The 84368-nt window shown below is 62.9% G+C and carries 77 protein-coding genes, 2 tRNA genes and 2 pseudogenes; 49 read left to right on the top strand and 32 right to left on the bottom strand.

From position 1 onward, the window contains the following. Positions 1 to 433: 433 nt before the first annotated feature. The 3 genes and pseudogenes from JQ575_RS46620 to JQ575_RS31065 form a co-directional block, all read left to right on the top strand. Positions 434 to 935: pseudogene (locus JQ575_RS46620) on the top strand (adenylate/guanylate cyclase domain-containing protein); the annotation flags it as partial. Between the two features lie 713 nt (positions 936 to 1648). Continuing rightward, complete coding sequence (locus JQ575_RS31070; protein ID WP_212036993.1) at positions 1649 to 2593, top strand: hypothetical protein; 945 nt, start codon at positions 1649 to 1651, stop codon at positions 2591 to 2593. Between the two features lie 238 nt (positions 2594 to 2831). Next, positions 2832 to 3482 carry a glutathione S-transferase family protein gene (locus tag JQ575_RS31065; RefSeq protein ID WP_212036992.1) on the top strand — a complete coding sequence of 217 codons (651 nt, stop codon included), beginning with the start codon at positions 2832 to 2834 and terminating at the stop codon, positions 3480 to 3482. 92 nt (positions 3483 to 3574) lie between these two features. Here JQ575_RS31065 and murI read toward each other — a convergent pair whose 3' ends face one another. Beyond that, a complete protein-coding gene (murI, locus tag JQ575_RS31060) occupies positions 3575 to 4363 on the bottom strand; it encodes a glutamate racemase (RefSeq protein ID WP_212036991.1) in 789 nt (262 codons plus the stop codon). Positions 4364 to 4547: 184 nt separating this feature from the next. Between murI and JQ575_RS31055 the strand changes: the two genes are divergently transcribed. Continuing rightward, positions 4548 to 5099: a cytochrome b gene (locus tag JQ575_RS31055; protein ID WP_212036990.1), complete on the top strand. Its 552-nt coding sequence runs from the start codon at positions 4548 to 4550 to the stop codon at positions 5097 to 5099. Positions 5100 to 5296: 197 nt separating this feature from the next. On the opposite strand, the gene JQ575_RS31050 is transcribed toward JQ575_RS31055, so the two are convergent. Together JQ575_RS31050 and purB are read right to left on the bottom strand one after the other, a co-directional pair. Further along, a complete protein-coding gene (locus tag JQ575_RS31050) occupies positions 5297 to 6469 on the bottom strand; it encodes a M20 aminoacylase family protein (protein ID WP_212036989.1) in 1173 nt (390 codons plus the stop codon). A 60-nt stretch (positions 6470 to 6529) separates the two neighbouring features. Then, on the bottom strand, positions 6530 to 7837 hold the full coding sequence (gene purB, locus JQ575_RS31045; protein WP_211996325.1) for an adenylosuccinate lyase: 1308 nt from the start codon (positions 7835 to 7837) through the stop codon (positions 6530 to 6532). A 514-nt stretch (positions 7838 to 8351) separates the two neighbouring features. Between purB and JQ575_RS31040 the strand changes: the two genes are divergently transcribed. The 3 genes and pseudogenes from JQ575_RS31040 to JQ575_RS31030 all read left to right on the top strand — a co-directional run bounded on the left by JQ575_RS31040 (position 8352) and on the right by JQ575_RS31030 (position 11256). Next, positions 8352 to 8948, top strand: a complete 597-nt coding sequence (locus JQ575_RS31040; RefSeq protein ID WP_212036988.1) for a TetR family transcriptional regulator — start codon at positions 8352 to 8354, stop codon at positions 8946 to 8948. 121 nt (positions 8949 to 9069) lie between these two features. After that, positions 9070 to 9810: a metallophosphoesterase gene (locus JQ575_RS31035; protein WP_212036987.1), complete on the top strand. Its 741-nt coding sequence runs from the start codon at positions 9070 to 9072 to the stop codon at positions 9808 to 9810. A gap of 1 nt (position 9811) precedes the next feature. Then, positions 9812 to 11256, top strand: a pseudogene (locus tag JQ575_RS31030) (protein kinase domain-containing protein). Positions 11257 to 11260: 4 nt separating this feature from the next. Here the strand turns inward: JQ575_RS31030 and JQ575_RS31025 are convergent. Next, positions 11261 to 12151, bottom strand: a complete 891-nt coding sequence (locus JQ575_RS31025) for a LysR family transcriptional regulator (protein ID WP_212036986.1) — start codon at positions 12149 to 12151, stop codon at positions 11261 to 11263. Between the two features lie 122 nt (positions 12152 to 12273). Between JQ575_RS31025 and JQ575_RS31020 the strand changes: the two genes are divergently transcribed. Further along, positions 12274 to 12999: an SDR family oxidoreductase gene (locus tag JQ575_RS31020; RefSeq protein WP_212036985.1), complete on the top strand. Its 726-nt coding sequence runs from the start codon at positions 12274 to 12276 to the stop codon at positions 12997 to 12999. A gap of 10 nt (positions 13000 to 13009) precedes the next feature. Further along, positions 13010 to 13390 (top strand): Atu4866 domain-containing protein, encoded by a 381-nt coding sequence (locus JQ575_RS31015; RefSeq protein WP_249167004.1) that lies wholly within the window; start codon positions 13010 to 13012, stop codon positions 13388 to 13390. Between the two features lie 48 nt (positions 13391 to 13438). Here JQ575_RS31015 and JQ575_RS31010 read toward each other — a convergent pair whose 3' ends face one another. The 5 genes from JQ575_RS31010 to JQ575_RS30990 all read right to left on the bottom strand — a co-directional run bounded on the left by JQ575_RS31010 (position 13439) and on the right by JQ575_RS30990 (position 16162). Further along, positions 13439 to 13615 (bottom strand): hypothetical protein, encoded by a 177-nt coding sequence (locus JQ575_RS31010; RefSeq protein WP_212036984.1) that lies wholly within the window; start codon positions 13613 to 13615, stop codon positions 13439 to 13441. Positions 13616 to 13720: 105 nt separating this feature from the next. Continuing rightward, entirely contained in the window at positions 13721 to 13906 is a 186-nt protein-coding gene (locus JQ575_RS31005) for a hypothetical protein (protein ID WP_212036983.1), read from the bottom strand. Positions 13907 to 14238: 332 nt separating this feature from the next. After that, positions 14239 to 14691, bottom strand: a complete 453-nt coding sequence (locus tag JQ575_RS31000; RefSeq protein WP_212036982.1) for a hypothetical protein — start codon at positions 14689 to 14691, stop codon at positions 14239 to 14241. Between the two features lie 116 nt (positions 14692 to 14807). Further along, the gene (locus JQ575_RS30995; protein WP_249167003.1) at positions 14808 to 15392 is read right to left on the bottom strand and encodes a hypothetical protein; all 585 of its coding nucleotides are present in this window, start codon (positions 15390 to 15392) and stop codon (positions 14808 to 14810) included. A 218-nt stretch (positions 15393 to 15610) separates the two neighbouring features. After that, positions 15611 to 16162: a hypothetical protein gene (locus JQ575_RS30990; RefSeq protein WP_212036981.1), complete on the bottom strand. Its 552-nt coding sequence runs from the start codon at positions 16160 to 16162 to the stop codon at positions 15611 to 15613. Between the two features lie 124 nt (positions 16163 to 16286). Here JQ575_RS30990 and JQ575_RS30985 point away from each other — a divergent pair, with 124 nt between their 5' ends. Beyond that, positions 16287 to 16580: an antibiotic biosynthesis monooxygenase gene (locus JQ575_RS30985; protein WP_192734137.1), complete on the top strand. Its 294-nt coding sequence runs from the start codon at positions 16287 to 16289 to the stop codon at positions 16578 to 16580. Positions 16581 to 16876: 296 nt separating this feature from the next. Here the strand turns inward: JQ575_RS30985 and JQ575_RS30980 are convergent, their stop codons facing one another. The 5 genes from JQ575_RS30980 to rpe form a co-directional block, all read right to left on the bottom strand. Continuing rightward, positions 16877 to 17047, bottom strand: a complete 171-nt coding sequence (locus tag JQ575_RS30980) for a hypothetical protein (protein ID WP_212036980.1) — start codon at positions 17045 to 17047, stop codon at positions 16877 to 16879. After that, positions 17044 to 18048: an ABC transporter substrate-binding protein gene (locus JQ575_RS30975; protein ID WP_212036979.1), complete on the bottom strand. Its 1005-nt coding sequence runs from the start codon at positions 18046 to 18048 to the stop codon at positions 17044 to 17046. Before JQ575_RS30975 ends, JQ575_RS30980 begins: the two co-directional genes overlap by 4 nt. 245 nt (positions 18049 to 18293) lie before the next feature. Continuing rightward, on the bottom strand, positions 18294 to 19274 hold the full coding sequence (locus tag JQ575_RS30970) for an ABC transporter substrate-binding protein (protein WP_212036978.1): 981 nt from the start codon (positions 19272 to 19274) through the stop codon (positions 18294 to 18296). A 569-nt stretch (positions 19275 to 19843) separates the two neighbouring features. Then, positions 19844 to 20818: a hypothetical protein gene (locus JQ575_RS30965; RefSeq protein WP_212036977.1), complete on the bottom strand. Its 975-nt coding sequence runs from the start codon at positions 20816 to 20818 to the stop codon at positions 19844 to 19846. 907 nt (positions 20819 to 21725) lie between these two features. After that, positions 21726 to 22427 (bottom strand): ribulose-phosphate 3-epimerase, encoded by a 702-nt coding sequence (gene rpe / locus JQ575_RS30960; RefSeq protein WP_212036976.1) that lies wholly within the window; start codon positions 22425 to 22427, stop codon positions 21726 to 21728. A gap of 257 nt (positions 22428 to 22684) precedes the next feature. On the opposite strand from rpe, the gene JQ575_RS30955 reads away from it, so the two are divergent. After that, the gene (locus JQ575_RS30955) at positions 22685 to 23434 is read left to right on the top strand and encodes an EF-hand domain-containing protein (protein ID WP_212036975.1); all 750 of its coding nucleotides are present in this window, start codon (positions 22685 to 22687) and stop codon (positions 23432 to 23434) included. A 39-nt stretch (positions 23435 to 23473) separates the two neighbouring features. On the opposite strand, the gene JQ575_RS30950 is transcribed toward JQ575_RS30955, so the two are convergent. Both JQ575_RS30950 and JQ575_RS30945 read right to left on the bottom strand, forming a co-directional pair. Next, positions 23474 to 24469: a P1 family peptidase gene (locus JQ575_RS30950; RefSeq protein WP_212036974.1), complete on the bottom strand. Its 996-nt coding sequence runs from the start codon at positions 24467 to 24469 to the stop codon at positions 23474 to 23476. 83 nt (positions 24470 to 24552) lie between these two features. Then, positions 24553 to 27333: a PAS domain S-box protein gene (locus tag JQ575_RS30945; protein ID WP_212036973.1), complete on the bottom strand. Its 2781-nt coding sequence runs from the start codon at positions 27331 to 27333 to the stop codon at positions 24553 to 24555. Positions 27334 to 27801: 468 nt separating this feature from the next. Between JQ575_RS30945 and JQ575_RS30940 the strand changes: the two genes are divergently transcribed. Continuing rightward, positions 27802 to 28203, top strand: coding sequence for a response regulator (locus tag JQ575_RS30940; protein WP_212036972.1), 402 nt, complete (start codon positions 27802 to 27804; stop codon positions 28201 to 28203). 15 nt (positions 28204 to 28218) lie between these two features. Here JQ575_RS30940 and JQ575_RS30935 read toward each other — a convergent pair whose 3' ends face one another. The 7 genes from JQ575_RS30935 to JQ575_RS30905 form a co-directional block, all read right to left on the bottom strand. Further along, positions 28219 to 29721: an HWE histidine kinase domain-containing protein gene (locus JQ575_RS30935; protein ID WP_212036971.1), complete on the bottom strand. Its 1503-nt coding sequence runs from the start codon at positions 29719 to 29721 to the stop codon at positions 28219 to 28221. 8 nt (positions 29722 to 29729) lie between these two features. Next, positions 29730 to 35933: a HAMP domain-containing protein gene (locus tag JQ575_RS30930; protein WP_249167008.1), complete on the bottom strand. Its 6204-nt coding sequence runs from the start codon at positions 35931 to 35933 to the stop codon at positions 29730 to 29732. Positions 35934 to 36326: 393 nt separating this feature from the next. Then, positions 36327 to 37445 carry a branched-chain amino acid ABC transporter substrate-binding protein gene (locus tag JQ575_RS30925; RefSeq protein WP_212036969.1) on the bottom strand — a complete coding sequence of 373 codons (1119 nt, stop codon included), beginning with the start codon at positions 37443 to 37445 and terminating at the stop codon, positions 36327 to 36329. A gap of 176 nt (positions 37446 to 37621) precedes the next feature. Next, on the bottom strand, positions 37622 to 38371 hold the full coding sequence (locus JQ575_RS30920) for an ABC transporter ATP-binding protein (protein WP_212036968.1): 750 nt from the start codon (positions 38369 to 38371) through the stop codon (positions 37622 to 37624). Further along, entirely contained in the window at positions 38368 to 39201 is an 834-nt protein-coding gene (locus tag JQ575_RS30915; protein WP_212036967.1) for an ABC transporter ATP-binding protein, read from the bottom strand. Before JQ575_RS30915 ends, JQ575_RS30920 begins: the two co-directional genes overlap by 4 nt. After that, entirely contained in the window at positions 39198 to 40499 is a 1302-nt protein-coding gene (gene livM / locus JQ575_RS30910) for a high-affinity branched-chain amino acid ABC transporter permease LivM (RefSeq protein ID WP_212036998.1), read from the bottom strand. Before livM ends, JQ575_RS30915 begins: the two co-directional genes overlap by 4 nt. 35 nt (positions 40500 to 40534) lie before the next feature. Further along, complete coding sequence (locus JQ575_RS30905) at positions 40535 to 41452, bottom strand: ABC transporter permease subunit (protein ID WP_212036966.1); 918 nt, start codon at positions 41450 to 41452, stop codon at positions 40535 to 40537. A 375-nt stretch (positions 41453 to 41827) separates the two neighbouring features. Here JQ575_RS30905 and JQ575_RS30900 point away from each other — a divergent pair, with 375 nt between their 5' ends. Next, positions 41828 to 41989, top strand: a complete 162-nt coding sequence (locus tag JQ575_RS30900; protein WP_192734121.1) for a hypothetical protein — start codon at positions 41828 to 41830, stop codon at positions 41987 to 41989. A 327-nt stretch (positions 41990 to 42316) separates the two neighbouring features. Beyond that, a complete protein-coding gene (locus JQ575_RS30895; protein WP_212036965.1) occupies positions 42317 to 42826 on the top strand; it encodes a hypothetical protein in 510 nt (169 codons plus the stop codon). Here the strand turns inward: JQ575_RS30895 and JQ575_RS30890 are convergent. The 3 genes from JQ575_RS30890 to JQ575_RS30880 all read right to left on the bottom strand — a co-directional run bounded on the left by JQ575_RS30890 (position 42806) and on the right by JQ575_RS30880 (position 45457). Beyond that, a complete protein-coding gene (locus JQ575_RS30890; RefSeq protein ID WP_212036964.1) occupies positions 42806 to 43198 on the bottom strand; it encodes a carboxymuconolactone decarboxylase family protein in 393 nt (130 codons plus the stop codon). The genes JQ575_RS30895 and JQ575_RS30890 overlap by 21 nt on opposite strands. A 106-nt stretch (positions 43199 to 43304) precedes the next feature. Further along, positions 43305 to 44087, bottom strand: coding sequence for a 3-oxoadipate enol-lactonase (gene pcaD / locus JQ575_RS30885; RefSeq protein ID WP_212036963.1), 783 nt, complete (start codon positions 44085 to 44087; stop codon positions 43305 to 43307). 17 nt (positions 44088 to 44104) lie between these two features. Beyond that, positions 44105 to 45457 carry a 3-carboxy-cis,cis-muconate cycloisomerase gene (locus JQ575_RS30880; RefSeq protein ID WP_212036962.1) on the bottom strand — a complete coding sequence of 451 codons (1353 nt, stop codon included), beginning with the start codon at positions 45455 to 45457 and terminating at the stop codon, positions 44105 to 44107. A 253-nt stretch (positions 45458 to 45710) separates the two neighbouring features. Here JQ575_RS30880 and JQ575_RS30875 point away from each other — a divergent pair, with 253 nt between their 5' ends. From JQ575_RS30875 to JQ575_RS30830, 10 genes are all read left to right on the top strand, one after another. Beyond that, positions 45711 to 46157 carry a carbon monoxide dehydrogenase subunit G gene (locus JQ575_RS30875; RefSeq protein ID WP_212036961.1) on the top strand — a complete coding sequence of 149 codons (447 nt, stop codon included), beginning with the start codon at positions 45711 to 45713 and terminating at the stop codon, positions 46155 to 46157. A 220-nt stretch (positions 46158 to 46377) separates the two neighbouring features. Continuing rightward, positions 46378 to 46863, top strand: a complete 486-nt coding sequence (locus JQ575_RS30870; protein ID WP_212036960.1) for a (2Fe-2S)-binding protein — start codon at positions 46378 to 46380, stop codon at positions 46861 to 46863. Between the two features lie 66 nt (positions 46864 to 46929). Continuing rightward, the gene (locus tag JQ575_RS30865; protein ID WP_211996304.1) at positions 46930 to 47733 is read left to right on the top strand and encodes a xanthine dehydrogenase family protein subunit M; all 804 of its coding nucleotides are present in this window, start codon (positions 46930 to 46932) and stop codon (positions 47731 to 47733) included. A gap of 37 nt (positions 47734 to 47770) precedes the next feature. Next, positions 47771 to 48679, top strand: coding sequence for a MoxR family ATPase (locus JQ575_RS30860; protein WP_212036959.1), 909 nt, complete (start codon positions 47771 to 47773; stop codon positions 48677 to 48679). A 60-nt stretch (positions 48680 to 48739) separates the two neighbouring features. Continuing rightward, positions 48740 to 49945 carry a VWA domain-containing protein gene (locus tag JQ575_RS30855; RefSeq protein ID WP_212036958.1) on the top strand — a complete coding sequence of 402 codons (1206 nt, stop codon included), beginning with the start codon at positions 48740 to 48742 and terminating at the stop codon, positions 49943 to 49945. A gap of 13 nt (positions 49946 to 49958) precedes the next feature. Then, positions 49959 to 50288, top strand: coding sequence for an XdhC family protein (locus JQ575_RS30850; protein WP_212036957.1), 330 nt, complete (start codon positions 49959 to 49961; stop codon positions 50286 to 50288). Further along, complete coding sequence (locus JQ575_RS30845) at positions 50285 to 50989, top strand: XdhC family protein (protein WP_212036956.1); 705 nt, start codon at positions 50285 to 50287, stop codon at positions 50987 to 50989. The genes JQ575_RS30850 and JQ575_RS30845 overlap by 4 nt, the downstream gene beginning before the upstream one ends. Beyond that, complete coding sequence (locus JQ575_RS30840; RefSeq protein ID WP_212036955.1) at positions 50986 to 52590, top strand: NTP transferase domain-containing protein; 1605 nt, start codon at positions 50986 to 50988, stop codon at positions 52588 to 52590. Before JQ575_RS30845 ends, JQ575_RS30840 begins: the two co-directional genes overlap by 4 nt. A gap of 151 nt (positions 52591 to 52741) precedes the next feature. Further along, positions 52742 to 53146, top strand: coding sequence for a DUF4189 domain-containing protein (locus JQ575_RS30835; RefSeq protein WP_409364840.1), 405 nt, complete (start codon positions 52742 to 52744; stop codon positions 53144 to 53146). Between the two features lie 164 nt (positions 53147 to 53310). Further along, positions 53311 to 53721 carry a DUF2000 family protein gene (locus JQ575_RS30830; RefSeq protein ID WP_212036953.1) on the top strand — a complete coding sequence of 137 codons (411 nt, stop codon included), beginning with the start codon at positions 53311 to 53313 and terminating at the stop codon, positions 53719 to 53721. A 26-nt stretch (positions 53722 to 53747) separates the two neighbouring features. Here the strand turns inward: JQ575_RS30830 and JQ575_RS30825 are convergent, their stop codons facing one another. Beyond that, positions 53748 to 53948 (bottom strand): hypothetical protein, encoded by a 201-nt coding sequence (locus JQ575_RS30825; RefSeq protein WP_212036952.1) that lies wholly within the window; start codon positions 53946 to 53948, stop codon positions 53748 to 53750. Positions 53949 to 54069: 121 nt separating this feature from the next. Then, entirely contained in the window at positions 54070 to 55059 is a 990-nt protein-coding gene (locus tag JQ575_RS30820; protein ID WP_212036951.1) for a tripartite tricarboxylate transporter substrate binding protein, read from the bottom strand. Positions 55060 to 55455: 396 nt separating this feature from the next. Here JQ575_RS30820 and JQ575_RS30815 point away from each other — a divergent pair, with 396 nt between their 5' ends. The 6 genes from JQ575_RS30815 to JQ575_RS30790 all read left to right on the top strand — a co-directional run bounded on the left by JQ575_RS30815 (position 55456) and on the right by JQ575_RS30790 (position 61481). After that, the gene (locus JQ575_RS30815) at positions 55456 to 56190 is read left to right on the top strand and encodes a TetR/AcrR family transcriptional regulator (protein ID WP_212036950.1); all 735 of its coding nucleotides are present in this window, start codon (positions 55456 to 55458) and stop codon (positions 56188 to 56190) included. Further along, on the top strand, positions 56187 to 56987 hold the full coding sequence (locus JQ575_RS30810) for an HlyD family secretion protein (protein ID WP_212036949.1): 801 nt from the start codon (positions 56187 to 56189) through the stop codon (positions 56985 to 56987). The genes JQ575_RS30815 and JQ575_RS30810 overlap by 4 nt, the downstream gene beginning before the upstream one ends. After that, complete coding sequence (locus JQ575_RS30805) at positions 56984 to 57928, top strand: ABC transporter ATP-binding protein (RefSeq protein ID WP_212036948.1); 945 nt, start codon at positions 56984 to 56986, stop codon at positions 57926 to 57928. Before JQ575_RS30810 ends, JQ575_RS30805 begins: the two co-directional genes overlap by 4 nt. After that, positions 57925 to 59091: an ABC transporter permease gene (locus tag JQ575_RS30800; RefSeq protein ID WP_212036947.1), complete on the top strand. Its 1167-nt coding sequence runs from the start codon at positions 57925 to 57927 to the stop codon at positions 59089 to 59091. Before JQ575_RS30805 ends, JQ575_RS30800 begins: the two co-directional genes overlap by 4 nt. Positions 59092 to 59190: 99 nt before the next feature. Next, entirely contained in the window at positions 59191 to 60498 is a 1308-nt protein-coding gene (locus JQ575_RS30795; protein ID WP_212036946.1) for an adenylate/guanylate cyclase domain-containing protein, read from the top strand. 68 nt (positions 60499 to 60566) lie between these two features. Beyond that, complete coding sequence (locus JQ575_RS30790; RefSeq protein WP_212036945.1) at positions 60567 to 61481, top strand: PhzF family phenazine biosynthesis protein; 915 nt, start codon at positions 60567 to 60569, stop codon at positions 61479 to 61481. A 125-nt stretch (positions 61482 to 61606) separates the two neighbouring features. Here JQ575_RS30790 and JQ575_RS30785 read toward each other — a convergent pair whose 3' ends face one another. Continuing rightward, positions 61607 to 62068, bottom strand: a complete 462-nt coding sequence (locus tag JQ575_RS30785) for a DUF488 family protein (protein ID WP_212036944.1) — start codon at positions 62066 to 62068, stop codon at positions 61607 to 61609. A gap of 181 nt (positions 62069 to 62249) precedes the next feature. Here JQ575_RS30785 and JQ575_RS30780 point away from each other — a divergent pair, with 181 nt between their 5' ends. After that, positions 62250 to 63224 carry a tripartite tricarboxylate transporter substrate binding protein gene (locus JQ575_RS30780; protein WP_212036943.1) on the top strand — a complete coding sequence of 325 codons (975 nt, stop codon included), beginning with the start codon at positions 62250 to 62252 and terminating at the stop codon, positions 63222 to 63224. A 22-nt stretch (positions 63225 to 63246) separates the two neighbouring features. Here the strand turns inward: JQ575_RS30780 and JQ575_RS30775 are convergent, their stop codons facing one another. After that, positions 63247 to 64071: a DUF72 domain-containing protein gene (locus JQ575_RS30775; protein ID WP_212036942.1), complete on the bottom strand. Its 825-nt coding sequence runs from the start codon at positions 64069 to 64071 to the stop codon at positions 63247 to 63249. A 348-nt stretch (positions 64072 to 64419) separates the two neighbouring features. On the opposite strand from JQ575_RS30775, the gene JQ575_RS30770 reads away from it, so the two are divergent. The 15 genes from JQ575_RS30770 (at position 64420) to JQ575_RS30700 (ending at position 81010) form a co-directional block, all read left to right on the top strand. Next, positions 64420 to 65142 carry a Crp/Fnr family transcriptional regulator gene (locus tag JQ575_RS30770; RefSeq protein WP_249167005.1) on the top strand — a complete coding sequence of 241 codons (723 nt, stop codon included), beginning with the start codon at positions 64420 to 64422 and terminating at the stop codon, positions 65140 to 65142. Between the two features lie 523 nt (positions 65143 to 65665). After that, positions 65666 to 67102 carry an ABC transporter substrate-binding protein gene (locus tag JQ575_RS30765; protein ID WP_212036940.1) on the top strand — a complete coding sequence of 479 codons (1437 nt, stop codon included), beginning with the start codon at positions 65666 to 65668 and terminating at the stop codon, positions 67100 to 67102. 9 nt (positions 67103 to 67111) lie between these two features. After that, a complete protein-coding gene (locus tag JQ575_RS30760; protein WP_249167002.1) occupies positions 67112 to 68089 on the top strand; it encodes an ABC transporter permease in 978 nt (325 codons plus the stop codon). Between the two features lie 2 nt (positions 68090 to 68091). Next, positions 68092 to 68964, top strand: a complete 873-nt coding sequence (locus tag JQ575_RS30755) for an ABC transporter ATP-binding protein (RefSeq protein ID WP_409363275.1) — start codon at positions 68092 to 68094, stop codon at positions 68962 to 68964. A gap of 129 nt (positions 68965 to 69093) precedes the next feature. Then, positions 69094 to 70461 carry an arylsulfatase gene (locus JQ575_RS30750; RefSeq protein ID WP_249167001.1) on the top strand — a complete coding sequence of 456 codons (1368 nt, stop codon included), beginning with the start codon at positions 69094 to 69096 and terminating at the stop codon, positions 70459 to 70461. Between the two features lie 134 nt (positions 70462 to 70595). Beyond that, entirely contained in the window at positions 70596 to 71474 is an 879-nt protein-coding gene (locus JQ575_RS30745) for a formylglycine-generating enzyme family protein (protein WP_212036994.1), read from the top strand. A 61-nt stretch (positions 71475 to 71535) separates the two neighbouring features. After that, positions 71536 to 73047 (top strand): SulP family inorganic anion transporter, encoded by a 1512-nt coding sequence (locus JQ575_RS30740; RefSeq protein ID WP_212036939.1) that lies wholly within the window; start codon positions 71536 to 71538, stop codon positions 73045 to 73047. A 323-nt stretch (positions 73048 to 73370) separates the two neighbouring features. Next, on the top strand, positions 73371 to 73727 hold the full coding sequence (locus JQ575_RS30735) for a hypothetical protein (protein ID WP_212036938.1): 357 nt from the start codon (positions 73371 to 73373) through the stop codon (positions 73725 to 73727). An 81-nt stretch (positions 73728 to 73808) separates the two neighbouring features. After that, the gene (locus JQ575_RS30730) at positions 73809 to 74003 is read left to right on the top strand and encodes a hypothetical protein (protein ID WP_212036937.1); all 195 of its coding nucleotides are present in this window, start codon (positions 73809 to 73811) and stop codon (positions 74001 to 74003) included. A 318-nt stretch (positions 74004 to 74321) separates the two neighbouring features. Beyond that, entirely contained in the window at positions 74322 to 75455 is a 1134-nt protein-coding gene (locus tag JQ575_RS30725; protein WP_212036936.1) for a glycosyltransferase family 2 protein, read from the top strand. Between the two features lie 7 nt (positions 75456 to 75462). After that, positions 75463 to 77001 (top strand): glycosyltransferase family 39 protein, encoded by a 1539-nt coding sequence (locus JQ575_RS30720; RefSeq protein ID WP_212036935.1) that lies wholly within the window; start codon positions 75463 to 75465, stop codon positions 76999 to 77001. An 80-nt stretch (positions 77002 to 77081) separates the two neighbouring features. After that, positions 77082 to 77777: a DUF899 family protein gene (locus JQ575_RS30715; RefSeq protein WP_212036934.1), complete on the top strand. Its 696-nt coding sequence runs from the start codon at positions 77082 to 77084 to the stop codon at positions 77775 to 77777. A gap of 158 nt (positions 77778 to 77935) precedes the next feature. Next, positions 77936 to 79237 (top strand): RtcB family protein, encoded by a 1302-nt coding sequence (locus JQ575_RS30710; RefSeq protein ID WP_212036933.1) that lies wholly within the window; start codon positions 77936 to 77938, stop codon positions 79235 to 79237. Between the two features lie 246 nt (positions 79238 to 79483). Further along, a complete protein-coding gene (locus tag JQ575_RS30705; RefSeq protein WP_212036932.1) occupies positions 79484 to 80632 on the top strand; it encodes a DUF2778 domain-containing protein in 1149 nt (382 codons plus the stop codon). Between the two features lie 216 nt (positions 80633 to 80848). Further along, on the top strand, positions 80849 to 81010 hold the full coding sequence (locus tag JQ575_RS30700; protein WP_192734082.1) for a hypothetical protein: 162 nt from the start codon (positions 80849 to 80851) through the stop codon (positions 81008 to 81010). A 118-nt stretch (positions 81011 to 81128) separates the two neighbouring features. On the opposite strand, the gene JQ575_RS30695 is transcribed toward JQ575_RS30700, so the two are convergent. Beyond that, the gene (locus JQ575_RS30695; RefSeq protein ID WP_212036931.1) at positions 81129 to 81323 is read right to left on the bottom strand and encodes a hypothetical protein; all 195 of its coding nucleotides are present in this window, start codon (positions 81321 to 81323) and stop codon (positions 81129 to 81131) included. Positions 81324 to 81833: 510 nt separating this feature from the next. Between JQ575_RS30695 and JQ575_RS30690 the strand changes: the two genes are divergently transcribed. The 3 genes from JQ575_RS30690 (at position 81834) to JQ575_RS30680 (ending at position 83460) form a co-directional block, all read left to right on the top strand. Continuing rightward, positions 81834 to 81902 (top strand) — tRNA-Ser (locus JQ575_RS30690). An 8-nt stretch (positions 81903 to 81910) separates the two neighbouring features. Then, positions 81911 to 81974, top strand: a tRNA-His gene (locus tag JQ575_RS30685). Positions 81975 to 82308: 334 nt separating this feature from the next. Then, entirely contained in the window at positions 82309 to 83460 is a 1152-nt protein-coding gene (locus tag JQ575_RS30680; RefSeq protein WP_212036930.1) for a slipin family protein, read from the top strand. A 365-nt stretch (positions 83461 to 83825) separates the two neighbouring features. Here the strand turns inward: JQ575_RS30680 and JQ575_RS30675 are convergent. After that, a partial coding sequence (locus tag JQ575_RS30675; protein ID WP_283842660.1) for a TCP-1/cpn60 chaperonin family protein occupies positions 83826 to 84368 on the bottom strand: 543 nt, incomplete at its 5' end.

Here is an 84368-nt window from a genome sequence, read left to right as displayed (position 1 = left end):
CACGCCGTCGTCGAGGCGTAAACCAGCGTCCACCGCAACCCGTCCAACGTCCGTGACGACGGCCGACGCCCTTCTGAGTAGGACGGGATGGCGAAAGATATGCACCTGATCTGCGTTCTGGTAAACAGAAATATTTTTTACTTCGGGGCTTGACACGATTTCCGGAAAACAGAACTGATTTGCCCGTCGGGTTGATTTGTCACATGCGGGTCGCAAGATTGCGCTTGCGTGGGGAGCGACGCAGCAAATTCGGCAGGGCTGGAAACCCGCGGCTCCGCGCCAGGCCGGCCCGCGCGGTCTACGGGGGCGTTTAGTTATTGCAGCCGGGATGGGCGGCGGATAGGCTCCCTGATGCCGACCGGATGTCGCTCGTCCTGGTTGTCCTGGCCAGGGAGCATTCTGCGGCGACCGATTACTGCGGGATACCATCTTCATGAGGCGCAAGATCGCCGCAATTCTGGTGGCCCACATCGCCGACTACGGCAGGTTGGTCGCCGAGGACGAAGAAAAGACGCTGCGGCGAATGGCGTCCTGTCGAACCACCACTGACGACTTCATTGCGGTAGCGGGCGGCCGGATTTTCAATACCGCGGGGGACGCAGTTCTTGCAGAATTCCCCAGCGCGGTCGAAGCGGTACGCTGCGCCATCGATATCCAGGAAAGCCTGCGCACGCGAAACCTCGCTTATCCCGGCAGCCGGCAGCTGAGCTATCGCATCGGCATTGGTATCGGCGACGTGGTCGAGCGCGATGGCGATCTGCTCGGCGATGGCGTCAATATCGCGGCGCGCCTGGAAGGCCTGGCCGAAATCGGCGGTATCTGCATTTCACGCGCGGTGCATGAGCAGGTGGCCGGCAAGTTGTCCGCGCGATTTATCGACATCGGCGCGCGGCAAGTGAAGAATATTCCGGCACCGGTTCATGCCTATATCGTGGTGACGTGGGACGACAGCCGATCCTCTGAAGCGTCACAGGCGAGTGCCGTTCCGGCAGGCGCAAGATCGGCCAGGACGTTGCTTGCGGTCGCACTCATCGGCGCCTTCATGCTATGCACTGCGGCTCTCGCGTTCGTTCTTGTAAACCAGAGGCCTGACGGCAAGGCTTCACCTGGCCCAACCGCTGCCGCGGCAATGCCGCCGGTGTCGACGATCGCACCCCCGGCCTCGTCACCGCCTCCGACATCGCCATTACCTCCGGCTTCGTCATCACCCGCGACATTGCCATCGCCTCCGGCCTCGTCATCACCTCCGAAACCGGCAACGCCCGCCCCAGTCATCATCCGTCGCACCAGCTCTTCCATGAGCGAACCTGATGCGCCGAAGCGTTCATTTGAAGCCTGCAGCGCGATTGCGGCTCAACGTGGCTGGAAGGGCACCGGTCATGACATGATGAACGGACAGGGTGCCTTTATGACAGCATGCATGCAAGGTCGCGAGTGAGGTTGTAGGGGTACCAAGGAAGGATTGCGTCGCCTTGTCGGCCGTGCTCGCAGAGCGAAGGCGGAAGGCCGGCTTCAATTCGTCCCAAGAGCTTCCCTTGAGAATGGCTTGGCGTCTTGCTGCGCGGCGCCATAGCGAGCGGCACCACCACAGGTGGCAAGCTTCTTGCTTGGTTGCTTTCGGCTCGAACGATGAAACAGGACACCCGCGATGCTCTCCACGCAACGCTCGCTCACAACGACCCAGCTTGGCCGCAACAGCTTCGAGGAGATTCTGGAATCCCGCACGCCATGGCGCGAAGCGGCCCTGGAGTCATTCCGACGCCGAAACGCGATCCTTGATGGTATTTTCTACGACATCGGCAAGGTAACGCGTGAGGAAACGCTGAGAATCGCGCCTTGGCTGGCACGCGAGGGCACCATTCTGGTCGTGCCGCCGACCGGCGCCGGCTCTCTCGTGCTGTGCGGCACCGTCGACGATTTTGCCGACGCCGGTGGTTCGGAAATCCGTACCCTGGTGGTTGCCGGAGTTGGCAGCTCGGCGTTGGGTGCGGCTGCTTTCGCCCGCAATGTCGCCGACGCATTTGGGACGCCGGTTGCCGCCGTGGTTTCGGGCTATGGCCTGGCAGACCTGTTGACGGAGGCTCTTGGCGGATGGTTCTGGTTTGGCACGCTTAACCGCCTTCGCCATCAGTTCGAGGGCATCGACGCGATCAGCCGTGCGCTCAATCGTCCGGAGACGGTCAGTTCAATGAGCTCTGCACCCGAACTCGGACGCCTGAGCCTCGATACAAAGACCGTCATGGAATTGCTTGCCGATCGGCGCTTCGATTTCTCGCTGCTGACCGGACATTCCAAGGGCAATTTGGTGATCTCGGAAGCGCTCTACGAGCTGGAGAATCACGCTCAAATTCCCGACGACAAGTTCTGCATCGTCACGGTTTCTGCGGCAGTCGCCATGCCCAGGCGCTACAAGAAGATCATTGACGTGATGGGCACGATTGACGGCTTCGGTGCATTGAACTCGACACCCGGAATCTCAATCGAGAAAAATTGCCCCCTGAGTTGGCATCATACGAACACGGATATGTTCTTTCACTTGCCCGTGACGAAAGTCTTCAAGGAGCTCAGGTCGGAGCGAAAGCTTTCCCTTTGAGCCAGGGGCTTGGCCGTAGGGAGGATTGGGCCGAAGGCGTAATCCGCCGGGCCGCCTAAGTCGCAAACGAAGGTGAGGGATTCAGTCCAAAATGGCGGATTACGCCTTTGGCTCCAATCCGCCCTGCGAGTTCTGTCCAAAAAAACAAGGTAAGTTGTCGGAAGCCGCGCCGGTCGTTCGTCCTGCGGACGCAATTCCTCTATCTCGACGGCGTCACGCAATTAACCGGAGCCCTCCAATGATCCCCACCATCACGGCCTTTGAAAGTTCGCCCGACCGCGGCAAGGGACAGGCACGTGACATGCGCGTTCGTTGGGCACTCGAAGAAGTGGGCCAGCCTTACGACGTTCGTCTTGTTTCGTTCAGCGAGATGAAGCAAGGCGCGCATCGTGCACTTCACCCTTTCGGGCAGATTCCGACCTATGAAGAAGGCGATCTCGCCTTGTTCGAGTCGGGGGCAATCGTGTTCCATATCGCGCAGCGCCATGCTGGACTGCTGCCTGATGATGCGATTGCCCGGGCGCGGGCGATCACATGGATGTTCGCCGCGCTGAGCACGGTGGAGCCGCCGATCGTTGAATTCGGAACCGCCAGGCTTTTTGAGAGCGACAAGCCCTGGTCCGCGCAACGCATGCCTCTCCTCGAGGAACGCGTCCGTGACCGGCTGGGCGAACTTTCCCGTCGCCTCGGCAATGCCGACTGGATCGATGGTGCGTTCAGCGCCGGTGACCTTCTGATGGTAACCGTGCTGCGCCGGTTGAATGCATCTGGTATATTGAGCGAATATCCGAATCTCTCCGCCTACGTGGCACGCGGCGAAGCGCGGCCGGCGTTCAAGCGTGCGTTCGATGCTCAATTGGCGGTTTTTGCCGCAGCATCGAATCCGTAGGATGGGTGGAGCGCAGCGATACCCATCAACTTCGTCATTGGTGGTGATGGTGATGGGTTTCGCTTCGCTCTACCCATCCTACAGGCTATCCGCTACGCCGGCACCCGCCCGCCGAAAAACGGCATCAGCGCGTGGCTCAGCGTGTGCGGCCGCTTCGAGGTGAACACCATCTCGGCGCCGGCGGTGTCGGATTCGCGGCCGGGTCCACCAAGCAAATCGGAGACGCGCCGCGCGATGGCGGGCGCGGGGTCGATCCAGTCGACCGGCCATGGCGCGAGTTTTACGAGGCGATCGAGCAACAGCGGATAGTGGGTGCAGGCCAGCACGACGGTGTCGGTGCGGGCGTTGCCGTGATCGACGAAGCAGGGCGTGAGTTCGGCCGAGATGTCCTTGTCGCTGACATAAAAGCCGTTGAGTGCGCGTTCGGCCAGCGAGGCCAGTTCGGCCGAGCCCACCAGCGTCACCTCGCAGCCTTGCGCGAAATCGTCGATCAGCTTCCTGGTGTATTCGCGCTTCACCGTGCCCTTGGTGCCGAGCACCGACACGCGTTTGGTTCTTGAGCTGGCGCAAGCCGGCTTGATCGCGGGCACGGTGCCGACGAACGGCACGGAATAGGCGCTGCGCAGATGCGACATGACCAGCGTGGAGGCGGTGTTGCAGGCGATCACCACCAGATCGGGGGTGTGGGCCGCGATCAGTTCGCCGACCAGCGGCACCACCCGGGCGATGATCTGCTCTTCGGTATGGTGGCCATAGGGGAAGAACGCATCGTCGGCGACATAGACGTAATGGGCATCGGGCCGCGCGCCCACGATCTCGCGCAAGACCGTGAGGCCGCCAAGGCCGGAATCGAAGACGAGAATCGTTGGAGGAGCTGCCACGCTGCGACTTTAGCCGATCCGCGGTTACCGTTCAGTTGTTTTGGCGTTTCGGGGGCGGCAATTTGCACAAATCGGTGATTTGCAATGATTCAGGTCGCGTTGATTGTCGCCGCTGGCTATCAGGATAAGCCATTGCCGCTACGAGCGAAATCGTCGACCCCCGAGTTCAGAGGCTGCGCGGGAAATGATCCGGAATACACAAGCGAGTTGGGGCAGTGTTGCCCGCGGGTTCCACTGGCTGCTCGGCATCGCCATCGTCGGCATGATTGCCTTTGGCTGGTGGATGAACCATTTTCCGGCGCGGCCCGACCGCTTCTTCTATCGCTCAATCCACGCCGATATCGGCTATGCCGTGCTGCTCTTGATGGTGCTGCGACTGATCTGGCGCGGCCTCAATCCGACGCCGGTCTTGCCCGATGCCTCACCGCGCTGGGAACGGATTTTGGCGCGCGTCAGCCATGGCGCGCTCTATGCCGTCACCATCCTGGTCGCCATGTTGGGCTGGGCGCATTCCGGCGCGCGTGCGCAGAACTATTCGGACTGGTTCGGGCTGTTTCATGTCCCGCAGTTTACCGCGCCCGACCGCGCCGCCGCGCAGGCCTGGGAAGACCGCCACATTTTCTTTGCCTACGTGCTGCTGGCGCTGATCGTGATCCATGCCGTGGCCGCGCTGTGGCATCATTTTGTCAGGCGCGATCGGGTGGCGTCGCGGATGATCGACGGTGAGGCAGGGTGAGGGGATATAGAGCGGCGTTCATTCTTACCTCGCCCCGCTTGCGGGGAGAGGTCGGATTGCATCGTAGATGCAATCCGGGTGAGGGGGTACAGGTCCATCGATAAATCACGACGGAGGAGAGAGGCCCCTCACCCCAACCCTCTCCCCGCAAGAGCGGGGCGAGGGAGATCAACACCTTCGCCTCACGACTCGCGTCGTCAACCCGCCGGCATCGACTTCTCGATCAGCCGCACCCAGTAGGATGCGCCGTGGCCGAGGATATTGTCGTTGAACGTGTAGCCGGGATGGTGGCATTCATTGCCGTCGCCCATGCCGAGAAAGATGAAAGCGCCGGGGCGCGCTTCCAGCATGAATGCGAAATCTTCCGAACCCATCAGTGGCAACGCGCGCTCGTTGACGCGGTCGGCGCCGACGACATCGCGGGCCACTTCTGCGGCGATGCCGGCCTCTCGCGCGTGATTGACCGTCACCGGATACGAACGTGTGTATTTGATCTCGGCCGATCCGCCGTAAGCCCGCGCCACGCTGTCGGCAACCTCGCCGATGCGGCGCTCGACGAGATCGCGGATTGCAGGATCGAGCGTGCGCACCGTTCCACCGAGCTTGGCGGTCTCCGGGATGATGTTGAAGGCGGTGCCGGCCTGGAACATGGTGATCGAGATGACGGCCGATTTGAGCGGATCGACATTGCGCGATACGATCGACTGCAACGCGTTGACGATCTGCGAGCCGACCAACACGCTGTCGACCGCGTTGTGCGGACCGGAGCCCGCATGGCCGCCCTTGCCGTGCACCGTGATCTCAATCTTATCCGCTGAAGCCAGCATTGCGCCCGGCGTGGTGTGGAAGTGCCCTTCGGGCAAGCCCGGCATGTTGTGCAGGCCATAGACCTCCTGAATGCCCCAGCGGGTCATCAATCCATCGTCGACCATCGCCTTGCCGCCGGCGCCGCCTTCTTCGGCCGGCTGGAAGATGACGACAGCCGTACCGTCGAAATTGCGCGTCTCGGCGAGATATTTGGCCGCGCCAAGCAGCATCGCGGTGTGCCCGTCATGGCCGCAGGCGTGCATCTTGCCGGGAATCTTGGAGGCGTAGGGAACACCCGAAGTCTCCTCGATCGGCAGCGCATCCATGTCGGCGCGCAGGCCGATGGTCTTGCCGGACGTGCTCTTGCGGCCGCGGATCACGCCGACGACGCCGGTGCGGCCGATGCCCGTCACCACCTCGTCGCAGCCGAATTCGCGCAAGCGGTCGGCTACGATGCCGGCGGTACGGTGGACTTCGTAGAGCAACTCCGGATTCTCGTGGAAGTCATGGCGCCAGGCGGCCATTTCATCTGACAAGGCGGCGATGCGGTTGACGATGGGCATGGGAAATCCGTTTCTTGTGTTGTTCGTTTGCGGCTTGAAAGCGCTCTAACCCTTGTAATTCTACGCTGCCCCGAACACGCGCCTGAAGATCGTGTCGACGTGCTTGAAGTGATAGCCGAGGTCGAAGCGTTCCTCGATTTCGGCGTCGCTCAGATGCTTCTTCACGTCGGGGTCTTTTTTCAGCAGCGTCAGGAAATCGCCTTCGCCGCGCCATACCGGCATCGCGTTGCGCTGCACGTATTTGTAGGCGTCCTCGCGGCTGGCGCCCTTTTGCGTCAGCGCCATCAAAATCCGCTGCGAATGCACGAGGCCGCCGAGGCGGTCGAGGTTCTTCTGCATGTTCTCGGGGTAAATCAAGAGCTTCTCGACCAGGCCGGCGAGGCGCATCAGCGCGAAATCGAGCGTCACGGTGGCATCGGGGCCGATCATGCGTTCGGCGGACGAGTGCGAGATGTCGCGCTCGTGCCAGAGCACGATGTTCTCCATCGCCGGCATCGCATAGGCGCGCACCATGCGCGACAGACCGGTGAGATTTTCCGACAGCACCGGGTTGCGCTTGTGCGGCATCGCCGAAGAACCCTTCTGGCCCTCGGAGAAGAACTCTTCGGCTTCCAATACTTCCGTGCGTTGCAGGTGGCGGATTTCGGTGGCGAGACGTTCGACCGAGGAGGCGATCACCCCGAGGGTTGCAAAATACATCGCGTGGCGGTCGCGCGGGATCACTTGCGTCGAGATCGGCTCCGGCGTCAGTCCCATCGCCTTGGCGACATGTTCTTCGACGCGCGGATCGATCTGCGCAAAGGTGCCGACGGCGCCTGAGATCGCGCAGGTCGAGACTTCCTTGCGGGCGGCGACCAGGCGCTCGCGGGCGCGGGAAAATTCCGCATAGGCATAAGCGAGCTTGAGGCCGAACGTTACGGGCTCGGCATGGATGCCGTGGGAGCGGCCGATGGTCGGCGTCATCTTGTGTTCGAAGGCGCGCTTCTTCAGCGCCGCCAGAACCTTGTCGATATCGGCGAGCAAAAGATCGGCGGCGCGGGTGAGCTGGACGTTGAAGCAGGTGTCGAGCACGTCGGAGGAGGTCATGCCCTGATGAATGAAGCGCGCCTCGGGGCCGACGATCTCGGCCAGATGGGTCGTGAAGGCGAGGACGTCGTGCTTGGTCTCGCGCTCGATCTCGTCGATGCGGGCGATGTCGAATGTGACGTTACGCGCCTTGGCCCAGACGGTTTTGGCGGCTTCCTTCGGGATGACGCCGAGTTCCGCCTGCGCGTCGGCCGCATGCGCCTCGATCTCGAACCAGATCTTGAAGCGGGTCTGCGGCTCCCAGATGGAGGCCATTTCCGGGCGGGTATAGCGGGGGATCATCGACGACTCCGGGGAATTGTTTTTTACGCCGTGCTTTAGCAGGGCCGCCCAAATGAGACAAACAAAGCCAGACAAACGGCGGGGAAAAACGGCCGGGATACCGCTGGGCCTGGCTTGAGCCGAGTCTTGGCGGAAGGGGCGGCCGGAAAGGCCCCCAATCACGAAAAACTGAATGACAGATATTGAAATCTGTCAGCGAGACATGCTATATCCTTCTTCGACGCAACGCATAGGGGCGTCATCCGGGCTCGCTGGCACTGAGCCCGGGTACTTGAAGAGGACTTAAGCCATGACAATCGAAATCATTAATCTGACGACACAACTCAGCCGCTGGCTGAACGCCCAGGTGGCCCGCCATCTGGAAGCCCAGGCCACCCGTTTGGGACCGCTGAAAAGCTGAACCTTCCAAGCGCTAGAGCATTGATGCTCTAGCTTCTTGTTTTGACGCGTTTTCTTCGAAATCGCTCTAAAGGGATCAAATGACCACCCGTTCCATCATTCCGCAGGTGCGCGCATGAACGAAGTCGTGGTTTTGACCCCTGAGCGAATTCTCGAGGTTACCGAGGACGTATTGCGCCGCTACGGGCTGGCCAAGGCCACGGTGGTCGACGTTGCCCGTGCGCTGGATGTCAGCCACGGCAGCGTCTACCGGCATTTCCCCAGCAAGGCGTCGCTGCGCCAGGCGGTTGCAAAACGCTGGCTCGACCGCGCCAACGCGCCGCTGCAGAAGATCGCCGAATCCTCCGGGCCGGCGCCTGCCAGGCTCGAGAAGTGGCTGCGCACGATGTTCGAGATCAAGTACAAGAAGGTTTCCGAAGATCCCGAGATGTTCCAGACCTACCTGACGCTGGCGCAGGAGGCCTGCGAGGTCGTACACGCGCACAAGGAGCGCCTGGTCGGTCAGGTCGCGGATATTCTGTCCGACGGCGTGAAACAGGGGGTCTTCCAGGTCACCGACGTCAAGGTTTCAGCGCGCGCGGTGTTCGACGCCACCATCCGCTATCATCACCCCGCGCATTCGGACGAATGGAGCAGTCCGGAAACGGCTGCTCGGATCGACGCGCTGCTGGCGCTGGTGATCAAGGGCCTGGAAGCGCCGAGGAAGCGCTGATCCGCGGCGGGCCCCTGCATATCCCAGCCTTCCGCATCATTGCGGGCCGCATGCCTCCCGGTGTTTGATATCCATCAAGCCACGTGCCGGCAGCGGCGCGATCACGGACGTGGAGGAAGTTGTGCGTCTTGCGGTGTTTGCGGATATCCATGCCAACCGGCAGGCGTTCAGCGCCTGCCTTGCGGCGGCGCGCGCGCGGGGCGCCGAGCGGATCATCTGCCTCGGCGACGTCGTCGGCTATGGCGCCGATCCCGAATGGGCGGTCGAGACCGTGATGGACCTCGTCCATGACGGCGCCATCGCCGTGCGCGGCAACCACGACAACGCCATCGGCACGCCCTCCGAGACCATGAATGGCGCGGCCCAGGCCGCGATCGAATGGACGCGCGGGCGCCTCAGCGCGCCGCAGCGGCGGTTCCTCGCCGAATTGCCGCTGACGCAACAGGAAGACGATCGCCTCTACGTGCATTCCGAAGCAAGTCATCCGGCGCGCTGGCGCTACGTCGAGGGCACCTCGGAAGCCGCCCGCAGTATCGAGGCCACCGACGCTCACGTTACCTTCTGCGGGCACATCCATCAGCCCGCGCTCTATTCGATGTCGTCGGCGGCGAAGATGACGGGTTTCGTGCCGACCTCTGATGTACCGGTGCAACTGCTCGGCGGCCGGCGCTGGCTGGCCGTTGTCGGCTCGGTCGGACAGCCGCGCGACGGCAATCCGGCGGCGGCGTTTGCGATGCTCGATACCGCGACGCGCGAGATTACCTATTGCCGCGTGCCGTATGACGTCGAGACCGCGGCGGACCGGATTCGCGCCAACGGCCTGCCGCGCTGGCTGGCCGATCGTCTGCTCGAGGGGCGCTGAGATGGCGAAGCCTTCGATTGAGCCGGGCGCAGAGCTCGACGGTTTTGCGATCGGCGAGCGCGTCCATCAAGGCGGCATGGCGACGCTGTGGAGCGTGACCCATCCCGGCATCACTGTGCCGCTCTGATGAAGATCCCGAGGATTTCCGAGGGCGAGGATCCGGCGGCGATCGTCTCTTTCGAGATGGAGCAGATGATCGTGCCGCGACTCGCCGGCCCGCACGTGCCGCTTTGTTTCGGCTCCGGCGATTTCGACCGGCAGCCTTATGTGGTGATCGAGCGCATCCCCGGCAAAACGCTCTATGACCGGCTCGGCGATCTGCCGATCCCGTATGAAGAGGCGAGGGTGATCGCCGGCAAGATCGCCACCGCGCTGGCCGATCTGCACCGCCAGAACGTCATCCATCACGACATCAAGCCGAGCAGCATCATGTTTCGCGACAGCGGCGAGGCCGTGCTGATCGATTTCGGGCTGTCGCATCACAATCAATTGCCTGATCTCTTGCAGGAAGAATTTCGTCTGCCCTACGGCACCGCGCCCTACATGGCGCCGGAGCGCCTGCTCGGCGTGCGCGACGATCCGCGCAGCGATTTGTTTTCACTCGGCGTGCTCCTGTATTTCTTCACCACCGGCGTGCGGCCGTTCGGCGAAAGCGAAACCCTGCGCGGCATGAAGCGGCGGCTGTGGCGCGATCCCTATCCGCCGCGAAAGCTCAAGCCCGACTATCCGCTTTGGCTGCAGGAAATCGTGCTGCGGTGCCTGGAAATCGAACCGGTCTGGCGTCACCCGACGGCGTCGCAACTGGCGTTCGAGCTGGCGCATCCGGATCAAGTCAAGCTCACCGCGCGGTCGGAACGCCTCCAGCGCGATCCGCTCACCACGGTGTGGCGCCGCCGCTTCAATCGCGGGCTGACGCTGCCGAAACCCAAATCGGATGTCGCAGCGCAACTGGCGTCGGGGCCGATCGTGGCGGTCGCCATCGATACCGAAGAAGGCTCGGGACCGCTCAATGAATGCCTGCGCGCGACCGCCGAGCAGTTGTTGGCGACGCTGCCGTCGGCGCGGCTCGCCTGCATCAACGTGCTGAAACTCGGCCGCATCACCATCGACCGGACGCTCGACGAGCAGGGCAACAACAAGCACATCGACCGGCTGGTGGCGCTGCGGCACTGGGCCTCGCCATTGAAACTCGACGAGAGCCGGCTCACGGTGCATGTGCTGGAGGCGATCGATCCGGCATCGGCGATTCTGGAATTCACCGCAGTCAACCGCGTTGACCATATTGTCATCGGCGCGCGCCAGAATTCGATGATGCGGACGTTTCTGGGCAGCGTCTCGGCCAAGGTCGCGGCTGAGGCGGCCTGCACGGTGACCGTGGTGCGGCCGCCGCGCTCGGCCGTGGCGCAAGATAAGAGCAGCAGCACGCCGAAGGCGATCGAGGCTTAAGGCGTCATCTGAAGCGCTGCACGTGATCGATCAGCGCGCGCAGCTTCGAGGCCGTGTTGCGTCGGCTTGGATAATACAAATAGAAGCCGGCGAAGCGCGGGCAATATTCTTCCAGAACCGACACGAGCTCGCCGCGCTCGATCGAGGCGCGAAAGCTCGCTTCCATGCCAAAGGTGATGCCATAGCCGGCGACGGCGAGCTTGATCATCAGCGCCATGTCGTTGGTCGTGATCTCGGGTGCGACGGCGACGCTGAACTCCTTGCCGCGCTCGGCGAATTCCCAGCGATAGGGTGCGACCTTGGGCGCGGGGCGCCAGCCGATGCAGCGATGGCCTGCAAGCTCGCTCGGATGCGAAGGCGCTCCGAACCGGTCGCGGTACGCCGGTGCGCAAACCGCAAGCTGGCGCTCGTCGCCCGCGACGGACACCGCGATCATGTCCTGCTCGATCACTTCGCCGAGTCTCACCCCGGCATCGTATCCCTCGGCGACGATATCGAATTCCTCGTCGGTCACGGTGATGTCGATCTGGATTTGCGGATTGGCCTCGGCAAACGCCGCCAGGAACGGGCCTGCGAGAAAGCGCTCCGCGATCGATGAGACGGCCAGCCGCAGCTGCCCGCGCGGCAGCCCGCGCAAATTCCCTGTCGTCTCGATGGCCGCGCGCATCTCTGCAATCGCGGGCGCCGTCTCGGCAAAGAGGCGTTCGCCGGCCTCGGTCAGGCTGACGCTGCGGGTCGTGCGCTGCACCAGTGCAATGCCGAGCGTCTCTTCCAGCCGCCGGATCGTCTGGCTGACCGCCGAGCGCGTGACGCCGAGGCGGTCGGCCGCCGCGCGAAAACTCCGCTCCTCGGCCACGAGGGCGAAGACGGCCAGCGCGTTGAGGTCTGGCTCCATTGGTTAGATTTTCTTTCTATGTTGGGAAGAAATAGTCGGCTTCCGGCGACAATGGGCTGGATCTAGCTTCCTGGCAACCGCCCAATGGCGGCTCGCAAACTCAGCCAGGAAGAAGACAAATCATGTCGCTCAACAAAGTCATCCTTGTCACGGGCGCTTCGAGCGGCATCGGCGCCGCCATTGCCCGGGAGCTCGGCGCCGCCGGCGCGAAGGTCATGCTTGGTGCGCGCCGCACCGACCGGCTCGACGCGCTCGCGGAGGAAATCAGGGCCAGGGGCGGGGAGGCCATGCCGCGCCGCGTCGACGTCACCGACCGCGCCGATGTCGCCGCGTTCGCCGAAGCGGCGCGCGAGGCCTGGGGCCGCGTCGACGTCATCGTCAACAATGCCGGCGTCATGCCGCTTTCGCTGATGGCCTCGATGAAGGTCGATGAGTGGGATCGCATGGTCGACGTCAACATCAAGGGCGTGCTGCACGGCATTGCCGCGGTGCTGCCGGAGATGGCGGCCCGGGGTTCCGGCCATGTCATCAACATCGCCTCGATCGGCGCGCTCTCGGTATCGCCGACCGCTGCGGTTTATTGCGCGACCAAATATGCGGTGCGCGCGATCTCGGACGGGTTGCGGCAGGAACACAACAACATTCGCGTCACCTGCATCCATCCCGGCGTGGTCGAGAGCGAGCTTGCCGACACAATTACCGATCCGGTAGCGGCGGAAGCGATGAAGACCTATCGGGCCATTGCGCTGCAGCCGGATGCGATCGGTCGCGCCGTCCGCTTCGCCATCGAACAGCCCGAGGACGTCGACGTCAACGAGATCGTCATCCGGCCGACAGCCTGCAAATAAGGAGGCAGAAATGGGTTTTGGTTTTCACAGGCAACCGCCTACGCGCCGTTGCATGCTTGCAGCCATCGCATTGTTCGCCGGTGCTGTCGTGTTCTCCCTCGAGAAAGGTCTTGCTCAGATGAATTCCGTTCAAAAATCTGCTGCCCAGCCGGCACAAAACCATCCCTATGCGGGGATGTGGATCACGGCCGACGGGAACATCCGTCACAACCTGCTTCCGAACGGCCGCTACGACGAAGCCCGCGGCAATCGCGAGAGCGCCTACCAGGGACGCTATGAGGTCAGGGGAAATCACATCGATTATTGGGATGACACCGGTTTCACCGCCGATGGCGAATTCATCGACGGCGTGCTGCATCACGGCGGCATGATCTTGCGCCGGAAGGAATAGCGGTTCCGCACCAGCGCCGGGTGCACAGGCAGCTTGGGCAGTCTGGCGTCAGGCGGCGCGAACCTGATCGATCGGGCGCTTCTCGTCGCGTGGCGGCTTGGTGTCGCGATCCTGCCAGACCTCGAAGAACTGGATGATTTCGCGGCAGGGTTCGCAACGGAACATGTTGCGCGACGACGCCGTCTTCGACATCTCGTTCAGACAGCTTGGACAAAGCGGATTCATGGCTCTCTCGAAATTCTTTGGCTGTAAAATTCTCAGGTTGAGCGAACAGTTCCCACGCACGGCGCAAAAATGCGAACAGGCCGGCTTCGACTTGGGGGAACGGTATTAACGGCGATCCTGTAACCGCGTCCGGCTTTCCAATTCGTAAAGATCGGACCGGGAACCGCTATCGAGCCGGTCCATCGCCGGCCGGCGCCGCTCGTACCGGCTGAAGAAGAATTCGAGATCGGGACGCGGGCGCCGCGCGATCAGGCGCTTGCGCCTCACCGATCGCCTGGCGATCACGCCCATGGCTCACATCCAGCGGGGAACGCGATTGTTTGTGCGCCGCTTTGTGCCGGGCTCTGCCGCTACCAGGCAAACGGTGACGGCTGCATTCAGGGCCAACCACAACGCCACGCCGGTCCAGACAAATGTCATCGTCATGATGCCGCCCTCCGCGAAATTCGGAAGCGCGTTGTGCGTGATTTGCCTGAATACGTGAAGACCGGACTTCTACGGTAGCCCGCACGAAGTTTGTGCATGCGGCGGCGCAATATGAATTGCTGCAGGTGCGGTGCGTAAGCTGCGCGACGGCACTATTCGCGAGCCAGCGGATTGTCGACGTCAGCTACGCGCCGGACTCACTCGAGTGTCTGCACAGGCGGTGGTGACGTTGCCGCAGGCGCTGCTGTCGTCGCCGCAGGCGCCGATGTCGTTGCCGCGGGCGGCGATGGCCTCGCGCTCGGCGCTGCATTGCTGGCTTCGTTTCTGGTCGTCGCGACACGCGCATCTTTTTCGACGCGAGCGGTGGCGGGCCTGGTTTCGCGAACAACTTCCGCTCGCGCGCCACGCACGCGCTCTTTCGAGGCTTGCCGGCGCGGACGCTGCGATCCGGACCGATCAATTCCCCAGGACCGTGCGATCGCAGGCCCAGCCGAATAGCCGATGAAGGCGCCTGCGACTGCGCCAATCGGCCCGAGCACCACAGCGCCCGACACCGCGCCCAATGCAGCGTCGCCAGCCCGGTGCTGCGCAAAGGCTACGGAGGGCGCAAGCAGCAGGATCATGGCGGCTGCGGTGAGGGCTTTGGTCATGGGCTGGTTCCGTCGAGAATGAGCTGCGACGGTGTTACGGCTTTATGGCCAGACCATGAACCTTCGTGGCCAGACGATGAAGCTTCATGGTCAAGACGATGACGCTTCGGGTTCCATCAGCCGCGAGCGGAACTTTGGCGAGTGCCGGCCGACCGGGCCGCGTCTTCGCGACGTGCACGCTCGAGGATATCGCGCACCGCTACGGCGTCTCGAATGCAGTGAAACCCATAATGGCCGGTGTGATCGGTATCGGCAGCACGGGGCGAAATGCCGGACGCGAAATACAGGGCGCAGGGGCCGCGGCCAATGTCGAGGATCTCGAAGGTCGCGTCCATATCGCTGAACAAGGTGTCGGTCACGGTTGGCTTGCCGAAGGTGCGCACGATCAGCGCGCGGCGATTGGTGATCACGTACAGCGTCTGCAGGTCGTGCAGCAGCACCAACAGAGGTGCGCCAACCATCGCTACCCCGAGCACCAGGAGGAACATGGCCGATTCAGCGATCCAGCCTCTGGTGACCGCAATCGCGACGAGAGCCAGCCAGGGAATTCCGATCCACCACAGAAATCGCCAAAACATCATGCGGGCAATACCATCGGGCTGCCCCTGCCACAGCACGCGCTCGCCGCGTTGCAGTGACTGGGCCAGCAGCCATCGCAGCTTCGCGGTAAACAACGTCGATCGGATTTCATCCATGCTCATGCCCGTTGGTCGCTTGCAGTGCAGGAATGGTTCGGACCGCGTCGCCACAACGTTGGATGGCGCGGTCTCGCAAGCGGGATTTGGCGGAAACGCTAGAGCGTGATGATTTCTCTTCGATTCATCATCCCGCTCTAGTCTTTTGTTTGAGCATGATCTCCGCGCAAACGCTGCGCGTTTGTCGCGAGGGAAAACCGGCTCCCACTTTTCCGGATCATGCTCTAGTCGCGCTGCGAGTTTCCGCTACGTGCGCGCTCGAGAATGTCCCGCACAGCGGAGGGATTTCGAATGCCACGAAACCCGTAGCGGCCGGTGTAGTCGGTATCGGGCGACCGGGTCGAAACACCGGACGCGAAATTCAGGTGGCCTGCGCCGCGGCCAATGTCGAGGATTTCGAATGTCGCGTCCATGTCCTTGAACGAGGTGCCCTTGACGGTCGGCCTGCCCCAGGCCGTGCGCAAAATCAGCGCGCGGCGATTGGTGATCACGCATAGCGTCTGCCAATCGTACAGCAGCATCACCAAGGGGGCCGCGATCATTATGACGCCGGACAGCAGAAAGAACATCGCCGATTGATCGATCCAGCCTTTGGCGGTCGCGACGACGGCGAGCGTCAGCCACGGGAATCCGATCCACCACAGAAACCGCCACATCATCATGTCGGCGACAGCGTCGGGCTGGCCCTGCCAGAGCACGCGTTCGCCGCGTTGCAGTGCCTCGGCAAGCAACCGCTGCAGCGTCGCGGAAAACAGCGTCGATCGAATTTCATCCATGCTCATGCCGTTTGGTCGCTTGCGGTGCAAGAATGGTTCGGACCGCAACGTTGGATGGCGCGGTCGCCGGGGATGGCGTAATATGCGGCGTGGGGCTTCTGCTACCGGTGAAGGAGGATCTCCCATGTATGCCGCCATTCGTCAGGGCAAGGCAAAGACCGGCATGGCCGAAGAACTGGCACGCAGGATCAAGGAAGGCGCCATCCCGATCATCAGTGATGTCGAAGGTTTCATGGCCTACTACGTGGTCTATGCGCCCGACGACACCGTGACGGCGATCAGCATCTTCAACAATTACGCAGGCGCGGAGGAGTCGAACCGGCGCGGGATCGCGTGGATCGAGCAGAACCTGACGCCGCTGCTCACCGGACCAGCGACGGCGGTTGCCGGACCGGTGATCGTCCATACGCTGGCCTAGACTAGTTGAGGAATCGTAGGGTGGGCAAAGCGAACGGGTCGGGCGAATGCGCGCCGGACGGCAGGCTCCGCGTGCCCACCGACAGAAAGATGGTGAGCACGGCGCCAGCGCGCCTTTGCCCACCCGACGAATTGGCAGCAAGCAGAAACGGCGTCGCTCGCCAGGGCGTGAACCCGTAAATCTGTAGTCGTCGGTGGAGTCCGCTTTGGTGCGCACAACGGACTCAAGTCGGACATCGCTCCATGTCCGAAAAGTGCCAATTCCAGACCTGAGCAGATGCAGCAAACTAAGCCAACTTACTCGATCACTTCGTCGCGTGCGCCGAGCAGGGTAGTTGGCACGTCGATGCAGAGCACCTTCACTGTCTTCTTGAGGTTGATGACCAGCTCGAACTTGGTCGGCGCCTGAACTCCATGGCCGGATAGAAGATCTTCGAGCCAAGGTCCGCAGATACCCTGCGGAATCATTCGATCACGCGGTCGATTCGCAGAAGGACGGAGGGCGGGACTTTAATTCCGAGAATCGTCGCTATCTTGAAGTTCACCACAAGTTCGAAGCGCGTCGGCTGCTCTACTGGAAGCTCGCTCGGTTTTGCTCCCCTGAGGACTCTGTCCACGTAGCGCGCCACGCTACGGAAGCTTTCTTGCGCGTCCGGCCCGTAGGACATCAAACCACCCGCGTCCACGAATAACCGGGATGAAAAGATCGTCGGCAGCCGCTGACTTACGGCGAACTCTGCGATCATGCTGCGGTAAGCCAGGGTTCTATAATCGAAAAAGGTCAGCATCGCGTGCGGCCGGTCGGATTTGATTTCCGCGAAGGCGCGTTCGAGGTTCGTGAGCCGCGTCACATCATAGGGCTCGAGCAAGATTCCTAGGCGCCGAGCGGCGGCCTGAGCCTCTTCCAGCTCGCGCATATGCGCCGGATGAGCCGAAGTCCAAAGTGCAGCGACGCGCGACAGGGCTGGTAGCACCTCCTTCAGGAGCTCTACCTTTTTGCCGGCGAGTTCCGGTTGCATAGCCGAGATACCGGTGACGTTCCCCCCAGGGCTGGCGAGGCTGGCGACCAGTCCGTTCCCCACCGGGTCCGAGACATATGTGAAAACCACAGGGATGGCTTGAGTCGCTTGCTTGGCGGCCAATGCGGGGACCACGCCGGTAGCCGCGATCAGATCGACTCCTTTCTCGACCAGCGTCTCCGCCGCATCAGGCAGCAGTTCAGGATAAGACTCGGCCGAGCTATATTCGATTTTGATGGTTTCGCCCTCGATGTAGCCGAGTTCGCGCAAACCCTGTAGGAATGCTGCGCGTTCGGGAGACGGTTTGTCCGAAATCGGACTCAAGGTTAGATAGCCGATGCGCGGTATTCGCGCAGAAGACTGTCGGGCGCCGAGTGGCAGCGGCCAAACGACTGACGCCGCCGCGCCGCCGAGCAGCGTGATGAACTCCCGCCTTCTCATGTCGAACATAGAGCTTCCTCCTGGGCTACTTCCCAGGGGGCGAGGAGGGAGTTGGTTTCCGCTCCTATGCTCCCGAGCATACGGTAGCACAGATCACCATTACGCGGGAGAACGCTGCGCCGCGGACTTTCAAGCCAGCTTATGTCGCAGTTGGGTCATTCGCGTCGGTTTGGCCGGACCACGGCAACTTCCGGTCTACCCCATTGAACGGACATCGCCAGATCGGCCCGGCTCTTCAGGCGACATCAATCCGTCTATTCGATCACCTCGTCGGCGCGAGCGAGCAAGGTCGGCGGAATGATCAGGCCAAGTGCCTTCGCAGTTTTGAGGTTGACTACCAGTACGTATTTTGACGCTTGCTCCACTGGAAGGTCTGCCGGTTTTGTGCCTTTGAGAATCTTGTCAATGTACGTTGCCGCGCGTCGATAGAGGTCGTTGAAATCCGCGCCATAACTCATAAGACCACCCGCGTCCACGTTTGGTCTGTACGCAAAGATCGCGGGCAGCTGGTGCTTCAACTGCAATTCGGCCAAGAGTGGTCCCTGTGCGTTGAAGATCGGGGACCCCAAGACGAGAATACCACGGACGCTTTCTCGAGTCATTGTCGAGAATGCTCCCTCGATTTCCGCGATGGTTCCAGCGGGAGTTATGACCAGCTCGACGCCGAGTTTTTCGCTCGCAGCCTCCATCGCCTTGATAGCGGTTGGATGAGAGGGGGTCGTGGGATTCCAGAGAACACCGATCCTCGTTGCGTGTGGCAAGGCTTCTCTCAAAATCTCCAGCTCCTTAACGGAGAGTTCAGTGAGAAGCATCCAAAGTCCGGTGATATTGCCGCCCGGCCGCGAGAGACTCACCACATCCCCAAGACCGACGGGGTCCGCATGTGTTGCGAAGACAATCGGGATCGTTTTGGTCACCTTTCGGGCAGCTTCAACATGGGTTGAGGCAGGTGCGAAAATAACATCAACATTCATGCTGGCGAGCTGGGCGGCGAGATCAAGCGTCTGGTCAGCCCGCTCCGCCCATCGGAACTTAATGAGAATATTCTTGCCCTCAACGTAGCCGAGAGCACGCAAGCCGCTCCGCAGAGCCTCAACCTCGCTCGTCCAATTGGACGCCGGGCCAAATCCCAAATACCCGATCCGCCACACCTTTCCCAACTGTTGCCCGCGCGCCGCAAGCGGCCAACCAGCCGCCGCGCCGCTCAGAAGCGAGATGAACTCGCGTCGTTTCATTGCAAATCTCGCCCTCGATGATCTCAACGCGAGCGTAAGCAATTCTCCGCACAGCTCAAGCGGTCTGATGTCTCAGTTGGGTCAATCGCGTCGGTCTGACGGTCGGCCAGCGACTTCCGGTCTACCCCCGTCAACGGACATGGCCAGATCGGCCCGGCTCTTCCGCTTCGTGCCAATAGTCGACATCAAGATTGGTACAAGCTATCGCGATAATGGCCAAAGCGAACGAGCCAAGAGCATTCTTAATCCTGGTGCGCTCCTGCTTGAACAAGGTCGGCCAGTTGGGGTCGTAGTCACGACAACGATCGACCTTACTCCGTATTCTCCATGCTAACCCCGTGATAGTCTTTTCTCGGAATCGTATCACGAGGGTAGCGGCCAAGGCATCACCGCTGGATTATCGTGCCGCTAGGGCAAGTCCGCTTCTTGTGCGCGAACGCTTCCGCCGATCTGCTCGTCCTCCGCTGTCATCAGCAGGAATGCGACAAGCGGCTGCTTCGAGAAGCTCTGATAATCGTGCGGTGGTCGTGACGCCGGCGACGGGAACACTGTTAATTAGCTCCGGCGATCTAAGTTGAAACAAAACCCCGATATATTGGAACGGGGTCACTTTGTTCATCGGATCGGCGAAGCCAAATCTCGCGCCAATAGGTGAGTTCGCAGCGCGAGCACCCCCCCATGCCAAAGCCCATGTAAGAGCATCCGCAGGTCGAGTCCTCGAGACACACCGTGTTGCGGAGCGGCGTCATCTGTCCTGTACCATCCACAATTATCTTGTCGAGCCGCCCCTTCACCCGACGCCGCTGGCCGCATGATCGACGCATGTCAGGCGAGAACCACAGCCCGCGATTAAGCCCGCGCACGTCCAAGGTCTCAATGATGCTCTGCATCGATTTCACTTCGACCCATTCGCCGGGCTGGAGGTTCAGGCTTTCCACCGGCGTGGACTTGCTGCTTCCGCGCGGATACTCGCCGACCAACATCCGACGAAATTTCAGAAATAGCCATATTCCACTGTGTTGTGCCATTTGCAGGGCGGTGAAATTGCCCGCACGGAGTCCGCTCAAAAGTCTTCCTAATTTTTCCCACCGCGACAGGGGATCGGTTGCTTTCAACAATTCACTAGCCTGACAAATGTAGGTCTTCGCTCCGATCGACACTTTGAGGCGGGTTCGCAATCGATCCAAACTTCGCAAATCCACCTGCGATTGACCTGTCGTGTCTTCGACTTTTCTGAGCCAGGCTTCGCGCCAGAAAATTACGCACGCCTTCTGACAACCGTCGTGGGCGGCGCCGGAGCAGCGGACGCCATCGAGGGTGACAACGTCATCGGCTCTGAACGCCCGGGGCGAGCCTGGTCCTGAGAAGCATATCGGCAATGCTCGTCTTGAGACCCTAAATCTTCGCCCACAAAATTGTATCATTTCCGGCATGAACGGCAGATGGTCCAATGCTCCGTTGGCATCCAGGGTTTGCAGGATTTCGTCCGGCGCCTTCACTTCCACAAGGTCGTCGCGGTAAAGTCTCTTGGTTGGTTGGTTCATGAAGTTACCTCAAAATTGTCTGGTAAATTCCGCGAGAACGCATAAGGCTCGCAGCCCTGCTGCGAGCTTTCGCCTAGCCCTAGCTCATTGTGGTGGGGGCCAGTGCGCCGCGACATTGCGGCCCACGCATTCAGCCCGATGATCTCGAATGGCGCTCGAACACGCGCATTGCAAGACCGCTAAGAGGCATGGGCTTGCCTCCTTGTCCTTGCCCGTGGCGCTCCACTTGGCCGTAGCAAAAACAACCTTGTCGTCTCCCCTCCGTCGATGACCTCCGGCTTATGTGCCATCACGCCGTTGGAGCGAGAAACCGGCCATCCGGTTTCTGAGTACGCACACGCAAAAGAAGGTCGGTGTGGCGTTATGCGGCATTGACAGCTCGGTTTGCCAGAAATGCGCGCCGCCTGCGGCAATATGTCTTATTGAGTAGTCAAGAAGGATATGGGCGCGCACCGCGGTGGACTGACGATGACGATCCCACGACGTGCTGTCGCCCTTGGCGAATGCAGCCTGCAGCTCGGAGAAGTTGGTACGGCCTTCGTGGACGACGGCATCCTCGCCATCAATGATCGCTTGCCCAGAATATCGAAGGCCACCACCGGGTTATCGTGCCGCGATGGTAAGTCCGCTTCGGGTCGTTCGCGTCGATTTTGACACGTCCGCAGCATGTCCGGTCACGGGGTAATCTCGGCAGTTCCGGTTGTCCGGTTTTGCCGGTTGAAGGCATCGGTTTGGCCGTGATTCAAGCGCTATTTCTGACGCGAGCGGACATTCCAATTTAGCGAAACCAAGCCGACCATGCCGGGGACGCGGTTAGCTATGCGGCTATCAGAATGAAGGCCGTTCCCGATGTGCGTGTGGTGCACGACATCATCCGGAAGGCATCGGCGACGACGTCCTGACTGAGCTAGATCGCTTCGCCGCGCGCCATCGCCGCCGCATTGCGGATCGCGGATATGTTGGTCTTGTAGGCTTCCACGGTGCCGCCCTTGAACACCGCGGAGCCCGCGACCAGCGCGTTGGCGCCGGCGGCGGCGAGTTCGCCCGCGACGTCAGGACCGACGCCGCCGTCGACCTCGATATCGATCGGACGGCCCGCGGTCATCGCCCGGATGTCGCTGATCTTGCCGAGCGCCGAGCGGATGAAGGCCTGGCCGCCGAAGCCGGGATTGACCGACATCACGAGCACGAGGTCGATCAGGTCGATGACGTATTCGATTGCGCTTACCGGCGTGCCCGGATTGAGCGAGACGCCGGCCTTCTTGCCGAGCGCGCGGATCGCCTGCAGCGAGCGATGCAGATGCGGACCCGCCTCGGCGTGGACGGTGATCTGGTCGCAGCCGGCCTTGGCGAAGGCTTCGAGATAGGGATCGCACGGTGCGATCATCAAATGCGCGTCGAAGATCTTCTTGGTATGCGGGCGCATCGCCTTGATGACGTCGGGGCCGTAGGAAATGTTCGGCACGAAGTGCCCGTCCATCACGTCGAGATGGATCCAGTCGGCGCCGGCGGCGTCCACCGCGCGGACTTCCTCGCCCAGCCTGGAGAAATCCGAAGCGAGGATCGACGGGGCAATGACGAGCGGACGCGAGGCAAATTGCTGGGACATGTGCGCTCCGGTGCACAAGGGACGGATTCCCCCGCGTATCATGCAGGGCGGCCGGGGGCAATGCGGCTGCGATGACTCTGGTCGAGCGGAAAAATCTGCCGCGGCGGGCAGCTATTGCCGGGCAGGTTCCTGCCTCGACGGCCCGGGCAAGATCAGGAAAGCCGCGGTTTTGTTGGGTTTCTCGCCGTGGCATGGCGCTTGCTGAGGAACCGGCATGAACGAAGGGCCGCGCTCTGCGGCGTTGTTGGGGTTCTGTCATGTTGCTTGCTCTTGGTGCCGCGTCATCGGCGATCGATGCCCTCCAGGCGCTGACTTCCTCGAAGTCGTCGTCCGCAAAAGCCACCGGAACTGCCAAGACAAGCCTGTTCGACTCCTTCGCGACTGCCTCGGCCTCGACCGGTTCGAGCAGCAGCGCCGGAGGCAACGGCGGTTCGCAGATCTCGCCGGCAACCATGAGCGCGCTGCTGGCCGCGCAAAGCCAGTCCACCACGGGATCGACCTCACAGGAGCCCACGAGCCGCTCGGACGCGCTCAAGAGCCTGTTCGCGCAGATCGACGGCAATGGCGACGGCAAGATCACCAAATCGGAATTCGAGGGCGCGCTGGGCGCCGGCGGCACCAATCTGGATAATGCCGACAGCGTCTTCGGCAAGCTCGACAAGGACGGCGACGGCTCGGTCAGTCTTAGCGAATTGGCGTCGGCGCTGAAGGGCGGCAAGGGCCGCCACCATCGCGCCGCCAGCGGTTCGGGCGAGGGCGGATCGAATTCCGATCCCCTGATGCAGGCGCTGCAGGGCGCATCCAGTACGTCCGTCACCAACAGCGACGGTTCGGTGACGACATCGCTGACCTATGCGGACGGTTCCAAGGTTACGATGACGTCGGCTGCATCGGCGAGCGCTTCGAGCGCCGCAACATCGTCGTATAATATCATCGAGAAGATGATCCAGCGTCAGGCGCAGGCGATTTCGGCCTCGGCCACCGCGTCGCTCTCGTTGAGCGCCTAAACTAGTCTAGAGACCCGGCGATGAGCTTCGGAGTGCGACCTAGCCGAAGCGATCCCTCCACGCCGGTAGCGCGCCCAGAAAGGGCAGCGCGGTCGCCTGGTGGACGCCGCGCGCGATCGCGCGGGCGACCACGTTGGCCGCCACCATCCCGAGTTCGGTGAGGCCGTGCCGCGGATCGACCGGCTTCCTGCCGGTCGCCGCCGCAAACACCACATCGCCGTCGGTTGGCGCATGCACCGGGTAGATCGCGCGCGCCATGCCGGTTTGTGCGATCATCGCGAGGCGCTTGGCCTGCGCTTTCGTCAGCACCGCGTCGGTGACGACGACGACCAGCGTGGTGTTTTCTCCGGAGATCGGTTCCGGGCCACCCTTGAGCCGCGCCTTCAGCATGTCTTTTGTGAATGACGGCGGCAGTCCGCGTCCGCCATACTCGCCGCCCATTTCAAACGGCGCCGCCCAGAACCACGGCCCGTCGCCGACCGTCACGCTGCCGACGGCATTGACCACCGCAAGCGCCGCCACCATGACGCCGTCTTCGGTTTGCGCGGAGGCCGAACCAAGGCCGCCCTTGAAATTGGCGGTGGTGGCGCCAAGCCCGGCGCCGACGCTGCCGAGCGCGAAATCGGTGCCAGCCGCGCAGGCGGCGGCATAGCCGAGATCGCGATAGGGCGGGAAACGTCCCCAGGCCTTGTTGCCGCCGTTGAGAAGATCGAAGCAGATCGCGCCGGGCACGATCGGGATAATCGCTTCGCGGATCCGCAGGCCGCGCCCCTGTTCGGCGAGCCAGGCCTGCACGCCGCCCGCGGCATCCAGCCCAAGCGCGGAACCGCCGGAGAGCGTAATCGCGTCGACGGCCTCGACCGTGGCTTCAGGCTTGAGCAGGGCTTCATCGCGGGTGCCGGGGCCGCCGCCGCGGACATCGATCGACGCGGTCGCGGGGTTATCGAAAATGATTGCAGTCACGCCGGACGCGACGGAAGCGTCTTCGGCGTGGCCGACGCGAACGCCGGAAATGTCGGTGAGAAGGTTTTTCAAGATGCCGGTCCGTTCAAGTCCGCACCGATTGCGGCCATCGATACCTGGTCATCCTCGCCGATATATTGGCCGTCAACAAGGCTTCAACTGCCAAGCGCCAATCTGAACATCCTGGCGAGTTCGGACTTGCGGTACGGCTTGGCGAGCAGCAGCACGCCGGAATCGAGGCGGCCGTGGTGAACGATGGCGTTTTCGGTATAGCCTGAGGTGTACAGGGTCTTCAGCGACGGGCGCCGTTTCAGCGCCTCGTCGACCAGCTGGCGGCCATTCATCATGCCGGGCATGATGACGTCGGTGAAGAGCAAATGCAGCGTCGGGGCGGTATCGATGATCTGCAGGGCCTCGCTGGCATTGGCCGCCTCGAGCGTGGTGTAGCCGAGGCTTTCGATCTGCGTCATCACGTAACGGCGCACCAGCGAATCGTCTTCGACGACGAGAACGGTCTCGGTGCCGCCCTCGACATTGGCTGATATCGCGGCTTCGGCGGCGGTCTGGTTCAATCCCGTAGCGCGCGGCAGGTACATCTTGACCGATGTGCCGTGGCCTTCCTCGCTGTAGATCTTGATATGGCCGCCTGACTGCTTGACGAAACCGAACACCATGCTGAGCCCGAGGCCGGTGCCCTTGCCGACCTCCTTGGTGGTGAAGAAGGGATCGAACACGCGCTCGATCAGCGCTGCGGGGATTCCGGTGCCGGTATCGCTCACCGCGACCATCACATAATGGCCGGGCACAACCTCGCTGTGCATGCCGGCGTAGTTCTCGTCGAGAAAGATGTTGCCGGTCTCGAGCGCGAGCTTGCCGCCATTGGGCATGGCGTCGCGCGCGTTGAGGGCAAGGTTGAGCACCGCCGTCGAGAGCTGGTTCGGATCGACCAGGGCTGTCCATGCATCCTCGGCCAGCAGCGGCGTGATCTCGACGTTTTCGCCGAGCGTCGGGTGCAGCAGTTTGGCGGCCTCCAGCACCAGCCCATTGACGTCGACTTCAACAGGCTGCAGCGGCTGCTTGCGGGCAAAAGCCAGCAGATGCTTGGTCAGGTTGGCGCCGCGTTCGGCGGCTTCGTCGATCAGCCTGGTAATGGCGACGAGTTCGGGCTTGTCGGCAACCGATTCCTCCAGGATTCCGATGGTCCCGGTGATCACGGTCAGGATGTTGTTGAAGTCGTGCGCGACGCCGCCGGTCAGCTGGCCGATCGCGTCCATCTTCTGGATGTGCCGCAACTGGGCTTCCGCGGCCTGCTTCTCGGTGAGGTCGCGGCCGATGAAGAAATGCCGTTTCACCGGCTCCGACCACGTGCCGGTCCAATTCAAGGTGACGGACTGTCCGCCCTTGTGCATGTAGCGGGTCTCGAAATTTCGCAGCTGGTTTCCGCGCCGCGCCGCGCGCATCTCGTTGCGCGTGCTCTCGAGATCCTCAGGGTGGATGAAATGGATGGCGCTCCGGCCGATCATTTCGGCCGGATCGTAACCGAGGATGATCTTGGCGCTCGGACTGACCTGGATGAAATTTCCGCTGCTGTCGGTGACGAAGATCAGGTCGTGCGAGGTTTCGAAGATGCGTTGGCGTTCTTCGATCTCCTGGTTGAGCGCCTTTTGCGTCCGCTTGCTATCGGTAATGTCGCGCGCGATCTTCGATGCGCCGACAATTTCGCCGGCAGCCGACCGGATCGGCGCGATGGTCAGCAAGACATCCACCGCTCGCCCGTCCTTGTGGGTACGCACCGTTTCGAAGTCTTCGACCCTCTCGCCACGGCGGACCTGTTGGAGGATATTGCGAACCTCGGCGCGGCGGTCTGCCGGAACAATAAGGTCAACGTGCCGGCCCACGGCTTCGATCGAAACGAACCCGAACAGGCGCTCGGCGGCGCGGTTCCAGCCGGTGATGATGCCGTCGAGCGATTTGGTGATGATGGCGTCGTTGGAGGATTCGACGACCGCGCTGAAAAGACGTTCGCGCTCGGTGTGGAGGCTGCGCTCGGAAGCAGCCTGTCGGCGCAGCTTGTCGAGCAGCCGGGCCAACTGGGCTTGCAGGGCGACATTGTCGATCAGGAGCACTGCGAGGACGAAACTGGCCGCACAAAGTCCGTAGATCCGGCCGGCGTAAAACCCCAGATCGAACCGGGCCGCGTTGAGAATTCCGGACAGCGCGATGTCGTACATCCAGGCACACATCACGACCATCAGCCAGACGTCGAGCACGGAATGCGGTCGCCGGTGCCACAGGATCAGCAGCGCCGCGAAGCTGAGGAGCACTTCCGCCGTCAGGGTGCCGATCAGGGTGTAGGTGAAATGCCCGCCACGGATCATGACAGGCAGCAGGTCATGTCTGGCGGTGACGAACCAGGCGGCAAAGGATATGGCAGCCGCGACCGCAACGATGCTGCCCAGGATCGCCCGTACCTCGGATCCCGGTATTGTCGGGCCACCATCCTTGTCTTTCAGGAACGCATAGCCGAGCACGACAACCGAAAATACGATGTGCCAGATCTGGTAAAGCCATGCGGTTGTCTGCGGGCCGGCATCGAGCAGCCCGGTCGGAGCAAAGACACCTGGAAAGGTCAGGGCGTGAACGATCGCCGCGACGGCGGTGAACAAATATCCGCTCGCGAGCAGCAGCAGCGCCCGCGAGCGTAAGATAGCGAACTGCGAGAACAGCAGGATCGCGGTGATGAGATCGTTGATCGCGAGCGCGGATTGATAACTTGGAATGAAGGCCGGAACGGGGGCTAGCGGCACCCTGGCGTAAACTGCGGCGAGGACGAACAGAACCGTCGAGACGCCGACCACTGCCAGCGCAGCCCTGCGATCGCGGCTGCTCGCCGGCAGGGTCGATAGAAAGATGTTGCGTTCGTCAGCCGTCTGCATCGTTGTCCCTGGCAAACTGGCATCGAACGCGCCATCGGACCAGTACCAAATGCGCGAACATTAACCTATCCACTGAAGGGGCGTATCTAGCCGATAGGCGGATATCGATCGGGAGGACTAGAGCCCTTTCCGTTCCGATGGAATCGGAACGGGGCTCTAGATTCTAGTTTTGACGCGTTTTCTTCACGCGAACGGGTGTCCACTTCGCTGGAAAACGCTCTAACAGACTAAAAACAGGCAGGCGACGCGGAGCTGCTCAGGGGCCGAAATGGGCACGCCGAGTCTACAATGAGGTCGGGCCGGATGGAATCAACCCAGGGTTACATACTACCCATTCAATTCATGGCCGGAAAGACAGGTCCCGGGTAACCGGCCCTTTACCCAAACGCTGAATATTCCACGCGGCGTGGCGTCTACGTCGGGTACTTTTATCATAGGCTATTTGCACGGCCGTTCGGGAATTTTTGCATGCCCCGTGTTCTTGTGATCGACGACCAGTCCGACGTGCGCACGATGATCTCGATCGTGCTGCGGATCAACCAATTCGAAATCGTCGAGGCTGCCACCGCCGATGCGGGATTGACGGCATTCGAAGCTGCCGATTTCGATCTCGCGATCGTCGATATCTTCCTGCAGGGATCGAACGGCTCCGATGTTATCGCGACGATGCGCGAACGGGTGCCCGACCTGCCTGTTGTCGCGATATCCGGCATGACGGCGCTCGACTTCCTGTCCAAATCACCTGAACTGGCTGACGTGGTCTGCCTGCAAAAGCCGTTTCGTCCGACCGACCTGATCCGCGCGATCGACGCGGCCCGGGAAGCGGTGCGGCCATCGGCGGGCGCCGTTGCCGGGGCGGCCGCGCGGTAATCCGCCCTTCAGCCGTCACGGCCGGGCCGATTTTCCAACGCGTCTGTTGCCGGCTTTATCCGCCACGGTTTCCCGAGGCGGAGCCGGATCGGGCGCGGTCTGGCGCGCCAGCGGAACCAACAGCCGGCAAACGAGACCTTCGGGACGCCAATCGAATTCGGCCTTGCCGCCGAGTTGCGACTCGATGCTGGCGATCACGCTCCGTGTGCCAAATCCCCTTGATATCGGTTTTTCGACCACAGGCCCGCCAGTCTCCATCCAGACGAGTTCGAGAAGGCCCGACTCGAGCTCCCACTTCACCGATAGCCGGCCCGTCAACGCCGACAGCGCGCCATACTTGGCCGAATTGGTGACGAGTTCGTGCAGCGCCAATGCCACCGTCTGCGCGGTCGCCGGTTGCAGCTGCACCTCGGCGCCGCGCAATGCGATCTGATCGCCCATCGAATATGGCGCCAGCTCTTCGTCGATCAGCTTGCCTATTTCAGCACCCTGCCAACTCGACAGCGAAAGCACGGTGTGCACGCGTGCGAGCGCGGTGATGCGGCCTTCGACCGAGCGGATGTAGCTCTTGACGTTTTCGCCGCGCGTCAGCCGAACGATCGACTGCGCCAGCGCCAGCGCGTTCTTGGCGCGGTGATCGACTTCGCGCGCGAGCAGGTTTTGGCGTTCTTCGGCCTGTTTGCGTTCGGTGATGTCGACCGTCACGCCGCTGACGCGGATGACGCGGCCGTCCTTGTCGGTGCTCGCCGCGGCCGTTCCCGCGCACCAGCGCACTTCGCCGTCCGGGCGGATGACGCGAAATTCCGCTTCGTACGATTTCTCGCCCCGGGCGAAACTCGCCCACGCATCGTGCAGTTCAGGAACGTCGTCCGGATGGATCAGGGCCTGAATATTGGCCGGTGTCAGCTCAAGGCTGCCGGGATCGACGCCGAGAATTTGATACTGGCCCTCGTCCCACATCCAGTCGCCATTGACCCAGTCCCAATCCCACGACCCCATCTTTCCCGCGGCGATCGCCAGGCTCCGGCGCTGCTCGCTTTCCAAGAGCCGCGCATGGGATTCTTCCAGTTCGGCGGTGCGGGCGCGTACCCGATCCTCGAGCTCGACATTGAGCCGCTCCAGCTGACGGGTCTTGCGATAGAGTTCGGCGAACACCTTGATCTTGGCGCGCAGCACTTCAGGCACCACCGGCACCGGAACGTAGTCGACCGCGCCCATCTCGTAGCCGCGCAGCCGGTCCAGATCGCTGACCTGGATCGCCGAGATGAAGATCATCGCCGTCTTCTGGAAACGGGGGTGTTCGCGGATCATCGCGGCGAGCTCGAAGCCGTCCAGTTCCGGCATGCAAACGTCGACCAGGATGATGGCGACGTCGTTCTTCAGCAGGAACTCAAGCGCCTCGCGCCCCGAGGCGGCCGAGACCAGGTTCTCTCCGAGCTCCTTCAGGATGACCTCATAGGCGAGCAGCTTTGCCGGCTGATCGTCCACCAGAAGTATGTTTACTTTCTCTTGGTCCATCATCTGCATCAGCGGTGGAGCCACATACGGATGGCAAGGAGCAACTGCTCGGTGTTGACCGGTTTTGCCAGATAGTCCGACGCGCCGGCCTCGAGGCATTTCTCGCGGTCGCCCTTCATCGCTTTGGCGGTCAGCGCGATGATGGGCAGACGGCCAAACGACGGGTTTTGCCTGATGACCCCGATGGTCTGGTAGCCGTCCATCTGCGGCATCATGATATCCATCAGCACGATCGCTATCTTGGGATTGGATTCGACCAGCGCAATGGCCTCATGGCCGGTGGTCGCCGTCAGCACCTTCATGCCGCGCCGTTCCAGCACGCTCGACAGCGCGAAGATGTTGCGGGCATCGTCGTCCACCAGAAGCGCGGTCTTGCCAACGAGATCCTCATCGGAACTATTGAGCTTCTCCAGCATCCTCTGCTTTTCGACGGGCAATTCCGTGATCACACGGTGCAAAAACAGCGACGTTTCGTCGAGCAGGCGTTCCGGCGATTCCACGCCCTTGACGACGATGCTGCGGGCCATGGTGTGCAGTTCCGCGTCTTCCTCGGCGGAAAGTTCCCGCCCGGTGAACACGACCACCGGCACGTTCGACAGCGTCTCGTCGTTGCGGATCTGGTCGAGCACCTCGAAACCGCTCATGTCCGGCAACCGCAGGTCCAGCACGACGCAGTCGCAGGGGTTGTCGCGCAGGGTCGAGAGGGCGCCGGCGCCGGTATCGGTGGTGACGATCTCGATATCCTCGTGATCGAGCAGCGCCTTGATGCTCATCTGCTCGGCGGCGTTGTCTTCCACGATCAGAAGACGCTTGCGCCGCGGCTTGGCGTATTCCTTGATCTGGGACAGTGCGGCACTGACGCCTTCGGTCGTGGTCGGCTTGTTGACGAACGAGAATGCGCCGCGTGCCAGCGCGTGCTGGCGGTCCTCGTCGAGCGTGATGATCTGCACCGGAATGTGCCGGGTCAGCGGATTGTGCTTGAGTTGGCTGAGCACGGTCCAGCCCAGCATGTCAGGCAGGAACACATCGAGCGACACCGCCGTGGGCTGGAACTGCTTGGCGAGCTCGAGCGCTTCGGCGCCGCGATTGGCGACCAGGACCTTGAAGCCCTTGTCGCGGGCGAGATCGATCAGCACCCGCGCGTAATGCGGATCGTCCTCGACGATCAGGAGGATGGTATCGCCGGCCTCGAGGTTGAGCCGGTCATCCGGCAGTTGCTCGATCACCCGCTCCTGGGTCGCGGCAACCTGCAGCGCCGGCGCGGTCAGATAGGGCGACGGGGCAGGGATGCGCGGCGCAACGGTGGGCCCGGAATATTTCAAGGGCAGATACAGGATGAAGGTGCTGCCCTTGCCCGGGGCGCTGCGCAGATGAATCTCGCCGCCGAGCAGGCTCGCGAGTTCGCGGCTGATGGCGAGGCCAAGACCCGTGCCGCCATATTTTCGGCTGGTGCCGGCGTCGGCCTGCTGGAACGCTTCGAAGATCAGCTTCTGCTTTTCCGGCGGAATGCCGATGCCGGTGTCGGTGACCTCGAAGGCCACGACGGCGGGGGCATGGTTCAGGATCGGGTGCTCCGCGCTCCATCCGCCGAGGGCTGCGGACACGGTCAGCCGCACACCGCCTTCGGCGGTGAACTTGAACGCGTTCGACAGCAGGTTCTTCAGCACCTGCTGCAGGCGTTTGGAATCGGTCACCATGCTGCGCGCGAGGTTCTCGTCGACGCTGATGTTGAACGAGAGCTGGCGGTTGTCGGCTTCGTGCCTGAACGGCCGGCCGACGGTTTCCAAAAGGCTCGAGGTGAGGATTTCCTCGGCGTCGACCGTCACCGTTCCGGATTCGATCTTCGACAGGTCGAGGATGTCGCTGATCAGGTTGAGCAGGTCGGTGCCGGCGCCGTGGATGGTGCGGGCGAATTCGACCTGCTTGGCCGACAGATTGCCGTCGGGGTTTTCGGTGAGCTGCTGGCCGAGGATCAGGATGCTGTTGAGCGGCGTGCGCAGCTCGTGCGACATGTTGGCGAGGAATTCGGACTTGTACTTCGAGGTCAGCGAAAGCTCGGTCGCCTTCTCCTCGAGCGCGCGCCGGGCCTGTTCGATTTCCTGGTTCTTTCTTTCCACCTCGACGTTGCGTTCGGCGAGCTGCTGGGCCTTCTGCTCGAGCTGTTCGTTGGTCTGCTGCAACTCTTTCTGCTGGGTCTGCAATTCGCCGGCGAGCTGCTGCGACTGCTTCAGCAGGCCTTCGGTCTGCATCGTGGCCTCGATGCTGTTGAGCACGATGCCGATACTGTCGGTGAGCTGTTCGAGGAAGGTCATCTGCGAGGTGGTGAACGAGCTGACGGAGGACAGCTCGATCACGGCCTTGACCTGGTTTTCGAACAGCACGGGCAGCACCACGAGGTTTTTCGGAATCACGCGGAGCAGCGCCGAATTGATCGGCACGGTGTCGGCCGGGATGTCCGAGATCACGCGCTGGCGCTTGTCCAGTGCGGATTGCCCGATCAGTCCCTCGCCGAATTGCACGAATTGCGGGTGAGGGTGGTTGCCGTCGCCGGCGTAAGCCGAGAGCAGGCGCAGTTGCCGGTTGTCTTCGCTTTCGACGCGGTAGATGACGCCCATATGGGCGTTCACCAGCGGCGTCAGTTCGGTGAGCAGCAGCCGGCCGACCGTGGTGAGATCGCGCTGGCCCTGCAGCATGTTGGTGAATTTGGCGAGGTTGGTCTTCAGCCAATCCTGTTCCGAGTTCACGTCCGTGGTCAGGCGGAGATTGCCGATCATGGTGTTGATGTTGTCTTTGAGCTCGGCGACTTCGCCGCGGGCATCGACCTGGATCGAGCGGGTGAGGTCGCCCTTGGTCACCGCGGTCGCGACCTCGGCAATGGCGCGCACCTGCGAGGTCAGATTGGCGGCCAGCAAATTGACGTTGCCGGTGAGATCTTTCCAGGTGCCGGCGGCGCCGGGCACGTTGGCCTGACCGCCGAGCCGTCCTTCGACGCCGACTTCGCGCGCCACCGAGGTGACCTGATCGGCGAAGGTCGCCAGCGTCTCGGTCATGTTGTTGATGGTATCGGCGAGAGCGGCGACTTCGCCCTTCGATTTCACCGTCAGGTCCTGCTTCAAATCGCCGTTGGCGACCGCGGTCACCACCTTGACGATGCCGCGCACCTGTTCGGTCAAATTGGCCGCCATGAAGTTGACGGTGTCGGTAAGGTCCTTCCAGGTGCCGGCGACGCCGGGCACCTGCGCCTGGCCGCCGAGCTTGCCTTCGGTGCCGACCTCGCGGGCGACGCGGGTGACTTCGCCGGCGAACGCGTTCAGCTGATCGACCATCGTGTTGATGGTGTTCTTCAGTTCGAGGATTTCGCCCTTCACGTCGACCGTGATCTTGCGCGACAAGTCGCCGCGCGCCACCGCCGTGGTGACCTCGGCGATGTTGCGGACTTGCGTCGTCAGGTTGGCCGCCAGCAGATTGACGTTGTCGGTCAGGTCCTTGAACGTGCCGCCGACGCCGGGCACCACCGCCTGGCCGCCGAGCCGTCCCTCGGTGCCGACTTCGCGCGCCACACGCGTGACTTCGGCCGCGAACGAGCGCAGCTGTTCGACCATCGTGTTCAAGGTGTCCTTAAGCAGCAGGATTTCGCCGCGCACGTCCACCGTGATCTTCTTGGACAGGTCGCCGCCGGCGATCGCGGTCGCGACCTCGGCGATGTTGCGGACCTGCGCCGTTAGGTTGGAAGCCATGAAGTTGACGTTGTCGGTGAGGTCCTTCCAGGTGCCGGCGACTTCAGGCACTTGCGCCTGGCCGCCGAGCTTGCCTTCGGTGCCGACCTCGCGCGCGACGCGGGTCACTTCGGAGGCGAAGGCGTTGAGCTGGTCGACCATCGTGTTGACGGTGTTCTTCAGCTCGAGAATCTCGCCCTTGACGTCCACGGTGATCTTCTTGGACAGGTCGCCCTTCGCCACCGCCGTGGTCACTTCGGCGATGTTGCGGACCTGGCCGGTGAGGTTGCCGGCCATCGAGTTGACGTTGTCGGTCAAGTCCTTCCAGGTGCCGGCGACGCCGGGCACGTTGGCCTGGCCGCCGAGCCGGCCTTCGGTGCCGACCTCGCGCGCCACGCGCGTCACTTCGCCCGCGAAACGGTTGAGCTGGTCGACCATCGTGTTGAGCGTTTCCTTGAGCTGCAGGATCTCGCCGCGCACGTCCACGGTGATCTTGCGCGACAGGTCGCCGCCGGCGATGGCGGTCGCCACTTCGGCGATGTTGCGGACCTGCGCGGTCAGATTGCCGGCCATCGAGTTGACGCTATCCGTCAAGTCCTTCCAGGTGCCAGCGACGCCGGGCACTTCGGCCTGGCCGCCGAGCTTGCCGTCGGTGCCGACCTCGCGCGCGACGCGCGTCACTTCGCCGGCAAAGGCGTTGAGCTGGTCGACCATCGTGTTGAGCGTTTCCTTCAGCTGAAGGATTTCGCCTGACACGTTCACCGTGATCTTCTTGGACAAGTCGCCCTTCGCGACGGCGGTGGCGACTTCGGCGATGTTTCGGACCTGGCCGGTGAGGTTGCTGGCCATCGAGTTGACGCTGTCGGTCAAATCCTTCCAGGTGCCGGCGACGCCGCGCACCAGCGCCTGGCCGCCGAGCTTGCCTTCGGTGCCGACCTCGCGCGCGACGCGCGTCACTTCGCCGGCAAAGGCGTTGAGCTGGTCGACCATCGTGTTGACGGTGTCCTTCAGCTCCAGAATTTCGCCGCGCACGTCCACCGTGATCTTCTTCGACAAGTCGCCATTGGCGACCGCCGTCGTCACTTCGGCGATGTTGCGGACCTGCGCCGTCAGGTTGCTCGCCATCGAGTTGACGCTCTCGGTGAGATCCTTCCAGGTGCCGGCTACGCCGAGCACGTTGGCCTGACCGCCGAGCCGCCCGTCGGTACCGACTTCGCGCGCGACGCGCGTCACTTCGCCGGCAAAGGCGTTGAGCTGGTCGACCATCGTATTGAGGGTTTCCTTCAGCTGAAGGATTTCGCCGGACACGTTGACGGTGATCTTCTTGGAAAGGTCGCCGCCCGCGATCGCGGTCGCGACGTCGGCAATGTTGCGCACTTGCGCCGTCAGGTTGGACGCCATGAAGTTGACGTTGTCGGTGAGGTCCTTCCAGGTACCGGCGACGCCGGGCACCTGGGCCTGACCGCCCAATTTGCCTTCGGTGCCGACCTCGCGCGCGACGCGCGTCACTTCCGAGGCGAACGAGTTGAGCTGGTCCACCATCGTGTTGATGGTGTCTTTCAATTCCAGAATTTCGCCGCGGACGTCGACCGTGATCTTGCGCGAGAGGTCGCCGCGGGCAACCGCGGTGGTGACGTTGGCGATGTTGCGGACCTGCGCGGTGAGGTTGCCGCACATCGCGTTGACGGAGTCGGTGAGATCCTTCCAGGTGCCGGCGACGCCGGGCACGATCGCCTGACCGCCGAGCTTGCCGTCGGTGCCGACTTCGCGGGCCACACGTGTCACTTCGGAAGCGAACGAGCGCAGCTGGTCCACCATCGTGTTGATGGCTTCCTTCAGCTGCAGGATCTCGCCGCGCACGTCGACGGTGATCTTTTTCGACAAGTCGCCATTGGCGACCGCGATGGTGACTTCGGCGATGTTGCGGACCTGGCCGGTGAGGTTGTTGGCCATGGAGTTGACGCTCTCGGTCAAATCCTTCCACACGCCGGTGACTTCCGGCACCTGCGCCTGGCCGCCGAGCTTGCCCTCGGTGCCGACCTCGCGCGCCACGCGCGTCACTTCCGAGGTGAACACGCTGAGCTGCTTGATCATCGTGTTGACGATGTTGGCGGACTGCAAAAATTCGCCGCCCAGCGGGCGGCCATCGACATCGAGTTGCACGGTCTGCAGCAGGTCTCCCTGCGCCACGGCGGCGACCGCCCGGGTCACTTCGCGGGTCGGCCACAGCAGGTCGTCGATCAGGGTGTTGACCGACCCTTCCATGTCCGCCCACGAGCCGCTCGAAAGATCGAATTTGACGCGCTGGCGGGTTTTGCCCTCGCGGCCGACGACCTGTCCGACGCGCTCCAGTTGCTGCGCCATTCTCTGATTGGCGGCGACGATCTCATTGAAGGTGTCGGCGATCTTGCCCTCGATGCCGAGATGATCGCCGGTCATCCGCACCGAGAAATCGCCGGAGCGCATCGCCTGCAGCGCGTGCAGCAGGTCCTGCATCGGGTCGGGCGTGCCGTTGGCCTGGGCTTTGGCTTTGGAGACGCGGCGGACCGGAGATGATGCTCCGGGGGAAAGATCACTCATGGTGTCTCCTCGAGGCGATGTCGCGCGAATCTGGCCGCTGGTATGCGATTTGCGCCATAAGACGTGCCGCCCGATCGGAGATCAAGGTGGAACAGCAGGTGATGCAGCAAAATCAATGACATGGAACCCACCCCGAACTGTTTAAAACCGCTCGGATGCCTTTGGTTCCACCACCCCGGGAAAAAAGTTCCATAGCGTGAAAGGCCGTTAACCCTTTGCAGGCTCGGCTTTCCTTGATGAACGCGCCGCCAACAAAAAACGCCCCGGCAAAGCCGGGGCGTTCGTTGCTAACAAAGCTTGGGAGGGGTCTTAGGAACCCTTCGGATTGATCTCGGTGTAGTTGCCCTTGGCATCCCACTTGTAGACGACATAGTCGATCGCCTTGATGTCGCCCTTGGCATCGAAGCCCATCTTGCCGAGCACGGTATCCCACTCGCCGGCCTTGATGGCTTCCATCACCTTCTTCGGATCGGTCGAGCCGACCTTCGCCACCGCCTTCGTCCAGACCTGCATCGCGGCGTAGGTGTAGAGGGTGTAGCCTTCGGGATCGATGTTCTTGGCCTTGAACTTGGCGACGATCTCCTTGGCGGTCGCCTTGTTGCGCGGGTCGGGGCCGAAGGTGAACAGCGTGCCTTCGGCGGCGGGACCTGCGATCGAGGCGAACTCCTTGTCGTTCAAGGCGTCGCCCGCCATCAACACCGTCTTCAGGCCCTGGTCGCGCATCTGGCGCAGGATCAAGCCGGATTCCTGATGGTAACCGCCGACAAAGACCAGATCGATATTGTCGCGCTTCAGCCGCGACACGATCGCGTTAAAATCCTTGTCGCCCTTGTTGTAGGATTCGAACATCTTCTCGGTGACGCCGGCCTTGTTGAGCGCCTTCTTGGTTTCGTCGGCGAGGCCTTTGCCGTAGGTGGTCTTGTCGTTGAGGATGGCGACGTTCTTGCCCTTGTAGTTCTTGACGATGTAATCGGCGGCAATCAGGCCCTGCTGATCGTCGCGGCCGCAGACGCGCGCCACGTTCCAGAGCTTGCGCTCGGTGAACAGCGGGTTGGTCGAGGCCGGCGTAATCTGCAGCACGTTGCCGTCGGCATAGGCTTCCGACGCCGGGATCGACGAGGACGAGCAGAAGTGACCGGCGACGAACGGGATCTTCGCGCTGGCGAACTTTTCCGCCACCGAGCGCGCCTGCTTGGGATCGCAGGCATCGTCGCCGACCTGCAGCGCCAGCTTCTTGCCGAGCACACCGCCGGCGGCGTTGATATCGGCTACCGCCTGCTCGGCACCGTTTTTCATCTGCCGGCCGAATGCGGATTCGCCGCCCGTCATCGGGCCCGCCACTGCGATATTGATGTCCTGCGCCAGCGCGGTGGTCGAAAGCGCCAATGATGCGCCCAATGCCAGGCCGATGAGTTTCAATGATTTCATGAGGTATCCTCGCGGGTTGTTCGATTTTCGGGATGCACCCGGCGGGCCGGGCGCGAAAACCGCAGCCATTGTCGGCTGATTTTACCGCGAAGTCATCGGCAAATTTCGGGCAAATCCACCGTCCGTTCGCAGCATCTTGCCGCAGCGGGCGGTTTTCGCCGCCGGCTTGGGCAACGCTAGCCCCGGCGGCCGCCTTCCAGATAGGCGGCGCGGATTTCCGGGCGCTGCAGCAATTCGCTGCCGGTGCCGGAAAGCGTGATCAGGCCGTTGACCATGACATAGCCGCGATGGGCGAGCTTCAGCGCGTGATTGGCGTTTTGCTCGACGATCAGCACGGTCAGGCCATCCTGCCGGTTCAGGGTCCGGATGGCGTCGAAAATCTGCCGCGCGATCAGGGGGGCGAGGCCGAGCGACGGCTCATCGAGCATCAGCAGGCGTGGCCGGCTCATCAGGGCGCGGCCGATCGCCAGCATCTGCTGCTCGCCGCCCGACAAGGTTCCGCCGCGCTGGGTCATGCGTTCCTTGAGCCGCGGGAACAGGTTGAAAATGCGCTCCAGGCCGCTGGCGCGGTCGGCCTCGCTGGAGTCGGTCGCGTCGGCGCCCATCTGCAGGTTTTCCGCCACGCTCATGCGCGGGAAAATCCGGCGGCCTTCCGGGGATTGGGCGATGCGCAGCCGCGCGATCTCATGCGTCGGCACGCCGGTGATATCCTGGCCGTCATATTCGATCTTGCCGGCGCGGGCGCGGGGCCTGCCGAACACCGTCATCATCAAAGTCGATTTGCCGGCGCCGTTGGCGCCGATCAGGGCGACGATCTCGCCGGCGCCGACCTCGAGATCGACGCCTTTCAGCGCCTCGATCTTGCCATAGGCCGCGCGCAAGCCGCGGATCGCCAGCAGCGGCGTTGTTGGGGATGATGCGGTCACGTTCCGCTCTCCATCACCGCGATGGCTTCCTCCTCGTCGGCGCCGAGATAGGCGGCGATCACTCTGGGGTCGTCGCGGACATGCTGCGGCGTGCCCTCGGCGATCTTGACGCCGTAATCCATCACGACGACGTGGTCGGAGATTTCCATCACCACCGACATGTCGTGCTCGATCAGGAGGATCGAGGTGCCCTGATTCGCGCGGATCGAGAGCAGCAGCTCGCTTAAGGCCGCGCTCTCCCGCGCGTTGAGCCCGGCGGCCGGCTCGTCAAGGCAGAGCAGCGCCGGTTCAGTGCACATGGCGCGCGCGATTTCGAGGCGGCGCTGATCGCCATAGGGCAGGTTGCCGGCGGCATCGTCGGCGCGGTCGAGCAGGCCAATACGCTCCAGCCACGTTCGCGCCAGATCGATCGCTGCTTTCTCCGCGACGCGCCAGGACGGCGCGCCGATCAGCCCGAGCAGCGTAAGGCCGGAGGCGCGCATCAGCGCATTGTGCTGCGCGACCATCAAATTCTCCAGCGCCGTCATGCCGGGGAAGAGCCGGATGTTTTGGAAGGTGCGCGCGACTTTCGCCTGCTTGGAAATCCGGAAATCGTTCAGCCGCTCGAGCTGGATGGTGTGGCCGTCATCATGCGCCAGCCGCATGCTGCCGCTGGTCGGCTTGTAGAAGCCGGTGATGCAGTTGAACACGGTGGTCTTGCCTGCGCCGTTCGGTCCGATCAGCGCGGTGATCTTGCGCCGTTCGGCGCCGAAGGAGAGGTCGTTGACCGCGACGATGCCGCCGAAGCGCATCGACAAATGATCGACCGAGAGGATCTGATCGGCGCTCATCCGTGCCCCTCCTTGACGAGGTCGGACGAGATCGCCTGGTTGCGTTCCAGGAACACGGTCGGCGCGCGGTGACCGATCAGCCCGCGCGGGCGCCAGATCATCAACAGCACCATCGCCATGCCGAACACCAGCATGCGGTACTGGTCGAGCCCGCGGAACAGTTCGAAGCCGCCGATCATGGCAAGCGCCGCCAGCGCCACGCCAAGCTGCGAGCCCATGCCGCCGAGCACCACGATCGCCAGCACCAGCGCCGATTCATGGAAGGTGAAGGATTCCGGGCTGATGAAGCCTTGTCTGGTCGCGAAGAACGCGCCGGCGAGACCGCCGAACATCGCACCGGTCGCAAACGCCGTCAGTTTTGTCGTTGTCGTGTTGATGCCGAGCGCGCGGCAGGCGACTTCGTCCTCGCGCAGGGCTTCCCAGGCGCGGCCGATCGGCAGGCGGCGCAGGCGGATCGTGACCCAGTTGGTGAGCAGCGCCAGCGCCAGGATCAAATAGAACAGAAAGACGATGCGGTGGGTCGGCGAGAATTCGATGCCGAGTTTGGCCGCAAGCCCGTCGTCGCCCGGCGACAGCGGAATGCCGAACATGGTCGGCCGGGGAATGCCGCTGACGCCGTTCGGGCCGCCGGTCACGCTTTGCCAGTTGAGCAGGACGAGGCGGATGATCTCGCCAAAGGCGAGGGTGACGATGGCGAGATAGTCGCCGCGCAGCCGCAGCACGGGAAAACCGAGCAGCACGCCCCAGAACGCGGCGAGGATGCCGGCCAGCGGCAGGCAGATCCAGAACGACAGTCCAAAATTGGTTGCCAGCAGCGCGTAGGAATAGGCGCCGACCGCGTAGAACGCGACATAGCCGAGGTCGAGCAGGCCGGCGAGGCCGACCACCACGTTCAATCCCCATCCGAGCATGACGTAAGTCAGCACGAGGATGCCGAGGTCGAGAATGTAGCGTTCGTTGTAGAAGATCACCGGCACCAGAAAGGTGAAGATCAACAGCACCGGCGCGACGAGACGGCCCGCGAGCGAGAGCGCCGATGTCACCTGTGCCGGCACGACGCGGACGGTGCCGACCGGTCCCCACCATTGCCGCAGCAACTCGACGATGATGCTGCCGCCGAATACGGTCGCGACCATCATGGCGAGGTCGCCGAAGCGGGTCCAGTAGGTCAGTTGCCCGTCGGATCCTGCTTCGGTGCGCACGCCGATCATCAGCGAGAACAGCACCAGCGCGACCAGCGCGCTGATCAGGGCTTTCTTGAAGATGAAGGCGACGCCGGGTGCGCGTGATGTTTGCATGGCGGCGGCGGGGTTTGCGCTCACGCTGCGGCCCGTCAGACTTTTTCGACTTCAGGCCGGCCGAGCAGGCCGGTCGGAAGGAAGATCAGCACGACGATCAGGATCGAAAACGCCGCGACGTCCTTGTACTCGACCGAGAAGTAGGCCGACCACAGCGTCTCGATCAGCCCGATCAGCAGTCCGCCCAGCATCGCGCCGGGCAGTGAGCCGATGCCGCCGAGCACGGCGGCGGTGAATGCCTTGATGCCGGCGACGAAGCCCATGAAGAAATCGACCAGACCGTAATAGAGCAGGTACATCATGCCGGCGACCGCGGCGAGCGCCGCGCCGATCACGAAGGTCATGGAGATGGTGCGGTCGACGTCGACGCCGAGCAGCGAGGCCATGGTCTGGTCCTGCTCGCAGGCGCGCATGTCGCGGCCGAGCCGCGTGCTCGATACCAGCCAGGTGAACAGCGCGAGCAACACGACGGTCGTGATCACCACGATGATCTGGATGTTGGACAGTTGCACCACGAAGCCGCCGGCACCCTCATGCAGCGTGTAGCCGCCGGTGATGATCGGCGGCACCGGTTTTACGCGCGCCCCCTGTGCGACTTGCGAATAATTGGTCAGCACGAATGACATACCGATGGCCGACAGCATCGGGGCGAGGCGGAACGAATGCCGCAGCGGCCGGTAGGCGATGCGCTCCACCGTCCAGCCATACAGCGCGGTGATCGCCATCGATACCAGGAGCACGATCAGCAGGATCAGGGGGATTGCGGTCAGGCCGAACGAAACCAGGATCAGGAACGTGATCAGGGCAATGAAGCCGCCGATCATGAAAATATCGCCATGGGCGAAATTGATCATGCCGACAATGCCATAGACCATGGTGTAGCCGATGGCGATCAGGCCGTAGATCGAGCCGAGCACGAGGCCGTTGATCAGTTGCTGGGCGAAATAATCCATGCGCTGCCGTAGGAGCCTGTTCGGCTGAGCGAACAGGCTCTAGTTTTGTTTTGACGCGTTTTCTTCACGCGAACCGGTACCCACTTCGCTCGAAAACGCTACGTCGAGGTCAACGCGCCGAGGCCCCCGGCAGCCTTGATCGACGCGTCGTGTCGTTTTCTTACAGTTTGGAACCGGGGGCGGCAACAGCGGCGGCTGCGGCTTAAAGGGCTTGTACAGAGCTAGTTTTGAGCTGCGGGTTCCCGGAGAGTTCCTTGGGTCACAATGCCAACACGGCTTTGCCGCGCAATCATCCCGCCGGAACCGGTGTTCCCTCGCAACCAAAGCCCGGACTTTCCGTTGCCTCTGACTGTGTTCAACAAGGGAGATCCCCCAATGAGCAAGCCGACCCAAAAGCCGGGCCAGCAGAACCAGAATCCGGGTCAGAAGCCCGGCCAGCAGCAGCAGGGCGGCGGTCAAAAGCCCGGTCAGCAGCAACAGGATCCGAGCCGCCGTCAGGGCGAGCGACCCGGCGAGATGCCCGATCAGGACCGGTAGTTCGCAGGACCCGCTGGTTCGAACGTAAGCGAGAGTTACGAAGGCCCCGCCGAAAGGCGGGGCTTTTCCGTTTAGCGGGAAGGCCATGTCTACTCGTCACCCCCGGGCAGAAGCGCGAAGCGCGTCTTCGCGCTAAATGACCCGGGGGTCCATCTTTTTTCAAGAGCGATGGATTGCCGGGTCAAGCCCGGCAATGACATGTGTACTCCAGCCGGTCGCGAGCAAATTAAGGTAAACAAAGGGTTTAAATTGCCGCTCGCCGTTTAAGGGAGTTACGTCGCCGTCAGCCCGCCGCCTCGAATCGCGGCGGGGCCAACGGGAAGCGACATGGCCAAACACTGGCGGATCAGTTCACTCAGCGGCGCGCTGCTGGCGGCGTATTTCATTCCGGCCTGGACCCTGATCGCGTTCAAGATCATGGTTTCGCCGATCCACGGCCTCTACGACCGCCCCAACATTTCGCTCGCCTTGTTCGTCAGCGATCATCTGCAACTGGCGGGCACGGCGACCGTCCGTTTCGCCTGGCTATTGGCGCTCGGGCGCATGACGGTCGTGGCGTTCTTTGCGGTCTTTCTGGTGTTCCTGACCCGCGCCGCGATCCGCAGGAGTGGCGGCTGCAATGAAGCGCTCGGCATGGCGCTGGCGTTCGGCAGCGTCATCAGCTTTGCGGGCGTGCTGATGGCGTCGCAGGCCGGTGAGACCGCCGCCCTTCGAATGCATGCGGCCGAACTGTTGATGATGCTCGGCACGGTGATCGTGATGCTGGTCGAGGCGCCGGCGCAGAAGCCGGCGGATGCCGGCGCCGGCTCGGGCGAGCTATCCCTTCAGCAAACCTAGTTCGGCGACGATCCCTGCGGCTTCCTTGACGGCGTGGTTGGCCGCGGGCACGCCGCAATAGATCGCCTGCTGCAGGATGATTTCCTTGATATCGTCGGGCGTGAAGCCGCCCTCGCTGAGCGCTGCGCGCACATGCAGGCGGAATTCATCCCATTGGCCGAGCGCGACCATGGTGCCGATCACCAGCACGCGCCTTGTGTGGTGATCGAAATGCGGCCGGGTCCAGATATCGCCCCATGCATAGCGGGTGATCAGGTCCTGAAAATCGGTGTTGAACGCGTTGCGGTTCTTGATCGATTTGTCGACCCATTCATTGCCGAGCACCTTGCGGCGCTGGGTCATGCCGTTCTCGCGGCGCTTGTCATCGTCCATGGGATTCTCTCCTTTCGTCATTGCGAGGAGCGAAGCGACGAAGCAATCCATTCTTCCTTCCTTAGCAGAGAGATGGACTGCTTCGCTGCGCTCGCAATGACGGCTGCTAGCGTTGCGTCAGGAAGCCGACCACCGCGTCGGTGAAGGCGTGCGGCTGCTCGACATTGGAAATATGCGCGGCGTCCAAAATCGTCATGCTGGCGCCGGGAATCTGGCTGCGGATGTATTCGCCGGCCGCAACCGGCGTCGACATGTCGTGGCGTCCGGCGATCACCAATGTCGGGCTTTTGATCTTCGGCAGCATCTCGCGGTTATCCAGCGTCGACAGCGCCTCGCAGCAGGCGAGGTAGCCCTCGACCGGTGTTGCCAGCATCATCGCCTTCATGTTGGCGGTGATCTGCGGTTCGCGCTCGCGAAAATCCGCAGTCAGCCAGCCGCCGATTACGGTGTCGGCGACCGCGGCGATGCCGCCTTCCTTCACCGCCTTGATGCGGTTGTGCCAGTTGGTCGGGTCCGGATAGTGGCAAGCGGTGTTGGCGAGAATGAGTTTGCCGAATCTATCAGGCGCATTGGCGCCGAGCCATTGCCCGACCATGCCGCCCATCGACAGCCCGCACCAATGCGTCTTGGCGATGTTGAGATCGTCGAGGATCGCCAGCACGTCGCGGCCGAAGCGTTCCATCGAATAGGGGCCCGGCGGCACGCCGGATTTGCCGTGGCCGCGCCGGTCGTATCGGATGACGCGAAACACCTGCGTCAACGCCTTCATCTGCGGCTCCCACATCTGCATGGTCGAGCCCAGCGAATTCGACAGCATCAGCGTCGGTCCGCCGTCGCGGCCTTCGACGGATACGTTGAGCAGGCACCCGTCGGCGTTGATCATCGGCATGGAATTTCTCCGGTCTCTTACGTGTCCAGTGAAGCGAGCAGGCGGTCGATCAGGGCTTGCGAGGCGCCCTGATAGGCCATTGGCTCGAACAGTTTTGCGATCGTCCCGGCGCTGAGCTGCGCGGTGATTCTTGCATCCGACGTCAGCACGTCGCGCAGATGTTGCTTGCCGGCGACCGCTTTCTTGCTGGCCGCCTCGATCAGATGATGCGCGTCGCTCTTGCCGATCTTCTCAGCCAGCGCGAACGTCACCGCTTCCGCCATGATCAGCCCATCGGTGGCGTCGAGATTGGCGCGCATCCGCGCCACATCGACTTCCAGTCCCTCGGCGATATCGACGATGGCGGCAAGCGCCCCGGAAGTAACCAGTAACAAGGTCGGCAGGGTCGGCCATTCCGCATGCCAGGGACCGGCGCTGCGTTCATGGTCCTGCACCTGGGCGGCAAAAACCGTCGCCGCGAGATTGGGCGCCATGGTGGCGGCGGCGAGCGCGGTCGCGGCCGCCACGGGGTTGCGCTTGTGCGGCATGGTGGAGGAGCCGCCGCGGCCTTCGCCTGACGGCTCAAAGGCTTCGCCGACGTCGGTCTGCATCATCAACGAGACATCGCGGGCGATTTTGCCGCAGCTGCCGGCGAGAATGGCGAGCACGGATGCGGCCTCCGCGATGCGGTCGCGGTGGGTGTGCCAGGGCGCCTCGGGCAGCGGCAGTTTCAGCTCCTGCGCCAGCTTTTCGGCGACCAGCAATCCCTTGTCGCCGAGCGCGGCGAGCGTGCCGGCGGCGCCGCCGAACTGCAGCGCCAGCGTCTCGCTGCGCAGCCGCCGCAGCCGAGCCTGCGAGCGGTGCAGGGCTGCGGCATATTCGGCAAGCTTGAGCCCGAACGGCATCGGCAGCGCATGCTGCAGCCAGGTGCGGCCGACCACCGCGGTGTTGCGGTGCTGGCGCGCCAGTTTGGCAAAGCCCGCGATGGCGCGGGCGGTGTCGTCAAGCAGCGCATCGATGCCGGCGCGCAGGCCGAGCATGGCGCCGGTATCGATCACGTCCTGGCTGGTCGCGCCCCAATGCACGTAGCGCGCAGCATCGGCATCCAGCTTTGCCACATCAGCCGTCAGCGCCTTGACCAGCGGGATTGCGAGGTTGCCCGACCGCGTCGCGGCCTCGGCCAGTGCGGCGAGGTCGAATGATTCGGCTTTGCAGGCGCTGGCGATCGGGCCCGCCGCGCTGCCGGGAATGACGCCTGTCGCTGCTTCCGCACGGGCCAGCGCGGCCTCGAAATCCAGCATGTTCTGCAGGCATGCGGCATCGTCGCACACCGCGCGCATCGCGGCGCTCGACAGCATCGGGGCAAGCAGCGGGGACAGGGACGTGCTCATCGGTGCGGACCTAACCATTCCAAGTTGGCGTTGCCAACCGGGTTGGTCACACCAACCGGGTTGGCTCTGCCAATGCCCCGGATTATCCGGCCGTATCCGGGTCACAACACCGGGAGCCAAAATTTGCGGCATTGCGGCGATCCCTGCTGGCTTTGCGAATATGCATCGCTCGTCGTCCCAGGGCGGCCTTTCCTTATGCGCGGCCGTGCATTACTTGGAAGAACAGTTTTGAAGCGTTACAGGAGGCACCACCATGGCCATGACGATGAACGGCGAAGTCCAGCTTGCGGCGCCGCGCGAGGCCGTGTGGGCCAAATTGAACGATCCGGAGGTGCTGAAGGTCTGCATCCCCGGCTGCGAGGAGCTTGAGAAGACCGAGGACAACGGCTTCCGCGCCACCGCCAAAATGAAGGTCGGCCCGGTCTCCGCCCGCTTCAAGGGCAAGGTCACGCTGAGCGATCTCGACCCGCCCAACGGCTACAAGATCTCGGGCGAAGGCGAGGGCGGCGTTGCCGGTTTCGCCAAGGGCGGCGCCACGGTGGCGCTGGCCGAAAAGGATGGCGGCACCTTGCTCACCTATAATGTCGAGGCCCAGATCGGCGGCAAGTTGGCCCAGCTCGGACAGCGCCTGATCAACGGCTCGGCCAAGAAACTGGCCGACGAGTTCTTCGCCAATTTCGCCAAGGCGGTGCAGGGCTGATCCAGGGTTGAGGCTGGCTGCCTCTTGGGCCCGCCCAAGATTCCCGCCTCAAGTCCAGCCCGAATATCCCGTCAAGAGTCCCGCTAAGCCGCATCTGGCCATGCCGGAAGTGAGTGACTGCCAAGGTTGCTCATTGCCGGGATGGCCCATAATATGGCCTTGGAACGATTTTAAACGCCTGCACAGCCGATATGCGGCAGTGCAGCTCAAGAGAGTGCTGATGGCCAAGATTTCCCTGATCGTGAACGGCAATCCCGTAAACGCCAATGTCGACTCCCGTACCCTCCTGGTCCAGTTTCTCCGCGAAAACCTGCGGCTGACGGGCACCCATGTCGGCTGCGATACCTCGCAGTGCGGCGCCTGCGTCGTCCATCTCGACGGCAAGGCGGTCAAATCCTGCACCACGCTGGCGGTCATGGCCGACGGCCATGAAGTGCGGACCATCGAGGGCCTGGCCGCCGACGGCGCGCCGCTGCATCCGATGCAGGAAGCGTTCCGTGAGCACCACGGCCTGCAATGCGGCTTCTGCACCCCCGGCATGATCATGACGGCGGTCGACTTGGTGCACCGCAAGGGCAACGACCTTTCGGACCACGTCATTCGCGAAGAGCTCGAAGGCAATCTGTGCCGCTGCACCGGCTATCAGAACATCGTGACCTCGATCGCCGCCGGCGCCAAGGCGATGGCCAAATCCGACCTAGCTTAAATCCGACCTGGCTTAAAGTCCGCCTCGCATCATCGAATTCATCGCGACCGCGATCAGGAAGTTCTCATGTACGAATTCAAATATCATCGCCCCGCGACCGTGCGTCAGGCCGCCAATCTCCTGGTGAAGAACGAGGACGCCAAGGTGATCGCCGGCGGCCACACGCTGGTGCCGGTCATGAAGCAGCGGCTCGCCAGCCCGCCGCATCTGGTCGATCTCTCCCATATCGAAGGCCTCGACGGCATCGAGATGAAGGGCCGTTCGCTGGTGATCGGAGCCACCGCCAAGCACGCCGCGGTCGCGACCTCGGCTGTCGTCGGCGAAGCGATTCCGGCGCTGGCCGAACTCGCCGGCATGATCGGCGATCCCGCGGTGCGCCACAAAGGTACCATCGGCGGCTCGCTCGCCAACAATGATCCGACCGCGGATTATCCCGCCGCGGTGCTGGCGCTCGGGGCCACCATCGTCACCAACAAGCGCCGCCTCAAGGCCGAAGAATTCTTCCAGGGCCTGTTCACGACGGCGCTCGAAAGCGACGAGATCATCACCAAGGTGATGTTCCCGGTGCCGAAGAAGGCGGCCTATATCAAATTCCGCAACCAGGCCTCGCGCTACGCGCTGGTGGGCGTGTTCGTCGCCAAGCGTCCGTCGGATGTCCGCGTCGCGGTCACCGGCGCCGGTTCGGACGGCGTGTTCCGCGCCGAACCGTTCGAAGAGGCGTTGAAGAAGCGCTTCTCGCACAAGGTGCTCGACGGCGTTTCCGTTCCGGCCGAAGGGCTGAACAGCGACCTGCACGGCAGCGCCGAATATCGCGCGCATCTGATCGGGGTGCTGACGCGCCGCGCCGTCGAAGCCGCGACGGCGAAGTAAGTTTGCCGTTTCCCGGCTCAGCAAGATTGGCTTTGTCATGAGTGCATCGGCGCTACCGAAATCCGTCGATGCGATGCAGGAATTGCTGACCTCGCGCGGCTACCTCGCCGAGCGATCGCTGGCGACGGTGACCTACCTGTCGCTGCGGATGGGACGGCCGCTGTTCCTCGAAGGCGAGGCCGGCGTCGGCAAGACCGAAATCGCAAAAGTGCTGTCGGCCGCCCTTGGCCGCAAGCTGATCCGTCTGCAGTGCTACGAAGGCCTCGACGTCGCCTCCGCGGTCTACGAGTGGAATAGCGCCGCGCAGATGATCGCGATCCGGCTGGCGGAAGCCGGCGGCGACACCGACCGCGACCAGCTTTCCAGCGATATTTTCGCCGAGCGTTTCCTGATCAAGCGGCCGCTGCTGCAGGCGCTGGAGCCCGATGTGGCCGGCGCGCCCGTGCTGCTGATTGACGAACTCGACCGCGCCGACGAAGCCTTCGAGGCGTATCTTCTGGAAATCCTCTCGGACTTCCAGGTGACGATCCCGGAATTCGGCACCGTGAAGGCGCCGCAATCGCCAATCGTCATCATCACCTCGAACCGCACCCGCGAAATCCACGACGCGCTGAAGCGCCGCTGCCTCTATCACTGGGTCGACTATCCCAATGCCGAGCGCGAGCTTGCGATCGTCAAATCGCGCGTGCCGGATATTTCCGCGAAACTGTCGCAGCAGGTGGTGCGCTTCGTGCAGGCGCTGCGCGATCAGGATTTCTACAAGTCGCCCGGGGTAGCCGAGACCATCGACTGGGCCACCGCGCTGACCGAACTCGACGCCCGCTCGCTGACGCCGCAAGTCGTCGGCGACACGCTGGGCGCGCTCCTGAAATACCAGGACGACATCGCGCGGATGCGGGGCGACACGCTGCAGAAGGTTTTGAAGGAAGCGACGAGCGATACCTGATCGTCATTCCGGGTTCGATGCTGACGCATCGCCCCGGAATGACGAAAGTAGAGTTGTCCAATGGCCGCCATCAACCACCTCACGCCCCCGACGGGCCAAATGGCCGACAACGTCATCGGCTTTGCCCGCGCGCTGCGCGCTGCGGGGATTCCGGTCGGGCCGGGCGCGGTCATCGATGCGCTCAACGCGCTGCAGGTGATCGAGATCGGCAACCGCGCCGATGTCTACGCCACGCTGGAAGCGATCTTCGTCAAGCGCCATGAACATGCGCTGATTTTCAAGCAGGCCTTCGACCTGTTCTTCCGCGCCGCCGAAGAGTGGAAGTCGATGCTGGATTCGGTGCCGCTGCCGGACCATGCCAAGAAAAAACCGCCGCCGGCCTCGCGGCGTGTGCAGGAGGCGTTGGCGCAACCCTCGATGCGCGAGGAGGCCCCGCAGGCCCAGGAGCAGGAACTGCGGCTGTCCGTCTCCGACAAGGAGATTTTGCAGAAGAAGGATTTTGCGCAGATGAGCGCGGCCGAGATCGCCGAAGTGACGCGCGCGATTGCGGACATGCGATTGCCGCAAGCCGAGTTGCGCACCCGCCGCTACCAGCCGGACGCGCGCGGACTCAAGCTCGACATGCGCCGGACGCTGCGCGCGTCCTTGCGCACCGGCGGCGAGATCATCGACATCCGAAAGCTGGGGCGGATCGACAAGCCGGCGCCGATCGTGGCGCTGCTCGATATCTCCGGGTCGATGAGCGAATACACCCGCCTGTTCCTGCATTTCCTCCATGCCATCACCGACGCCCGCAAACGCGTCTCGGTGTTCCTGTTCGGCACCCGCCTGACCAACGTGACGCGCTCGTTGCGGGCGCGCGATCCCGACGAGGCGCTGGCGCGCTGTTCGTCCTCGGTTGAGGACTGGGCCGGCGGCACAAGGATCGCCACCTCGCTGCACTCGTTCAACAAATTATGGGGCCGCCGCGTGCTCGGGCAGGGCGCCATCGTGCTCTTGATCTCGGACGGGCTGGAGCGCGAGGCCGACGACAAACTGGCATTCGAGATGGACCGGCTGCATAGGTCCTGCCGCCGCCTGATCTGGCTCAACCCGCTATTGCGCTATGGCGGCTTCGAGGCCAAGGCACAGGGCATCAAAATGATGCTGCCGCACGTTGACGAATTCCGCCCGGTGCATAATTTGAGTTCAATGGAAGGGCTGATTGCGGCGCTTTCGGCGCCGCCTCCGCCCCATCATCGCAGCGTGATCCGATCGGCAGCTTGAAAAGAGGCCCGCTATGCTCAATCGCGACGAAGACATCCTGCAGGCCGCCGAGGCCTGGCAAAAGGCCGGTCATGGGGTTGCATTGGCGACCGTGGTCGAAACCTGGGGTTCGGCGCCGCGCCCGGCCGGCTCCAGCCTGGTCATCAATGACGACGGCACGTTCTTAGGGTCGGTGTCCGGCGGCTGCGTCGAAGGCGCCGTCGTCACCGAGGCGCTCGACGTGATCGCGAGCGGCCAGCCCAAGATGCTGGAATTCGGCGTGGCCGACGAGACCGCCTGGAATGTTGGTCTAAGCTGCGGCGGCACCATCCGCGTCTTCGTCGAGAAGGTAGCCCAGTCGTGAAGCTACAAACTCTTTCCGAAGTGAACATCGAGCGCGCCGCGCGGCGGCCGGTGATCGTGATCACCGATACCGCCAATGGCGACCAGCGCCTCGTCAAGGCAAAAGACATCGCGACCGATCCCCTGCGGGTTGAGCTTTCAAAGCAGTTGCGCATGGGAAAGAGCGGCATGATCGAGGCCGCCGGCAAGAAGCTGTTCCTCAACGTCTACGCGCCGACCGCCAGACTCGTCATCGTCGGCGCTGTCCATATCAGCCAGGCGCTGGCGCCGCTGGCGCGCTCGCTGGATTACGATGTGACGGTGGTGGATCCGCGCACGGCGTTCGCGAGTCCCGAGCGGTTTCCGGATGTGCCGCTGATCGCGGAATGGCCTGACGTCGCGCTGCCGCCGCTCAATGTCGATCATTACACGGCGTTCGTCGCGGTCACGCACGATCCCAAGATCGACGATCCGGCGCTGCTGCATGCCTTTGCGCGCGACTGCTTCTATATCGGCGCGCTGGGCTCGCGAAAGACCCATGCCAAGCGTGCCGAGCGGCTAAAGGCGCAGGGCGCATCGGACGCCGACATCGCGCGCATTCACGCGCCGATCGGCCTCAACATCGGCGCGGTGTCGCCGTCGGAGATCGCGGTCTCGATCATGGCCGAGATCACCGCCGAGCTGCGGCTGCCGAAGGAAAACGTGAAAGAGCAGGCGGCATGAAATTCGGCCCCGCCAATCCGGCCGACGCGATTGGCAGCGTCACCGTGCATACGCTGCGCCAGGGCGCGCTGGTGCTCAAGAAGGGCACGACCATTGGTCCCGGTGAAGTCGAGGCGCTGACCAGGGCCGGCGTCAAGGAAATCGTGGTGGTGCGGCTGGAAGACGGCGACGTCTCCGAAGACGTCGCGGCCGCCAGCATCGCGCAGGCGGTGGCGGGCGAAGGCGTCAATGTCGAGCGCGCCTTTACCGGCCGCTCCAATCTGTTCGCCGCGCAAGCCGGTGTGCTGGTCGTCGACCGCGCCGCGGTCGACCGCATCAACGGCGTCGATGAAGCCATTACCTTTGCGACGCTTGCCGCCTTCAAGCCGGTGGTCGAAGGTGAGATGATCGCGACGGTCAAACTCATTCCGTTCGGCGTCGAAGCGAAACTGCGCGACGCTGCCGTTGCCGTTGCCGGCAAGAACGCGCTGCGGATTGCGCCCTACACCATCAAGCGTGTCGGCGTGGTCTCGACCCTGCTGCCGGGGCTGGCACCGAAGGTGATCGAGAAAACCTTGCGCGTCACCGCCGAGCGGCTGGCGCCGGCGGGCGCCGCCATCATCGCCGAGCGCCGCGTGCCGCATGACGAGACCGTGCTCGCCGCCTCGATCAAGGAGTTGCTCGGCCTCGGCGCCGAACTCGTGATCGTTTTCGGCGCGTCCGCAATTGCCGACCGCCGCGACGTGATCCCGGCCGCGATCACTGAGATCGGCGGCGCGATCGAGCATTTCGGCATGCCGGTCGATCCCGGCAATCTGCTGCTGATCGGCAGCGCCGGCGGCGTGCCTGTATTGGGCGCGCCGGGCTGCGCGCGCTCGCCGGTCGAGAACGGATTCGACTGGGTGCTGATGCGCCTGCTCGCAGGCCTGAAGGTGACGCGCGCCGAACTCACCGGCATGGGTGTCGGCGGCCTCTTGATGGAGATCGTCACAAGACCGCAGCCGCGCACCGTTGCCGACACCGAAGCCAGCCGCAATGTCGCCGCCATCGTGCTCGCGGCCGGGCGTTCGACGCGGATGGGCGGACCCAACAAGCTGCTCGCCGAACTCGACGGCAACAAGCTGGTACGCACTGTGACCGAGCACGCGCTGGCCTCGAAGGCGACCGAGGTGATCGTCGTCACCGGCCATCAGGCCGATCTGGTCGAGCAGGCATTGGCAGGTCTCAAGGTAAAATTCGTCCGCAACCCGGATTTCGCCGGTGGGCTCGCAAGCTCCGTCAAGGCCGGCATCGGGGCGGTGCCCGCGAATGCCGACGGCGCGCTGGTGTGCCTCGGCGACATGCCGCTGATCGATGCCAAGTTGATCGACCGGTTGATCGAGGCGTTCGAGCCCGATCGTGGCCATCTGATCGCCGTCCCGGTCAGCGACGGAAGGCGCGGCAATCCGGTGCTGTGGTCGCGGCGTTTCTTCCGCGAATTGATGACGCTGGATGGCGACGTCGGCGCCCGCCATTTGATCGCCAAGCACGCCGAGGCCGTGGCTGAAGTCCCGGTCGAGGGCGAAAGCGCGTTTCTCGACATCGATACGCCACAGGCGCTCGAGGCGGCACGCCGGGGGTAGGCGAACTCTGTCCATGTCGTCCCGGCCTTGAGCCGGGACGACGAATGGACACATCCGTTGTCGCGTCGCAGCCCTTTTCAACCTTCCGTTCACCAAGTCTCAACTCCCTCCCGGCTAGATTCCGCCCGCTGTCTTGGGGGATGGGGCCTTGATCGTTTCGACCGCGGCCGCGCAACGCCGCGCGCTGTTCATTCTTGCGTTCACTTTGGTGATCGGCGCGTCGCGTTTTGCGACTGAGAGCCTTGTGACCAAGGCCTCGGCGGCCGGCGCATTCGCGGTCGGCAAATGCGGCGCCTATGGCCAGGCCTATGACTATCCAGCTGAAGCCACCGCGCGCGCGGCGGCGCTGAAGCAGTGCAAGGGCGACTGCACCGCCGTGACCATGAAGCGCGCCTGCGCCGCGCTTGCGATCGACATGAAAAACCCCTGCGGTGCCCATGGGTATGCCGTGAAGCCGAAGATATCGAGCTCGCTCAATGCCGCGACCAAGAAGTGCTACGAATTCGGCGGCAAGGAATGCGTGATCCGCGCCTGGGCCTGCGACGCCAAGGGGTGATACGCTGGCCTCATCCCTGATACACTGACCTCATCCTGAGGAGCGCGCTCTTGCGCGCGTCTCGAAGGATGGACGCGGGCTCCCATGGTTCGAGACGGCGCTAACGCGCCTCCTCACCATGAGGGACTGAGCTCTCAGGAATTCTTGGCGCGGGTGAAACTTCCATGCAATTCGACACCAAAATCGCGGTCGTGATCCGGACCGATCTCGAACCTTGGCAGAAGCTCAACGTGGCTTCGTTTCTGGTCGGCGGCATTGCCGCTTCTTTTCCCGAATGTATCGGCGAGCCCTATGGCGACGGCTCCGGCACCAAATATCTTTCGCTGATCGGCCAGCCGATCCTGATCTATGGCGCCGATCGCGCCGCGCTGTCGCGCGCGCTCGAACGCGCGCTGGCGCGCAACGTGACGCCTGCGGTCTATACCGAGGACATGTTCAAGACCACGCATGACGCCGCCAACCGCGAGGTGGTGAAAGCGGTGATCCGCGCCGAACTCAATCTCGTGGGGCTCGCCATGCGCGCCGAGCGCAAGGTGATCGACAAGATCGTCGATGGGTTGAAGTTTCACAGCTAGCTCGTGTCGAGTCTGGCGCTTTGCCGTCAGGCGGAATCGCCGCCGCCGCCCGCAGCGCCCGCGCCGATTCCCGACCCGATCGAGGTGCCGATCACAGGACCCAGAAAAACGCTGGCGGGCTGGCTCGCGAGATACGCGCGGATCATGCCCAAAGAGAGCATTCCGCCGGTGACGTGATCGAGATATTCGATACCAAGTTCACGAATTTCACGGCTTGAATTGGTCATGTTTCACCCCTGCGACCTTCGGTGAGATTCACGCTCACCTGAGGCCGCTGGGATACGCCAATCCAGGCTGACTTTATGTGCCTGACGTCACGCTGGTTCCGGCAAGATGGCTGCGGCCAGTTCAGGCCGGCGGCAAGCCGAGCGCCTGTCCGGCCTCGATCCAGACCGGCAATTCGCGCTGATACAAGGCGTTGCTTTCCTTGAAGCCGATTGCCGGTTCGAGCACGAAGGTAGCCAGAATTTCCTTCACCTTCGGATCGTTATTGGCGGCCACGCAGAGTTCGGACAACCGGTCGACGATCGGCTGCGGCGTCGCCTTCGGCACCGCCCAGCCCGAAAAGCCGCTGACGGTGAAGAATTTCGAGGTCGCGCCGAGTTCAGGCAGGGTCTTGACGTTAGGAATCGCGTCGACCTTCTTGGAATGCACCGCGAACACGACGCCGGCGTTGCTTTGCAGGACGGATTGCGCGGCCGTGTAGCTGCCCATCGCGACGTCGAGGGTGCCGTCCGCGATGCCCGTCCACATCGGCGCTTCACCCCGGTAGTGGATCGGCTCGATGTTGAGACCATACTGCTTGTTGAGTTCATTGATGGTGATGTGCGGGGAGGAGCCGGCGCTGTAGGTGCCGAAGTTCATCTTGCCGCTCTTGCGCGCGAAAGCGACGAAGTCGTCGAATGTCTTGATGCCGGATTTCGTGCTTGCGACCAGCAGCAGCCCGGCGCCCGGGATGATGCTGACGAGTGCCAGGTCCTTGTCCATGTCATAGCCGGGGTTCTTCATCATGACCCGGTTCATCACAAAGGTCGTCGAGATCGAGCACAGGATGGTGTGGCCATCCGGCTCCGCGCGCGCGACTTCCTGAGCGCCGATCGAACCGGAAGCGCCCGCCTTGTTTTCGACGACGACGGTCTTTCCCACCTGCCTGGAGATGTAATCGCCGAAGCCGCGCGCCAACAGGTCGGTCTGCCCGCCCGCCGGATAGCTGCAGACCATGCGGATTTGCCGCGACGGCCACGCGCCTTGCGCCGAGGCTCCGCGCAACAGGAATGGCGACGCAAAAGCAGCGGTACCGGCCGCGATGAAGTGACGGCGACTGAATTTCGTTGACATGATTCCTCCCTGAATTGGCGGGGAGGGTATCGCATCGTCCGGCTTCCGCCATGCGTGAAAGACGGGACAGATTGGCGCAGTGCAGCGAATACCGGAGTGTCCCGCGGTGAATATGCATGATCGCGTGCGCTTCATTGTTCGATTTTGCGCGTAAGACCGCGGGTGCAGCGCGCATCCGGCATCTCCGCGCTCTAATCGAGGGCAATCTGTTCAAGGACTCGGGGCGTGTCGCGCCGCGGAGGCGAGCCCGTGTTCGGGTCGCGCGAGTGCGTGGCGAGATGGATTGCTTCGCTGCGCTCGCAATGACGGCTGAACGACCAAATCCTCACGGGGACGTGAAAACGGCAGCTTCAGCCCGATATTGACAATGACTGACCGGTCAGTCATATAGCGGATATGAGCAAAACACGCCCCAGCACCCGACGCCCGTCCAAACCGGCCGCAAGCCGCGTTGTGAGCAGGGCTGCCGCCGCCAAAACGCCAAAAGTGGTCTCGGCGAAGGTCGAGTCCACAAAGCCCGCCTCGAACCGGGCCGAACGCGCCGCCGAGCGGCGAGGGGCCATCATCGAGGCGGCGATGGACGAATTCATCGCGCGCGGCTTTGCGGCCACAAGGCTCGACGACGTCGCCAAGCGGGCAGGCGTCGCCAAGGGCACGATCTATCTGCACTTCAAGGACAAGGAGGCGCTGTTCGAGGAATTGATCCGGACCGCGATCGTACCCTTGGTCAACCGTCTTGCCGCAGCAGGGCCGCCGCCGGCTGGCGCCTCGATCCGGGACATGGTGGAGAACTTTGCCCGCGCCTTCATCCATGACGTGGTGACGACGCGGCGCGGCGACATCGTGCGCCTGATCGTTGCCGAAGGACCGCGATTTCCCGATATCGCCGATTTCTACTACCGCGAAGTGGTCTCGAAGGGGATCGCCGGCATGCGCGCGCTGATCGAACTCGGCGTCGCGCGTGGCGAAATCCAGCAGAAGAATCTGGCGCGCTTTCCGCAGATCCTCGTGGCGCCCGCCATCGTCGCGATCATCTGGCAAAGCCTGTTCAGCAAACACGCGCCACTCGATGCGAACGAGATGTTTCGCGTTCATCTCGATCTGATTTTTGGCGAACGGAGGACGACATGACTTCGTCGCGCAAGACCTTTTTGAGAGCGTCGACCATTTTCACCGTGCTCGCGCTGGCCGCCGTGCTGGCCGGCTGCAAGGAGCGCAGGGATCCCGGCTTTCAGGGCTGGGTCGAAGCCGACATGATCTTCGTCAGCCCCGACGAATCCGGGCGCGTGACCAAGCTCAGCGTGCGGGAGGGCGACGAAGTGAAGCCCGGCATGCAGATCTATTCGGTCGATGACGAACTGCAGAAGGCCGATCTCAACCAGAACAATGCGACGCTGGCCAATGCCCAGCAGACCTATGACCGTGCGGCATCTTTGTCCAAGACCGGTTCGGGCACCCAGGCCAATCTCGACTCCGCGGTCTCGGCGCTCCGGGTGGCGGAGGCGCGGGTCAACACTTCGCAGACGCGGCTGGCCCGGCGCAACGGTTTCGCGCCGGTCGCCGGCACCGTTCAGCAGATCTACTTTCGCGAGGGCGAGATGGTGCCGGCGCAGCGGCCGGTGTTGTCGATCATGCCGCCCGGCAACATGAAGCTGCGCTTCTTCGTTCCGGAGACGCAACTGCCGAAGCTTGCGATCGGCGACGAGGTCAAGGTGACCTGCGACAATTGCGCGGGCGATCTTACCGCAAAAATCTACTTCATCGCGACGACAGCGGAATATACCCCGCCGGTGATCTACAGCCTCGATGAGCGAAACAAGCTCGTCTACCTGATCCAGGCGCGACCGAACAAGCCGGCCAGTCTGCGCGTCGGGCAGCCGATCAGCGTGTTCGTCAATGCGCCGATACCGGTGGCGGACAAGCGATGAATTCCGCCCCATCAACCGCGCCCGCTTTTGCGATCAATGTCGAGGGTCTGTCGAAATCGTTTGGCGGCCGGGCGGTCGTGCAAAACCTCTCGATGCAGGTCAAGCGCGGCTCGATCTACGGCTTCCTCGGCCCCAACGGGTCCGGCAAGACCACGACCATCCGCATGCTCTGCGGCTTGCTGACGCCGGATTCCGGCGAGGGCACTTGCCTCGGCTACGACATCCGCCGCGAGGCCGACAAGATCAAGCGCCAGGTCGGCTACATGACGCAGCGCTTCAGCCTGTATCAGGACCTCTCGGTGCGCGAAAACCTGGAATTCGTGGCGCGGCTTTACGGCCTGCCCAAAGCGCGGCAAGCGGCGCGCGACATGATCCAGCGCATCGGCCTCAACGGCCGCGAGGAGCAGCTCGCCGGCGAACTTTCCGGCGGCTGGAAGCAGCGGCTGGCGCTCGGCGCCTGCACGCTCCCAAACCCGCAATTGCTGCTGCTGGACGAGCCGACCGCCGGCGTCGATCCCAAGGCGCGGCGCGATTTCTGGAACGAGATCCATGCGCTCGCAGCCGACGGCCTGACGGTGCTGGTCTCCACCCATTACATGGACGAGGCCGAGCGCTGTCACGAGATCGCCTATATCGCCTACGGAAATCTGCTGGCGCATGGCACGGTCGATGAGGTGATCGCGCAATCGGCGTTGTCGACCTGGACGGTCACCGGCGCCGATCTCAATGGTCTTGCCGCTGAACTGTCCGGCAAGCCCGGCGTCGACATGGTGGCGCCGTTCGGCACCAGCCTGCACGTCTCCGGCCGCGACAAGGCCGCGCTCGAAGCCAGCGTCGCGCCCTACAGGGATAACAGGGGGTGGAACTGGCAGCATGGAGCTCCGTCGCTGGAAGACGTGTTCATCGACCTGATGAGCCGCTCAAAGGACAATTTCCAATGAGTACGACCGATACAAGCAGCGGACGCCGCAATGTGCGGGAGCCGTCATTCGGTTTCTGGTGGCGCAGCTATGCGATGCTGGTGAAGGAATTCATCCAGCTCCGCCGCGACCGGGTCTCGTTCGCGATGATCGTGATGCTGCCGGTGATGCAGCTCGTGCTGTTCGGCTTTGCGATCAACACCACGCCGCGCCATTTGCCGACCGCGGTGTTGCTGCAGGAAGACAGCGACCTGGCGCGCTCGATTCTGAAGGCGATGGAGAACACCGCCTATTTCCGCTTTACCCATGAAGTCCACAGCGTCGCCGAGTTCGACGATCTCCTGCAATCCGGCAAGGTGCTGTTCGGCGTCGAAATCCCGCGCGGCTTTGAGCGCGCGGTGCGGCGCGGCGATCATCCGGCGCTGCTGGTCGCCGCCGATGCGACCGATCCGGTGGCGGCGGGCTCGGCGCTGGGCACGCTCAACGGCATCGTGCAGACCGCATTGGCGCACGACCTGCAGGCGGGCGATCCGCCATCGACGCCGTTCGAGATCCGCGCCCATTCGCGCTACAATCCGGCAGCGTCCTCGCGGCTCAACATCGTGCCGGGCCTGGTCGGCACCATCCTGACCATGACCATGCTGATCTTCACGGCGCTGTCGGTGACCCGTGAGATCGAGCGCGGCACCATGGAGAGCCTGCTGTCGATGCCGATCAAGCCGGTCGAGGTGATGTTCGGCAAGATCATACCTTACGTGATCGTTGGTTTCGTTCAGGCAACGCTGATCATCGGCATCGGCGTGCTGCTGTTTGGCGTGCCCATTCTCGGCAGCCTGGCCACGCTGGCGTTGCTGACGACGCTGTTCATCACCACCAATCTTGCGATCGGCTACACCTTCTCGACCATCGTGCAGAACCAGTTGCAGGCGATGCAGCTGTCGATGATGTTCTTCCTGCCCAGCATTCTGTTGTCCGGCTTCATGTTTCCGTTCGCCGGCATGCCGAGATGGGCGCAATATATCGGCGAGTGTCTGCCGCTGACGCATTTCGTCCGCATCGTTCGCGCCATCATGCTGAAGGGCGCGACCATCCAGAATTTGCAGTACGACACCATTGCTCTCATTGCACTGATGCTTTTGGCGATGACGATCGCCGTGACCCGCTTCCGTCGCACGCTCGATTGATGCAGGATATGATACGCGACGTCATTCCGGAACGCCTTGAAGAGGCGAACCCGGAATCTCGAGATTCCGGGTTGCGCATCGGAATGACAGGGTGGGGAAATGTTCGGTTTCTGGGGCAACACAAGCGAGAAGCCGGTGGTATCCGCTGATTTTCAGCGCGCGCTGACGCAGCAGATCCTGCGCACCGAGCTGATCCGGATCAAGGCGCTGATCGGGACCACCGTCCTGATCGGGGCGCTGATTCTCATCGTCCATGTGTTCGATCCCAATGCGATCCAGAAGCTCTGGCACGGCCGGTTCGATCCGAGCGAGCTCTTCATCGTCCTCGTCCCGTTCGTTCTGTTCGAACTCTGGGTCCACTCCGTCATCACCCGGCACCTCGGCAAGGACCAGGACCTGCCGGTTTACCGGCGCTATGTCGGTGTGCTGGTCGAAACCTCGATGCCGACGCTCGCTTTGGCGATGCACATCGACAGCATGGGTCCGGTGGACGCGCTCGGCTTCGCGGTGCCGCTGACCTATTTCATCTTCGTCATTCTCTCGACGCTGCGGCTGGATTTCTGGCTCTCGACCTTCACCGGGTTCGTTGCCGCGGCCCAGCTGCTTGCCATGGCGATGCTCTATCATCGTACCGGCAGCGCCGATCCGCCGCCTGATCTGTATTATCACGCGGTGCGCAGCGTTATCATCCTGATTTGCGGGATGCTGGCGGGCGCGGTCGGCGTTCAATTGCGCCGGCAGTTCGAGGCCAGCATCCTCGCCGCGACCGCGCGCGACCGCATCACCAACCTGTTCGGTCAGCACGTCTCGCCGCAGGTGGTCGAGCGGCTGATGGCCGAGGGTGCGGCGACCGGCAGCGAAATCCGGCGTGTCGCGGTCATGTTCGTCGATTTTCGCAGTTTTACCTCGGGCGCCAGCACCCGTACCCCGCAGGAAGTGGTGGACCGTCTCGATGGCGCGTTCGCGGTGCTGGTCGACATCCTCGATCGCCATGGCGGTATCGTGAACAAGTTTCTCGGCGACGGCTTCCTGGCCCTGTTCGGCGCCCCCTTCGACGCAGGCAACGCCGCGCAGCATGCGGTGGCGGCTGCGCGCGAGATGCTTGAGGCGAACGAGCGCGCCAACCAGGCGTCCAGCTGGCCGCTGCGCATCGGCATCGGCATCCACGTCGGCGAGGTCGTCGCCGGCAATATCGGCTCGCCGCGGCGCAAGGAATACACTGTGATCGGCGACACCGTGAATTTCGCCAGCCGGCTCGAGGCGCTCAACAAGGATTTCAATTCCCAGTTCCTGATCTCGGCGGCGGTCCATGACGCGCTCGGAGAGGAATGTCGCGATGCAGTCGCGCTCGGCGAAGTGCCGGTCAGAGGATATGAGCGACCGGTGACGGTCTGGAAAGTGGCATAGGGCATGATCCGGAAAAGTGGAAACCGGTTTTCCGAAACGATCATGCCCCAACAAAAAGTGAGATAGCAATGCAACGGCGTTACATCACCGTCGACGTGTTCACCGATCGCGCCTTCGGCGGCAATCCGCTTGCCGTAGTGCTCGATGCCGGCGGGTTGTCCACGGCGCAGATGCAGGCGATCGCCAGAGAATTCAATTATTCCGAGACCACTTTCGTGCTGCCGCCGGTGGACCGCGCGAACGACGCGCAGGTTCGTATCTTCACCGTGAACCGCGAGCTTCCGTTTGCCGGCCATCCCAATGTCGGCACCGCCTACGTGCTGGCGACGCAGGCTGCAAAACCGCCGGCGCGCCTCTTGTTCGAGGAGGGGGCGGGTCTCGTCCCGGTCGAGATTGCGACCGAGCAGGGCAGGGTCGTCAGCACCGAATTCACGGCGCCGCAGCCGCTGAAGCGGATGTCGCATCTCAGTGCCGAACAGGCGGCTTCCTGCCTGTCGCTACCGGCGAGCGAGGTAAAGCAAGACCGGCATCCGCCGCAGATCATCTCGGTCGGGCTGGCGTTCCTCGCCGTCGAACTCACCTCGCGCGAGGCGCTGCGCCGCGCGAAGCCGAATGCGGAGGGGTTCGCAAAAACCTTCCCGTGCGACGGCAGCGATGCGGTCTATTTCTATACGCGCGACGTGCCGCCTGGCGAAACACCCTGCGAGTTGCAGGCGCGGATGTTTCATCCCGGCGCCAGCGGTCTTTCCGAGGATCCCGCCACCGGCAGCGCCACCGCCGCCTGCGCGGCGCTGCTCGCGGACATCGATCCGTTGAAAGATGGCGAACTGAAACGAACGATCGGCCAGGGCGTCGACATGGGGCGGCCGAGCCTGCTGCTGACGCGCGTCCGCAAGCAAAACGGCGCGATCGCCTCCATCCATGTCGGCGGCGCCAGCGTGCAAATGATGGAAGGGACGTTCCGCCTGGCCGGCGAGGGGTGAGAAAATCGTCGCCCTCCTCGTCATTCCGGGATGCGCCACTTGGCGCAGGCCCGGAATCCATCGAGCCGCATAGTTCGTATTGTCATGGATTCCGGGCTCGCGCTCCGCGCGCCCCGGAATGACGACTAGACTTGCTTCGCCGCCAAATTCTCGATCCTCACGCCATCGCGGTCTTCGATGATCTCGGCGATCCATTGGCGGTGGCACTGCTGATGGTCGCGCTCGTAACAGAGAATGCAGACCGGACCGGATTTCTTCACCAGCGCTGACAATTCGTCGAGTTCTTCCCTGGCCTGCGTGGTCTTCAGATGCGCCGAATAGATCTTGTGCAGCAAACCGAACTTGCCGCTGCGCGCCGCCTCGCGGCCGGTTTTCGGCGTACCCAGCCCCTTCAGATGCAGATAGGAAATGCCGCGCTCGTCAAGGCCGGCCGCGAGCTGGTTCTTGGAAAAGCCCGGCCGCCGTGACGCGGCCACCGCGCGCACGTCCACCAGCAGCTTGACGCCGGCGCTTTCCAGTTCATCGAGCACGGCCTTGGCCGGCGTCTGCTCATAGCCGATGGTGAAGAGGCGATTCCTGCGTGCCATGTCGATGTCCCGGCGCCGTTATGTCCCGGCGTCAGGCTAAGTCACCCCGCAACGGATTTCCATAACCGCGGAGGTTATGCCGCAGCTGCCCGGCCGCCAGATGCGTTGCCGCCGGGGGCGCCATGTCGCATAGTCGCGAAAACAGCGCCTGTTGATGGCCGGTTATATCGGGGGAAATACGATGCATGGATTTTGTCGCTCGCTGGCATGGATGGCCGCCATCGCGTTGCTGGTTTGCGGCGGCGCAGCGCGGGCGCAGGGCACCTATCCCGACCGGGCCGTGAAAATCATCGTCCCGATCGGTCCCGGGGGCAGCTACGATCTGGTCGGGCGGCAGATTGCCGACGTGCTTGCGAAACGCATGGGACAGGGCTTCGTGGTCGAGAACAAGCCCGGCGCCGGCACCGTCGTGGGGACGCAGGCCGCGAGCCAGAGCGAGCCGGACGGCTATACGCTTGTCGTCGGCGGGCTCTCCAACATGGCCTTTAATTCGGCGCTGTACTCCAAGCTCGGCTACGATCCGCTGAAGGATTTCGTGCCCGTCGCGCTGGTCTACAAGTTCGGCTATGTGATGGTCGGCCGCAAGGATCTGCCGCAGCCCAAGCTGGCGGATATCGTCGCCGCGGCGAAGGCCAGCCCGGGCTCGATCTCGGTGGCGACCGCCGGCGTCGGCACCGGGCAGCAACTGGTGGCGGCGGCCTTCATGAAAGCTGCGGGCGTGAAGCTGCTGGAAGTGCCCTACAAGGGCTCGCCGCCGGCGTTCACCGATCTGCTGGCGGGCCGCATCGATCTGTTCTTCGACTCGATGGCGGCAGGCCTGCCCCATGTGCAGTCCGGGCAGGCGAAGGGCATCGCCGTGCTGGCGTCCAAACGCAGCCCGCTGGCGCCTGACGTGCCGACGATGTCGGAAGCCGGCGTTCCCGGTCTCGACGTCGATTCCTGGCTCGGAATCTTTGCGCCCGCCAAGACGCCGCCGGAGGTGATCGCAAAACTGCGCCGCGATATCCGCGCCTCATTGCCCGACCTCAAGGAGCGCTTCGAGAAGAGCGGCGGCGAGGTCTGGGACCTGCCGGACGACAAGCTCAATGCCTTTGTCGCGTCCGAATACGAGACCTGGACAAAATTGATCCGCGAGGCCGGCATCAAGCTCGATTGAGCTTCGCTCGAAACGCTGTTGTCTATTTCACCCGCTCGATCAATTCCATGGCGCCTGCGGGCGCGCGCACCTTGCCCTCGTGGATCACGTAGGCGAAGACGTCGCGCGGCGCCTTCTTCGGCTTGGCCGCATCGACGCGCGGCAGGTCGTCGGGTTCACTTCCCGAAGCCCAGGCCTGAAACCGCTTCGCCCAGGCGTCGAGCTGTTTTGGCGGGTAGCAGGTCTTGAGTTCGTCATTGCCCTTCTGCAGCCGCGCATAGACGAAGTCGCTCGCGATGTCGGCGATCGCCGGATATTTGCCGTGCTCGGCGAACACGACAGGCGTTTCGAACTTTCGCAGCAGCGCGATGAAATCGGGCACGCAGAAACTGTCGTGGCGGACCTCGACCACGTGACGCAGCGCGCGGCCTTCGAGTTTGCGCGGCAGCAGTTCGAGGAACTTGCCGAAATCCGCCTCGTCGAACTTCTTGGTCGGCGCGAATTGCCACAGCACGGGGCCGAGCCGGTCGCCGAGTTCGAGCACGCCTGAATCATAGAACCGCTTCACGGAGTCGCCGGCTTCCGCCAGCACGCGCCTGTTGGTGGCGAAGCGCGGTCCCTTCAACGAGAACACGAAACCGTCGGGCACTTCACGCGCCCATTTGCGAAAACTCTCCGGCTTCTGCGAGCCGTAATAGGTGCCGTTGATCTCGATCGAGGTCAGCTTCGACGCGGCGTAGGACAACTCCTTCGCCTGCGTCAGCTTCTCTGGATAAAATACACCGCGCCACGGCTCGAAGGTCCAGCCGCCGATGCCGATAAAGATGTTGCCGCTGTTCTTGGCGGACGATTTTGCAGGTTTGCTCACCGGGGGCTCGTTACGAAGGAGGGATGATTGCGGGCCGATCTTAATCCAGATCGGGCCTAATTGGCCAGATTGCCGCAGGCAAAGATGAGCGCCCGGAAGTGCGGGATAGAAGCCGGGCGCTGCGGCGCGATATATGGACACAGACGCCGGTTCAGCCGACAATACACGCAGAACTTGGCGCGCCAATTGCAAACCTTTGCAACAGTAGCAGGCCGCAGTCCCAGGAACTTTTCCGTTCATATCGACGCAGGTTCGGAGTTGGCTACGAGCGGATACATGACAAGCAAACATCAACCATCGCAACGAGAGACCAAGGGCGGCGGGCAAGCCCAGTTCGGAGCCTTGCTGATGACCGACGGTGGAACGCAGCGGAGCGGGCCGCCGTCGCTGTTCCATGGCCTCACCGAGTCCGAAATCGCGCAGGTGTTGGGCTCCGGAAAACGCAAAGTGCTCTACCGCGGCGCCCAGCTGTTCAGCCAGGGCAGTCCGCAGGACGGCATCTTCCTGATCGAGAGCGGCCGCATCAAAGTGTTCTACATCGCCCCATCGGGCCGCGAGATCACGCTCGCCTATTGGCACTCCGGCAATTTCGTCGGCGGCCCCGAGGTCTTCAAGCAAGGCCTGCACATTTGGTCGGGGGTCGCCGCCGTCAACAGCACCGTGCTGCATTTGCCGGGCGATATCCTGCGCCGGATGGTGCTTACGATCCCCGCGCTCGCGATCGGAATCATCGAGGGCCTGACTTTCAAGGGCCAGTGCTATTCGGCACTCGCCCAGATGCTCGGGACGCGCTCGCCGACCGAAAGGCTGGCGCAACTGCTGCTGCATCTGATGAACCTGTACGGCGTTGAAGAACGCGAGGGGTCGCTCATTGCCGCCTCATTCACGCATGCCGATCTCGCGCACATGACCGGCGTGACGCGGCAATCCGTCACCATCAGCCTGAAGCGATTCACCGAGCTGGGAATCCTGCACGCGCACGGCTCAAACCTCGTCATCAAGGACGCGGCAAGGCTGAGCGATATCCGCGACGGCAAGCTCGCCAAGGCCGCGGCCTCTGACGAGATCTGAGGCGAGGGACTAAGCGAGTCCCGCGTCAAACCGCCGCTGATGTCGGCGGGCTTTCAGACGTCTGCGGGCCGAACCCTGCCTGATTGCAATGACTAATTTATAGACATTTAGCCCGCCGGATAACCAAGGCCGGCGCAAAATCTGTTCATTAATTGAGCATCCGCAAATTTCTTAGCAATAGGTTGCTGGTTCGAAGCGTTCGTCGTTTCGGATTCTGAGGAGGCCGTTCAGAACTTGCTGACCGGACGTGATCACGTCCGTGATGGAAGCAAGCGAGTTAGCGGCAAATGACGCCTACCACTCCCTTCGTTAGCCACGCCCTTCGCGAACCGGGCCTTCGCGAACCGGAAGCCGTCCGCGCCGTCAGAATTGGTCTGATGGCATGTCGTTTGCACCATCAAGGTCATCAAGCCAGTCAGTCTGCTCAGCGCCGAGTAACCCTGCCGCCCTTCGCCGCGGCCGGGGGATTCAGCATGGGCCATGCAAGTCACACCGCACAGTTTGGTTCGAAAGGATTTGTCCCATGAGCATCGGCCCTGCGTCTAAACTCTCTGGCTTCCTTCCTTTGATCGCTGCGGCAGCCATCGCATTGGCGCCCGGACAGGCGAGCGCGCAGACGATCGAGATCGGGATCGGCACACAGAATACGACGACCAACACCGTGACCGGCGGCGTCGTGCTGAAGGAGCTTGGTCTCCTGGAGAAGCACCTGCCCAAGACCGGCAAGTACAAGGACATCCAGTACAAGCTGAGCTGGCAGAACGCCACCTCCGGTCCGCCGATCACCAACGGCATGATGGCCAACAATATCCAGATCGGCATGATGGGCGACTACCCGCTGATGGTGAATGGCGCCACCGGGCAGGCGACCAAGAACGAAACGCAGCTCGTCGCGATCATCGCCTACAACGCGTTTGGCGGCGGCAATGGCATCGTCGTCCACAAGGATTCGCCGTTCTACGAACTCGCCGATCTCAAGGGCAAGAACGTGTCGGTGCCGTTCGGCTCCGCCGCGCACGGCATGATGCTCACCTCGCTGCAGAAGCGCGGCCTGCCGCCCGATTTCTGGAGCCTGGTTTCGCAATCGCCGGAGGTCGGCACCACCAACCTGCAGGAAAAGCGTATCGACGCTCATGGCGACTTCGTGCCGTTCGCCGAACTGCTGCCGTTCAAAGGCTTTGCCCGCAAGATCTATGACGGCGCCGAAACCAAGGTGCCGACCTTCCACGGCGTCGTCGTGCGCAAGGACTTCGGCGAGAAATATCCGGAGATCGTGGTGGCCTACATCAAGGCGTTGATGGAGGCGAACGACTGGATGCGCAAGAACCCGAAGTTTGCGGCCGAGAAGATCGAGGAGTGGACCAAGATCAACAAGGAAGTGATCTACATCTTCCTGGGTCCCGGCGGCGTGCACACGCTCGATGCGACCATCAAGCCGAAATGGGTGGAAGCTGTCGGCGCCAACTACGCGATCCTGCAGAAGCTCAACATGATCAAGGAACTGAACATCGGCGCCTGGGTCAACGACAGCTATGTACGGACGACCTACAAGGAACTCGGGCTCGACTACGACAAGCAGCTTGCTTCGTACGACACCTACAACGTCACCGGCACCGATCCGGTCTGCAACGCGCCGGTCAACAATCCCCTGCAAACCGGTGAGATCTGGATCCAGGGCGGCGACATCGTGCCGTTCAGCTCACCGGTCTGCACGCTGCTCGGCGTGAAGAAGTACGGCTCCGAGGGCAAGAAGTTCAACGCCGTCTATCTGGTCGACCGCGAGCTCGGCATCAAGGTATTCGCCGACGCCGCGTTCTATTCGGTCGGCGGCCAGGATCCGAAGAAGCCGGATGTCGTGCCGTTCCTGCTCAAGAAGGATGCGGAAGCCTATGCCGCCAAGAATGGCGGCAAGCTTGCCACCTATGCCGAAGTCCTCGGCGCCATCAACTTGGGGCAATAGGGGAATCCGATGGGCAGCACGGCAACAGCCAAGATTGTGGCGCTTCCTATGGTCGACAAGCACGCCGATCCCGAGCCGGTGGCGGTGGAGGTGAAAGCCTCCGCAGCCCAAATGTCCGCAGCGGAAATTCCGGTGCCGGAACCGGAGCCGATCCCCACGGTCTCGCTGACCAAGGTGTTTCTGGGCCTGCTCGGGTATGTGACCCGCGAGCGGATGATCACGGCATTGCTTGCCTGCATCTCGATCGGGGCTTTGTTCCTGTTCTGGTATCTCGGCACCAAGTACAGGCTGGAATTCTACATCCGCTTCAAGAACGTTCCGACGCCCTATGAGGTGTATCAGCAGCTGACGCTGGTTGGGCTGTCGAACAAATACCTCTTCAATATCGCCATTAGCGTGCGACGCATCCTGCTCGGCTTCATGATCGCGACCATCATCGGCGTGCCGCTCGGGCTGGCGATCGGCAAGTACGAGCGCGTGCGTGACTTCTTCATGCCTGTCGTCGAGATCATGCGGCCGATTCCGGCGATCGCGTGGGTGCCGATGTCGATCATGCTGTGGCCGAACAACGAGGCCAGCATCGTCTTCATTACCTTTATCGGCGCCTTCTTTCCGATCCTGCTCAACACCATTCACGGGGTTCATTCACTGGATGGCGTGCTGGTAAGGGCGGCTCGCTGCCTCGGCGCCAGCGAGATCCGGCTGTTCATGAACGTGATCCTGCCTGGCTCGTTGCCGCACATCTTCACCGGTCTTGCCGTCGGCATGGGCGTGGCCTGGGTCTCGCTGATCGCCGCCGAGATGATCTCGGGTCAATTCGGCGTCGGCTACTTCACCTGGGAAGCCTACTCACTGGTGGACTATCCCGCGATCGTGCTCGGCATGATCACGATCGGTGTTCTTGGACTGGCGTGCAGCGGCATCATCCGGATGGTTGGCGTCCTTCTGATGCCCTGGCTCGCATTCGCACCCGGAGGCCGGCGATGAGCATGACCATGGCGGAAACCGAAGTCAGCAAGGGCTTCATCGACGTTCGCGATATGGGCGTAACGTTCGGTGCTAACGACAACAAGGTCGTCGCCGTCGATAATGTCTCGCTCAACGTGCAGCCGGGCGAGTTCGTGTCGCTGATCGGGCCTTCCGGTTGCGGCAAGTCGACCTTGCTCAGCATCGTCGCCGGCTTCGTCAAGCCGACCCGCGGCGAGGCCTTGCTCGATGGCAAGGCGATCACCAAGCCCGGTTCGGACCGTGGCGTCGTGTTCCAGCAATACTCGCTGTTTCCGTGGCTGTCGGTTCGCAAGAACGTCGAGTTCGGCCTCAAGATGGCCGGCGTCGAGCAAAGCAAGCGCAACACCACGGCGCGGGCGCTGCTCGATCTGGCCGGGCTGCTCTCGTTCGAAAACCATTATCCGGACCAGCTGTCCGGCGGCATGAAGCAGCGTATCGGCATCGTCCGGGCGCTGGCGACCAGCCCGCAGGTGCTGCTGATGGACGAGCCGTTCGGCGCGCTCGACACGCAGACCCGGGTCGTGATGCAGGAGATCCTCACCAACATCTGGCAGCAGTTCCGCATCTCGGTGCTGTTCATCACGCACGACATCGAGGAATCGATTTTCCTTTCCGACCGCATCTACGTCATGACCGCGCGCCCGGGCCGCATCAAGGCTGTCATCAAAGTACCGCTGCCGCGTCCGCGAACGGCCGAGATGACCGACACGCCGGAGTTCATGAACCTGGTGCAGGAGCTCAAGGGTCTGATCCGCGAAGAGTCGCTCGCCGCCATGGCCCCGGAGATCAAGGATCGAGGCCTATCTGGCTTTGGAATGAAAGTGGGACCGAAAGGAGTAGGCGAAATCTTCTGACGTAACTTTGAACGTCGCGGCCTGACAGGCGCGAACCCAAAAATCGATCACAGCAATCAAGCACAGACGCAAACAGGCGCGCGCGTCAACGATGACTCACGCCTGGCGTCCATCAAATCGGAGCATTCAATGGCAAAGAAACCAAACATTCTGTTTTTCCATGTCGACAATCTGGGCATGGGCGAACTCGGTTGCTACGGCGGCGGCATTCTGCGCGGCGCCGATACCAAGCGCATGGATCAGTTCGCAAAGGAAGGCGCCAAGCTGACGCACTACGTCGTCGAGCCGCAGTGCACGCCGACGCGTTCGGCGCTGATGACCGGCCGTTTCCCAATCCGATCGGGCAACCACACCATCGCGCTCGGCGGCAATGGCGGCGGTATCGTCAAGTGGGAGCGCACCATCGGCACCATCCTGTCGGATGCGGGCTATGCGACCTCGATCTACGGCAAATGGCACATCGGCGCCGAGGACGGCCGCTTCCCGACCGACCACGGCTTTGACGAATGGTACGGCCCCTTGCGTACCTATGACGAATGTATGTGGCTGACCGACCCGCATTATGTCGCGGAGCGCGACGGATTCTCGCACATGCATGAAGGCGTCAAGGGCAAGGGTGCCTGGCCGCTGCTCGACGAGCAGCTCACCATGGAAACCAAGAAAACTTGCGACCTCGAGTACCAGAAGCGCGCCATCAAGTTCATGGAAAAGTCCGTCAAGGCGGACAAGCCGTTCTACTGCTACTTCAACCACTCGCTGATGCATTTCCCGATGAGCCCGCGCGACGAATTCGTCGGCAAGAGCACCAATGGCGACTGGGGCGATTGCCTGTTGATGCTGGACCATGATTTCGGCGTGCTGCTCGACAAGCTCGACGAACTCGGCGTTCGCGACAACACCATCGTCGTGATGTGCGGTGACAACGGCGCCGAGGACCATCTCGCCGGCCGCGGCACCGGCGGCTTCTTCGACGGCTCGTATTTCAGCTCGGCCGAAGGCGGCATTCGTACGCCGCTCCTGATCCGCTGGCCGGGCCACATCAAGCCGGGCACCGAAAGCAACGAGATGGTTCATGTCACCGACATGTTCACCACGCTGCTGTCCATGACCGATTGCGAGGCGCCCAAGGATCGGCTGATCGACGGCGTCGACCAGAGCGAGTTCTTCCTCGGCAAGAAGGAAACGTCCAACCGCGAGTCCTGCATCGTCTGGCTCAAGGACGAACTGCATGCCGTGAAGTGGAAGGACTTCAAGATCAACTTCAAGCGGCAGCAGCACTTCCATGATCCGGAACTGGCGCTCGGATTTGCCCGCATCACGCATCTGAAGGAAGACCCCAAGGAGCGTGACGCCGTCAACCAGCGCTATGTTCGCTGGTGGGTGATGCAGCACGCCCAGCGCATCATCCGCGACTTCGAGGAGAGCGCCAAGAAGGAGGAACTGATTCCGCCGGGCGCGGCACTCGATTTCGTGCCGAAGCAGCGCCAGAAGGCTTGAGTACGATGTCTGCACCGACGATGGCGGCTGATGTCGCGCAGGGTGCAGCCGGCAATCGCCGGGGAGCGGGCTGCTGCTCGCTCCCCGGCCAACCAAGCACGGGCGCAACGCCTGGCACAATCAACCGCGATTCCATGATCTGGATCCCGGGCGGCTCTTTCCTGATGGGCTCCAACAGCTTCTATCGGGAAGAGCGCCCGGTGCGTCCTGCCTCCGTCGACGGTTTCTGGATCGACACCTATCCCGTCACCAATGCCGAGTTTCAAAAATTCGTCGAGGCGACCGGATACGTCACCTATTCCGAACGTCCGCCGAATCCTTCGATGTATCCCGACGCCGATCCGCAAATGCTGGTGCCGGGCTCGCTGGTGTTCAAGAAGCCCGATCGTCCGGTCAACCTGCGCAACAATCTCGCCTGGTGGGAATACAGGCCCGGCGCCGACTGGCGGCATCCGCAGGGGCCGGAGAGTTCGATCGCGGGCTGCGAAAATCATCCTGTCGTGCATGTGGCCTATGAGGACGCGCTCGCTTACGCGGCGTGGGCCGGCAAGGAGCTTCCGACCGAAGCAGAGTGGGAATTCGCCGCGCGCGGCGGTCTTGAAGGCAAGGCCTATCCCTGGGGCGATGCCTCCAATCCGGACGGGCAGTTCATGGCCAATACCTGGCAGGGCCATTTCCCTTACCAGAATTCGGCCGACGACGGCTACGAGGGCACGTCGCCGGTCGATGCGTTTCCGGCCAATGGCTACGGCCTGTTCGACATGGTCGGCAACACCTGGGAATGGACGTCGAGCCCTTATGGCGCTGCGCAGGAGCAGCAACAGCAATCGTGCTGTCATACCAGCGCGGGTGATGACACATCCGTGCGCCGCGTGGTGAAGGGCGGTTCGCATCTGTGCGCGCCGAATTATTGCCTGCGTTACCGGCCGTCGGCGCGCCAGGGTGAAACCGTCGATTCCTCCACCTGTCACATCGGCTTCCGCTGCGTCGTGCGTCAACCGCCGGGCACCTGACGAGAATCCTGTTCGCCACCGGCGAGGCCGGAGCACCGCCTCACATCTTTGGAAGTTTCCCATGCAAGCCGCCAGCACCACGACCAACGCGCAACTCCAGTTTGAAGACTCACCGTCGATCGGTGCGGTGCTGCGTGCGCCCAACCTTTTCGTCCGCGAATCCCTGGCCGGCATCGTCACCGCGCTGGCGCTGATTCCGGAGGTGATCTCGTTCTCCTTTGTCTCCGGCGTCGATCCCAAGGTGGCGCTGGTTTCCTCGATCGTGCTGTGTCTGGTGATGTCGGCGCTCGGTGGCCGGCCTGCGATGGTCACCGCCGCGGCGGGCTCGATCGCGCTGGTGATCGGGCCGATGGTGAAGGTGCATGGCGTCGGCTATATCCTGCCGACCATCCTTTTTGCCGGCGTCATCCAGATCGTCTTTGGAGTTGCCGGACTGGCGCGGGTGATGCGCTTCGTACCACGCTCGGTGATGATCGGTTTTGTGAATGCGCTCGGCATTCTGATCTTCGCGGCGCAGGTGCCCCACATCTTCAATGTGCCATGGCTGGTCTATCCGCTGTTCGCGCTGACGATCGCCGTTGTCCTCATCATGCCCCGCTTCACGACATCAGTGCCGGCGCCGCTGGTCGCGATCATCGTCGTGACCGCGATCGTGATGGTCGGGCATCTGACCGTTCCCAATGTCGGCGGCGAGGGCGCCATGGCGCCGGGACTGCCGGGCCTTACGCCGTTCATCGTCCCGCTCAACCTTCAAACGCTCAGCATCATCTGGCCGACCGCGCTCAGCGTCGCCTTTGTCGGCCTGCTGGAGACGCTGCTGACGGCCAAGCTGGTCGACGACCTGACCGATACCCGCTCGCACAAGGGCAAGGAGTCCTGGGCGCTCGGCGTCGCCAATATCGCAGCCGGGTTCTATGGCGGCATCGGCGGATGCGCGATGATCGCCCAGACCGTGGTCAACGTGAAGATCGGGCAGGGCCGCACCAGGATATCGACGGCGGTCGCCGCACTCGTGCTGCTGGTGCTGGTGACGGCGCTCAGCGACCTGATGGCGCAAATTCCGATGGTGGCGCTCGCTGCCGTCATGATGATCGCAGCCCTCAAGACCATCGACTGGCACAGCATCCGGCCTGCGTCGCTCAAGCGCATGCCGATCCCGGAAACGCTGGTGATGGTCCTGACCGTTGCCGTCACCGTGGCGACCAGCAATCTCGCGATCGGGATCGCCGTCGGGGTGTTGCTGGCGATGGTGTTGTTCGCGCGCCGGGTCGCCCATGTCATCCGGGCCGACCGCACGCTCAGCGAGGACGGCCTTTCGGTTCGCTATCACGTCCATGGGCCGCTGTTCTTCGGCAGCAGCAACGACCTCGTCGAACGCTTCTCCTACGGCGCGGATCCCAAGCGCGTCCTGATCGATCTCACCCATTCCCAGATCTGGGACGCTTCGAGCGTCGCGGCGCTGGATTCGATTGAAACCAAATACCGCGACCATGGCGCGTCAGTCACGTTCGTGGGGCTCGACCAGCGCAGCTCCTCGTTCCACGAGCGGCTGACCGGCCAGCTCGGCGCCTGAATTTCGGAATGCGGAACGAGAAGGAGCTTCCGATGGCGATCTTCCAATGGCTGTCGACATTCGTCCGCAGGATGATGCGAAATTGGTCCGGCCGCTATCGGCCGGAGCGGCATTACATGCGTGGGGCCGGGCCGGCGTCAAAGCGAAGCGCGCGCCACCGCACAAGCTCCTGAGATGCGTTGATCGCGGATCCGGCACGTTCTCCGACGGCGCGTACTCCAGACCAGCCCAATCAATCGTGATTGGCCAACTCGCTGAAACCGTGCTGTTCACTCTTGTCTCGATCGCGGGTCGGGCTACGCAAAACAAGAATGGAGAAAAGGATGCGCATCCTGATCGCCGCATTGGTCGTGATGACCGCTTTCCCCGTGCTCGCCGACGAGGTCGGTGAGGCGCGCAAATTGGCGGTTTCGGGGCGTGACGCCTACTGGAACTGCCTGGCCCGCGAGTATCCGCGCGAGAGCAACAAGAACATGCCGGAACAGGAATTTGGCGCATTGATCGCGGCTGCCTGTGCGTCGGAACGGCAGAATTTCCGGGTGGCGCTGGTGGGATTTCTCGCGATCCAGTCCCCGGACAAGGATGGGGGCGCGAACCTGACGACGGCCAACGATGCCATCGCCTTCGCCCAGAAGGACATCGTGACGGCGTTCGCAAGGCGCAAAGCCGCGTCGAAGTAGCCAAGGCGGCTTTCGCCAGCCTATTCCACCATTCCGGCCTTCCGTGATATTGATTCCCGATCAGACGGGGGATTGTCGGGTATGAATTCTGAGTCGATAGCCGGGATCTTGGGTGCCATTGTCGCCTCGATCGTGCTGGTGGTTGCGATCGCCTATGGGCCGATCGGGCAGTTTGGCAAGCCGGCGCCGAAGCCGGCCGTCGTCCAGCAACCGTCCCAGATGGCGCCCGCGGCGCCCGCGCCACGGGGACCCGTGATCCGGGAGGTGCCGAATTAACTGACGCAGGGCAGGGTTAGGCCACCCCTTGCAGAAGGCCCCTGGCATCCCTATCTTGCTCCTAACGGCGACGTCGAGCCTTAAGAAGCTCCGGCGCTGGGACGACCATGAATAGTTTGGCTGCGCCGGATGTACGCGCGCCCTCTGTTCGTGGTCGTTGGCATTTTGGGGGCCTTTTTGGCCCAGTTTCCCCACCTGAGACCTGTTCCCGCGACCCTGCTTTTGTAAGACTTGCGGCGGCTTCGATCGCTGGCGGCGCCATTGGTAGTGCTGGCGGCGCCTTGGCATCCCCAGCGGCTGCGGATATACGCTGGCCCCATGAATCAAGCCATCAAACCGGGCCCCGAAAACCCGACGCAGGCCGCCGGTTTGCCTCAGCTTTCGGTCGTCGTCCCTACCTTTAACGAGCGCGACAACGTCACCGTCCTCTACCGGCGGCTGGACGCGACCCTCAAGGACATCCCCTGGGAAGTCGTGTTCGTCGACGACAATTCCCCTGACGGCACCTGGGAGGTCGTGCGCGGCCTGGCGCAGAAGGATCCCCGCGTCCGCTGCATCCGCCGGATCGGGCGGCGTGGCCTGTCCGGGGCGTGCATCGAGGGCATTCTCGCCGCCAGCGCGCCCTATGCGGCTGTCATCGACGCCGATCTGCAGCACGACGAGACCCAGTTGCCGAAGATGGTGGGCCTCTTGCAACGTGGCGAGGCCGAACTCGTGGTCGGCAGCCGCTATGTCGAGGGCGGCAGCGCCGACAGTTTCAACAAGGGACGCGCCGGTATCAGCGCGCTCGCGACCGAAGTTGCAAGACGCGTGCTCAAGGTCGAGATCGCCGATCCGATGAGCGGCTTCTTCATGATCCGCCGCGATCGCTTCGAGCAACTGGCGCCGCAGCTTTCGATCCAGGGCTTCAAGATCCTGCTCGACATCGTCGCGACCGCGCAAGGCAAACTGCGCACGGTCGAGGTTCCCTTTACCTTCGGCTCGCGCCAGCACGGCGAGAGCAAGCTCGATTCGATGGTGGCGCTGGATTTCCTTGGTCTGGTGCTGGCCAAGTTCACTCACGACGTGGTCTCGCTGCGCTTTCTGTTGTTTGCGATGGTCGGCTCGATCGGCCTCGTCGTGCATCTCGCGGCGCTGTTCATCGCGAACCAACTCTTCAACCTGCCGTTCCCGGAGTCGCAGGCCGTCGGCGCGCTGGTGGCGATGACCAGCAATTTCATCCTGAACAACTTTCTCACCTATCGCGATCAACGCCTGAAGGGTTTTGCCATCCTGCGCGGCCTGCTGCTGTTTTACCTCGTCTGCAGCGTCGGCCTGTTCGCCAATGTCGGCGTCGCGTTCTCGGTCTACGATCAGGAGCCGATCTGGTGGCTGGCGGGAGCGGCGGGCGCGCTGATGGGCGTGGTCTGGAACTACGCGATGTCCGGACTGTTCGTCTGGCGCAAGCGATGATCCAAAAATGAATCCGAACGAGGCGCGGCTTGTCCTCAACACGGTTCTGACGATCCTGGCGCTGGTCGCGGTACGGCTGGTAGCCGCTGCCTACACGCCGATCACCTTCGACGAAGCCTATTACTGGATGTGGTCGAAGAATCTGGCCGGCGGCTATTACGACCATCCGCCGATGGTGGCATTCGTGATCCGCCTCGGCACCATGATTGCGGGCGACACCGAACTCGGTGTCCGTCTGGTCTCGATCCTGCTGGCATTGCCGATGAGCTGGGCGGTGTACCAGACCGCCGCCGTGCTGTTCGGCGGCAGGCGGGTGGCGACGACGTCAGCGATCCTGCTCAATGTCACGCTGATGGCCGCGGTCGGCACCATGATCGTCACGCCGGACGCGCCGCTCCTGGTGGCCTCGAGCTTCGTGCTGTATTCGCTGGCCAAGGTGCTTGAGACCGGACGCGGTGCGTGGTGGCTGGCGGTCGGTCTCGCCACGGGCGCTGCGCTGTTGTCGAAATACACCGCGCTGTTCTTCGGCCCCGCGATCCTGATCTGGCTGGTGGTGGTTCCGAAACTGCGGCGCTGGCTGATCTCGCCATGGCCCTATCTCGGCGGCCTCGTCGCACTCCTGATGTTTTCGCCGGTCATTCTGTGGAACGCCGATCATCATTGGGTGTCTTTCATCAAGCAGATGGGCCGGGCGCGGATCGAGGATTTCAGACCGGCCTTCATCGCCGAACTGATTCCGACGCAGATCGCCTTCGCAGCGCCGCTGGTATGGATTCTCGGGGCGATGGGTCTTTATGCTTTGTTTCAGCGCCGCGCCGGTGCGTTGCCGGCGCGCGTGCTGGTCAGCACGATGTTCTGGACCATCGCCGCCTATTTCGTCTGGCATTCGCTGCATGCCCGCGTCGAGGCGAACTGGTTCGCGCCGGTCTATCCGGCGTTCGTGGTCGCCGCGGCCTATGCGGCTCACCTGGTGCAGTGGGAAAAGCGCGAGCAGCGCACCGTCAATTTCTGCCTGCGCTGGGCGGCGCCATCAGGCATCGTGATGTTTGCGATCCTGATCGTGCAGGCCAACACCGGCGCGCTCTCGGGTTATCGCCGCGACGCCACGGTGCGCAGCGTCGGCGTCGGCTGGCGCGAAATCGCAGGCGAGATCGAGGCCGTGCGGACGCGCACCGGCGCATCCTGCGTGCTCGCGCCGGATTACGGCACCACCGGCTGGCTTGCGTTCTATCTGCCGAAGGGCACGTGCGTCGCGCAACAGAACCAGCGCATTCGCTGGGTCAACATGCCCCAGCCGACCGCGGCGCAGCTTGGCGGCAAACAGCTCTATGTGCGCGAGGCCTTCCCTGGCGATCACCCGCTGAAGGACGACTTTGCCCGCGTCGAGAGAATAGCGGAGGTCACCCGCAAGCGCGGCCCGCTCGCGATCGAGACCTACGCACTCGATGTGCTGGAGGGACCGAAGGGGAATGTGCTTGACGGTTCCCCGCCGCCGGAACAGGCGTTGGAAAACGGCATTTTGCCGGCGTGGTTGCGCCGAAAATAGTCCGATGGTCATGTCGGAACGGCCGCATTGGGATCGTCTTGTAGGAACCCAGCACGCCGTCCAACCGTGAGGTCATGCCCATGTCCGGTTCCAGCCTGAAGCCCGCCGCTGAACTCGCCCGCGGCAATACCGCGCGCATTCCCAACGAAAGCGCCGAATATCGCCGTGCCCGCGAGCAATTGCTCGCTGAGGAAATCGAACTCCGTCGCCATATCGAGCGCGTCGCCGAAATGCGCCGCGCATTGCCGCCCGGCGGTGAGGTGACGAAGACCTATTCGTTCGTAGGCGAAGGCGGCAAAGCCACGCTGCCTGATCTGTTCGGCAACAAGCAGACGCTCGTGATCTACAGTTACATGTTCGGGCCGCAACGCGATCAGCCGTGTCCGATGTGCACGTCGTTCATGTCCACGTGGGCAGCCAAGCTGCAAGATGTCGAGCAACGCATCGCGTTTGTGTTCGTCGCGCGCTCGCCGATCGCACGATTGATCGAAGCGAAGAAGGCGCGCGGCTGGACACAGCACAGGATCTATTCCGATCCGTCCGGCGATTACACGCGCGATTACGTCAGCGCCGCGGATGCCGATATGCCCGGCTATAACGTGTTCACGCGCCGCGACGGTTCGATCCGTCATTTCTTGTCCGGCGAAATGGGGCAGGGTACCGCCGACCCCGGCCAGGATCCGCGCGGGGCACCTGACCTCGATCCGCTGTGGGCCCTTTTGGACACCACGCCTGAAGGCCGCGACAAGGACTGGTATCCAAGCTTGAGCTATTGAAGACCGCTTTCGAGCCGAATCGAACGCCATGCTGACGGCGGGCCGCGTCCCATCAAAGCATCGAAGCCTATGAACCCAAGCGGGTCTTGGTGCGACGACCTATGCTCGGTGTAAGATATGGCCGGCGACGTCCGGCAACCGTGGAAGAGGACGATGCAATGCGGCTCGATCCCTATCAGGAGCGTGCAAGGGCGCTGGCGGTCGAAGCCGGCCTCGACCCCGATGCGAAGATCGATCGCCCCGGTCAGCGGCCGATCCCGGTCTGGTGCACGTTCCGCGACGCTGCGCGCAAGGAACAGCTCACGGTGCAGCCTGCGCAATACCAGAACAGCCCGCTCAAGATCTTCGGCCAGCACGAGGACGCGACGATAGCGCAGATGCGCAACTGCATGGCGGTCGGCAACGCCGTGGCCGGCGTGATCTGTGCGGACGGTCACTTGGGATATGCCCAGCCGGTCGGCGGCGTGATCGCCTATGAAAAGCAGATCAGCATCTCCGGCGTCGGCTTCGACATCGGCTGCGGCAACATGGCGGTGCGTCTTGATACGCCGTTCAGCCGGATCGAAGGCAATGTCGGCACGATCATCAAGGACGTGCACAGGGCGATTTCCTTTGGCGTCGGGCGGACCAACGAGGAGCGCGTCGAGCACGAGCTATTCGACGACGGCGATGCCTGGCGAGAATCCGACATGGGCGCGTATCGGCAGAAGGCCGTTGCGCAGCTCGGCACCGTCGGATCGGGCAACCATTATGTCGACCTGATGCGCGACGAGGCCGGGTTTGTCTGGATCGGCGTTCACTTCGGCAGCCGCGGTCTCGGCCACACCAGCGCTACCCGCTACCTCAAGGCTGCGGGCGGCAAGGATGGCATGAATGTGCCGCCGGCTGTCATCGACGAGGACAGCGAGATCGGGCGACGCTACATAGCGGCCATGCAACTGGCCGGGCGCTATTCCTATGCCGGCCGGGAGTGGGTGATCGAGCGCGTGCGCAAGATCATCGGCGGCAACGTCACCGACATGGTCCACAACCATCACAATTATGCCTGGCGCGAAAATCACGGAGGCAAGGATTTGTGGGTTGTGCGCAAGGGCGCGACGCCGGCCTTTCCGGGACAGCGCGGCTTCGTCGGCGGATCGATGGGAGATGACGCCGTCATCGTCGAAGGCGTCGACAGCCCCGAGGCAAAGGCGTCGCTCTACTCGACGGTTCACGGCGCGGGCCGGATGTTCGGCCGCAGGGAAGCCAAGCGCAGGTTTACGCGCGTCGAGATGGATGCGTGGCTGCAGTCGCGCGGCGTGACGTTGATCGGCGCCGATCTCGACGAAAGTCCGATGGCTTATCGTAGGTTGCCCGAGGTGCTTGCCGAGCATGCCGGCTCGATCAAGGTGCAGCACACGCTGCGGCCGTTCGCCGTGGTCATGGCGGGCGAGAACGAATTCGATCCGTTCAAGGACTGATTGCCAAAATGGGACACCCGGCCAACGGCCGGATGTCCCGATTTCACGGAAACCCCGCATGTTTACGGGCTGATTTGCGCATAACTTCCATTGATTTGCGCATGCCTTAGATCTGCCCGCGTTTAATCTGCATTTAACTAAAACTCGCCTTAATGACGCTCCGTGTCTTTGCGAGATGCTGCCCGGGAACTTTTCGGGCGCGGCATCAAGCAGGGACCTAGTAGAGTTGTTCTGGACGCAAGGCGAATGAGTACGAGTACCGGTGCGTTTGGCCTTGCGGCCCACAACCGCAAGAGATCTTCCCGGAAAGTCATTCCTCAGCATTTGCTCGGCGGCGTCGCGATCGCAGCCGTGGTGCTGGGCTGCGCCTGGACCGTTTACAGCAATATTTTCGCCTCCAGCATCTATCCCTCGGTCAACAGCGCGGCGTTCGATCCGCCGGTCGTCAAAAGCTCCACGATTGTCGCGTCGCGTCCGGTGCGGCCCGCCTTCAACGAAGTGTTCGCGGCGCTACCCCAGCCCGCCCCGAAGATTTCCGCGCCCGAGACCGTCTCTCCTTCGATTATGTTTAACGAAAGGTTTGCAGCCTCGGCGCCGCAAGGCGAAGTATCCAGGGCGATTGAAGCCACGCAAGTGGCGGAGGTCTCGCCGCCGGTCGATGCGAAGAAGATTGCAGCGCCGAAACTTGGCGAAGCACCGAAGCCGAAGGAAGCCGCTTCGCAGGCACCGACCCAGGTCGCCATGAACGTTCCAGCCCCGGCGCCAAAGCAGGCTGAAGCCAAACCCGCCGCGAAGGAATCCGGAGCTTCGGTCCGCGACATGGCGCAGCGCGCCAAGGCGGCGGTGATGTCGATTGCGTCCAACGACAAGCCGAACATGGTCGAGAAATTGTGGGGCAAACAGCCCTCGCTTGGCGGGCTGTTGTCCTACGCTTCCGCCGACGCCAGCGTCACCGGAAGCATTCCCGATACCCGTTCGCAGAATCCGATGCTGGGCGGATCGCCGCCTTATGACAAGCAGACCGCGGTCTACGACATCGCGGCGAAGAAGGTCTATCTGCCGGATGGCACCGTTCTCGAGGCGCATTCGGGCCTTGGCGCCAAGATGGACGATGTGCGCTATGCGCACGTGCGGATGCAGGGCGTCACGCCGCCGCATATCTATGATCTGAAGCCGCGCGAGGCGTTGTTCCACGGCGTGCCGGCACTGCGACTGACGCCGATCGGCGGGCAGGACAAGATCTTCAACCGTGACGGCCTCCTGGCACACACCTACATGCTCGGCGCCCGCGGCGATTCCAATGGCTGCGTTTCCTTCAAGGACTATTACGCGTTCCTGAACGCGTACCGGAACCAGGGCATCCGGCGGCTTGCGGTGCTGGCCAGGATTCAGTGACGTCGCTCGTCGTCCCTGCGAACGCAGGGACCCATACGCCGCAGCGATCATTGTTGTTCTAACGCTAGCCGCGGCGTATGCATCTCCGGGTTCGGCCTTAGGCCCACCGAAGAATGTGATCTTCGTAACAGTGCGACCGCCGCCGATCAGCCATCGTTCCTATCACCGAAGCACTGGTGCATCGGTATCAACCAACCCAAGGTAGGAGACGTAACTATGGATGAAATCGAAATCGCAGCGTCGGATACCGTGACTGATGCGGAACTCGATGAGGTCAATGGCGGCTTTATCTTCATATTGGTGGGTGCGGCGGCGTTCAGCACCGGCTTTTTCGCCGGGTACGGGGCGGTCAGATTTGCACAGGACATGTCGAAATAACGCAGTCCGCCTGAAAGAAACGAACGGAGGCCCCGTCGCAGTTGCGCGGGGCTTTCTGCGCCCCTTGTCATCCGGGCCACAACGTAAGAGAGGTTGATCCCTGCGATGTGCAGCCTCCTTAGGCTGTATGTCGAAGTGAACTTCCATGATGCTTGAAGAATAGGTCAAGCTTTACAGGTTCGCCGGTATCTCGCCAGAACAGTTTTCGATTAAGGCTGGCCGCCACCGCGAGGCGGTGGTGGCCGCCGATCAGAATATGGTCGTCCGTCGTTTTGGCGATGATCTCTCCGTCTTCGTCCACGATGATTTTCATGTGCCGCCTCCAATCCAAGGCTGCCGATCAGCGCCGCCGCGATGGTGCGCATTCTATCTAACCTCGTGCGGGCTCCGGGTGTTCCACCCCATGAAGATCATTCTTTCCGGATAACAGGCGCGACAGGTCCCCGCACAAAGTCGCGCCCTCCACGGAACCCTGCTTCCGATTGCGGACGACCGCCATCGTGCGACGGTCCCGCGCCAACAGGTCATCACAGTTCTTCTTTTTTAGCCCTGAGTGAGTTGCTGCATCGCGAGGGCATCAGCGTCGCGGCGCGGGCAGGCGAGCGGATGGCATCACGTCATCGAAGTGCGGTGAACGGGCAGGTTGGTTCGTTGAATGTCTGTGACGGGGAGTCACAGTGCATCAAAAATTTGAAAAACACGCTTGCAACTGAAAGATGTTCCGTTTATTAGCCCGCTCCTTCGCTAGGCCATGGGTTCGGGCTCCCTGAGATCCCGACTGGCGCGAGCCGGTGTCCGGTTTCGTGTTCCGCCGAATGAAGACGCGAGGTGTAGCTCATGGAGAGCGTCGGGGTGATACCCGAAGGCATCGGTTCGATTCCGGTCTCTTGCACAGCCGAAGGATAGCTCAGTGGTAGAGCAGATGAATGTGAATCATCGTGACGCGGGTTCGAATCCCGTTCCAACGCTCCGGTTCAGTCTAAAAAACTGAATTCCCATTGAATGGGACCGGACGCGCGCTTCAGTCGCAGTCCGGTCGCATTGCCGCAAGGCTCTTCGTCCGAACCTAGACACTGTACGAACGGCTCTGCGCCGCGGTGGATACCGCTTGCGCTGACGCCGGGAACACCGCTCGAACGCCCGACATTCGTCGGGCGATTGCGCGCGTGCGCCCGTCGTCATGCAAGCTCAAACCACGGCCCGCCGGACTTACAGGAAGCGCCGTCCGGTCCTCCGTTCCTTCTAGACGAAACCAGCTTTCCGACCTCTGGCCGGAAAGCCAATGATGGAGGCGTGCCATGAACTGGCATTTCCTGATGACGCATGTGACGGTGAAGGATGGCGAGCGCGCGTTGCTGACACGGAACGGCAGGCTCGAGCGCGTGCTTGGTCCCGGCCGGCATCGGCTGTTCGATCCGCGCAACGAGTTGGCGGCAGAAATATTCAAGGTGGTTCGTGCCGAGTTTCCGGCGGAGCGTTACCTGGTGCTGAAGGCTGCGCGGCCCGATCTCGCGGCCGAGCTGTTCGAGATGGTCGAGACCAAGGCGGATGAAGTTGCCATCGTCAACCTCGACGGCCGTCCGATGCAGCTGATGACACCCTGGCAGGCGCGCGTCTACTGGAAGGTCGCGACATCTGTCGATGTCGAACGCATCGACATGACCGCTGATCCCCGGGTGACGGCGCGTCATCTGGCGATGATCGACCGTAACCGTTCGGTGGTCGTGACGGAAGCGGTGGTTGAGAACCATGAAGCCGGTCTGCTCTTTGTCGAGGGCCGGCTGCTGGAGCGGCTCGCGCCCGGCCGGCACGCGTTCTGGATCGTCGGCCGTAAGATCGAGGTCAAGCGTCTCGATCTGCGGCCCCAGGCAGTCGAGATCACCGCGCAGGAAATGCTGACCAAGGACCGCATCGCGCTGCGGGTGACCTTGACGGCGTTCCGCCGGATCGTCGATCCCGAGCGGGTCGTCGCCGTGGTGCCTGACGTGGATGCGTGGCTGTACCGGCTGGTGCAGTTCGCGATCCGCGAGGCGGTTGCCGGCCGCACGCTCGACGAGGTGCTGTCGGCGAAGGCCGCGCTCGATGCGGAGCTTCGCGACTATGTCCGCGAGCGCATCGCGGACAGCGGTGTCGAGGTGACGGAGCTCGGCGTCAAGGACGTGATCCTGCCCGGCGAAATCCGCGAGCTGGTGAACAAGGTGGTGGAGGCGGAGCGGGTGGCGAAGGCCAATTTGATCCGCCGGCAGGAAGAGACCGCGGCGACGCGTTCGCTTCTGAACACCGCCAAGCTGATGGAAGAGAACCCGCTGCTGCTGCGGCTCAAGGAACTGGAGTCCCTTGAGCGGCTGGTGGAGAAGGTCGGCCGTATCGACCTTCACGCCGGTGACGGGCAGGGCTTTGATGCCCTGCTCACCAAGCTGGTTCGCCTGAAGCCTACGGAAAGCGCCTAACAGGAAGGGTCGCCTACGGGCGGCCCTTCAACTGAGAGTGCGGGGTGCGCTCACGAAGGGTAAGTATTAGCAGAGTGAGGGAGCGAGCGTTGGTGGAGTGAGTGTGGTCGCTTGAAATGTTGCCTCGCCCGATGCCACAATCTCCGTCATTCCGGGACGCGCCTCTTGGCGCGGGCCGCAGATGCGCAATTGCGCATCGGGGAATCCATACTCACGATCGTGGTTATGGATTCCGGGCCCGCGCCAAGAGGCGCGTCCCGGAATGACGGTTGAGAGCTGCCTACCCGTCGAAAATCCCCCAAACAAAAACCCCGGCATCGCTGCCGGGGCTTTGCATTCCTTGACGTTCGCCTGGATGGCTGGACTTAGAAGTCCATGCCGCCCATGCCGCCGCCCGGGGGCATGCCGCCCGCGCCGCCGCCGGCGTTCTTCTTCGGCAGTTCGGCGATCATGGCTTCGGTGGTGATCAGGAGAGCCGCAACTGACGCTGCGTTCTGGATCGCCGCACGAACCACCTTGGTCGGGTCGATAATGCCCTTGGAGACCAGGTTGCCGTATTCGCCGGTCTGCGAGTCGAAGCCGTAGTTGTACTGGTCCTTCTCGAGGATCTTGCCGACGATGACCGAGCCGTCTTCGCCTGCGTTGATCGCGATCTGGCGGGCCGGCGCGGACAGCGCCTTGCGCACGATCTCGACGCCGGTCTTCTGGTCGTCGTTCGCGGTCTTGATGCGCTTGAGCTGCTCGGAGGCGCGCAGCAGGGCGACGCCGCCGCCCGGCACGATGCCTTCTTCAACCGCCGCACGGGTCGCATGCATCGCGTCATCCACGCGATCCTTGCGCTCCTTGACTTCGACTTCGGTCGCGCCGCCGACGCGGATCACCGCGACGCCGCCTGCGAGCTTGGCCAG

Source organism: Bradyrhizobium sp. JYMT SZCCT0428, assembly GCF_018131075.1.
In the GTDB taxonomy this organism is placed as follows: Bacteria; Pseudomonadota; Alphaproteobacteria; order Rhizobiales; family Xanthobacteraceae; genus Bradyrhizobium.
Note: the sequence above shows the minus strand (reverse complement) of the source record. Positions and strands in the feature narration are given on the sequence as shown.

Coding starts and splice junctions, on each gene's coding strand:
- JQ575_RS31070 (WP_212036993.1), top strand. CDS start 1,649: ATGCTCTCCACGCAACGCTCGCTCACAACGACCCAGCTTGGCCGCAAC.
- JQ575_RS31065 (WP_212036992.1), top strand. CDS start 2,832: ATGATCCCCACCATCACGGCCTTTGAAAGTTCGCCCGACCGCGGCAAG.
- JQ575_RS31055 (WP_212036990.1), top strand. CDS start 4,548: ATGATCCGGAATACACAAGCGAGTTGGGGCAGTGTTGCCCGCGGGTTC.
- JQ575_RS31050 (WP_212036989.1), bottom strand. CDS start 6,469: ATGCCCATCGTCAACCGCATCGCCGCCTTGTCAGATGAAATGGCCGCC.
- purB (WP_211996325.1), bottom strand. CDS start 7,837: ATGATCCCCCGCTATACCCGCCCGGAAATGGCCTCCATCTGGGAGCCG.
- JQ575_RS31040 (WP_212036988.1), top strand. CDS start 8,352: ATGAACGAAGTCGTGGTTTTGACCCCTGAGCGAATTCTCGAGGTTACC.
- JQ575_RS31025 (WP_212036986.1), bottom strand. CDS start 12,151: ATGGAGCCAGACCTCAACGCGCTGGCCGTCTTCGCCCTCGTGGCCGAG.
- JQ575_RS31020 (WP_212036985.1), top strand. CDS start 12,274: ATGTCGCTCAACAAAGTCATCCTTGTCACGGGCGCTTCGAGCGGCATC.
- JQ575_RS31015 (WP_249167004.1), top strand. CDS start 13,010: ATGGGTTTTGGTTTTCACAGGCAACCGCCTACGCGCCGTTGCATGCTT.
- JQ575_RS31010 (WP_212036984.1), bottom strand. CDS start 13,615: ATGAATCCGCTTTGTCCAAGCTGTCTGAACGAGATGTCGAAGACGGCG.
- JQ575_RS31005 (WP_212036983.1), bottom strand. CDS start 13,906: ATGGGCGTGATCGCCAGGCGATCGGTGAGGCGCAAGCGCCTGATCGCG.
- JQ575_RS31000 (WP_212036982.1), bottom strand. CDS start 14,691: ATGACCAAAGCCCTCACCGCAGCCGCCATGATCCTGCTGCTTGCGCCC.
- JQ575_RS30995 (WP_249167003.1), bottom strand. CDS start 15,392: ATGAGCATGGATGAAATCCGATCGACGTTGTTTACCGCGAAGCTGCGA.
- JQ575_RS30990 (WP_212036981.1), bottom strand. CDS start 16,162: ATGGATGAAATTCGATCGACGCTGTTTTCCGCGACGCTGCAGCGGTTG.
- JQ575_RS30985 (WP_192734137.1), top strand. CDS start 16,287: ATGTATGCCGCCATTCGTCAGGGCAAGGCAAAGACCGGCATGGCCGAA.
- JQ575_RS30980 (WP_212036980.1), bottom strand. CDS start 17,047: ATGATTCCGCAGGGTATCTGCGGACCTTGGCTCGAAGATCTTCTATCC.
- JQ575_RS30975 (WP_212036979.1), bottom strand. CDS start 18,048: ATGTTCGACATGAGAAGGCGGGAGTTCATCACGCTGCTCGGCGGCGCG.
- JQ575_RS30970 (WP_212036978.1), bottom strand. CDS start 19,274: ATGAAACGACGCGAGTTCATCTCGCTTCTGAGCGGCGCGGCGGCTGGT.
- JQ575_RS30965 (WP_212036977.1), bottom strand. CDS start 20,818: ATGAACCAACCAACCAAGAGACTTTACCGCGACGACCTTGTGGAAGTG.
- rpe (WP_212036976.1), bottom strand. CDS start 22,427: ATGTCCCAGCAATTTGCCTCGCGTCCGCTCGTCATTGCCCCGTCGATC.
- JQ575_RS30955 (WP_212036975.1), top strand. CDS start 22,685: ATGTTGCTTGCTCTTGGTGCCGCGTCATCGGCGATCGATGCCCTCCAG.
- JQ575_RS30945 (WP_212036973.1), bottom strand. CDS start 27,333: ATGCAGACGGCTGACGAACGCAACATCTTTCTATCGACCCTGCCGGCG.
- JQ575_RS30940 (WP_212036972.1), top strand. CDS start 27,802: ATGCCCCGTGTTCTTGTGATCGACGACCAGTCCGACGTGCGCACGATG.
- JQ575_RS30935 (WP_212036971.1), bottom strand. CDS start 29,721: ATGGACCAAGAGAAAGTAAACATACTTCTGGTGGACGATCAGCCGGCA.
- JQ575_RS30930 (WP_249167008.1), bottom strand. CDS start 35,933: ATGCAGGACCTGCTGCACGCGCTGCAGGCGATGCGCTCCGGCGATTTC.
- JQ575_RS30925 (WP_212036969.1), bottom strand. CDS start 37,445: ATGAAATCATTGAAACTCATCGGCCTGGCATTGGGCGCATCATTGGCG.
- JQ575_RS30915 (WP_212036967.1), bottom strand. CDS start 39,201: ATGAGCGCCGATCAGATCCTCTCGGTCGATCATTTGTCGATGCGCTTC.
- livM (WP_212036998.1), bottom strand. CDS start 40,499: ATGCAAACATCACGCGCACCCGGCGTCGCCTTCATCTTCAAGAAAGCC.
- JQ575_RS30905 (WP_212036966.1), bottom strand. CDS start 41,452: ATGGATTATTTCGCCCAGCAACTGATCAACGGCCTCGTGCTCGGCTCG.
- JQ575_RS30900 (WP_192734121.1), top strand. CDS start 41,828: ATGAGCAAGCCGACCCAAAAGCCGGGCCAGCAGAACCAGAATCCGGGT.
- JQ575_RS30895 (WP_212036965.1), top strand. CDS start 42,317: ATGGCCAAACACTGGCGGATCAGTTCACTCAGCGGCGCGCTGCTGGCG.
- JQ575_RS30890 (WP_212036964.1), bottom strand. CDS start 43,198: ATGGACGATGACAAGCGCCGCGAGAACGGCATGACCCAGCGCCGCAAG.
- pcaD (WP_212036963.1), bottom strand. CDS start 44,087: ATGCCGATGATCAACGCCGACGGGTGCCTGCTCAACGTATCCGTCGAA.
- JQ575_RS30880 (WP_212036962.1), bottom strand. CDS start 45,457: ATGAGCACGTCCCTGTCCCCGCTGCTTGCCCCGATGCTGTCGAGCGCC.
- JQ575_RS30875 (WP_212036961.1), top strand. CDS start 45,711: ATGGCCATGACGATGAACGGCGAAGTCCAGCTTGCGGCGCCGCGCGAG.
- JQ575_RS30870 (WP_212036960.1), top strand. CDS start 46,378: ATGGCCAAGATTTCCCTGATCGTGAACGGCAATCCCGTAAACGCCAAT.
- JQ575_RS30865 (WP_211996304.1), top strand. CDS start 46,930: ATGTACGAATTCAAATATCATCGCCCCGCGACCGTGCGTCAGGCCGCC.
- JQ575_RS30860 (WP_212036959.1), top strand. CDS start 47,771: ATGAGTGCATCGGCGCTACCGAAATCCGTCGATGCGATGCAGGAATTG.
- JQ575_RS30855 (WP_212036958.1), top strand. CDS start 48,740: ATGGCCGCCATCAACCACCTCACGCCCCCGACGGGCCAAATGGCCGAC.
- JQ575_RS30850 (WP_212036957.1), top strand. CDS start 49,959: ATGCTCAATCGCGACGAAGACATCCTGCAGGCCGCCGAGGCCTGGCAA.
- JQ575_RS30840 (WP_212036955.1), top strand. CDS start 50,986: ATGAAATTCGGCCCCGCCAATCCGGCCGACGCGATTGGCAGCGTCACC.
- JQ575_RS30830 (WP_212036953.1), top strand. CDS start 53,311: ATGCAATTCGACACCAAAATCGCGGTCGTGATCCGGACCGATCTCGAA.
- JQ575_RS30825 (WP_212036952.1), bottom strand. CDS start 53,948: ATGACCAATTCAAGCCGTGAAATTCGTGAACTTGGTATCGAATATCTC.
- JQ575_RS30820 (WP_212036951.1), bottom strand. CDS start 55,059: ATGTCAACGAAATTCAGTCGCCGTCACTTCATCGCGGCCGGTACCGCT.
- JQ575_RS30815 (WP_212036950.1), top strand. CDS start 55,456: ATGAGCAAAACACGCCCCAGCACCCGACGCCCGTCCAAACCGGCCGCA.
- JQ575_RS30810 (WP_212036949.1), top strand. CDS start 56,187: ATGACTTCGTCGCGCAAGACCTTTTTGAGAGCGTCGACCATTTTCACC.
- JQ575_RS30805 (WP_212036948.1), top strand. CDS start 56,984: ATGAATTCCGCCCCATCAACCGCGCCCGCTTTTGCGATCAATGTCGAG.
- JQ575_RS30800 (WP_212036947.1), top strand. CDS start 57,925: ATGAGTACGACCGATACAAGCAGCGGACGCCGCAATGTGCGGGAGCCG.
- JQ575_RS30795 (WP_212036946.1), top strand. CDS start 59,191: ATGTTCGGTTTCTGGGGCAACACAAGCGAGAAGCCGGTGGTATCCGCT.
- JQ575_RS30790 (WP_212036945.1), top strand. CDS start 60,567: ATGCAACGGCGTTACATCACCGTCGACGTGTTCACCGATCGCGCCTTC.
- JQ575_RS30785 (WP_212036944.1), bottom strand. CDS start 62,068: ATGGCACGCAGGAATCGCCTCTTCACCATCGGCTATGAGCAGACGCCG.
- JQ575_RS30780 (WP_212036943.1), top strand. CDS start 62,250: ATGCATGGATTTTGTCGCTCGCTGGCATGGATGGCCGCCATCGCGTTG.
- JQ575_RS30770 (WP_249167005.1), top strand. CDS start 64,420: ATGACCGACGGTGGAACGCAGCGGAGCGGGCCGCCGTCGCTGTTCCAT.
- JQ575_RS30765 (WP_212036940.1), top strand. CDS start 65,666: ATGAGCATCGGCCCTGCGTCTAAACTCTCTGGCTTCCTTCCTTTGATC.
- JQ575_RS30760 (WP_249167002.1), top strand. CDS start 67,112: ATGGGCAGCACGGCAACAGCCAAGATTGTGGCGCTTCCTATGGTCGAC.
- JQ575_RS30755 (WP_409363275.1), top strand. CDS start 68,092: ATGACCATGGCGGAAACCGAAGTCAGCAAGGGCTTCATCGACGTTCGC.
- JQ575_RS30750 (WP_249167001.1), top strand. CDS start 69,094: ATGGCAAAGAAACCAAACATTCTGTTTTTCCATGTCGACAATCTGGGC.
- JQ575_RS30745 (WP_212036994.1), top strand. CDS start 70,596: ATGATCTGGATCCCGGGCGGCTCTTTCCTGATGGGCTCCAACAGCTTC.
- JQ575_RS30740 (WP_212036939.1), top strand. CDS start 71,536: ATGCAAGCCGCCAGCACCACGACCAACGCGCAACTCCAGTTTGAAGAC.
- JQ575_RS30735 (WP_212036938.1), top strand. CDS start 73,371: ATGCGCATCCTGATCGCCGCATTGGTCGTGATGACCGCTTTCCCCGTG.
- JQ575_RS30730 (WP_212036937.1), top strand. CDS start 73,809: ATGAATTCTGAGTCGATAGCCGGGATCTTGGGTGCCATTGTCGCCTCG.
- JQ575_RS30725 (WP_212036936.1), top strand. CDS start 74,322: ATGAATCAAGCCATCAAACCGGGCCCCGAAAACCCGACGCAGGCCGCC.
- JQ575_RS30720 (WP_212036935.1), top strand. CDS start 75,463: ATGAATCCGAACGAGGCGCGGCTTGTCCTCAACACGGTTCTGACGATC.
- JQ575_RS30715 (WP_212036934.1), top strand. CDS start 77,082: ATGTCCGGTTCCAGCCTGAAGCCCGCCGCTGAACTCGCCCGCGGCAAT.
- JQ575_RS30710 (WP_212036933.1), top strand. CDS start 77,936: ATGCGGCTCGATCCCTATCAGGAGCGTGCAAGGGCGCTGGCGGTCGAA.
- JQ575_RS30705 (WP_212036932.1), top strand. CDS start 79,484: ATGAGTACGAGTACCGGTGCGTTTGGCCTTGCGGCCCACAACCGCAAG.
- JQ575_RS30700 (WP_192734082.1), top strand. CDS start 80,849: ATGGATGAAATCGAAATCGCAGCGTCGGATACCGTGACTGATGCGGAA.
- JQ575_RS30695 (WP_212036931.1), bottom strand. CDS start 81,323: ATGAAAATCATCGTGGACGAAGACGGAGAGATCATCGCCAAAACGACG.
- JQ575_RS30680 (WP_212036930.1), top strand. CDS start 82,309: ATGAACTGGCATTTCCTGATGACGCATGTGACGGTGAAGGATGGCGAG.